Consider the following 111087-nt stretch of genomic DNA (forward strand, 5'->3'; position numbering starts at 1 on the left):
CGTTGAACCAGCGCCTGACGCCGGGGATGGCGGTGGGCAGCAGCGACCCCAGCACCGCCGTGCTCATGATGGCGGAGAAAATCGTGACGAAGATGACGCTGATGGGGTCTAGCATGGCACGCTGCAGGAATCCGCGCGGCGATGGGCGCCTGCGCGTAAGAGCCGCCCGATGATAAAGCATTTCCAGCCCGTTCCCCAGGCGCGCCCTGCACCGCCGGGCCTTAGAACAACCGCCCCTGGCGCGGCGGCGCACCCCGTTCCGGCCCCTGCTCCTGGCCTTGCAGCCATCGTCCGATGACGCGCACGACATAGGCCTGCTCATCCGCCGTCAAGGCCCGGCCGGTCCCGATGCGGTGCCATTTGGCCAGGCAGCCCCGGCAGCAGGTCGCGGTCGCATGCTGCGCCACGAACACCGGATGGCCGCGCATGGGCGTCTGCCTGCCGTCGTTGGCGGGCTCGGCCGGGGCCAGCCGCGTCGCGATGAACGCCGCCGCGTGCGCCAGCACCGACTCCAGGCCCCGGTCCTCCAGATAGTCCCGGTCCTGCCGGCCCAGCCGGAAGCGTCGGCGAAAAGCCGAGCGGGACAGGCGATCGAACAGCGGGTCCAGGGGATCGGGCATCGCGTCAGCCCAGCGCGGCCGCGCGGCGGTGGCGCGCCAGGTAGGCCCGGTCGTCCAGGCTGGAGAACAGCACCGCCAGCACGATGCCCGCCGCCGCGCCGACCATGGTGTCGAAGACGCGCTCGAGCGCCATGTTGCCGGCCACGGCGGGCGCGGCCAGGTGCGTCATCAGGAGGGCCATGGGTGTCACGGTGATCTGTCCCAGCGCATAGTTGTAGCCGATGATGATCTCGGTCACGAACTGGAAGAGCGCGATCAGGGCCACCACGATCCAGAACGAGGGCGACTGCGCCAGGATCGCGCCCGCCACGCAGGCGCCGGCGACGGTGCCGGCCATCCGTTGCAGCGCGCGGCTCATCGTGATGTGCAGGTGCCCGCCCTGCATGACGGCGGTCGCGCCTATGGCCGCCCACGAAGGGTGCTGCCAGCCGGCCGCGTGCGCCAGCAGCGCGGCCACGGCGGCGCCCGTGGCGATGCGGCCGGCGGCGATCAGCCGGTGCCGCATGGGGCGGGGAGGCTCGCTGGGAAAGGCGCCCGTCGCGGGCTCTTCGTGCCTGAGGCGGTCGGTCGGCACGCAGATGACCCACGCCAGCGCGCCGCCCGCCGCCGCGGCCGCGGCGCGCGCGAAAACCGCCTCCCAGGACCCGGCCGCGCCCAGCGCAGCGCCCGCCGCGAACACGATGATGACGGCGCCCGGGCCGCCCAGGCTCCAGCTCGACACCGCGACCGTGGACACCCCCGCCACCAGCGCCAGGACCAGTACCATCGTCGTGGGCGAGGCCCCGGCATGGGCCGCCACCGACGTCACGAAGGTGGCCGCGACCAGCAGGAAGGCACTCAGGAAGACCATGCGGCGGCGGCGGGCACGCGAAGCGTAGCGGCCGAACAGCGAGGCCAGCGCTCCCAGTGCGCCGAAGCCCACCAGTTGCGGCCACGGCGAATAGTGGAAGCACGCCAGGGCCGCGACCACGGCCAGGGTCGCCTGCATCCCGGCCACCACGGCGTTGCGCACGGACGGCGGCGCGGCCATGGCCAGGCTTTCTTCCAACTGGGCGGGAGTCAGCAGGTAGCGCGCCGCGGTGGCGCGCGTCGTTCGACGCGGCCGGGCAGGCGCGGTCGGACGGCGATCGTCTTCGTCAATCATGGGCATCCTGAAAAAACGCGCGTTACGCCGGACCTGCCGGAGCAACGCGGCGGAACAACGCGGGCGCGCCGGAACGGCGGATACCGGACCGGCGGAGGCGAGGGGGACCGCGAAAGGGACGGCTCCGCCTGCGTGGCGGAGCGTTCAGCGCGTCGGCGCCTGCGGCGAAGCACAGGCGCGATCAGGAATTATTCTACCTCAAACCTAGGGTTTACCCTAGGAATCAATCCATCTTGATGTTCGCCGCGTGCACCACCGTCTTCCAGCGATCGATCTCCTTGCGCTGGAACGCCTTGAAATCATCCGGCGCCATGCCGCTGGGATTGGCGCCCTGCGCGATCAGGCGCTTGCGCACGTCGGGCTGCTGGAGAATGGCGGCGACCTCGCGCTGCAGGCGGTTGGCGATGTCCAGCGGCGTACCGGCGGGCGCGAACAAGCCGTACCAGGCGTTGGCCTGGTAGTCGGGCACGCCCGATTCGGCCAGCGTGGGCACCGACGGCAGCACCGGACTGCGCTCGCGATCGCCCACCGCCAGGGCGCGCAGCGAACCGTTCTGGATGTAGGACAGCACCAGCGGCAGGTCGGCGAACATGACCGGAACGCGGCCGCTGATCAGGTCGGGGACCGACCCCGCGCTGCCCTTGTAGGGCACGTGGACCATGTCCACCTTGGCAAGATACTTGAACAGTTCGCCGGCCAGGTGCTGGGACGCGCCGACCCCGCCGGACGCATAGCTGACCTTGCCCGGCCGTTCCTTCAGGTAGGCGATGAGTTCCTTGACGTCGCGCGCGGGCACCGAGGGATGCACGACCAGCACCAGCGACACCGCGGCGACCAGGGTGATCGGCGTGAAGTCCTTCACGGTGTCGTACGGCATGGAGCCGTAGATCAGGCTGTTGGTCGCATGGGTGCCGATGGATCCGATGCCCAGCGAGTAGCCGTCCGGGGCGGCCTTGGCGACGAGATCGGCGCCGATGTTGCCGCCCGCGCCGGCCCGGTTCTCGACCACCACGGGCTGCCCCAGGCGCGTGGCCAGGCCGTCGGCCACGGTACGCCCCAGCATGTCGCTCGACGCCCCGGCGGCGAAAGGCACGATCATCTTCAGCGGCCGGTCCGGATAGGCTCCCGCCCAGGCCGCGAAAGCCGTGCAGCCCAGCGCCAGGGCCAGGGAAAACTTGGCAAGATAACGATGCATGGTTGGTCTCCTTCCTCGTTGTCGGCAAAACGCCCGGCGCCCCCTCGCTTGTCTCCGGAAGGTGGCGCCGGGCGGCGTGGCGTTCAATACACGCCGTCGATCACGCCCCCTTGCGCCCGCAGCCTGGCCTGCAATTCCTTCACCGGCAGGGCGCGCACGTCGGCATCGCCGCGTTCGGCGCACATCGCCGCCGCGGTGCCCACGGCCTGGCCCATGGCCATGCAGGGGCCCATGGTACGCGCCGTGCCCATGCCCTCGCGCGTGGCCGACAGGCAGCGGCCCGCGACCATGACGTTCTTCAGTCCCTTGGGCAGCAGGCAGCCGAACGGGATGTCATAGGAACCGCCGTTGGCGATGGGAATGCGTATCTGGGTCGTGCCGGACTGGTGGATGTCGACGTGCTGCGCCCCCTTGGCGACGGCGGAGTCCGGCTGCTTGCGGCCCGACACCACGTCGTCCCTGGTCAGCAGGTAGTCGCCCATGATGCGGCGCGTCTCGCGCACGCCCACGCGCGGGGCCAGCCCGGCGAACACCGAGTTCTCGAAACCCGGCAGGTGGCCCTTGACGAATTCGTACGTCTGCCAGACCTGCTCCATCAACGTGCCCACGGTGGCGCTGACCGCCGCCGTGTCGGTCCCGTCGATGTTGCCCCCTACCCGGGTGGCGTTGACGCAGACCTCCTTGCGGGCAGCGGAGGTCGGCTGGATCATGATCAGCGCGGTGGGAGCCAGGTCGCCACGGCGGATCGCATCGCCCAGGAACGGGCCTTCGCTCTTGAAGAACACCGAGGGCTGGCCCTGCTCGACCAGCAGGTCCAGCAACTGCTCGTCGGTCTTGTCGCCGCGGATGTAATCGCTTTCGCCCACCGCCATCGACGCGGGATTCTCGCGCGCGAAGCGCAGCAGCGTCGCGCTGTCCACGTTGCCCACGCGGAACATCAGCGACACCGGCTGTAGGTCGCCGCTGTCGTCGCTCATTTCGAACGGCGCGCCGGCGCGGGCAGCCAGGTCGCCGTCGCCCGAGCAGTCCAGGAAATGGTCCGCCGTCACCAGCGTGCGGCCGCTCTTGTTGACCACCACCAGGCCGGTGACCACGCCGTCCCGGACCACAACGTCCTCGGCGAACGAATTGACCCAGGCCGTTACGCCATGGCGGTCGAGCACGCGCATCACGGCGATCTTCATGATCTCGGGATCGACGCACACATAGCAGATCAGGCGATGGTCGTGCACCGGACCGATGAAACCGTTCATGCGCTTGCACTCGTCGAACAGTTCGTCGGAGATGCCGCCCACCACGTACTCGCCGCGCGCGTTCAGCACGCCGTCCAGCGACATGCCGCTAAGCAGCTCCCCGCCCAGAATGGGGTTGGCCTCGATGATGAGCGTCTTGCGGCCGTTCCTGGCCGCTGCCGCGGCGGCCGCGACGCCCGCGGCGCCTCCGCCCAGCACGACGACGTCGTAGTGCGCCTGATTGAGTTGCTGCGCCATCTTCCTGTCTCCCTGGATAGCAGGCTGGTGTGTTCGGGTGAAATAAACCCCATACTCCATAATATGGAATATATTCCCACTTACTTACTCGTTTAGAGTGAATCCAGTGTGTTTTATCCAGTAAATCACTGTCAATACGAGTCCATAATATGGAAAATCAGGCCAACTCATCGGGCACGCAAAGCATAGAGCGGACCATCCTGGTCCTGAAGAAGGTGGCCGCGCGCAATACGGCCGGCATCACGCTGGCCGAGGTGGCGCGCGAGACCGGGCTCAAGTCCCCCACCGCCCATCGCATCCTGGCTTGCCTGGTCGAACAGGGATTGCTGATGCAGCGGGGAACCAGGCGCGAATACTTCCTGGGGATGCTGGCCTATGAGCTGGGACTGGCGGCCAACTGCCACTTCAACCTGCGCGAACTGTGCGGTCCGGTGCTGAACCGGCTGGCGCGCGACACCGGCGATACCGTCTTCCTGACCACGCGCAGCGGCACCGACAGCGTGGTGATCGAACGCGCGGAAGGCAGCTATCCGGTCAAGGCCCTGACGCAGATGGTGGGCGAGCGGCGCCCGCTGGGCAGCACGGCCGGCGGCCTGGCCCTGCTGGCCGCCATGCCCGCGGCCGAGCGCGACGACGTGATGCGCAGGAACCGGCACCGGCTGAACCGCTACGGAAAACTGTCCGAGACCGTGCTCGACCACATGGTCGAGCGCGCCTGCCAGTTGGGCTACGCGCTGAACGACGGCGACATCCTGCCCGAGGTAACGGGCCTGGGCGTGGTCGTGCCGACGCTGCTGGGCAGCCACTACGCCGCGATCAGCATCGTGGCGCTGAACCATCGGCTGCGGGGGGACAGGCGCGAGGAAGTGGTGGGCATGATGAACGCGGAGGCGGTGAAGCTGAGCGAGACGCTGGCCGATGCCGGCGCGGCGTTCTCGTCCTAGGTCCGGGACACGATGGAGCACCGGCCGCCAGTGGAGGATAATGGCCCCGACCTCCACCAACCGATACCGCGCCCATGACCATCGAGCTCCACGCCTGGAACACGCCCAACGGCCGCAAGATCAGTGTGGCCCTGGAAGAAATGGAACTGCCCTACGAGGTGGTGCCCGTCGACATCCGCAACGGGCAGCAGTTCGAGGCGTCCTTCCTGCGCATCAGTCCCAACAACAAGATTCCCGCCATCGTCGACACCGACGGGCCCGGCGGCCAGCCGATCAGCGTGTTCGAATCCGGAGCCATCCTGTTCTACCTCGCGCGCAAGACCGGCAAGTTCCTGCCGGCCGACCTGCGCGCGCAGACCGCGGTCATGGAATGGCTGATGTGGCAGATGGGCGGCTTCGGCCCCATCCCGGGGCAAGTCCATCATTTCCGCGCGGTGGCCGACGAGACCGACCGCCGCTACGGCCTGCAGCGGTTCAGCGTCGAGACGCACCGCCTGTATGGCGTGCTGGACACCCGCCTGGCCGCGACCGACTACGTGGCGGGCGAATTGTCCATCGCCGACTTCGCCATACTGGGCTGGGCCTGGCGGCACGAGCGCCATCAGGTCGACCTGGCGGCCTATCCCAACGTGGCGCGCTGGTATGCGGCACTGATGGGACGGCCCGCCGTGCAGCGCGGCTTTGCCAGGAAGCTGGACTGATCGCGCACGGCTACACCGCCAGGCGCCCTCCCGCGTCCAGCTGCACCAGCTCGCCGGTCAGCGCGGCCGGCCCGTGCACCAGCCACCAGACCGCCTCGGCGATTTCGTCCGGCGTCTGCACCGATTTCAGCGGGTTCTTGGCGATCAGCGCGGCGCGCACGGTTTCGTAGCGTTCGCGCCCCATCCCGTTGATCAGCCAGTCGCCCTCGATGAAGCCCGGCAGCAATGCATTGACGCGGACCTCGGGCGCCAGCACGCGCGCGAACGAGAAAGTCATGGCGTTGAGCGCGCTCTTGGACGCGGCGTAGGCCATGCTGGACCCCGTGCCGCGCAGTCCACCCACCGATGACATGTTGACCACCGAGGCATTGCCGGTCCGCCGCAGCAGATCGGCCATTGCCCGCGTGACGACATAGACCCCCGAGACGTTGATGGCGAACACGCGCTGGAAGTCGTCGAACGACAGGCCGTCCAGGTTCTTGTGGTCGTTGAAGGTGGTGACGGCCGCGTTGTTGACCAGCGCGTCCAGGCGCCCCCAGCGCTGCTCGATGTCGCGCGCCATCGCGCGGCAGGCCTCGTCGCTGGTCACGTCGGCCCGCGCCACCAGCACGTCGGCCGCGCCCAGCGCCCGGCACTCGGCCGCGACCGCCTCCGCCGCTCCCTCGTCGCGCGAGTAATTGACGACGACACGCCAGCCCTGCCTGGCGAAGAACTTGATCGTGGCCGACCCCGCGCCGTTGCGGCCGGTCGCGCCGGTCACCAGGCAGACTTGCTCCATGCTTTCCCCTTTCATGTCCAGTAAGGCTGGCGCAGTTCGCGCTTGAGCAGCTTGCCCAGCGCGGAACGCGGCAACTCGCTTCGATATTCCACGGCCGCCAGCCGCTGTGTGCGTCCGACCTGCCCGTTCACCCATGACCGCAGCGCCTCCGGATCCAGCGCGCTGCCCGGCTTGAGCACGACCAGCGCCAACGGCGTCTCGCCCCATTGCTCGCTGGGGATGCCGATGACCGCCACGTCGGCCACCTCGGGATGGGCCGCGGTCACCGACTCCAGGTCGGTCGCGTAGATGTTGAATCCGCCGGAGATGATCAGGTCCTTCTTGCGGTCCAGCAGAATCAGGAAACCTTCCTCGTCGAAGCGGCCGATGTCGCCGCTGCGATGAAAGGCGATACCCGATTCGTCGCGCCAGTAGAAGGCCTCGGTGGCTTGCGGCTGCTTGTAGTAGCCGGCCATCATGTACGGCGACCAGCCGACGATCTCGCCGACCTCGCCCTGCGCGAGCACCCGCCCGTCGTCGTCGACGATGCGCATGTCGTGGTCCGGCGCCGGGCGGCCGACCGTGCCGAGCTTGTCCGGGAATTCGTGGGCGTCGAGCACGCAGCTGCATCCGCCCTCGGTCATGCCGTAGATCTCGCGCAGTCCGCCCGGCCACTGCGCCAGGATCTGCGACTTGAGCCGGGCGTCGAGCGGCGCTCCGGTGCATTGCTTGAGCACGAAGGACGACAGGTCGGTATGCGCGAAATCGTCGTGCGCGAGCAGGCGCTGGTACTGCACGGGCACCAGCATGGTGTGGCTGACCCGATGCGCGGCGCACAGCCGCAGGTATGCGGCGGCATCGAACTTGCGCATCAACACCGTCAGCCCGCCGTTGGCCACGGTAGCCAGCATGGGCTGCAGCGTGGTGTTCGAATACAGCGGGGTGGACAGCAGCATGACACTGTCCGGCCCCAGCCCGAAGCTGCGGCGGTTGGCCTGCCGCGACCGCATGCCGTGGTGATGCAGGATGCCCTTGGGCTTGCCGGTGGTGCCCGAGCTGTAGATCAGGTTGAAGGCCTGGTCGGCCCGGAAATCGACAGCAGGCGGCTGGCCGCCCCCGGCCAGCCAGTCTGCCCAGTCCAGCCAGCCGGGCGCCTGGAAATCCAGGGCGACGAGGCGCCGGGGAAAGGCGGCCATCAACTCGGTCTCGACGTCCTTCAAGGTCTCGCGGGCGTCGGCATCGGCCACCAGCACCGTGGCGTCCGAATCGCCCAGCATGCCCATCAGGGTCGCCGCGGTCGCCGAGGTGGCCAGCGGCACCACGCAGGCGCCGGCCCGCACCACGCCGAAGAAAGCCTGGATCGCGCGCAGGCCGGGCGACGCCAGCAGGGCGACCTTGCCATCGGGGCCGACGCCCATGGCGGCGCATGCGGCGGCGACGCGGTCCGCCTGCCGGGCCAGTCCGGCCCAGTCGAGCGTCTCGTGGCCGCACGCGAAGGCGGGCGCGCCGGGCCGCTCGCCCGCATGCCGGGCGATCAGGGAAGGAAAGTCGACGAAGGGCTGCTGCGCCTGCCGCGCCAGGATGTCACGCACGTTCTGGGTCATGGCGGCGTCACTCGTCATAGACCAGCATCAGGAACTCGGCGACCAGCGCCGGGCGTTCCTTGCCTTCGATCTCTATCGTGCAGTCCGACACCACCCGCGTGGCGCCCTCCTGGCCCCCGCCCTGGCCGCGCTCGACCGCCTTGATGCGCTGGCGCAGGCGTATGCGGTCGCCGACCTGGACCGGATTGACGAAGCGGATCTTGTTGGTGCCGTAGTTCAGCCCGCGGCCCCGGTGCGTGATCGCATAGACCGAGCGGACCAGATAGGGAATGAGGGACAAGGTCATGAAGCCGTGCGCGATGGTCTTGCCATCCGGCATCTCGCGCCGCGCGCGTTCCACGTCCACGTGCAGCCAATGATCGTCGCCCGAGATCCGGGCGAAATCGTCGATGCGCGACTGATCGATGGCCAGCCATTCGCTGACCCCTATTTCCTTGCCTATCCACGCCTTCAAATCGGCGGGACGGTCGAGAACCACCATGACGACTCCCTTGTGAAAAAGCCGTCAGGCCGGCGCGCGCGCCGGCACCCTGCCGAGCGACACCAGCGACATCACCGCATCGCCGTCCTGGTTGCGCACCGTGACGCGCGTGCGGATCATGCCCATGCCAGGACGCGACTTCGACCGCACGGTCTCGATCACCTCGCGCTCGACCACCAGCGTGTCGCCGGCCTTCACGGGCTTCGTCCAGCGCAACTCGTCCAGGCCCATGCCCACCATGGGCGTCTTGCCATAGCCACCGGCTTGCAGGAAGACGCGCATCGACAGCGCGGCGATCTGCCAGCCGCTGGCGATCAGCGTGCCGAAAGGGCCGGCCCGCGCCGCCTCCGGGTCCAGGTGCATGGGCTGGGGATCGTTGGCGCGGGCGAACGCGATGATCTCCTCCTCGGTGATCACCGTGGGCTCGCTGGTCCAGCGCTCGCCCACCTGGAAATCCTCGAAACAGCGGGCCTCCCCGCCGTTCGCGGCGGACGGGGAAGCAGGCGTTGCAACAGTCGTCATGTATCAGTTTCCGTAGCCGAGTATGGCCTTCACCTCGAGATATTCCTCGAATCCGAAGACCCCGAATTCGCGTCCGTTGCCGGACTGCTTGTAGCCGCCGAAGGGCAGGCTGCGATCGAACGGCGCGCCGTTCAGATAGACGCGGCCGGCGCGTATCGCATTGGCCACGCGCCGCGCCCGCTCCAGGTCCGGCGATTGCACGAACCCCGCCAGCCCGAACGGCGTGTCGTTGGCGATGGCGATGGCCTCGTCCTCGGTGTCGTAGCCCATGATGGACAGCACCGGGCCGAAGATCTCCTCGCGCGCGATCCGCATGTCGGGCGTGACGTCGCCGAATACCGTCGGCAGCACGTAGTAGCCGCGCTCGAGCCCCGGCGGGCGGCCGGTGCCGCCGGCGACCAGCGTGGCGCCCTCCTCGATGCCCGACCGGATCAATTGCTGGACCTTGTCGAACTGCGCCTGGCTGACCAGCGGGCCCATTGTGCAAGCCGGGTCCATCGGGTCGCCCAGGCGTATCGCCTCCACCGCCTCGCGCGCGGCCGCGAACGCCTCGCCCTGTCGGTCGCGCGGAATCAGCATGCGTGTGGGCGACTGGCAATTCTGGCCGGCGTTCGTGTTGCACGCGTGCACGCCCGCGATCACCGCGGCCCGGATGTCGGCGTCGGGCAGGATGATGTTGGCGGACTTGCCGCCCAGCTCCTGCGCCACGCGCTTGACGGTATCGGCCGCCAGCTTGGCCACCTTCACGCCCGCGCCCGTGGAGCCGGTGAACGACACCATATCGACCTCGGGATGGCTGGCGATCGCCTCGCCCACGGTCGGCCCGTCGCCGTTGACCAGGTTGAAGACGCCGGGCGGCAGGCCGGCCTCGTGCACGATCCGGGCGAACAGCAGCGAGCTGAGCGGCGCGATCTCGCTGGGCTTGAGGACGACGGTGCAGCCGGTCGCCAGCGCCGGCGCCACCTTGGACGCCACCTGGTTGAGCGGCCAGTTCCAGGGCGTGATCAGCCCGCAGACGCCGATGGGCTCGCGCCGCACGATGCCGCTGCCCATGCGTTCCTCGAACGGGTAGTCGGCCAGCACGCGCAACGCCTCCTCGAAGTGGAACAGCGCGACGGTGGCCTGGCGCTCGGTGGAGAACGTGATGGGCGCGCCCATCTCCAGCGTCATCGCGCGCGCCAGCTCCGGCAGCCGCGCGCGGAAACCGGCGACGATCTTCTCCAGCCAGCCCAGGCGCGCCTGCACGCTGGTCGCGGCATAGGCCGGGAACGCCCGCCGCGCGGCGCGCACGGCCCGGTCCACATCCCCGGGCGCGCCCAGGCTGACCAGCGCGAAGCTTTCCTCGGTGGCCGGATTGATGACCTCCAGGCTATTCGGCTCCAGCGGGTCCACCCAGGCGCCGTCGATATAGAACTTCAACGCATCCATGGTCATTCGATCGAGATCCGTGCCGACTTGACGACTTCCTGCCACTTCGTCGCCTCGTTCCTCATCAGTTCGCGCAATTGCTCGGGCGTGCCCGACAGCGGCACCATGCCCAGCGAGTTCAGCTTGGCCTTGCCTTCCGGCGACGCCGTGTACTTGTTGATCTCGGCATTCAGCGACGACACGACCGACTTCGGCAGGCCGGCGGGCCCCACCATGGCGCTCCATACCGTGGCTTCCAGCTTGACGCCCTGTTCGTTGGCCGTCGGCACGTCGGGCAGGCCCGGGAACCGGGTCTTGGACATCACCGCCAGCGCCCGGAGCTTGTTGGCCTGGATATTGGGGATCAGCGACGTCACCGGCGCCACGACCGCCGAGACCGAGCCGCTCATCGCATCCACCATCGCCGGCGAATCGCCCTTGTACGGAACCGGCTGAAGCTTCGCCCCGGTCTGGATGCTGAGGTACTCGGTGGCGAGGTGGCCGATGGTGCCGTTGCCGGGATTGGAGACCGTCACCGCGTTGGCGGACGACTTGCTCAAGGCCACGAACTCGGCCAGCGTGTTCGCTTTCACCGACGGGTTGACCGCGATCACGACCGGGATTTCGCCGACCAGCGCGATCGGCGTCAGGTCCTTCTCGGCGTCGAACGGCATGGGGTGGTAGAGCGACTTGTTGTTGGCCAGCGGGCCGGACGTGCCGATGCCCAGCGTGTAGCCGTCCGGCGCGGACTTCGCCACCGCGTCGACGCCGATGTTGCCACCGGCGCCCGAGCGGTTCTCGGCCACGAACTGCTGGCCGTAGTGCGCGCTCAGGCTTTGTGCCACCTGCCGCCCCACCAGGTCGGAACTGCCGCCGGCGGCGAAGGGCATGATCACGCGGACGGGTTTGCTGGGCCAGGGTCCGTCCGCCTGCGCGGCGGCCCCCTGCAGGGCAAGTATCAGCGCGGCCAGGGTGGCGCATGCGCGGGGGGATGGGTACGGCTTCATCGTTGTCTCCATGTGCTGTGTTCAGCGTGTCGAGAAGCCCGCGGAAAGCGGGCTCCGCTTTTTTCGATGAATGCAGGCGCTGCGTGTCCGACCTGTCGGACGCGCAGCGCTGGAGACGGGAAAGACTTTGCCGGTGTCGCCGGGCGCGGCAGGCATGCATGCCGTCTCCGCGAAAGAGGATGCACCCCGGCGTCCCGCGCCATCAAGGCGAGTTTTGGAAGTTTTCGATGAGTGAAAAGTTTGAGCGGGCTCAGTTTTCCAGCGGCCCGTGCAAGGCCGTGTACTCCGCGGTCGCTTCCTTGAAAGCGCGGGAAAACGATAGTCCTTCCCGGACCAGCCGGCCCGCGATCCGGTCCCGGCCGGCGATCCAGTCGGCCATGGCCGCGACCCGGTCGAGCCGGTGCGCCGGCACGCAGGCGATCCCGCTGGCGTCGCCGACGAGCACGTCCATGGGCGCCACGGCAACGCCGTCGATGGCGATGGGGCCGTTGACCCGTTCGATGCGGACCCGGGTGCGGCCGGTCACGGCCACGCCGTGGCGGACGTGGATGGGAATGCCGGCTTCCCCCAGTTCGTCCACGTCGCGCATGCCGCCGTCGACCACCCAGGCGGCCACGCCGCGCCGCGCGCTGGCCAGCGCGGCGATGCCGCCGGCCACCGAGACGCGCGCGCCGCCCGCGTCGATCGCGATCACCTGCCCCGCGCCGGCGTGATCGGCATACCGCGCGATGTCGAAATCGCCCGGGTCATAGATTCCGAGCGGCCCCGTCGAAGCCTGTACGGTGAAGGCCGGGCCCGCGAACGAAGCGCCGCGACGGATGGCGGGCAGCCCGGTAATGGTGCCGGCCACGCCCAGCATGTCCAGCACCGCGCACACGGTGCTGGCGCCGGCGGACCGGAGGCGCTGATGGATGTCCTGCATGGCGTTCTTCTCCTCGTCCATGGTCGTTCAGCCCTGAAGTTCCAGCGACGCGCGCACCTTGGCGGCCTGTGCGCGGGCGGCGCCCAGCAGATAGCCGAGGTCGCTGCCCACCACGAAGAAGCGGGCCTGCTCCTGAGTGACGTAGCGCCGGATGAACTCCGGCTCGTAGCACCCGCCCACGCCCAGCACCTTGCCATGGGCGGCGCAGGCGCGCGACACGCGCGCGATGGCCTGGGCGACGGCCGGCGCGCCCACTTCGCCCGGAATGCCCATCTCGGCGGACAGATCCTGGGTACCCACGTGCAGGATGTCTATGCCGGGCACGGCGGCGATTTCCTCGCATCGCTCGATGGCCTGGGGCGTCTCCAGCATGACGGCGATCAGCGTCTCGCGGTTCACGAAATCCATCAGCTCGCGGGGATCGTGGCTGGCGAATTCCACATGGGGCAGGCCATAGGCCATGGAGCGGTGGCCGGCCGGCGCATAGCGGCAGATGTCGACGATGTGCCGCGCCTCGTCGGCGTTCTCCACGTGGGGAAAGACCAGGCCCTGAGCACCGCTGTCCAGCGCATGGATGGCGTGGACGCGCTCCAGGTTGGGCGTGCGCACGATGGGCGCGATGCCCGAGCCCAGGGCGGCCTGGCAGATCTGGCTCACGACGTCCGCCGGCACGGGGGTGTGTTCCGTGTCGATGAACAGAAAATCGTAGCCCGCCGTCTTCATGATGCGCGCGATGTCCACGGTGCGGGCCTGGCGGACCGCGACACCCAGCACGGTCTGCGAGGCGGCGAGTTTCTTGACAAGAGGATTGGGAATCATGGTGACGCTCTTGGAATCTAGGGTTGGGAAGAATGCTGCCGCGCCGCGCCCAGCGCGCGGTCGCAGACGGCGGACAGCCGGCTCTGGGCGCTGAGGTGCTCGATGTCCGTGGGCAGTTCGATCAGGCTCGGCACGCCGGCTTCCAGCGCGCGCCGCAGCGCCGGCGCGAAGTCCTCGTGGCGCAGGACCCGCTCGGCGGCCAGGCCGAACGAACGGGCCAGCGCCACGAAGTCCGGATTGCCGATGTCGGTCGCGTAGACCCGCCCGGGAAAGCGGCGCTCCTGGTGGGCGCGGATCGTGCCGTACGAACCGTTCGCCACGACCACGATGACGATGGCGGCGTTGTGCCGGACGGCCGTCTCCAGTTCCTGGACGTTCATCAGGAAGCAGCCATCGCCGGCCAGGCACACCACCTGACGCCCCGGTTCGTGGATCTTGGCGGCGATGGCCGCGGGCAGGCCGTAGCCCATGGCGCCGTTCAGCGGCGCGAGCTGGCCGCGGAAGTGCTTGTACCGATAGTGCCGATGCAGCCACGTCGTGTAGTTGCCGGCACCGTTGGTCACGATGGCATCCGGCGCGAGTTCCTGATCCAGCGCCGCCACCACCTGGGCCATGTCCACCGTGCCGCCTTCGCGCGTGGGCGCGAGGAAACGCAGATAGTCGGAACGGCCCCCCCGGGTCCAGTCCTGCCAGGGCGGAGCATCCGGAAACGAGGCTTCGCGAGCCGCCAGCGCCGCGCGCAAGAAGGACTCCGGCGTCGCGGGCACGAGCACGTCGGCCTGGTAGACGCGGCCCAGCTCATCGACGTCGGCATGCACGTGGATCATCCGCTGCTTCGGCCGAGGCACGTCGACCAGCCGATAGCCGCCGGTCAGGGCTTCCGACAGCCGGCCCCCCAGCACCAGCAGCAGATCGCTGTCGCGCACGCGGGCCGCCAGCGACGGGTTGGTGGACAGCCCCAGGTCCCCGGCATAGCTGTCGTGGCGGTTGTCCAGATAGTCCTGGCAGCGGAACTCGGCCACCACGGGCAGTTGCAAGGCGCGCGCGAAATCGGCCAGCGCCCGCGAGGCCGGCGCGCTCCACCCGCCGCCGCCAACGACCAGCAGGGGCTTGCGGCTGCGCGCCAGTTCGCCGTACACGTCGGCGATGGCGGCCGCCGTCGGTTCGATGTCGAACCGCGACCACGTCCGCGTCGCGGCGACGGGACCGGAAACACGCGCTTCCAGCACGTCTTCCGGCAGCGCCACCACGACCGGCCCAGGCCGGCCGCCGGCCGCGACCTGGAAAGCGCGGGCGACGATCTCGGGCAGCCGGGCCGGGTCGTCCACCTGGGCCACCCATTTCGCCATGCTGCCGAACATGGCGCGGTAATCGACCTCCTGGAAGGCGCCGCGCCCCATGTGCCCGCGCGCGACCTGTCCGACGAACAGCACCAGCGGCGTCTCGTCCTCGTGCGCCGTATGCACGGCGATGCTGGCATGCGTTGCGCCGGGCCCGCGCGTGACGAAGCACACGCCCGGCTTGCCGGTCAGCTTGCCGTAGGCCTCGGCCATGTTGGCAGCCCCCGCCTCGTGGCGGCACACGATCAGGCGCAGCCGCTCGCGCTGCTCGAACAGCGCATCCAGGGCATCCAGATAACTTTCGCCCGGCACGCAGAAAGCCAGGTCCACCTGCTGCTCGATCAGGCAGCGCACCAGCAGCTCGCCGCCGCTCGGCGATGCCGTCGCGGATTCGTTCATCGCATTCTTCTCCATCAGATATGGGTCCCACCGTCGATGACGTGCTTGCGCCCCGTCACATAGCCTGCCTGCGCGCCGCACAGGAACGCGCAGAAGGCGCCGAGCTCCTGCGGACGTCCCGGCCGCCGCACGGGAATCGACGCCACCCGGTGCGCGCGCAATTCGTCGGCGCCGATGCCCAGGTTGGCGGCCTCGGCCGCCAGGTTCTCGCGCAGCCGCTGCGTCTCGATGCTGTGCGGCAGCAGATGGTTCACCGTCACGCCGTGAGGCGCGACCTCGCGCGCGAGCAGATCGCAGAAGGCGATCAGCGCCGCGCGCGGCGACACCGACAACGCGAACCCGGAGCGCGGGCTCAGCACCGCGGCGGACGAGATGTTGACGATGCGGCCAAAGCCCCGCGCGCGCATCTCGCCCACGCAGGCGCCGATCAGGGCCACCGGACCATGGAACAGGCCGTTCATGGCCGCTTCCCACACCTCGCCTTCGATGCCGGTCGCGTCGTGCCGCACGGGCGGTCCGCCGCCATTGGCGACGAGGATGTCCGGAACGCCGGTGCGGCGCGGCAGCTCGCCGCACGCCCGCGGATCCGACAGGTCGGCGACGACGGTCTTCACCACCGCCCGCGCGCCGGCCACGCCGGCGATGTGCCGCGCCGCGGCCTCCAGCCGGGCCTGGTCGCGCCCCACGATGGTGACCTCCACGCCCTCGCCGGCCAGCGCCTCGGCGCAGGCCAGTCCGAGGCCGCTGCTGGCCGCGCACACGACGGCGCGGCGTCCTTGAAGACCGAGATCCATGCCTATTCCACCTTCAGGTTGGCATCCCGGACGATCTGCAGGTACTTGGCCTGCTCCCGCTCCACGAACGCGCGGGTCTCGTCCGGCGACGCCGGGACCGGCACCGCGCCCACATCCAGCAGCCGCTTGCGCACCGGCTCGGAGGCCAGGATGCGGGCCGACTCGGCGGCCAGGCGCTTGACGACGGGACGCGGCGTGCCCTTGAGCACCGCGATCGTGTTCCACACGCCCACGTCGTAGTCGGCGTATCCGGATTCCGCGATGGTCGGCAGGTCCGGCAGCGCGGGCAGGCGCTGGGGCGTCGACACCGCCAGGGCGCGCAGCTTCCCGGACTGGATGTACGGCAGGGTGGTCGTCACGGGATCGATCATGAAATCGAGCTGCCCGGCGATCAGGTCGGTGATCGACTGCGAACTGCCCCGATAGGGCACGTGCACCGCCCGGAACCCGGCCCGCGCGGCGAATATCTCGACCGCCAGATGCGGCGCCGAACCGATGCCCGACGAGCCGTAGGACAGCTTGCCCGGATTCTTCTTCGCGTGGTCCACGAGTTCGGCCACCGTGCGTATCGGCGACTTCGCGTTCACGACCAGCAACTGCGGCACGGTGGTCAGCATGGTCACGTAGTCCACGTCGCCCGGGGCATAGCGCAGGTTCGGCAGCAGCGCGGGGTTGATGGCCTGGGTGCCTATCGTCGCCAGCATCAGGGTGTAGCCATCCGGCGCCGCCTGCTTGACCGCATCCATCGCCACCGCGCCGGCCGCGCCTGTCTTGTTCTCCACCACCACCGTCTGCCCCAGCCCCTTGGCCAGCTCGCTGGCATAGATCCGCGCCACCAGGTCGGTAACGCCGCCGGCCGAGAACGGAACGATCAGACGCAAGGCCCGGTCCGGGTAGTCCTGGGCCTGCGCGGGATGGTGGAACACGGCCCATGCGCCAAGCATGACGAGTACCCGGATGAAAGCCATGGCATGTCTCCTGTGCTTTGTGTTGTGGCTCCACTCTACTGGGCTGCACTCCAGTCATGCATACAAGTTCGTATACTTATTATTCATAATCGAATAAGGAGCGCCGGCCGTGAAATTCGGAGAACTCCAGAATGCCGACTTCACCTCGCTGCACTTCTTCGTGCTGGCCGCGCAGGCGGGATCGCTGTCGCGCGGCGCCCTGGGCGCCGGCGTCAGCCAGCCGACGTTCAGCCGCCACGTCCTGAAGCTGGAACGCGAGATGCACGCCCGCCTGTTCGAACGGGTGGGCCGGGGCGTGACGCTGACGGTGGCGGGGCGGCGCCTTTACGAGGCCGTGCTGCCGGGCTTCGAGCAGCTCCTGAACGGCCGCCGGCTTGCCATGGCGGAAGTCGACGACGCCGGCCTGCGCCAGGTCACCATGGGCCTGCCGCCGTCGATCGCCAACATCCTGGGCCCCCGGCTGCTGGATACCGTGCGGACCACGCTGCCGACGCTGCGCATGCATGTCGTCGAGGGCTTCCATCGCGCCCTGGTCGATTCCCTGCACCGGGGGCATCTCGATTTCGCGCTGCTCTACACGATGATCCCGATCGCGGGCCTGCATGCCGACCCGTTGATGGACGAGGAACTGTGCCTGGTCATGGCACCCGCGCGCGCCCGCAACAAGAAATCCGTCAGCTTCTCTCAACTGGGGGACTTTCCCCTGTCCCTGCCCAGCCGCCCCCACGGCCTGCGCGAACTGCTGGAAGACCAGGCGGCCGTGCACCGGGTACGCCTGGACGTGCGCCACGAGTTCGATACCTCGCTGACGTTGACCAAGCAGATGCCGTTGACGGACCTCGCCTGCACCGTGCTGCCGTTCTCCGGTGTGCACGACGAGGTCGAGGGCGGCCGGCTCGCGGCGCTGCCCATCCGCAAGCCCGACCTGTCCCGCCGGCTGGTCATCGCCTATGCGAACAACCGGTCGATGACGCCCGGGCTGTGGCAGTTCCTGCGGATGCTGCGGACGCAGTGCGAGACGCTGGTGGCCGATGGCACCTGGAAAGGGGCCCGCATGGTGGTGCCCGGGTCGTGACGGCCAATACAGGGAATACCCTTGGTTCCACATCGGATGGAATGAAACCCCGCCCAACGCGCTCTTCTACAACATGATCTCTTCCGCCGAGTCGCGCTACAACCAATGGGTGCGCGAACACTACCGCTTCCTGCTGCGCAGCGCCTGGGCCCTGACCGGCTCCCGGGCGATCGCCGAGGACGTGGTACAGGACTGCTTCACCAGCGCCTGGCGCTTTCGCGACCAGTTGCGCGATCCCGCCATGGCACGCGCCTGGCTGTTCCAGATCATGCGGCGCCATGCGTACCGCAATCTCGATCCGGCCCAGACGGCCGCCCAGGGGGACGGCCAGGTCGAGGAAGAGGCCGATCCCCGCGCCCATGCGCTGGACGAACAACTGGACGTGGTCAAGGCCCTGGCCCGCATCGCCCCCATCCACCGCGAAGTCCTGGTGCTCTATTACTTCGACGACATGCCCACCGCCCTGATGGCCGAAGCGCTGGACATCGCGCCCGGCACCGTGCTGTCGCGCCTGGCGCGCGCCCGCGATGCCCTGAAGGCCGCCCTCCAAGCTCCCCCGCGCCGTGCCGCGCCGGAAACGGCGGCCAGTGTCATCCCGCTGCGGAAACAGACCCCATGAATCGCGACGACAGTCCCCAAGATACGGAATTCGACCTGCGCGCCCGCGCCGAACTGGCCCTGGCGTTCGAACCGGGCGATCCGCCGGCGCACCTGCTGCGCCATACCCCCTGGCACGCGCGGCGCGGCCTGCGCGGCATGCTGGCCACCCTGCTGGTCGGCTGCTCGGCGGCGGGTGCCGTCTTCGCCATGCGCCCGCCCGAACTGGTGCGCTCGGCCATCGAGCACGAATACTACGAGCGCACGCTGCGCGGCAGCTTCATTTCCGCCACCGACATGGCGCGCCACCTGGACCTGCCGCCGCAGCAGGCGCTGCCCGGCTATATCCAGCTGATGCGTCCCTGCGACATCGACCGCGAACGCGCTTACCACCTGACCACCTTCTTCGAGAAGGGCGGCATCGTCACCGTGCTGTCCTTCGAGCAGTTCCAGCGCATCCCCGACGGCGAGGGCTGGTGGGCCAACACCTACTGGAAGGTCGTGCGCTCGCACGAAGGCCGTCCGCTGATACTCATCGCCCAGAAGAAGCAGGCCCTGTCCGTGGCCTCGCGCGCGCTGGGGCAGCCCGAAGCCGCCCCCGCTTCCTGATTTCCCGTTCTCGTCCACAACAACAAGGAGAGACCATGCACGACACCCCCCCCACCTCCCTGCCCCGCCGCCGCCTGCTCGCGGGCGGCGCCACCGTGGCCGCGACCGCCGGACTGGCGGGCCTGCACGGCCAGGCGCTGGCCCAGGCCGCCGCCGCGCCCGCCGCGGCCAAACCCCTGCCCGGCTACGCCGGCTGGAAGAACGCCGACGCCGTCGTCGTGCACAGCGGCACCACCATCGAGACCAAGCGCAGCGCCTTCGGCACCAGCGTGGTCACGCCCACCAACCAGCTCTACGTACGCAACAACCTGCCCACGCCCGCCGACACCATCGTGGCCGATCGCGACGCCTGGCAATTGCAGGTTTCGGGCGTCAAGCAACCCCGGACGGTCAGCTTGCGCGAACTCAAGACCATGGGACTGGAAACCGTGACCATGGTGCTGCAATGCTCGGGCAACGGCCGCGGCTTCTTCCCCAGCAAGCCCAGCGGCACCCCGTGGACCGTCGGCGCCGCCGGCTGCGTGACCTGGAGCGGCGTGCCCGTGCGCGACGTCGTCCAGGCCCTGGGCGGCCTGATGGACGGCGTGCCCTACATGACCGGCACCGGCGGCGAAGTGCTGCCCGCCGGCATCGACCCCAAGACCGTCATCGTCGAACGCTCGGTGCCCGTCGCCGCCATGCAGGATGCGATCCTGGCCTGGGAACTGAACGGCGAGCCCATCCCCCTGGCCCACGGCGGCCCGCTGCGCCTGATCGTGCCGGGCTACACCGGCGTCAACAACATCAAGTACGTCAAGCAGCTCGCCTTCACCCCCAAGGAAAGCGACGCGCGCATCATGTCGCACGGCTACCGCATGACGCCCCCCGGCGGCAAGGGCGACCCCAGCCAGCCGTCGGTGCAGGAAATGAGCGTCAAGTCCTGGATCAACAGCCCCGTCCCCGAGGACGGCACCCAGGCGGCCGGCACCGTGCAGATCCACGGCGTGGCCTTCGGCGGCCTGAATGGCATCAAGGGCGTGGAAGTCTCGCTGGACGGCGGCAAGACCTGGCGCGCGGCGCGCCTGGTGGGCCCCGACATGGGCAAATACGCCTGGCGCCAGTTCGTGCTGCAGGCCACCCTGCCCAAGGGCAAGCACGTGCTGGCCAGCCGCGCCACCGACGACCGGGGCAACGTCCAGCCCGAGACGCGCGGTGAAAACCAGAGCGGCTACAACAACACCAGCTGGGCCGACCACGCCGTCACCATCACCGTCGCCTAGGCAACGGTACGCCCCGGGGGGCTTCCCCCGGGCACGTCTCCCTTCAAGCCAACCACTCCCGAAATGAAGAACGTCCTCACCTTCTGTACGCTGGCCTTCTCGGCCCTGGCCGCCACCGCGGCGCATGCCGCCGACGACGCCGCCCAAATGGCGCGCGGCAAGAAGCTGTTCACCACCGCTACCCCGGCCTGCGCCGTGTGCCACACGCTCAAGGACGCCGGCGCCGAAGGCGCCATCGGCCCCGTGCTCGACGAACTGCAACCCGACGCCCCCCGCGTCGCCCGCGCGCTGCGCGACGGCATCGGCAGCATGCCGTCGTTCAAGGCCACGATGAGCGATGCGGACATCGAAGCCCTGGCGCTGTATGTGAGCAAGGCCAGCCGGGGCAAGTAAACTCCGGGGGATGCCTTGTTCCCCCATCCCCGCATCCCCAGGCCGCCGATGACCGCCGCGCACTGGGGACTGTACCTGTCCATCGTCCTGGCCAGCACCCTGAGCCCGGGCCCCGCCGTCCTGCTTGCCATGTCCAACGGCGCGGCCTGGGGCTGCCGCGCCTCGGTCTTCTCCACACTGGGCAACGTTGCCGGCCTGGTCACGCTGGCCGTGGCCGCCCTGATCGGCATAGGCGGGGTGCTGGCCGCTTCCGGCGTCGCCTACGCAATCCTGCAATTGGCCGGCGCGGCCTACCTCGTCTACCTGGGCGTGAAAAAGTGGCGTGCGGCCGACATGCGGCCCGAGGCAGCCAGGCTTGGCGACATGCCGCCGCCGGCCAGCCTGTTCACCCAGGGCCTGCTCGTCGCGCTGTCCAATCCCAAGGCCATCCTCTTTTTCCTGGCGCTGCTGCCGCAGTTCATCCAGGGCGACCGGGCCCTGCTGCCTCAGTTCGCCGCACTGACTTCGGTCCTGTCGATTTTCTCGTTCGCGGCGCTGATGGGTTATTCGATGCTGGCGCGGGCGGGGCGGAGGCTGGCGCCGGGGAGCGGGCTGCTGGCGGTGGCGAACCGGACGGTCGCGGGCATCTTCGTGGTGCAGGGGGTGTCGATGATGGGCAGGATCGTGCTTGCTGCCTCGGGCGTCTCTGCCTGACCGGGCCAGTCCGTGTACCGGTTGGCGCGACACCCTAGTCGTAGTCCTCCAGGAACTCGGTAACCCGGCGCACGAACGCCTGCGTGACCAGCGACCGGGGTTTTCCCGCCGGAAACAGCATCGCGAAATCATTGAAGAACGCCGGCTCGAACCGGCGCGCGACCAGGCCCCGGCCCGAGAAATCGTGGGCGGTGACGGAATCGACGATGCTGTAGCCCACGCCCTCGGCCACGAACGCGCACATCGACGCGAACAGCGGCGTCTCGACCTTGATCGACAAGGTGGCGCCGTTTTCGGCGAACAGCTCCTGCAGGCGCTGCGTGCGGATGTGGTCGCGCGGCGCGGTCACGATGGGCAGTCCGCTCAGGTCGGCCGGGCGAATGACCTCGTTGCCCGCCAGCGGATGCTGCGCGGGCAGGACACAGACACAGCGCAGGCGCAGCTTTTCCGCGTCGACCCAGCCCGGGTCATACGCCGTCTCCGAAAATCCGATGTCGAACTGCTGAGTGGTGACCAGGGTCACGACCGTGGGCGAGCTGCGTGCCTGCAGCGTGACGTTGACGCCGGGATAGTCCCGCAGGAAATGCGCGGCGACGCGCGGCAGGAACTCGAGCGCCAACATGGGAAGCGCCGCGATCCGCAGACTGCCCGCCTTCGCGTCGCGGATGTCGGCAGCCAGTTGCTCGATGCTGCCCAGCCCCTGAAGCGCGGCCACCACCCCCCCGTGGAAATACTTGGCCTCTTCGGTGGGCTGCAAACGGCTCTTTTCGCGTACGAACAGGCCAAAGCCGAGGTCGGACTCCAGTCCCGCGATCAGGGCGCTGATGGCGGGCTGCGACAAGCCGAGCCGGACGGCGGCGCCTGTCACGGTTCCTGCGACCATCACTGCGTGGAAAGCTTCGAGCTGACGCACTTTGAACATGGCGGGACAGGGTATAGGTGATTTTTATGGATTCAGAGAAAAACAGGATTGGATCGAGGATTTCGGCATCGTTATGCTGGGGACCGTAGCGCATCCACAGAAATGATAGTGCTCGAAACCGGGGGACGAGTCATGAAACATGCAACAGCGTGGGGCTTGAAGTTCTTTCTGGAGGCACCGATTGCCGCCCTGGCCGGCGTACTGGCCTTCGCCCCCGGCGCGCGCGCTGCGGACGACTATCCCAACCGGCCGATCCGTATGCTGGTCGGATTCTCCGCGGGCGGTGCCACCGACCTGTCGGCGCGCATGATCGCGCTGCAGTTGTCCGAGCGGCTCGGACAATCGGTCGTCGTGGAGAACCGTCCCGGCGCGGGCGGCAGCATCGCGGCCAGCGCCGTGGCGAAGGCCCCCGCCGACGGCTACACCCTGCTGTACACCTCGGCGGCTCACGCCATCAACGCCGCGCTCTACAAGTCGCTGCCTTTCGATCCCGTAACCGATTTCCAGCCCGTCACCACGGTGACCACCACCCTCAATGCGCTGATCGCCCACCCATCCCTGCCCGTGCGCGGCGCCGCCGGGTTCATCGCCTACGCGAAGGCGAACCCTGGCGGCGTCAGCATGGCCTCGACCGGCATCGGCTCGTCCAGCCACATGGCGCAAGTCCTGTTCACCAGCATGGCCGGCATCAAGGTCAATCACGTGCCCTACAAAGGCACGGGCGAAGCCATACGCGACATCGTTTCCGGAGAGATCAAGGCTAGCGTCGACGCCGTCACCGCCTACCTGCCCTACCTGAGGAACGGCAGCCTCAAGGTGGTCTGCCTGGGCGACGTCCGGCGCAGCACGCTGCTGCCCGATGCCCCCACCTGCGACGAAACGGGCCTGCCGGGCTACGCGGTCAGGAGCTGGCAGGGCGTGCTCACGACGGCCAACGTCCCCCGCAACATCGTGGACCGGCTCAATCGCGAGATCAACGCGATCCTGAAGTCGCCCGAGACGATCCGGCAAATGCAGGCGGCGGGCGCCCGCCCGCTGGGAGGCACGCCGGAAGAGTACGCGGCGATCATCAAGCAGGACATCGCGAAGCTCAAAGAGCTGGTCTCGCTGGCCGGCATCCAGCCGCAATAACGCGAGGGCAACCATGAACAAGCCGACTCCCACGGCGGTGCAAGCCGAAGAGACCGCCCGCCGCATCCACGCCGAGCACATCGTCATCGATTCGCTCGCGCCCAGCTTCGTCGACGAATGGGCGCTGACGCCCGCCATGATCGAGATCGGCAAGGCCTTGCAGGCCCAGGGCGGCTCGCGCCCCGCCATCAAGAAGGCCATGGCCGAACATCTCATCGCCCAGTGCGCGCACGATCCTGAAACGCGCGAAGCCTATCTTTCGTACTGGCGCCGCTCGGGTGTCACGGCGTGCAACCACACCCTGTACGCATCCGGTCCGCCCGACACCGCGCTGGACGCGACGATCGCCAGCGCGCGGCGCGCCGAAACACTCATGGCGTCGCTGGGCGGGCAGGTGACGCTGGCCACCGATGCCGCGCAAATCGAAGCCGCGCACCGCGATGGCCGGCACGCGGTCATGTACAACCTGCAGAACGCCGAGCCCGTCGGGGCCGACCTCGACCGGGTGGAGATCCTGCACGAACTTGGCGTGCGCAGCATGCAACTCACGTACAACCTGCGTACCCGCTTCGGCGACGGCTGCCTGGAGACGAACGACGGCGGCCTGAGCCGTTTCGGCGCCGCGCTGGTCGAGAGGATGAATGCGCGGCGCATGATGGTCGATCTCTCGCACGCCAGCGCGAACACCGCGCGCGACGCGGTTGCCGCGTCCAAGGCACCGGTCGTGGCCACCCATACCGCCGCCCGCGCGCTCAGCGGCCATCCGCGCGGCCTGCCCGACGATGTCCTGAAGGGCATTGCCAACGGCGGAGGCTACGCCGGCGTGGTGATCCTGCCGGCCTTCATCCTGCCCGCCGAGGGCGACGGCCGTGCCGAAAAATACGGCAAGCCGCGAAACTGGGCCACGCTCGACACCGTCGTCGACCATCTCCAGCACCTGGTGAACGTGATGGGCGAAGACCACGTCGGCCTCGGCACCGACTGGGGCAAGCCCTACTACAACGCGCTGGCGTGGACACCATCGATGATCCGGCCCGAAAGCGGCAGTTTCAACTGGGTGGGCTGGCGCCCGCAGGACCGCTTCGACCCGAACGCGCAGACCCTGGACATGGAAACCTGGGACAAGTGGCCCAACCTGACCGCGGCCATGCTGCGTCGGGGCATGGCCGAATCCACCGTCGCCAAGATCGTCGGCGCGAACTACTTGCGGGTATTCCGCGAGATATGCGGCTAGCGGCCGCCTCATCTCCCGGCCCGGAGCAGCGCATTGCGGTAATAGGCGCCGGCATCGTCGGCGCCTGTATTGCCCATGCACTGCGCCGCCGTGGCGCCGACGTCGTGCTGATCGACCGTGACGAACCGGGCCGCGGCTGCAGCTTCGGCAACCTGGGCGCGATCAGCATGAGCTCCGTCGCCCCGCTGGCCATGCCCGGCGTCCTGGCCTCGCTGCCGAGCATGCTGCGCGATCCCGAAAGCCCGCTCTTCCTGCCGCTAGCCTACCTGCCTCGCGCGCTACCCTGGCTGCTCAGGTTCCTGGCATCGGCCCGCGCGGCGAAGGTCGCGGAAGCGTCGCGCATGCTGGCACGCCTGCACGCCGGCGCCGTCACGGCGCACCAGGCCCTTGCCCACGAAGTCGGCGTCCCGGAACTCATCCTGCAGCGCGGCCAATTGCACCTTTACCCCGACAGCCGCGCCCAAGCCAAGGATGAAGCCGCGTGGCGGCTGCGTGCCTCGCACGGCCTGCCCTTCACCCTTCTCGACCGCCCAGGCATCCTCGAACTGGAACCCCATGTAGGCGGGCGCTACACCGTCGGCGTGTTCCTGCCCGAGGACGGAACCATCCTCAATCCGCTGCGCTATGTCCAGGCCATCGTACGGGCATTCGCCGCGCGCGGCGGCGAGGTCCGGCGCGACGAGGTGCGGGCGCTCAAGCGCGACGGCGAACGGTGGGAGTTGGTTTCCAGGCGCGGCAGCGAACGCTTTTCCGGGGTCGTCGTGGCCGCCGGCGCGTGGTCGACGCGCCTGCTGGGTCCGCTCGGCATACGACTGCCCCTGGAAAGCCAGCGCGGCTACCACGCACAGTTCTCGGGCTGCGCCGGGCTGGTCTCGCGCTCGGTGGTGCTGGCCGACCGGAAGATATTCCTTGCCCCCATGGAGGACGGACTGCGGGTAGGCGGCACGGTCGAGATCGCGGGCCTCGACCGCCCCCCGGACATGCGCCGCGCGCACCTGCTCGAACGCATCGTGCGCGAAACCTTCGCCGGCCTGACTGCCGCAACGGCTACGCATTGGATGGGCCATCGCCCCTGCATGCCCGACTCCCTGCCCGTCATCGGCCCAGCCGCCGAGCCCGGGCTCTGGCTGGCCGTGGGACACGGCCATCTCGGCATGACCGACTCGGTCAATACCGCACAGAGGCTCGCCGATGGCATGCTGGGACCTCTGGCCTCGACGTCCCCATTGCCACAACCTGATCAACGTATATAATGAGAATCGTTCTCATCAATTTCCTCCGCACCCGCGCGGGCCCACATGTCCTCCGGCGACACCACCCTCAAATTCCACGCCCTGTACAGCGACCACCACGGCTGGCTGCAGGGCTGGCTGCGCCGGCGCGTGGGCCACGCGGGGGATGCGGCCGATCTGGCGCATGACACCTTCCTGCGCATTCTGCTGACGGGGAGGACACCGGAAGCCGAGCAGTCGCGCGCCCACCTGACACAGGTCGCCAAAGGCCTGGTGATCGACCTTCACCGCCGCCGCCTGGTGGAGGCCGCCTACCTGGACGCCCTGTCGCACCTGCCCCAGGCGCAGACGCCGTCGGCTGAGCAGCGGGCGCTGATCATCGAGGACCTGTTGCTGGTGGACCGCGTGCTGGGTGCCCTGCCGGCCAAGGTGCGCCAAGCGTTCCTGCTGTCGCAACTCGATGGACTGACCTATTCCCAGATCGCCCAAACCCTGGGCATTTCATTCGCCACGGTGCGCAAATACATGCTGCGGACGGCCCAATCGCTGCACGCGGCCATGCTGGCCTCTGAAGGGGTGAACGGGCGGTGAGTGCCGCGCATGCTTCACCGGCCCCGGAGTCTTCCGGCGTCTCCGAATCCGCGGTGCAGCGGGCGCTGGAATGGCAGGTGACATTCTGGTCGGGCGAAATCACGCCGCGCGAACGCGCCGCCTTCGACCGTTGGCTGGCGCAGGACCCTGGACATGCGCGGGCCTGGAACCAGGTGCAACGCACCGGCCAGCGCGTCCGGTCGCTGACCGGACCGGTGGAAGGCGAGGCGCTGCGCGCGGCGGATGCGGCTCGCCGAACCGGCACCCGCCGCACCCTGCTGCGAGCCATGGGATTGTTCACGGCGGCCGGCGTGGCCGTTTACACGGCTCGAAACACACCGCCGGTCCAATCGATGCTGGCCGAACATCGCACGCGCCGCGGCGAGCGCCGGAACTTGCTGCTGCCCGACGGCACGCGCCTGGTGCTCGACACCGACACTGCGATCGACCTGCGATTCACCGCGCAAGCGCGCGACGTGCTCCTGCGCGCGGGCGAGGTCTTCATCGCGACCGCGCCGGACCCGCGCGGCGCCCAGGGACTGCCCTCTCGTCCGTTCTCCGTGCATACGCGGCATGGCGCCGTACAAGCGATCGGCACGCGGTTCGCGGTGCGGCTGTCCGACGGGAAATCGATGGTGTCGGTGGACGAAGGCGCGGTGCGGGTCCAGCCGCGTCTGGCCTCCGCTGGTCCGGTACGGCTTGAAGCGGGGCAGCGTACCTGGTTCTCCGAGGCGGCGGTGGAACCGCCGACGGCCTCCATTCCCGGAGATCCCGCCTGGACACGTGGTCTGCTGGTTGCCGAACGCATGCGGCTGCGGGACTTCCTGGCCGAGCTGGGCCGCTATCGCAACGGCGTGCTGCGCTGTGATCCGGCCGTGCAGGACCTGGTCGTCTCCGGCGTGTACCCGCTCGACGATACCGATCTGGCCCTGTCAACCCTGGCCCATGCGCTGCCGGTGCGTATCGACAGCGTGACGCGATACTGGGTAACCGTACGCGCGCGGGCGGGCTAGAGACCGTGCCGGCACACGCGCCTTCCGGGCCGGGCCGGATTTTTCTTTCAGTTGCCGTAGCACTTTTTCCTTTTCGTCCGGGATATCAGGAAAGGCCCTCGCGCAAATACGAGGCCGCCGCGCAACCCACGGAAAGGAAGACCATGCCTTCGCGCACCCGCAGCCGATCCAATACTTCGTCCCCATTCCCGCGTACGCCGCTGACACGCGCCGCGCTGATGCTCTGCCTGGCGGCGGGCAGCCTGGCGCACCCCCTCGCCACCCGGGCTCAGGCCGCGGCGCGAGGCGATACGGTACTGCGGCACGAGATTCCCGCGGGCACGCTGGACCAGACACTCAATCGCTTCGCCGCCACGGCCGGCATCACGCTGTCGATCGACGGCGCGCTTACGGCCGGCAAGACCAGCCGGGGCCTGTCGGGCAATTTCGGCGTGCGTGACGGCCTGGCGCACCTGCTGGCCGGCTCGGGGCTGGAGGCGGTGGCCACGGCCGGTGGTGGCTATGTCCTGCGCGCCGCCCCTCTCCAACCGTCGACCAGCGATACGACGCTGCCGACCATCACCGTGACGGCCCGCAGCGAGTCCGAGGCCGAGCTTCCCCCGCCCTACGCCGGTGGACAGGTCGCGCGCGGCAGCCGGCTGGGCCTGTTGGGCAACCAGGACGTGATGGACACGCCCTTCAACGTGGCCAGCTATACCAGCGAGCTGATGCAGAACCAGCAATCGGCCACGCTGGCCGATGTACTGGACAACGACCCTGCCGTGCGCATGAGTTCACGCGGACGCAATACCAGCGTCGGCGGCGGCGACAACTTCTTCCTGCGCGGCTTTGGGCTGGGCAACCGCGATATTTCGCTCAACGGCCTGTATGGCGTACTGCCCTATGGCACGCTGTCGCTGGAAACGATAGAGCGGGTGGAGGTGCTCAAGGGTCCGAGCGCACTGTTGACGGGCATGGCCCCCAGTGGCGGCGTGGGCGGGGCCATCAACGTGGTGCCCAAGCGGGCGACCGATGCCCCCATCACGCGGCTGACGGCCAGCTATGCCTCCGATTCGCTCTGGGGAACGCATGTGGACCTGGGCCGGCGCTTCGGCGAACAGAACCAGTTCGGCGTGCGAGCCAATGGGGTCTATCGCAGCGGAGACACCGCGACGTCGGGACAATCGGTCAAGCTGGGAGCGGCATCGGTGGGCCTGGACTACCGGGGCGAACGGCTTCGTGCCTCGCTGGATCTCGGGTACCAGTCCGACGACGCGCGCGCCGCGTCCGTGGGCTATCGCCTGGCTCCCACGCTCACGGCCGTGCCCGCCGCACCGAAGACCGGGGCGCGCTTCGCCCAGGACTGGGAACGCCGCAAGTATGTGGACGACTACCAGGTCGCGCAGGCGGAGTTCGACGTGTCGTCCGCGCTGATGGTCTACGGCGCCGTGGGCGCGCGCGACCACCGGCACAGCAACTACCGCACCGAGTCGCGCATCCTCAACCCGGCGGGTGATCTCGCCACGTCGCCCGTCAATTATCCGGAAACGTCAAAATCCAAATCGTTCCTGGCGGGCGCCCGGATGAAGTTCGAGGCGCTGAACGCGCTACATGAACTCAATGTGGCGGCATCCTCCCTGGACACCACGGCCGGCTATGGCTTTGCGCAGTGGGCGGGCGTCGCTTCCAACCTGTACGCGCCCGCCACGATCCCGGACCCGCTGCGTACGGGCGCGCCGTTCGCAGGCTTTCTCGACACCCGCAAGGCCTCCGAGACGCAATTGTCGTCGGTGGGCATCTCCGACAGCATTTCCTGGAACGACGACACGGTGCGTCTCGTTCTGGGCGTGCGCCGGCAGAAGATCACCGTGGACAACTATGCGGCCACCGCACCGGTCAATCCGCGCACGTCGGGTTACGAACGCACGGTCAATTCGCCCGCTGTCGGTCTGGTCGTCAAACCCTGGAACAACGTCTCGCTGTATGCCAACTACATAGAAGGACTGAGTCCCGGCACCACGGCACCGGCCGATGCCGAGAACAGCGGGGAGATCTTTCCCCCCGTGAAGACCCGGCAGAAGGAACTGGGCGCCAAGATGGATTTCGGACGCGTGATCGGTACGGTGTCCCTGTTCGAACTCAGGCAGCCCAACGCGATCACCGTGCCCGGCAGCACGCCGCTGGCCTATCGCTACGTGATGGATGGCGAGCAGCGCAACCGCGGCGTGGAATTCAGCGCCTTCGGCGAACTGGCGCGCGGCGTGCGGCTGCTGGGAGGCATGACATACCTGCAGGCCAAGCAGATGCGCACGCAGGGCGGCACCAACGACGGCAAGGACGCCATCGTGGCGCCGCGCTGGATCGCCAACGTCGGCCTGGAGTGGGACGCCCCCTTCCTGCCCGGCCTGACGCTGACCACGCGCGTGCTGGCCACTGGCAAGCAATACGTCAATGCCGCGAACACCTTGCGGCTGCCCGGCTGGACCCGCTGGGACGCCGGCGCGCGCTACCGGACAAGGGCGCTTGGGTACCCCGTCACCCTGCGCGCGAACGTGCTGAACCTGACCAACAGCAGCTATTGGGAAGGCAGCGCGGGCTCCGGCGGCATCGTACTGTCGGCGCCGCGCACGGTCTACCTCTCGGCCACGATCGACTTCTGAGCCCGACGTGCGTCTACGGCCGGTGATCGGGCGGCTGCACCGCTGGATCGGACTGGCGACCGCGGGCTTCCTGCTGGTCGCGGGCCTGACCGGTGCGCTGTTGGCCTGGTACGACGAACTGGATGCCTTGCTCGCACCGAGCTTGCTGACGGCGCACCCGTCTCCTGGCGCCGCGCAGCCGCTGGATGCCCTGGCCTTGCGTGCGCGGGTGGTGCAGGCCTACCCGCAGCGGCAGGTCAACCATGTACCGCTAAGCCAGCCTCCAGGCCGATCGGCGGTGTTCTTTGTCGCGCCCGCTCCCGGCGCCACCGGCAAGCCGGCCTCGCCGGTGGCGCAGGTGCTGGTCCAGCCCTATACCGGGCAGGTACTGGGCGATCGTGTGCTCGGGCAAGCCGCACTTGGGGCCCGGTACGTCATGCCCTTCATCTATCGCCTGCATCATTCGCTGGCGCTGGACCTGGCTGGCACGCTGATGCTGGGCGCCGCGGCGCTGCTCTGGACGGTGGACTGCTTCATCGGCCTGTGGCTGACCCTGCCCGCCGCCGTGGCCTCGCAGCGGCGGACCGGCGGCACGGCCGGCAAGTCCTGGCTGCGGCGATGGATGCCTTCCTGGTGGGTACGCTGGCATGGCGGCAGCTACAAGCTCACGTTCGACCTGCATCGGTCGGGCGGCCTCTGGATCTGGGCCATGCTCTTCGTTCTCGCGTGGAGCAGCGTGGCGTTCAACCTGGCACCGGCGTACGACACGGTCATGGCACGCGCCGGCCTGTCGTTCCAGGCCACCACGCGCTCATTGCCGATGCGGGCCGTGCCGCAGGATCAGCCCGGCCTGAGCTGGCACCAGGCACTGGAGACCGGCCGGCTGCTGATGGAACAGCAGGCCTCGTCAGGGGGATTCTCCGTGCTGCGCGAAGATCTGCTGTACTACGACCCGCGGCGCGCGCTGTTCAGCTACTACGTGCGCAGCAGCCTGGACGTGCGCGAGCGCGTGGGCCGCACCCTCGTCGCCTTCGATGGCAACACGGGCGAGCTGCGCCTGGCCTGGCTTCCCACCGGCGCCGCCGGCGGCGACACGATCACCAGTTGGCTGGCCGGCCTGCACATGGCCGCGAGGTGGGGCTGGCCGCTTCAGGCGCTCGTTTCGGTGGCGGGGCTGGTGGTCGCCATGCTGAGCGTGACGGGCGTCCTGGTCTGGCGGCGCAAGCGAATATCGCGCAGGCGGGCAAAGTCAGCTTCCGCGCCCGCCAGCATGCGGCCTTAGGCACTAGCGGTCAGGCTGGCAAGAATGCTTTCGAACGATTCTTCCGCCAGACCGTGCAGTTCCGCGGTCGTGCGGTTCTGCATGGGATGCGGCACATAAAGCGACGCCCCTTCGAAGCCGATTGCCGCGCATTGCTTGGCAAAGGCATCGCGGAACTCGGTCGTCAGCACGCTTACCCCCGGCAGCCCCCGCTGATCCAGGTCGTTCAGGTCATGCGTGCTGCACGAGGTGCAGGAGCCGCAATCGGACAGCGCGATGACCACGAGGTCGCAGTTCTGGGCGATATCCTGAATCATCGGCACCGGCGCGGTGCGGGTATTGGTCGGCTTCTTGTAGCGGCGGGTGGCCACGCCCACGCTGGCAAAAAGCTGCTCCAGCCGGTCGATGAATTCGTCGCCGCGCATCTTGCCGATATCCATCAAGGCGACGGTCTTGCCTTCCAGCGACGCGGGCGGGGCCTTGCGAGGCCGCAGCAGGGACGCCAATTCGGGGGTAGGGTCCCGCAGAACGCTTTCGTACATGGCATTTACTCCTTGATTTCACGGGTGACGGGTTGCGACTCGTCGCGGAAACGGCCGCCGGTCCACCCGCAGAGAATGGCGGAGAACAGGCCCGCCTGGCCCCCGGCCCGGACAATGAGCAGGCCGTCGTCCCAGAACTTCGGTACGCCGCCTTCGTCCTTGCGGCTCGGATGGATGCCTTCGCCGATGCCGTGGGCGCCCTGCACCAGGTCTTCGGCGGGACGCACGCAGGCGGCGTGCAGTTCGGCCGTGATGCGCTGGCGGTCCCAGCCGGCCTTCCTGTAGATCTCGTAGTGCTCGGCCGACAGCACCAGCATGGCGTTGGTGAACTGGGCCAGTTTCGGATGGCCGACGGCCACCAGCGCGGACGCGAACGAACGGGTCAGTTCCTCCGGCGTGCGCGAACGCTGGTCGATGAAGCCCTGGATGCCGTCGCCCTGGAACAGGGTCACGGCGCTCTTGCCCGGCGCGATGCCGCGCGCGACGGACAGCGGTTCCCAGCTGGGATCGGTCTCGTCTTCCGCGAAGCAGAACGTGTACTTGCCCGGGCCACCCAGCGTGGAGCGGTCCAGCTCGCCGGGAATCCCGCCGCCGACGTTGCGGATGATCAGTTGCAGGGCCCGGCCGATGGTGGCGTTGGCGCGATTGCCCTGGCCCAGGGCATTGATGCCCCAGTTCATGCCGATGCGCTTGGCGATCGGGCCGTTGACCACCACGATGGGGCCGGAGAAGCACGTGGTGCACAGCAGGCCGTGCATGGTGAAGACGGGCTCCAGCGCGGTCTCCAGCGCGGCCAGGAGCACGGGCATGTACTCGGGCTTGCAGCCGGCCAGGACCGCGTTGATGGCGACTTTTTCAACGCTGCAGGGCGCGAGGTTGGGCGGCACCAGCCCCACGATTTCATCCGGCCGGCGCGAGGTCCCGGACAACATGCGCAGGATGCGTGCGTCGGTCGGCGGCACCACGGGCAAGCCATCGCTCCAGCCCCGGTCGTAGCAGCGCTCGACCGGATCGTCCCAGTGGTCCACCTCGATGCGGCGCGCCTGCAGCCCGGGATCGCCGAAGGCTTCGACCAGATGCTCGTACACGCCCGGCTCGCGGCTCTTGGAGCCGCACCCCGGTTGCCACGCGGGAAGGCTTCCCCCCAGGTCCGGCTGGCCCGTCAGCGCCTGCCACGCATCGCGCTGCCAGCCGAATTCGCGTCCGACCTCCCTGCCGCCTTCGACCTTGATCAGGGTCGGCACGGTTTCCACGTCGTACCGGAACGAGGACTCCAGGCGGGTGTCGTCGATGGGCGCAAGCCCTTCGTAGAACGCCGGATCGTCCTGTACGAAGACCTTCAGGTTGAACCCTGCGGAGAGGAGCTGCTGATATACCGGGCGCAACATGGCGCAGGTCTCGCAGGCCTCCTTGACGAAAAGAACGTAGCCGTCCTCCACGGCCTCGTGTGCAAAATGCTTGGCTTCTGATATGTCAGACATGGCGACTCCTCGGATGGCACCTGCTCAGTACCTGTTGTTTCGCAAAATCACGTATTGACGGCTTCCAACTGATATACTAGATTCACATCCACCAGACGTCAACAAGCACCGCGCCATGACCATATCCGACACGACTTCCACCGCCACTCCGCCGGCCTCTCAACAGGGAAAATTGGCGGATTTGATACGCGCCCGCATCGTCAGCGGCGAACTCGGGCTGGGGCAGATGCTGTCCGACAAGGAACTGGCACTGGAATATCAGATAAGCCGTACGCCCGTGCGCGAGGCGCTTCTGGAGTTGCGGTCCGCGGGCCTGGTCGTGAGCTATCCGCAACGCGGCACCTATGTGTTCGATCCCTCGCCGAAAGACATCGCCGAGATCTGCCAGATGCGCGGGCTGCTCGAAGCCGGCGCCCTGCGTGTCGCGGCGGCTGCCGGCCTGACGTCCCTGGTGATGGAACTGAACAAGGCTGTCGCGCACATGGCGTTCGCCATCGAAGCGGGCGACTTCCGCATGATCGAGACCTTCGACACCCAGTTCCACGAAACGATGGTGGCGATGTGCGGCAACTCCCGGCTGGTCGCGGCCTATCGGCAAATCTCCGACCAGGTGCGCGTGCTGCGCCATCGCCTGCCCGCCCGCCGCCAGCGGGTCCATGACGCACTTGCCCAACATCGGCGCATCGTCGACCTGCTGACGGCCGAACGGATCGACGATGCCGTCGAAGAAGTGCACCGCCACGTCGAGCGAGTGCACGACCTGCTGGACCACCCTGAACTGGCTTCAGGAGCGGAATCCCCCAGCCAACCTTGAAGAGGTCGCCACCATGTCGCCGTTCCGCCGCAGCTTCATTCCGCTTCTTGCCGTTGCAGGCCTGTCCGCAGGCACCGCATCGGCGCAGGACACCTATCCGTCGCGCCCCGTACGAATCGTCGTGACGCTATCCGCCGGAAGCCAGGTCGACATTCTGGCCCGCCTGGTCGGCGAGAAGCTGGGCCAGAGCCTGGGGCAGCCGGTGATCGTGGACAATCGGCCGGGCGCCGGCGGCACGCTGGCGGCAGCGTTCGTGGCCGCCGCCGCGCCCGACGGCTATACGCTGCTGATGACCGCCAATGGGCACGCCATCAACCCGGCCCTGTATGACAAGCTGCGCTTCGACACCGCCAAGGATTTCCGGGGCGTCAGCCTGGTCGCGGTCGTGCCCAGCGTGCTGGTCACCTCCCCAGGCGTGCCGGCCACGAACGTGTCGGAACTGATTGCGCTGCTCAAGGCCAATCCGGGCAAATACAACTACGCCTCGCCCGGCGTAGGCAGTGCCGGCCACATGGCCACCGAACTCTTCAATCTCGATGCCAAGGTCGAAGCGACCCACGTCCCCTACAAGGGCACGCCCGAAGCCTTGACCGATCTCATGGGCGGCAACGTCCAGTACTTTTTCGCTCCGCTGGGCGCCACCCTGCCGCTGGTCAACACGGGCAAGGTCAAGGCCCTGGCGGTCAGCACCGCGGCGCGTTCGCCCGCGCTTCCCAACACGCCCACCGTCGCGGAATCGGGATTGCCCGGATTTCAGTACGACTTCTGGTATGGCCTCGTCGCGCCCGCGGCAACCCCGAAACCGGTCATCGAACGCCTCGCGTCCGATATCCAGAAAGCCCTGCAGTCGCAAGACGTGAAGGAGAAGCTTGCCGCCCAGGGCGCAGCGCCCTCCTCTCTGACGGATACGAAATTCGACCAGTTCCTTCAGTCCGAAATCAGGAAATCCGCGGAACTCGTCCGGATCTCGGGCGCCGCCAATGCCCTGAAGTGACCAGGAAGAACATCCTCACCAACCGAGACACGCCATGGAAAAAAGACACGCCCCCGTCATCATCCTGGGGGCCGGCCCCGCCGGCTACACGGCGGCCGTCTACGCGGCACGCGCGAACCTTCGGCCGATGGTCATTACCGGCATGTCCCCCGGCGGCCAGTTGATGACCACCACGGACGTGGACAATTGGCCGGCCGACCACGCCGGCGTGCAAGGGCCGGAACTGATGCAGCGCTTCCTGACGCACGCCGAACGCTTCGGAACCACCATGGCCTACGACCATATCCATGGCGTCGAACTGGGAAGCCGCCCCTTCACCCTGCACGGCGACAACGGCGCCTACACCTGCGACGCGCTGATCCTTGCAACCGGCGCATCGGCGAAATACCTCGGCCTGCCCTCCGAGCAAACGTTTGCCGGCCGCGGGGTTTCGGCTTGCGCAACCTGCGATGGGTTCTTCTACAAGGGCGAGGATGTGTGCGTGGTGGGCGGCGGCAATGCCGCCGTGGAAGAGGCTCTTTACCTGTCCGGCATCGCCCGCACGGTAACGCTCATCCATCGCCGGGACAAATTCAGGGCCGAGCCCATCCTGGTCGACAAGCTACTTGAGAAAGCGGCGAGCGGAAAGATCCGCCTTCAGCTCTTCCAGACCGTCGACGAAATCCTGGGAGACGAGAGCGGCGTGACGGGCGTGCGCATCAAAAGCACCGTCGATGGCCAGACACAGGAACTGGCCTTGAAAGGCTGCTTCATCGCCATCGGCCACCATCCCAACACCGACATCGTTCGCGGCCAGCTCGAAACCCGCAACGGCTATGTCGTGACCGGCACATCCCGGTATGGGTTCGCCACCATGACAAGCATCGCCGGCGTATTCGCGGCCGGCGACGTCCAGGATGACATATACCGCCAAGCCATCACCAGCGCGGGAAGCGGCTGCATGGCCGCGCTCGACGCGCAGCGCTTCCTGGAATTGGAAGGGCCCGGTGGCGTGAGTGAACCGGTCACCATGGCGGCGTGAATCAGTGTGACGCGCCCGGCGCAGGCCGCGCGCGCTGGCGCGCATCCTGTGCGGTCTCGACCGCCTGCACCGCCCGCTCGAAGACCGCGGCGTCGCCCAAGTCCGCGCCTAGCCGCAGCGCCAGGGCCGCAAGGGTTTCCAGCTTGTTCGACGCACGGTCCAGCAGCTCGCCCAAGCTGTTGTACACCCGCTCGGCCGCGCTGAGCGCAGGCTGCGGCAATGTCGACTCCTGGTTCGGTATCTTGGCCAGGACGAGGCGATTCACCGCCTCTCGCACGCTGCGAAGGTCCGGCCGTTTCCAACGCGCCGCGATGTTGTGGTCCGGCCGGACCAGATACAGGGTGCCGGGATCGGCCGCCATCCGGTCACGCAATGTTCCGTCAGGGTCATGAACCCCTTCGCCGCCCGCAGGCGGCGCGTGCTCCGTGACGACGATGACGTCCAGGCCGAGTCGTTGCAGCGCTGCCTCGGTCAGACCAGTGCCGGCCGCATCCCGAAACCATATCGCGCACGGACGGGTCGAGATCGCCGCCAGCAGATGGCCTTGCGGCAGCGTGGGCAACTGCAGATCGGGAAGCACTTCGCCCGGAGCGGGTCCGCCCTTCCATTCGTCGCAATCCGGCGTGGACAGGGGAGACTGCCGCAGCGGTACGCAGGCGGCCTGCCGCGGATTGAGCAGGTCCTGCAGGGGCGTATCGCCAAGCGCCAGTACAAGGGCCGCGTCCCGAGCCTGCCGCATGCCCGCCGAAGGCGGCGTCATGAAGGCAGCGTTGCGGTTCGCCGCCGCCGCATTCTCTTCGAAGACCGCAAGCCGCTCCTGCGAATACACGTCCAGCAGCGCCTCCGGGGCCGTGGCCTGCACCACCTGCGCCAGTTTGACACCGAGATTCCACGCGTCCTCGACGCCCGAATTCAGGCCGCGGATGCCGAAGATGGGCATGAGATGGGCCGCGTCGCCGGCAAACAGCACGCGGCCGTGACGGAAGCTGCGCAGCGAACGGCTGTGAACGCGATAGTGACTCACATCCTCGAGACGCCATGCGGCGTTCTCTCCGATGTAGTCCAGGTGTTCCTGGATGCGTCGTCGCACACGTGCGGGCTCGACGGCACCCTTCGGATCTTCTCCCGCGCCCAGTTGATAGTCCAGGCGCCAGACTCCACCCGGCTGGCCATGCATCAACACGCTCAGCCCCGGATTGGAAGGGGGGTCGAACCAGCAGCGCCGCTCGGTCGGGGCATCGGTATCCATCTCGATATCGGCGATGACGTAATCCGCTTCGTAGGAGGTCCCCTCCAGCTTGAGCCCCATGGCCGCTCGCACGGCGCTGCGTGCCCCATCGCAAGCGGCGACATGGCTCGCCTGCAACGCGTAGCTACCCTGCGGCGTCTCGACCTCGAGCCGAACCGTGTCGCCTTCCTGGTGCAGACCCGTGAAGCGGCTCTGCCAGCGCAGATCGATCAGTGGCGACATCGCTGCCCTGGACACCAGGAAGTGCTCGGAGTAGCACTGTTGCAGGTTGAGCATCGGACGATGCCGTATCGCGGGGTCGTCGGGCATCTCGAACTGCAGGATGGTCCGCCCGGCGAAGAAGCTGCGCCCGCCGTTCCACTGCTTGCCGGACGCCACCACCGGCTCAGCCGCCCCCAAGGCGTCCCAGATTTCCAGCGTCCGCCGTGACAGGCCCAGGGCGCGGCTGCCGCCGCAGACGCGATCGTCGTTCTCGAGCACCACGGATCGCACGCCCGCACGCGCCAGCGTCAGCGCCAGCGTGAGTCCGACGGGCCCGGCACCGACGATCACGACGGGGTGTGGATGCGGTGCCCCCCGGCCGCCGAGTTCCGGCGGAGGGGTGAAAGGATGGGTTGCCAACAGGTCGGCGCCGAGCGGCGGGATCCGATGCAGGTCGCTATCCCCTGTGGCGGGGGCGGCACGGGTAGGCTGCGTCATGGGTAGACTTACTGCCATTAAGTATCAAAAATAGATACTATCATTTGTAAATTTAAAACAAAAAGACTTTTAGTATCAAATTTCAATACTTAACCCTTAGTCCGACTGAGCCCATGAGCCTCAAGTAAACTGCGGCCATGTCCCAGTTCCAGAAAGTCTTCGACGTGCTCGACCTCTTCACCGAGGAGCGAACCACATTGAGTGCCGAGGAGGTCAGCGATCTGCTGGCGGTTTCTCGACCCACCGCCTTTCGTTACCTGAGATGGCTTACCGAAACGGGCCTGGTATCGCGGTTGTCGGGCCGTTACGCGATCGGTGCCCGGATCATGGAACTGGACTACCGCAGCCGGCGATCAGACCCGCTGCTGCTTGCCGCACGTGATGTCATGGCCCGGCTGACCGAAGAAACCCAATGCTCGGCCATGCTGTCGGGCGTCTTCGGCGACAAGGTGGTGAACATCCATCAGGACGAACATCGCGCGCACGTCTCCGCCAGCTTCGGCAGAGGCCGCGCGCTGCCGCCGTTTCGCGGCGCCGCGTCCAAGGTCGTTCTCGCGCACCTGGGGTCGGCCAGATTGAAGCGGCTCTTCGACGACCACGGGAACGAGCCGGACGTGCAGGCGCTGGGGCAGGACTGGCCCGAATTCAGCAAATACTTCCGAACCATCCGCCAGCGCGGCTTCTATGTCTCGAAAGGCGAGGTCGACAGCGACGTAGCCGGCGTGGCGGCCCCCCTCTTCAACGCCGAGGGCGGGGTGGCGGGCGCCTTGACTCTTCTCCTGCAACTCCCGCACGGCGAATTCCTGGACACGGACCGGCTCGGCAACCTGGTGATGGAGCGTGCGCGCGAGATCTCCGGCCGCCTCGCCCAGTCGCCGAGGACAGCGGACGAGGCCGCCGCGGTAGAGACACCGGCGTAACGGCGGTTCGCCCGGCCCCGGCCGAGCCGCGACATCTTTCCAGATCAGGTGCCCTGCACGCAGACCGTCCCGTCCTGCGGGACCCGGCTCGTCCTGCGCTCTCGTCCAGAGACCCCGTAGCCCATGCGTCTGCTCACCGCATCGGCCCCGACCAAATCAATGAAATATCAAATTTAGATATTTTTTCTTGAAAAATCAAAATTATTGATGCAATAATCTCAGAATTAGAAACTCAAAAGATGCCTAGTTGAACCGACTCGGCTCCAGGCATAGACCTCAACATGATCGACGTCCATCAGCACATCCTCCCTGCCCGGTACGTCCAGGAAGTTGGAGAGGCCTACATCACCGCGCAAGGTTCATCGACGCGCTTGCCGCCCTGGAGCGTGGAAGGCGCCCTCCAGGGCATGGACGCGGCGGGCATCCGCACGGCCATCAACTCCATCTCGGCGCCCGGCTTCGCTCCGCTGGCCGCAGCACCGGCCGCCGCGCTGGCACGCTGGTGCAACGAGCTGGCCGCGCAGATCGGCGCCGACCACCCGGGGCGGTTCGGCTTCTTCGCCGCGCTGCCGTTGCCGGATATCGACGCCAGCCTGCGCGAGGTGGAGCATGGCTTCGACCGCCTGGGCGCGGATGGCGTGTGCGTGCTGACCCATCACGGCGGGCACTACCTCGGATCCGCCCTCTACGATCCCCTGTACGAGGAACTGGATCGACGCGGCGCGGTGGTGTTCGTCCATCCCACGGCGCCGGCCAGCATGCAGCTGGTCGCCGGCCTGTCGCCGTCGACGCTCGAATTTCCGTTCGACACCACCCGCGCGGTGGCCGACATCGTGCTTGCCGGCGTCTTGACCCGCTATCCCCGCATCCGCTGGATCTTCTCGCACGCGGGGGGCGCCATTCCCTACCTGGCGGGGCGGGTCGAGCTGCTCACCACCAACAAGCCCGCCTTGCGGGAGCGAATCCCGCAAGGGTTCTCGGCGGAGCTGCGCAAACTGTATTTCGATTGCGCCTTGTCCTTGTCGCCGACCACGCTCGATGCGCTCGTCGCCGAAGTCGGGATGGACCGTCTGCTGTTCGGCAGCGACTACCCATTCGGCCCCAAGGACCAGATGACCACCGCGGCGCGCGGCATTGCCGCACTGCCTTGGTCCGAGGACCGCAAACAGCAACTACGCTCAGGAAACGCAGCGCAGCTGTTTCCGCGCTGGCGCGCTTGACGCGTCCGGCCTGTCCGGCCCGCCGATCACCTCTAAAAAACCCCCGGAGACATGGATGACACCGATCTTCAAGATGGCCATGGGCGCGTGTTCCGCGCTGGCCGCATTAGCGGCCGTGGCACAGCCCGCGCCGAACGATGCCTACGCGACCCAGCCCGTGAAGCTGGTGGTGACCGGCCCTCCGGGATCGGTGCCCGACCTCCTGGGGCGCACCATCGCGCAGAGCCTGGAAGAAGTCCGCGGGGGCACGGCGGTGATCGTCGAATCCCGACCCGGTGCCAATGGCGTGGTCGGGGCAAGCCAGGTCGTGCGTGCGCCGGCCGACGGGACCACGCTCCTGCTGGCGTCCGACTCCCTGCTGACCATGCTGCCCTACGTCAACGACAAGCTGCCGTTCCGGCCGATGGCCGACCTCAAGCCGATCGCCCAGGCGGTCGATGCAGCCGTCGTTCTTGTCGTGCCGCCTCAACTGGGCGTGCGCACCCTCAAGGATTTCGTCGCGAAGGCCAAGGCGGCTCCGGATGGGTTGACTTATGCGTCGCAAGGACCTGCATCGGTGCACAACCGGTCGATGCTCCGGCTGCAGCAGATGGCGGGCATCCGCCTCCTGCATGTACCTTACGGCAACAAGTCGCCGCTGGTGGACCTGGCGGGTAACCAGGTGAACGCGATGTGGTCCGGCATCTCCGGGGCCTATCCGCTCATCCGGCAAGGCAAGCTGATTCCATTGGCTGTCAGCACCCGCACGCGCGCCAGCATTCTGCCCGACGTCCCGACCGCGGCCGAACTCGGCTATCCGGGGTTCGACCTGAAAAACTGGTTCGGCATCGTCGCGCCGGCCGCCATTCCGCCCGCGGTGGCGCGCCGCGTCGAGTCCGATCTGCTGAAGGCGATGGACAAGCCTGCCGTTCGCGAACGTATCTCCGAGCAAGGCATGGAGGTGCGCGTCGGGACCGCGGATGCGATGGCGAAATTGATCCGTGCGGAATCCGAGAGCAACAAGGCGCTCGTGGCCAGTGGGGTCATTCCCAAGGAGTAATCATGAGCGCACTTGAGCAGAAGGACACGACCGCGTCCGGCAAGATCGACGTGCACCATCATTTCAACGCACCGGGCGGGCGCGGCCAGCCTGACTGGACACCCGAGAAGGCGATCGGCGAGATGGACGCGGCGGGCGTGGCAATGGCGATGGGGTGGCCCGGGCCGGTCGCCGCCGAGACGGTGCAGGCGGCGCGCGATCGCGCCCGCATGCTCAACGAATTCGGTGCGAAGATCGTCCAGGGACGGCACAAACGTTTCGGCCTGTTCGCATCGCCGCCCCCGCTGACGGACGTGGACGGCGCACTGCGCGAGATCGAATACTCACTCGACGTATTGAAAGCGAACGGCATCGGCCTGATCACCCATTACTCGCGCTCGTGGTTGGGAGACGCCGCCTTCGAACCTGTCTGGAACGAGCTGGATCGCCGCGAGGCCGTGGTGTTCGTGCATCCGCAAGGATGGGCGGGCGCCTGCGATTGCGGCATCCTCGACTACCAGGCGCCGCACCTGAGCGATGCCTGGCTGGAATATCCCTTCGACACGGCCCGGACGATCCTGCACCTGATGGTGACCGGAACACTACGCAAGCACCCGCGCATCAAGTTCGTGTTCTGCCACGGTGGAGGCGCCTTCACTCCGTTGATCGCGCGCCTGGAAGGCTTCTCGGGCTGGGTCAAGGTGGGACCGGAGCGCATGGCCGAACTGTTTCCCGAAGGCATCACCGCCGAGTTCCGCCGCTTGTATTTCGAGTGCGCGCAGGCCTATTCGCCGGAACAGATGGCGCTGCTCATGAGCCGGGTTCCCGTCAGCCAGATCCTGTTCGGCAGCGACTACGATCGGTTCCCGTTGCGGCATGCGGCAGAGCAGGTGGACAGGCTCGAGTTGCCGCCGGAGGACCGCACGGCGATCGAAAGCGGGAACGCCAGGCGGCTGCTGCGGCTTGGGGCGTGATGTCTTGCTCCAGGCTTCAGCTTGTAGACCGCCCTACCGACGCCGGCACCCTCGTCATCATTCGGGCCGGATCCCCCGCGTCCGGATCAGGCTTCCCCAGCGGGAACGCTCTCCCTCCAGGAACCGCGCGAAATCCCCCGCCGAACCAGGATGCAGTTCGGCGCCCATCTCGGCGAACTTGGCGATCACCTGCGGCGTACTGAAGATCCGGTTGGCCTCGGCATTCAGGCGTTCGACGATGGCCACCGGAGTGCCAGACGGCACATACAAGCCAAAGAAGTTGTAGACATTCATCTCGGGCATCCCAAGCTCCAGGAACGTCGGCACGTCCGGCAACTGGGGCAGCCGCTGACTGCCTGTGTACGCGAGCGCGCGGATCTTACCCGCCCGGACCTGGGGGAGCGCCGTCACGCTGTTGTCGAACATCAGCGGAACCTGGCCGCCGATCAAGTGCTGCATGGCCGGCGCCGTGCCGCGATAGGGAACGTGCAGCAAGTCCACGCGCTGACTGGACTCGAGTGCTTCGAGCGCCATGTGGCTGATGCTGCCCGAACCGAAGCTGGCCACCGCGAGACTCGCCGGACGCTCTCGCGCTGCGGTAAGCAGATCCGCCAGCTTGGCGTTTCGCATTTGTTCGTCGGCGTTCGTCGCGACCAGCAACAGCCCGTTGCGCTCGATCATGGAGACCGGCGTCAGGTCTTTGCGTGGATCAAAGCGCAGCTTCGGGTACAGGGCATCCGCCAGCGCGACGATGCCGCCACCGACGAGCAGCGTGTTGCCGTCCGGTTTGGCAAGCGCCACATACTCGGTGCCGACCAGGCCGAACGCGCCAGACTTGTTCTCGACGATCACTGGCACCTTCAGCGACTGCCCCAACTCGTTGGCCAGCGTACGCCCGATCACATCGGTCAACCCGCCGGGCGCGAAGGGCACGATGACGCGGATGGTGCCTTGGGGCCAGGCCTGCTCGGCTCGGCTGGCGCCTGGGATCAACGCGCCGACGACCGTAAGGAATGCAAGAAAAAACTGAGAAAGACGTGGCATCGGATTTCTCCAAAAAAAGATCGGGGCGCGCACGGCCTACTTCGCTTACCAGACCTACCGCAGGTCCGGAGCGGGACCCGACGCGAAGCGCCGGCTCCAGTGCAGCGGCACCATTCCAGGCACGGGACTGTCGAAGCGCAGGACGCGCTCGCCCAGCAGAGAGCCGAGGTAGACAGTCTTGCGATCGGGTCCTGCGAAACACAGGCTGGACACATTTCCGAGCGCGCTCGCGCCACAGGTCCAGATGCTGTCGCGCTGCAAGCGCCGCTCCTGCAAATCGCGCACGTAGCGCCGCACGTGAGCGTCGTCCGTGTCGGCAAGTACGAGTTGGCATTCACCATCGGGACGCACGACATAGACCTTGTTGCTGACGATGCATGTGACCCAAACGCCGCCGAACGCATCGAAGCACACGCCATCGGGCTGGTCGCCAGGGGCAAAGCTGCATACCGTCTCGCGATCGGCAAGCTCCGGACCGGGCAGCAGGCGAAACCGCGTCAGGCGCCGTGCGTGGGTTTCGTTGATGTATACGAACTGCCCGTCCGGCGAGAACGCCAACTCGTTCGCGTAGCCCAGGCGGTCAGCCACGATCCGGGTGCCTCTGGCATCATGCACCGCGATATAGCCGTCCGCGACGTCCGGGTACCAGGCCTGCATGCGCGGAATCAGGCGGGTGCTGACCGTGAACCACACGGTGCCGGAGGCATCCTCCAGCACGAAATTGGTCGGCGGCAGCGGCCGGCCTTCCAACTGCGTAACGATGGGCACGGCCGGCCCGCGGACGCCCAGCTCGTAGACACCTCCATCCGTGTCGCCCAGGTGGGCGACCAGCACCCTGCCGTTGCCGCGCAGCGCAATCCCGTTGGCATGCAGCGCGCCGCCGGTCGACGTAACACCGCGAACCAGTTGGGCGCGGCCGTCCGGCCCGATCACCGTGAAGCCCCCGCGCCGGTCCGACATCAGGAACGTACCCTCCTGGTTCGACAGGATGCACTCGGGACTCTTGAGACCGTCAAAGGCCGGCCTCAGCTCAGTCACCTGGATCCGGAAGTCGCGCGACAACGGATAGGGAGGCGCGGGTTTCGTGCGCATCACACCGGCCCTCACGGTTCGAGCTTGAGCTGGCGTTCGGCGACGATCTTGCGACGCACCGCGAGTTCACGTTCGATCAGTGTTGCGAACGCGGACGAGGTGCCACCGACGGGCTGGATACCGGCCTTCTCGAAGCGCTGCCGCACGGCGGGGTCCTCCAGCGCGCGCGCCGCAGCGGCATGAAGCTTGTCGCGGATCACATGCGGCAGACGCGGCGGTGCCACCAGCCCCATCCACGCCGTGTTGTCCATCTCCGGCATGCCAACCTCGGTGAACGTCGGCACCTGCGGCAGGCTGGGGCTGCGCTGAGGGCTCATGACGGCAATGCCGCGCAAGGCGCCCGACTGGATGTGCGGCAGCATAGACGGCAGGTTGTCGAACATCATGTCGACTTGGCCGGCAAGCAGGTCCGCGATTGCAGGTCCGGCGCCCTTGTAGGGGACATGGACCAGTTCGGTGCGGGTAAGCGCCTTGAACAGCTCACCGTCCAGATGGCCCACGCCACCCATGCCTGCGGAGGCAAAGGTACAAGGCACCGGACAGCGCTTGACTTGCGCGACCAGCTCGTCAAAGGTGTTCACCGGCAGCCGTGTCGCATTGACCGCGAGCACCACGGGCACCGTGGCCAGCGTGATGATCGGCGTGAACCCGGTGACCGGGTCATAGGGATTCTTGGGATTGATGGCCGGGTTGGTCGCCATCGTGGAGACGGTGGCCAAGCCCAGCACGTTACCGTCCGGTGGCGCCTTGGAGACGAAGTTGGCGCCGACCGCACCGCCCGCGCCTGGGCGGTTCTCGACGATGACCGGCTGGCCCAGTTCCCTGGCAAGCGCGTCGGAAACGGCGCGGGCCACGATGTCGGTGGCGCCTCCGGCGGCGAACGGAACGATGATGCGAACGGGTCGGTCGCCGAGTGATTGGGCATGTGCAGCAAGAGACGCGAGCAAGCCGAGGGCGGCTGCGGCCGCGCGCAGGAATCTGGCGGGGTGCATGGGAACTCCTGAAGAACGTTGAAAGACGTGGAAAAACGTGAACGAGAGGTGCAGGCCCGTTCAGCCCTTGGGAACATCAGCGGCGACGTCCTCCGCAAGATCCGATGCAATATGCACGTAGCCACCACCTGGCTCCTTGCGCATGAGCGATCCGTTGGAGGCCTGCTCCGGCAGGTTCTGCACGGAATAGACGATGGCATCCTGCGTATCGCTAAGATTCTGCAGGTCGTGCTCCACCCAGGCTGGCACATAGAAGCTGTCGCCGTCCGACCAGGTGATACGCTCGCCGCCGATCAGGGAAGCGCCCTGCCCCTTGAGCACGAAATACAGGTGCCAGAACGAGTGGCTGTGCATGCGCCCCCGTTCGCCCGGTCCCAGGGCCTGGACGATCAGCGAGATGCTTCCATTCAGAGCGAAGGCCTCGGACTCGTCGCTGCGCGTGAGCGCCATGGCCCGTGTGAGCCGCTGGCTGCTCAGTGGCTGGGCCGTTAGCGCGGCCTCCACATCGAGCTTGCGCCAGATCGCGGGCTGGCCCACGGGCTGGGCAGTACGCTCCAAGTAGTGAGAAAAGGCGATGAAATGACCCTTCATGGCAGTGGCTCCTCGGTCGTGGCGAGCAGAATGCTCAGACAAATACCCTCCATCGCGCGCTCCAGTTCCTGCAGCGTGGGAAAGCTTGGCGCCAGGCGCAGATGGCTGTCGTGCGGGTCGTTCCCAAGAGGAAAGGCCTTGCCGGCCGGCACCAGCGCGATGCCTAGGTCGCGGGCCAGCGCCACGACGCGGCGCGCGCAGCCCTCGCGCACCTGCAGGCTCACGAAGTACCCGCCGCGCGGCGTGGTCCAGTTCGCGAGGCCGCGGCCAGCCAGCTCGCGCTGCAGAACGGCCTCGACCAGCGCAAACTTGGGCGCGAGGATGGCACGGTGCCGGGCCATGTGCGCACGCAGCCCGTCGCGGTCGCGTAGCAGCCGCACGTGGCGCAGTTGATTAAGCTTGTCCGGCCCGATCGAGCGAATGCCTGCGTGACGAACGTACCAGGCCATGTTGGCCGGCGAGGCGGCCATGAGGCCCAGGCCGCCGCCCGCGAAGGTGATCTTGGAGGTCGAGCCGAAGACCAGGGGCCGGTCCGGATGGCCAGCCTGCGCGGCCAGCGCAAGGATGCCGGGTACCGATTCTTCCTGGTCGGTGATGTGGTGCGCGGCGTAGGCGTTGTCCCAGAAGATCCGGAAGTCGGGCGCTGCCGTCGCCATGCGCACCAGGTGCTCCACGACCTCGGGCGCATAGGTCTCGCCAGTGGGGTTGCTATAGACCGGTACGCACCACATGCCCTTGACTTGCGGGTCGCGCACCAGAGTCTCGACCACAGCCATGTCAGGCCCGCGCCCCGTCATTGGCACCGGCACCATCTCGATGCCGAAGGCCTCGCAGATGGCGAAGTGCCGGTCATAGCCTGGCACAGGACAGAGGAACTTCGTTCGCTTCGCCTGCCACGGGGCATCGCCGCCGGGCACCCCATGCAGCAGCGCATACACGATCATGTCGTGCATCAGCGAAAGGCTGGAGTTGTTGGCCACCGCGACCTGCTCGGGGGGCGCGTCCAGCATCGCCGCGAACAGGGTGCGTGCCTCGAGCAGGCCCTGAGGACTGCCATAGTAGTTGCGGGCATCGCCTCCCTCCTGGGTGCGATAGCCACCGAGTCCGGGCCATTCGAGCATGGCGTCCGACAGCGCGACCTGCTCGGTGCACGGTTTCCCGCGCGTCATGTCGATGACGACGCGGCGTGCCTTGAAGGCGTCGAAGCGTGCCTGCCAACCCCGGCGTTCACTGGGGGCCGGGGTCAGGGCCGGCGCTGGGGGTGAAAAGGCGCTAGCGGCTTGCTGCATGATGGAACTCCCTGAAACGAAGGCCAGCCGGCCCCACGGCGATCAGATCCAACTCGACGCTCGCGCCCTTGGGAAGCTGGTATACGCCCACGGCGGTGCGGGCCGGCTTTCCGAGCGCCCCGAACACCTGGATCAGCAGGTCGGTGGCCGCGTCCGCCACTTCGCTGTGCTGGTCGAACTCCGGCGTGCACTGCACGAAGACCTGGAGCTTGAGTATGCGCTCCACGAGGTCCAGCGAACCCAGGGCCTGCCGCAAGACGCCCAGCGCCCGGAGAGCGCAAAGCTGCGCGGCATGGCGAGCCTGCGCCAGGGGAATGTCGCTGCCGACCCGACCGGTCACGGCCACCTGGTCACCCACGCGGGGCAGTTGCCCACTCACGTACAGCAAGCCTCCGTGTGAAGTCAGCAAGTCGTAGTTGGCCGCCGGCGCCAGAGTCTCGGGAATGTCCAAACCAAGCTGGCGCACGCGCGATTCTGCCGTCGATGCACTCATGGCGGCCCTTCCCCCTTGGAGATTCCAGACTCCAGACACCGCGCGAAAAGCTGCGGATCGACGTTGCCGCCCGAACAGACCACCAGCGCATTGCGGCCCTCAAGTGGCGTCTTGCGCGCCAGAACGGCCGCAAGCGCCGCCGCGCCGCCTGGCTCGAGAACAAGCTTGAGCGTGCTGAAGGCGAAGTACATCGCCGCCAGCGCGTCTGCATCCGACACGGTCACCCCCGAGGCATCCTGCGCCAGGAGAACAGGCAAGGTGAGCCGGCCGGGCGCGGGAGCGAGCAGCGCATCAAGAACCGAGCCGGTTCGACGTTGATTGGACAATGGCTGGCGCGCCTGAAGCGAACGCCCGGTATCGTCGAAGCCCTCCGGCTCGACCACCACGATCCGCGCACGCGGGCAGGAAGCGCGCACCGCCAGGCTCCAGCCAGCGGCCAAGCCCCCTCCGCTGCAGCAGACCAGCACCGTGTCGATCGGCACGTCCGGTATCTGCCCGAGGGCTTCCAGCGCACCCGTTCCCGCGCCGGCCATGACGAGCGCATCGTCGAATGGCGGCACCAGCGTCAGCCCTTGGGTTTCGACGAGTTGGCGGCCTATGGCTTCGCGGTCGTCGTGCTCGCGGTCATAGAGCAACACGGTCGCACCGCGCTGGCGGCAGCCCTCGATCTTGATGGCTGGCGCATCCGCCGGCATGATGACCACGGCCGGCACGCCCAAGAGACGCCCGGCTTCCGAGACTGCCAAGGCATGGTTTCCCGATGAGTAGGCCACCACACCGCGAGCCCGTTCTGCGGCGGACATCGCCAGCATGCGGTTGCAAGCCCCGCGGAACTTGAAGGAACCACTTCGCTGAAGATTCTCGGCCTTGAGGAAGATTCGCCCACCGGAATGCGCATCCAATTCTCCGGAGCGCAGTAATGGTGTCGTGACGACATGGTCACGAATCCTTTCAGCAGCGCGGAACACGGCATCCACGTCAGCCGCCGACTTCAGCGGCGTATCGACGAACATTGCCGATGTCATTGCACACCTTCCACCGGGGTCGTCACGGCCGCGCGAGGTACCAGCGTGGGCGTGAGCAGTTGCGCGGCCTGCTGCAGCGCTCGCTCATAGCGCGCGCGCTCGGCCACGATCTGTTCGTCGGTCCACTCCCAGAAGCCATGGTTGCTCTTGGTGCCATAACGGCCCGCCGCAACTTTCTCGCGTAGCGTCCGGCTGGGCACGGCGGTGTTGCACAGGCTCGGGTAGATCGAGGAAGCCGCCGCGAGTTGCGTGTCCAGTCCCGCGAACTCCTTCTGCAGGATCGGCCCCGCCGCCACATAGCGAAACCCGAACCCGAAACGTACGGCCGCATCCACGTCTTCGGGCGAAGCCAGTCCGTCGTCGATCACTGCGAAAGCCTCTCGCATGAGCGCATGCTGGATGCGGTTCGCCAGAAAACCCGGTACGTCGCGATTGACACGCACGGGAATACGGCCCACGGCGGCAAAGATCCGGATCAGTTGATGCACCGTTTCATCGCTCGTGAACTCCCCCTTGGCGACCTCCACCAGGGGCACCAGATGGGCCGGCAGAAAGAAGTGGGCATTGGCCATTCGGGCCTTGCTGCCGCATGACGCGGCGATATCCGTGATGCGCATGCCGCTGCTGTTGGACCCAATAGGCACATGGCTGGGCACGCATGCATCAAGCTGACGAAACACCTCCTGCTTGACTTGCAGGTTTTCGGTAACGGTTTCAATCACGACATCGACGCTGGACCAGTCGACTTGCGCGAGCGAGGGACGCAGGTGCAACAACTCGCCGGAAAGCTGTCCGTCCAACTGTGCAACGGACTGCGCGACGTGCGCAGACACCGAGGGCCATTCGTGTGTGGCGGGCGACACTACCTGAGTAGCCCAACCGGCCCTCAGAAAAATGGCGGCGATGTCTCGCCCCATGATGCCGCCGCCAACCACAACCGCGGATCCGTCTTTCATATGCCTCTCTCTTTCTTGCTTGTGGGTTGACTTAACTGTATGCATGAGATACCATACAGTTCTACATTTACGATTAAAGTGTATGTCATCTGTACGCAAACAACAACCCTACAGCAAAAAAGGGACAACCCATTGGCGCGCATCCATCGACGATCTGGGCGGCCCAACCTACCTGCGCATCGTCGAACTGCTGCTGCAGGATGTGCGGGAAGGCCGCTTGAAGACCGGCGACCCGCTGCCCTCGCAGCGGGAGTTGGCAAGACAGCTGGGGATCAATTTCACGACGGTCACTCGCGCCTATGACGAGGCCAAGCGCTTGGGCCTGATTCAGTCCCGTCATGGCCAGGGCACGTTCGTGGCGGGCGAGAAGGAAATCGCGCAGACCGGCGTGGAACCTCGAGCGCCCGGCAAGGCTCAAGAGGCCATCGATCTCACTTCAACCTGGCCACCCAACCTTGAAATCGCGGCGACTTTGGCCACGGAAGTACGGCTCCTTGCCCAAGAGCGGACTTTTGACTTTTTGGCGCGCCGAGGAGGCACGGTGCCCGCCCTGGATCTTGCCGCGGGCGAAGCCTGGCTCCAGCCCCGTTTCGACGCGCCGCTTGCTAGACGCGTGGCAATGGCTGCCGGCACGCGCAACGCGCTGATAGCCTTGTTGTCCAGCCTGGTGGGCACCGGCGGCAGTCTGCTGGTGGAAGCGATGATTTGGCCCACCATCCGTACAGTGGCGGCGCTCCTGGGCATCAAGCTCGTACCGGTGCAACTGGATGAGCAAGGATTGGTGCCGCAGGCACTGGAAAAGGCGGCAGACGCATCCCAGGCGACCGCCTTGTACTGCGTTCCCACCGTACAGAATCCGACCGGCGCCGTGATGGGCCTGGAGAGGCGGCGCGAAATCCTCGCGGTCGCCAAGCGGCGCGGCCTGACCATCATCGAAGACGATGCTTATGGCGGCCTGCAAACAGCGCCACCACCGCTACTGGGGGCGCTGGCTCCCGATATCACTTACAGCCTGTTCGGCTTGGCCAAGCTGATCTCGCCCAGCTTGCGGATCTCCTACGTCGTGGCGCCCGACCCACAGAAGGCGGGACGCCTGACCGACGTGTTGCGCGCCACGATGCAAACGGCGCCCCCCTTGGAAGCCGCACTGGCCACGCGTTTGATTAACCAAGGGACGCTGGTTGAACTCATAGCCCAGGTCCGCACCGAAGCGCAGGTGCGCCAGACACTGGCGCAGCGGCTGCTGGCCGGACAAGCAGCGGCCATTCCAGAGGAAGGCCTCTTTCTCTGGCTGCCTCTTCCCGGCCAGTGGGACGCGTCCGAATTCGCGGATCGATTACGGCAGGAAGGCGTCCTGGTGGCGCCAGGAAAGATGTTCGCAGTAGATCCGGCACAGGCCCCCAATGCGATACGCATTGCCACCGGCGCAGTCAACACCGCCGAAGAACTGGCCCTCTCGCTTCAGCGCATCCAAAGCCTGTTGAAGCAGAACGCCTCGCTGCTTGGCTCAATCGACTGATTCACTTGGCGCTGCTCAGTGGACACAAAAAAACCCGCAGAGCTAGGCTTTGCGGGTTTCGGGGCAACGCTGGGCATTGCTTGGCATATTCTTGGTGGCCTGGGGCGGAATCGAACCACCGACACGCGGATTTTCAATCCGCTGCTCTACCAACTGAGCTACCAGGCCGTGTCGCAACGAACGCTGCAACGAAGCTTCACCGGCTGCGCGTCAATTACGCGCGTCCCGTAAAGAACGCAGGATATTACACACTTTTTGGACCGTTGGCAAAACGCCCCGCCCAATCCCCCAGTGCCCCCCCTGGCGACCCCACGTCGCACCCCTCCCTCCTCCCTACCCTTTATAATGGCGGGTGGCCCTCCTCATCCGTGGCCTTTTTCCCTCCTGCCCCATGTCCGTCGACGTTCTTACATTCGGCCTGAATCACGTCTCCGCCCCGGTCTCGGTGCGGGAACGGGTGTCGCTGCCGCTGGAGCTGGTCAGTCCGGCGCTGGCGGGGCTGCGGTCGGCGTTCGGCGGCGCGGTGCGCGAGGCGGCCATCCTGTCCACCTGTAATCGCACCGAGATCTACTGTGCGGCCGAACCGGGCGTGGCCGAGCACCTGCCGGCCTGGCTGGCGAGCTATCGGCAGTTCGACGACCGGTCGCTGCAACCCCATCTTTATCGCCACATCCAGCACGACGCCGTGCGGCACGCGTTCCGCGTGGCCAGCGGGCTGGATTCGATGGTGCTGGGCGAGCCACAAATTCTCGGGCAGATGAAGGACGCGGTGCGCGCCGCCGAGGAAGCCGGGGCGATGGGCACGCTGTTGCACCAGTTGTTCCAGCGCACGTTCTCGGTGGCCAAGGAAGTCCGTTCGCAAACCGCGATCGGCGCGCAGTCGGTGTCGATGGCCGCGGCCGCGGCGCGGCTGGCCGAGCGGGTGTTCGGCGATCTGGCCGAGGTCAATGTGCTGCTGATCGGCGCGGGCGAGATGATCGAGCTCTGTGCGACACACCTGGCCGCGCATCATCCGAAGAAGATGGTGGTGGCCAATCGCACGGTGGAACGTGCCGAGACGCTGGCCTCGAAGTTCTCGGCCGGCGCGATTCGGCTGTCGGAACTGCCCGAGAAGTTGGCGGATTTCGACGTGGTGGTGTCGAGCACGGCCAGTTCGCTGCCCATCCTGGGGCTGGGCATGGTGGAACGCGCCACCAAGACGCGCCGCCACCGGCCGATGGTGATGATAGACCTGGCGGTGCCGCGCGACATCGAACCCGAGGTCGGCCGGCTGGACGACGTGTATCTGTATTCGGTGGACGATCTGGGCCGGCTGGTGCAGAACGCGTCCGACGCGCGCAAGGCGGCGGTGGTGCAGGCCGAAGCCATCATCGAGACGCGGGTGCAGAATTTCATGCACTGGATGGATACACGCACGGTGGTGCCGGTCATCCGCGACCTGCACCAGGCGGCCGACGCGATGCGGCAGGCCGAGCTGGATCGCGCCCGCAAGGCGCTGGCCCGGGGCGATGCACCCGAGCAAGTCCTGGAACAATTGGCGCACGGCCTGACGCAGAAGTACCTGCACGGCCCGCTGTCCGCCCTCAACCATAGCGAAGGCGCCGACCGCCAGCAGCTGCTGGCCTGGTTGCCGCGCCTGTTCTCGTCGCGTTCCGAGCGCAACCATTAGCCTTTCATGAAAGCATCGATGCGGGCCCGGCTCGAGCAGTTGTCTCGACGCCTTGCCGAACTGGACGCGTTGCTCGCGGCGCCTGAAACCGCCAGCGACATGGACACCTTTCGCAAGCTGTCGCGCGAGCGCGCGGAGATCGAGCCGGTCGCCAATGGCTTCAAGCAGTACGAAGGCACCGAGGCGGACATCGAGACGGCCCAGGAGATGCTGGGCGATCCCGACATGAAGGCCATGGCCGAGGAAGAGCTGCGCGCGGGCAGGGAACGGCTGGAAGAGCTTGAGGGCGAGCTGCGCATCCTGCTGCTGCCGCGCGATCCCGACGACAGCCGCAGCCTGTTCCTGGAAGTGCGCGCCGGCACGGGCGGCGACGAGAGCGCGCTGTTCGCGGGCGATCTGCTGCGCATGTACACCCGCTATGCCGAGCGCAATCGCTGGCAGGTGGAAATCATGTCGATGAGCGAGTCGGAGCTGGGCGGCTACAAGGAAGTGATCGCACGCATCGCGGGCGACGGCGCCTACGGCAAGCTGAAGTTCGAATCGGGCGGGCACCGCGTGCAGCGGGTCCCGGCCACGGAAACGCAGGGCCGCATCCACACGTCGGCGTGCACGGTGGCGATCATGCCGGAAGCGGACGAAGTGGCCGAGGTGCAGATCAATCCCGCCGACCTGCGCATCGATACCTTCCGCGCCAGCGGCGCGGGCGGGCAGCACATCAACAAGACCGATTCGGCGGTGCGCATCACCCACCTGCCCACGGGCATCGTGGTCGAATGCCAGGACGACCGTTCGCAGCACCGCAACCGCGACAAGGCGATGAAGGTGCTGGCGGCCCGGATCAAGGACAAGGAACAGCGCGAGCGCCATGCCAAGGAAGCCGCGCACCGCAAGAGCCTGGTCGGCTCGGGCGACCGTTCCGAGCGCATCCGCACCTACAACTTCCCGCAGGGCCGGGTGACCGACCACCGCATCAACCTGACGCTGTACAAGCTGCAGAACGTGCTGGACGGCGACCTGGAAGAGCTGATCTCCGCGCTGGCCTCGGAACACCAGGCCGAGTTGCTGGCCGCGCTGGGCGACGACTGAGCGCCATGGCCACCGCGCGCGAGCTGATCGCCGGCTGCGGCCTGCCGCTGCTGGAGGCCCGCATGCTGCTGGAGCGGGCCCTGGGCGTCGGCCGCGCCTGGCTGATCGCCCACGACGACGAGGCCCTGCCCGAGGACCAGGTCACGCGTTTCCGGGACTGGGCGCGGCGGCGCGGCAATGGCGAGCCCATGGCTTATCTCGTGGGCGAGCGCGAGTTCATGGGCCACGATTTCCAGGTGTCGCCGGCGGTGCTGATTCCCCGCCCCGAAACCGAGCTGCTGGTGGAAACCGCGCTGGAGCACCTGCGCGGCCGGGCCACCCCGCGTGTGCTGGACCTGGGCACCGGCAGCGGCACCATCGCCGTCTCGATCGCGCTGGCCCGCCCCGACGCGGTGGTCGAGGCCACGGACCTGAGCGCCGACGCGCTGGCGGTGGCCGCCGCCAACGCCCGGCGGCTGGGCGCGGCCGTCGCGTTTCTGCCGGGCGACTGGTACGGGGCCTTGAACGGCGCCGCGCCCGCCCCCACCTATGACGCGATCGTTTCCAATCCGCCCTACATCGCCGCCGCCGATCCGCACCTGTCGCAAGGCGACCTGCGCCATGAACCGCCGCTGGCCCTGACGGACCGGGCCGATGGGCTGGAGGCGCTGCGCGCCATCGTCCGCGGCGCCCCGGCCTGGCTCAAACCGGGCGGCGCGCTGTGGATGGAGCATGGCTGGGACCAGGCCGGCCAGGTGCGGGACTTGCTGGACGCCGCCGGATTCGTCCGCGTCGAAAGCCGCCGCGACCTGGCCGGCATCGAGCGGATTTCCGGCGGATACCTATAATCGACATCATCACCTTTCACTCTGTACGAGGATCGCCATGAGCGACGTGCAAGATTTCATCCGGCAGACCGTTACCGACAACCCTGTCGTGCTGTTCATGAAGGGCACCGCCCAGTTCCCGCAATGCGGCTTCTCGGGGCGCGCCATCCAGCTGCTCAAGGCCAACGGCGTGCGCCAGCTGGCCACCGTGAACGTGCTGGAAGACGACGCGGTGCGCCAGGGCATCAAGGAATATTCCAACTGGCCCACCATCCCGCAGCTCTACATCAAGGGCGAGTTCATCGGCGGCTCGGACATCCTGGCCGAGCTGCACGAAAGCGGCGAGCTCAAGCAGTTGCTGGCGGACGCCGGCGTCGTGGCCTGAGCAGGAACCGGCCGGGCCATGCGGATCTATCTTGCCGGGCCGGACGTGTTCCGGCCCGACGCCCGCGCCCATGGCCAACGGCTGAAGGCCTCCTGCGCCCGGCACGGCTACGAGGGCCTGTTCCCCCTGGATGAGCCGGCGCCGCACGCCGCGCCCCAGGACATCGCGCGAAGCATCTACCAGGCCAACCTGGCGCTGCTGGAGCGGGCCGACGTGGTCATGGCCAACCTGGCGCCCTTCCGCGGGCAGGAGCCGGACTCGGGCACCGCGTTCGAGATCGGCTATGCCGCCGCGCGGGGCAAGCCCGTCTGGGGCTACGCCGACGATACGCGGCCGATGGCGCGGCGCATCGCCACCGGCACGGACGCCGCAGGCAACCCGGTGGACGGCCAAGGCCATCTGGTCGAGAATTTCGAGCTGGGCCTGAACCTGATGCTGGCCTGCAGCGTCACCCTGGTCCAGGGCGGCCCCGACGACTGCCTGCAAGCCATCGCCGCGGCGCACGCGGCCTCTCCCTCCCACCAGGAGTCATCATGAATCTCACGCGCAACGCGCTCGCGGCCGTGGCGCTGACCGCCGCGCTCCATGCTCCGGGCCATGCCGCCGACGCGGCCGCCATCGAGACCGAGACGCAGATGCTCAAGACGCTGCTGACCGCCATCGAGGGCGGCAACTACCAGCAGTTCGTCGCCTCGGGCAGCACCGATTTCGCCAAGCTGGACCGGGCCCAGTTCGACGCCGTGGCCACGCAGCTGGGACCGCGCCTGCACGCCGGCTACCAGGTGCAGCGCCTGGGCGACTACCGGCAGCAGTCCTACGAGTTCTCGCTGTGGAAGATCACGTTCAAGGACGGCGGCGACGACCTGGTCGGCACGCTCAACCTGCAGGGCGGCAAGGTCGGCGGCTTCGTGCTGCGCTGATCAGGCCCGCCTGGGCGCGGCCGCGGGCAGCCGCCGCACCCAGAACGCATACAGGGACAGGGCCGACAGCGTGCACACGGCCATGATGCCGGTAATGGCCCGCGCGCTGTGGCCGTCATAGAGCAGGGTCACGAGCGACCCCGACAGCGCGCCCACCGCCATCATCACGCAACTGACCACGGCCGAGGCCATGCCGGCCACCTCGGGCAGGGGCTCCACCGCCGCGTGCGAGGCATTCGGCGCGATCATGCCGAACGAGAAGGTGTTCAGCATCAGGAGCGGCACCAGCGACCACGCCGACAAGGCATCGGCGAACCCCAGCACCGCCAGCGCCACGCTGGTCGAACTCGACAGGATCAGCCCGGTCCACAAGAGCTTGTGTGGCGCGATGCCGCGCGCGTTCAGGCGGCCGTTGATGAGCGAGGCCGCCATGATGCCGAAGGCCGTCATCGCGAACACGACGCCGAAGGCCTGCGGCGACATGCCCAGCAACTGCATCATCAACAGCGGCGACCCGGTGATGTAGGCGAACTGGCAGCCGAAGGTCAGCGCGTTGACCAGGGTGTTGCCCAGCAGGATGGGATTGCCCAGCACCCGCGCATAGGTGCGCAGCAGCGCGCCCACCGAGATGCGCACGGGCTCGGCGCCGGCGGGCCGGGTCTCGGCCATGCCCAGGTACACCGCCAGGGTCGTCGCCACGCCCGCCAGGGCCATCACCCAGTAGATCGAACGCCAGCCGGCGAAGTACATGACCCAGCTGCCCAAGGTAGGCGCGATCATGGGCGCGACGATGCGCATGCTGGCGACGTACGACAGCCGGGCGCGCGCGACGTGGCCCTGGAACAGGTCGCGCACGATGGTCAGCGCCATGACCGAGCCGGCGCCCGCCCCCACCCCTTGCAGCACGCGGAACACCAGCAGCGAAGCCAGGCTGGGCGCCAGCGCACACGCCGCGCTGGCCAGCGAGAACAGCACGCCGCCGAACAGCACGATGGGACGCCGGCCGTAGCGGTCGGCCAACGGACCATAGGCCAGCGGCGCGATGGCGAAGCCGGCCAGGAACAGGCTCAGGGTCAGGGCGGCGCTGGAGGGAGGAACGTGCAGGTCCAGGCCGATGGCCGCCAGGGCGGGCAGTGCCATGTCGGTGGAGAGCGCCGGCAACGCGGACAATGAGGCCAGAAGCAGGACGAATGCCGCGGAGTCGGGACGTATGCGCATGGCCGGCAGTTTACCGCCTTTGCCCCGGCCGGCCCGGCCCCTGGCTGGAGCCGGACCGTGGCCCGCATCAGAACGTGATGTTGGCGGCCAGCCAGAACGTGCGGCCCGGCTGGATGGTGCCCCGGGTCGATTGCGAGGAATGGATGTACTCGTTCAGGTACACCGTGTCGCCCGCGCCGTTCACGTAGGACTTGAACTTCATGAAATCCTTGTCCAGCAGGTTGTAGACGGTGCCGGTCAGGGTCACCGTTTTCGAGACCTTGTAGGACCCGCCCAGGTGCAGCAGCGAATAGGCCTTCAGGTCGCCCACCGCCTGCTGGGCCCGCAGGTTGTCGCCGGTAAGCGAACCCGGATCGCCGTCGAAACGGCGGCTCTTGCCGCGGAACTCGGCGCGCAGCCACATGGCGAACTTGTCGGTGGCCTGCCAGCGCAGGTTGGCGTTGGCCATGTGCTTGGGCGTGTCGGCCAGCTTGCCGCCGTAGACACCGCCATTCTTCACCTCGCTGTCGGTGAAGGTGTAGTTCAGCGCCAGCGTCCAGCGCGGGGCCAGCGGCACGCGCGTGCCCAGTTCCAGGCCGCGCGTGGTGGCCTGCTCCAGGTTGACCTGCTGGCCGAACTCGGCCTGGGTCGGCAGCGCGCCGATCGAGATGCAGCCCGGCTGGTTGGGGTTGGCCGCGTAGTCGCAGTTGGGTATGCCCTTGGCCGCGGCGGAGATCTTGTCCTTGAAGCGGTTGTGGAACAGCGTCGCGTTGGCGGTCAGGCCGGCCAGGTTGTCGTAGTTGACGCCGACCTCGGTGCTGGTGCTGACCTCGGGCTTGAGGTTGGGGTTGCCGATGGTGAGCGTGCGGCCCTGGCCGCTGATGCCGTTGATGCCGTCATGCAGCTGGTTCAGGCGCGGCGTGCGATAGCCGCGGCTGACGCCGCCCTTGACCGTCCAGTTGGGCGTGGTGTTCCACACCAGGTAGCCGCGCGGGCTGAAATGGCCGCCGAAGGCGTCGTGGTGGTCGTAGCGCACGCCGGTGGTCAGCGCCAGGTCCTCGCGCAGGCGCCATTCGTCTTCGGCGAACAGCGACTTGGTGGCCTGCTTGTAGCGCTTGGTGGCCAGGCCGTCCGTCATCTCGGCGTCCCAGTACTGGCCGCCCACGGTCAGCATGTGCGAGTCGCCGATGGCCTTGATCAGCTTGGTGTCCAGCACGATGTTGGTGGTTTCCAGCTTGCGGGGCGCCCCCGGCACCAGCACCGCCGCCAGCGGCGAATTGGCCGCGATGTTGGGCACCGTGCGGCCCAGCGTCTCGGTGTTGTTGACCATGAGGCTCGATTGCACGGTGCCGAACTCGAACCGGCTGGTGTGGCCGACGGCCACCTGGTCGCGGTTGAAGCGCAGGTCGCGGCTATAGCCGTTGTAGGTGTTGGTGGACGGGTCGTCCAGCGTGCCGAGCTGGCTCTCGTCGTTGTTGTACCACTGGCGGGAACGGTCGACGTCCAGCCAGAAGTCGTGCTGCTTGTTCGGCGTCAGCGTGAGCTTGGCGCCGGCCGTGTAGATCCGCGACTCCACCGGCGCCGGACCGCGCTTGCTGATGCTGCCGGTGCCCTCGGGCAGGTCGATGTCGGTCGCGCCGCGGTTGAAGATGCCGCCGCGCACGGCCAGGCCCAGCACTTCAGGCACCAGCGGACCGCTTACGTAGAAGTTCGCGTTGGAGGTATCGCCGAAGTCGCTGTTCTGCGGGATGCCCTTGTCGAAGGTGACCGAACCGCCCCAGGCCGTGGCGACCTTCTTGGTGATGATGTTGACCACCCCGCCCATGGCGTCCGAGCCGTAAAGCGTGGACATGGGCCCGCGGATGACCTCGATGCGCTCGATGGCCGAGAGCGGCGGCATGAAGCTGGTGCTGGTCTCGCCGAAGCCGTTGGGTGTGACGTCGCCGGCGGCATTCTGGCGCCGGCCATCGATCAGGATCAGCGTGTAGTCGCTGGGCAGGCCGCGGATACTGATGTTCAGGCCGCCGGTCTTGCCGGTGTTGCCCCGCACGTCCACCCCTTCGACCTCGCTCAGGGCCTCCGCCAGGTTGTTGTAGCGCTTCTCCTGCAGGGCTTCCTGCCCGATCACGGTGATGCTGGCGGGAGCGTTCTTGATTTCCTGTTCATATCCCGTCGCGGTCACGACGATGGGCGCGAGTTCGGTCGTGGGTTCCTGCGCCAGGACCTTGCCGGAGGCGAGCGCGGCAAGGACGGCAAGATGGGACGTGGAAAGCAGGAAAGGAACGCCCCGGTTGGCTAAAGCCATTCTTGAAATTCTCCAGGTGAAGGGGGAGATCCGACCCAGGCGCCGCAGAACGCCTTGGACGAACCTGACAAAAAGCTGACTTACAACAAGCTGAAACACACGAATAGTAATCATTCTTATCATCATTTGTCGAATCGAGGCCCCGCCTCGTTTCTGGGCACTTCTGTGGTGCATCGCACAAGATTGGGGTGCGCACCGGGCGCCATTCGCGGATTTCCCTGGCGTACGAGTGGTGGCACGCCTATTGCTTGATCGATGTACCGGCCAATGAGGGCCGGCAGACAACTCAGCGGTAGGAACAACGGCGTTCCGCAGCGACCAGGCACGGCCTTGTTCGCGCGGAACGCTTTTTTGCCTGGAGCGCCGGATGAAACCCACCCCTACGCATGACCCTTCCCCCGTAGCCGCCACGCCCGATGGCGGGCGGCGCAGGCTGCTGGCCGCCGGTGCCGCCACGGGCCTCATGAGCCTGGTCGATCCGCTGGTACGCGCCGGCGCCTGGGCGGCGGGCTCGGACGCGCCGGAGAAGGCCGAGGTCAGGATCGGCTTCATCCCGCTGACCGACTGCGCCTCGGTGGTGATGGCGTCGACGCTGGGCCTGGACAAGAAGTACGGCGTGAAGATCACGCCGGTGAAGGAAGCGTCGTGGCCCGGCGTGCGGGACAAGCTGATCAACGGCGAACTGGACCTGGCCCACGTGCTGTACGGCCTGGTCTACGGCGTGCAGCTGGGCATAGGCGGCCCGCGCAAGGACATGGCCGTGCTGATGAGCCTGAACAACAACGGCCAGGCCATCACCATCTCGAACAAGCTTCGGGACAAGGGCGCCCGCGACGGCGCCTCGCTGGCGAAGCTGATGAAGAGCGAGAAGGCCGAATACACCTTCGCGCAGACTTTTCCGACCGGCACGCATGCGATGTGGATCTACTACTGGCTGGCCGCCTACGGCATCAACCCCATGCGCGACGCCAAGGTGATCACCGTGCCGCCGCCGCAAATGGTGGCGAACATGCGGGTGGGCAACATGGACGGCTTCTGCGTGGGCGAACCCTGGAATGCGCGGGCCATCATCGACAGGATCGGCTTCACCGCCACCACCACGCAGGGCATCTGGACCGACCATCCCGAGAAAGTCCTGGGCACGACCGCGGAGTTCGTGCAGCGCTATCCGAACACCGCGCGCGCCGTGACGGCGGCGGTGCTGGAGGCGGGCAAGTTCATCGACGCCTCGGCCTCCAACCGTCGCAAGACGGCCGAGACCATCGCCGCCAAATCCTATGTGAACACCGACGTGGACGTGATCCTGGACCGCATGCTGGGACGCTACTCGGACGGGCTGGGCAAGACCTGGGACGACCCCGACGCCATGAAATTCTTCAACGACGGCGCCGCCAACTTCCCCTATCTGTCGGACGGCATGTGGTTCCTGACCCAGCACAAGCGCTGGGGCCTGCTCAAGAGCCATCCCGACTATCTCGCGACGGCGCGGCAAGTCAATCGCATCGACGTCTACAAACAGGCAGCGAGCGCGGCCGGCGTCTCGCTGCCCAAGTCCGAAATGCGTTCGTCCAAGCTGGTCGACGGGGTCGTCTGGGACGGGAAGAATCCCGCCGCCTATGCCGACGGCTTCAAGATCAACGCGGCCTGAGCGCCGCCCCGGGAGCCCCGCCATGACCGCCACGGCACGTACCCTTTCCCCCGACCCCGCCGCCGCCCCGCCCGTCGCCGAGGTCATCGACCTGCATGCGGCGGTGCCGCCGGCCGCCGCGATGCCACCCCGCCCGCCCCTGCTCGCCCGCGTCGACTGGCGCAGCGTCTGGGAAACCCTGGTCAGGACGGTGGCCGGCCCCTGCCTGGGCTTCGCCCTGCTGATCCTGGTCTGGCAACTGGTGTCCAACGCCATCCCCGAGATCCCCACCCCCGCCGTGACGGGCAAGGCGGCGCTGGCGCTGTTCTCCGATCCGTTCTACGACAACGGCCCGAACGACCAGGGCATAGGCTGGAACCTGCTGTCGTCGCTGCGCCGCGTGGCCATCGGCTTCGGCCTGGCGGCGCTGGTCGGCATCCCCGCCGGCTTCATCATCGGCCGCTTCGCCGCGGTCAGCGCCGTGGTCTCGCCCCTGGTCAGCCTGCTGCGCCCGGTATCGCCGCTGGCGTGGCTGCCGCTGGGCCTGCTGCTGTTCAAGGCGGCCAACCTGGCCGCCATCTGGGCCATCTTCATCTGCTCCATCTGGCCGATGATCATCAACACCGCCGTCGGCGTGACGCGCGTGCCGCAGGACTACATGAACGTGGCGCGGGTGCTGAAGCTGTCGGAATGGAAGGTGATGACCCGCGTGCTGCTTCCCGCCGTGCTGCCCTACATGCTGACGGGCGTGCGGCTGTCCATCAGCACCGCCTGGCTGGTGATCGTCGCCGCGGAAATGCTGACCGGCGGCGTGGGCATCGGCTTCTGGCTGTGGGACGAATGGAACAACCTCAAGGTCGAGCACATCGTGATCGCCATCTTCGTGATCGGCATCGTCGGCCTGGTGCTGGAAGCCCTGCTGACGCAACTGGTCAAGCGCTTCACCTACGCCGACTGACATCCCAAGGAAATCGCCATGGACAAGTTCCTCAGCATCGAAAACGTGGGCCAGGTCTTCAAGACCCGCAAGGGCAGCTTCGTGGCCCTGCGCGACATCGACCTGACCGTCGCCAAGGGCGAGTTCATTTCCCTGATCGGCCATTCGGGCTGCGGCAAGTCGACGCTGCTCAATCTGGTGGCGGGCCTGACGCGGCCGACCTCCGGCGCGCTGATCTGCGCGGGGCGAGAGATCGACGGCCCCGGCCCCGAGCGCGCGGTGGTGTTCCAGAACCATTCGCTGCTGCCCTGGCTGAGCTGCTACAAGAACATCCACCTGGGCGTGGAACGGGTGTTCGGCGCCACCGAAAGCAAGGCCCGGCTGCGCGAACGCACGCTGGCCGCGCTGCAGCTGGTCGGCCTGGCGCACGCCGAGCACAAACTGCCGCACGAGATCTCGGGCGGCATGAAACAGCGCGTGGGCATCGCCCGCGCGCTGGCGATCGAACCCGACGTGCTGCTGATGGACGAGCCCTTCGGCGCGCTGGATGCGCTGACCCGCGCGCACCTGCAGGACGAGCTGCTGGAGATCGTGGCCAAGACGGGCAGCACGGTGATCATGGTCACCCACGACGTGGACGAGGCGGTGCTGCTGTCGGACCGCATCGTGATGCTGACCAACGGTCCGGCCGCCACCGTGGGCGAGATCCTGGACGTGCGCCTGCCCCGGCCGCGCAGCCGGGTCGAACTGACCGACGACGAGCATTACCATGCCTGCCGCACGGCCGTCATCGACTTCCTGTACCGCAAGCAGAGCCATCCCGCGCGCGAGGCGGCCTGACCGTCTTCCCATGCCCCGAGTCCTGCTGGTCAACGACACCGACAAGCCCATCGCCGAACTGCGCGAGGCCTTGCAGCGGGCCGGCTACGAGATCCTGGCCGACGTCGCGCATGCCCGCGCGCTGCTGCACGCGGTCGAGACCCAGCGGCCGGACGTGATCCTGATCGATACCGAGTCGCCCACCCGCGACACGCTGGAACAACTGGCGGTCATGAACGCCGCGGCGCCACGGCCGGTGGTCATGTTCTCGGACACCGCCGACCAGTCCGTCATCCGGGCCGCGGTGCGCGCCGGGGTCACGACCTACGTGGTCGACGGGATGGCGCCCGCGAAGCTGGCGCCCATCCTGGAAGTGGCCTGTGCCCGCTTCGACGAGGAAGACAAGCTGCGGCGGCGCCTGGCCGAGGTCGAGCAGCAACTGGCCGACCGCAAGGACATCGACCGCGCCAAGGGGTGGCTGATGGACAGGCACGGGCTGAGCGAAGCCGAGGCGTTCGAGCTGCTGCGCGGCCAGGCCATGAAACAAGGCGTCAGGCTGGGCGACGTCGCGCGGCAGCTGCTGTCGATGCCGGGCCAGGCGGGCCCATGAACGGAGCTACCACCATGTCCTCTCCTCCAACGCCGCAGGCGGGCCACGTGATCGCGGGGTCCGACGCGCCCGAGAAACCCCAGCTACGCGTGGGCTTCATCGCGCTGACCGATTGCGCGCCGCTGGTCATCGCGGTGGCGCGAGGCTACGACCGCAAGTACGGGCTGGAGATCGTCCTGCAACGGCAGCCTTCGTGGGCGGCAGTGCGCGACAGGCTGCTGTCGGGCGACCTGGACGCCTCGCACGCGCTGTACGGACTGGGATATGGCATCCAGCTGGGATTGGGCGGTCCGCAGCGCGACATGGCGATGCTGATGTCGCTGAACCAGGGCGGACAGGCCATCACGCTGTCGCGTGCGCTGGGTTCCCAGGCGCGCAGCGGCGCGGCGCTGGCCCGCGTCATCCATGGGTCGCCCGAGCGTCCGACCTTCGCCCATACCTTTCCGACCGGTTCCCACGCCATGCTGCTGTACTACTGGCTGGCCGCGCACGGCATCCATCCGCTGCATGACGTGCGCAGCACCGTCATCCCGCCGCCCCAGATGGCCGAGGCGCTGCGACGCGGCGACGTGGACGGCTATTGCGTGGGCGAGCCCTGGAACGCACTGGCGCAGAGCGAGGGCAAGGGCATCACCGTCGCGCTGACTTCCGAAGTGTGGCCCAACCATCCCGAGAAGGTGCTGGCCTGCACCCGGGACTTCGCCGATCGCCATCCGAACACGGCGCGGGCCCTGATCATGGCGCTGCTCGAAGCGTGCCGCTACCTGGACGTGCCCGCCCACCGGGAGGAAGCGGCCTCGTGGCTGGCGCTGCCCGATTTCGTCGACGCGCCGCGCGACGTGATCGCTTCGCGCCTGCTGCCGGAGAAGGCCATGGACAGCAGCGCGCCGGGCATACGCTTCTTCGCCGACGGCGAAGCGAATTTTCCGTATCTGTCGGACGGCATGTGGATGGCCACCCAGTACCGGCGGTGGGGCATGCTGCGCGAGGACCCGGACTACCTGCGCGTCGCGCAGTCCATCAACCGCCTGGACCTGTATCGCGAGGCGGCCGCGCAACTGGGCGTGGCGGTACCCGTCTCCACCATGCGTTCGAGCCGGCTCATCGACGGCCGGACCTGGGACGGGGGCCATGCCGCGGGCTACGCGCGCGGCTTCGATATCCGGGCCTGACGCCGCCGACCCCGCGCGCGGGATCGGGCATGGGCCGCCCCGCCAGGGTGCGGCCCATGCCCGGCATGCACAAGGCCGGTGCACCGCGCCAGGCCCGCTTCCCCCATCCATCCTGCATCCCGCCCGCATACACCGGGCATCCCTGCTCTTGCGCCGGGCCGGCACGCCCCTTGCTTAATACCGGATACGGCCGCTTGCGCGGCCCGAACCCGGACAACGGCGTCCCCTCGCAGCCCCGCTGCGGCGGGACGCCGTTGTCGCTTCCGGAACAGTCTGACCGAGTCGAACATGATGAACAGAGCGAAACTGGTTGTGGTGGGCAATGGCATGGCGGGCATACGCACGCTGGAAGAGCTGCTGGCGCTGGCGCCCGACCGCTACGACATCACGGTCTTCGGCGCCGAGCCGCACCCGAACTACAACCGCATCCTGCTGTCGCCAGTCCTGGCCGGCGAGCAGGATTTCCAGGACATCGTGCTCAACCCCTTGTCCTGGTACGAGCAGCACGGCATCGCCCTGCGCACCGGCACGCCGGTCGCGCGCATCGACAGGCGGCGCCGCGTGGTGGTGGCGGCCGACGGCACCGAGGCGCCCTATGACCGCCTGCTGCTGGCCACCGGATCCACCCCCTTCATCCTGCCGATCCCGGGCAAGGACCTGGACGGGGTCATCACCTATCGCGACATCCACGACACGCAGAAGATGATCTCGGCGGCCCGCACCCAGCGACGCGCGGTCGTCATCGGCGGCGGCCTGCTGGGCCTGGAGGCGGCCAACGGCCTGAAGCTGCGCGGCATGGACGTAAGCGTGGTGCACCTGGGCGAGTGGCTGCTGGAGCGCCAGCTCGACCGCACGGCGGGCAAGATGCTGGAGGCCTCGCTGGCCGATCGCGGACTGGATTTCCTGCTGGGCCGCTCGACCAGCGAGATCCTGGGCGACGAGGCCGGCCGCGTGCGCGGCGTGCGTTTCAAGGACGGCTCGGAAATCGACACCGACCTGGTGGTGATGGCCGTGGGCATCCGGCCCAACACGGCGCTGGCCGAGGCCGCCGGCCTGCACTGCCGCCACGGCGTCGTCGTCAACGACGTGCTGCAGACCTTCGATCCGCGCATCTACGCCGTGGGCGAATGCGTCAATCATCGCGGCACCGCCTATGGCCTGGTGGCGCCGCTGTTCGAGATGGCCAAGGTGGCCGCCAACCACCTGGCCGAGCTGGGCTACGGCGCGTACAAGGGCTCGGTGCTGTCGACCAAGCTCAAGGTCACGGGCATAGACCTGTTCTCGGCCGGCGACTTCACCGGCGGCACCGACACCGAGGACATCGTGCTGTCCGACCCGGCCGGCGGCGTCTACAAGCGGCTGGTCATCAAGGACGACAAGCTGGTGGGCGCCTGCCTGTACGGCGATACGGTGGACGGCGCATGGTACTTCAAGCTCTTGCGGGACGGCCGGGCCATCGGCGAACTGCGCGATCGCCTGATGTTCGGCGAATCGAGCGTGGGCGACGCCGGCGTGCAGGGGCAGAGCCGCGCGGCCGCCATGCAGGACGCCGACGAGGTGTGCGGCTGCAACGGCGTCTGCAAGGGCACCATCGTGCGCGCCATCCAGGACCAGGGCCTGTTCACCGTGGACGACGTCAAGAAACACACCAAGGCCGCCAGTTCCTGCGGCTCGTGCACCGGCCTGGTGGAACAGATCCTGATGAACACGCTGGGCTCCAATTTCCAGGAAGCGCCCAAGACCAAGGCCGTGTGCGGCTGTACCGACCACAGCCACGCGGCGCTGCGCCAGGCCATACGCGAACACCGGCTGCTGAGCCACGCCCAGGTCCACGACTTCATGGACTGGCGCACGCCCAACGGCTGCAGCACCTGCCGGCCCGCGATCAACTACTACCTGGTTTCGACCTGGCCGCACGAGGCGGTGGACGACCCGCAAAGCCGCTTCATCAACGAACGCGCGCACGCCAACATCCAGAAGGACGGCACGTTCTCGGTGGTGCCACAGATGAAGGGCGGCGTGACCAACGCCGCCGAGCTGCGCCGCATCGCCGACGTGGCGGACAAGTACGCCATTCCCATGGTCAAGGTCACGGGCGGACAGCGCATCGACCTGCTGGGCGTGAAGAAGGAAGACCTGGTGTCCGTCTGGCGCGACCTGGGCATGAACTCCGGCCATGCCTACGGCAAATCCATCCGCACCGTGAAGACCTGCGTGGGCATGGAGTTCTGCCGCTTCGGCACGCAGAACAGCACGCAGATGGGCATCGAACTGGAGACCATGCTGGCCAACATGTGGAGTCCGCACAAGGTCAAGCTGGCGGTGTCGGGCTGCCCGCGCAATTGCGCCGAATCGGGCATCAAGGACGTGGGGGTGATCGCGGTCGACAGCGGCTGGGAGATCTACGTGGGCGGCAACGGCGGCATCAAGACCGAGGTGGCGCAGTTCCTGGCCAAGGTGCGGACGCCGGACGAGGTCAAGGAATATGCCGGCGCCTTCCTGCAGCTCTATCGGGAAGAGGCCTGGTACCTGGACCGGACCGTGCACTACATCGAACGCGTGGGCCTGGACTACGTCAAGCGCCGGATCGTCGAGGACGCCGACGGCCGCCGCGCGCTGCACGAGCGCCTGCTGCATGCCTTGCAGGGCCTGCGCGACCCCTGGGCCGAACGGGTGGACGGCAAGGCCGCCCGCGAATACATCCCGCTGAAACTGGTCTCCGAGGAAATCGCATGATGAACGCCAACGCCGCCCCCCCCTGGATACGCCTGTGCCGGGTGGACGACATCCCGCGCCTGGGCAGCCGCGTCGTCGAACGCGAGGAAGGCAACCTGGCGGTGTTCCGCACCGCCCAGGACAAGGTCTTCGCGCTGCTGGACCGCTGCCCCCACAAGGCCGGCCCGCTGTCGCAAGGCATCGTTCACGGCGAATCGGTGACCTGCCCGCTGCACGGCTGGCAGCTCGGGCTGGAGGACGGCCGCGCCCGGGCCCCCGACGAGGGATGCGCGCGGCGCTTCCCCGTGCGCGTGGACGAGGGCGTGGTGTACCTGGGCCTGGATTGAGGACGGGAGGACGTCATGGACGAGCCACGAACCACCGCGTCGACCTGCTGCTACTGCGGCGTGGGCTGCGGCGTCCTGATCGACAGCGAGGGCGGCCGCATCACGGGCGTGCGCGGCGACCCCGATCACCCCGCCAATGCCGGCAGGCTGTGCTCGAAGGGCTTGTCGCTGGCGCAGACCGCGCACAGCGATGCCGGCCGCGCGCTGCGTCCGGCCTGGCGGCCGCGGCGCGATGCGCCGCTCGCGCCGGTCGATTGGGATACCGCGCTGGACCACGTGGCCACCCGGCTGGCCGACGTCGTGCGGCGGTACGGCCCCGATGCCGTGGCCTTCTATGTATCCGGGCAGTTGCTGACCGAGGACTACTACGTCTTCAACAAGCTGGCCAAGGGATTGGTCGGCACCAACAACATCGACACCAACTCGCGCCTGTGCATGTCCAGCGCCGTGACCGGCTACAAGCTGTCGCTGGGGGCCGACGGGCCGCCCACCTGCTACGAGGATCTGGATCACGCGCACACGGTGCTGATCGCGGGCAGCAACATGGCCTATGCGCATCCCGTGCTGTATCGCCGGCTGGAAGCCGCGCGCGAGGCGCGGCCGGGCACGCGCTGGATCGTCGTGGACCCGCGGCGCACCGACACCGCGGCGATGGCCGACCTGCACCTGCCCATACAGCCGGGCACCGACGTCGCGCTGTTCAACGGCATGCTGCACCACCTGATCTGGGAAGGCTGGCTGGACGCCGCGCACATCGCGGACAGCACCGAAGGCTTCGACGCCGTCAAGCGCCTGGTGCGCGACACGCCCCCGTCGGTGGCCGCGGCCTTGTGCGGCATCCGCGAACGCGACCTGTGCCAGGCGGCGGAGTGGTTCGCCCGCAGTCCGGCCACGCTGTCGCTGTACTGCATGGGCCTGAACCAGTCCAGCCATGGCACGGACAAGAACCTGGCCCTGATCAACCTGCACCTGGCCACCGGCCAGATCGGCCGCGCGGGCGCGGGTCCCTTTTCGCTGACCGGCCAGCCCAACGCCATGGGCGGCCGCGAGGTCGGCGGCATGGCCACCATGCTGGCCGCCCATCGGGACATCGCCAGCAAGACGGACCGGGCCGAAGTGGCCGCCTTCTGGGGCGTGGACGCCGTTTCCGACCGGCCGGGACTGACCGCCGTCGACATGTTCCAGGCCCTGGAGACCGGCAAGGTCAAGGCGATATGGATAGCCTGCACCAACCCGGCCCACTCCCTGCCGAATCTCCCGGCCGTGCGCCGCGCGCTGCGCCAGGCCGAGCTGGTGGTGGTGCAGGAAGCCTATGCCGACACCGACACCGTCGCCTACGCCGACGTGCTGCTGCCGGCTTCGAGCTGGGGCGAGAAGGACGGCACCGTGACCAACTCGGAACGTCGCATCTCGCGCGTGCGGCCCGCCGTGGCGCCTCCGGGCGAGGCCCTGGCCGACTGGCGCATCGCGGCCGAGGTCGGGCGGCGCATGCAGGCGCTGCTCTGCCCAGGCGCGCCGGACCTGTTCCCCTACGGGACGCCGCGCGAGATCTTCGACGAACACCGGGCACTGACGCGCGGGCGCGACCTGGACATCGGCGGCCTGGACTACGATCTGCTCGAGGCGCGCGGTCCCCAGCAATGGCCCTTCCCCGCCGGCCGGCAAGCGGGCCTCGCGCGCCGCTACACCGATGGCCGCTATGCGACCGGATCCGGCCGCGCGCGCTTCCAGCCGGTTTCCTACCGGCCCGTGGCGGTGGCGACCAGCGCGCGCCATCCTTTCCACCTGACGACGGGCCGGCTGCGCGACCAATGGCACGGCATGAGCCGCACCGGCCGCCTGGCCCAGGCGTTCTCGCACGCGCCCGACCCCACGCTGGACATGCATCCGGCCGACGCCGTCCGGCGCGGGCTGTCCGACGGCGACCTGGTGCGCGTGGCCAGCCGCGACGGCGCGATGGTGCTGCCGCTGCGGCTGACGGACGACCTGCCGCCGGGCAGCCTGTTCGCGGCCATGCATTGGAACGCACAGTTCCTGAACAGCGGCGGCATCAACGAAGTCTGCAATGCCGCCGTGGACGACAAATCCTTCCAGCCCGAGCTCAAGCACAGCGCGGTCCGGGTCGAGAAGGCGGACCTGGGATGGCGGATACGCGCCGCGATCGAGGCCACGGACCAGGAAGACGCGCTGCGGCTGCGCGCCGCCCTGCAGCCCCTGCTGGCGCCGTGCGGCTATGCGGCGCTGGGTTTGCGCGGCGACGCCGCGCGCTCCGTACTCGCGCTGACCGCCGCGATGGCGGCTCCGGACGAAGCCTGGCTGAACGCGCTGGCCGGCGCGCTAGGTATGGGCGCGAGTCCCGACGTCCTGGAGTACCGCGACCGTGGCCAGGGCGTGCGCAAATGCGCGCGCTGGGAAACCGGCCGGCTGCGCGCCTTCCTGTTGGCCGGCGACGCCAGTCACGCGGAACCGCTGATCGAGCGCCTGCTGTCCGACGCGCCGTGGAGCGGCTCGCGCCTGCGGGTGTTCACCCCGGACGGCAGCGCCCCCGCGCGTGACCGCACGATCTGCCAATGCAAGGGCGTGCCGGAATCGGCCATTGCCGCCGCCATCGCGCGCGGCGCCGACGTCGCGGCACTGAAAGCCACGCTGGACTGCGGGACCGTATGCGGATCCTGCGTGCCGGAACTGTCCCGCCTGTGCGGGAACTCGCGGATGTCGGCATGACTCCGCCTCGACGAGGACGATGACATGAAGCCAGGACGAGTGATCCTGATGGGCGCCGGCCCCGGCGACCCGGACCTGTTGACCCGCAAGGCGGTCCGCGCCCTGCTGTCGGCCGACGTGCTGCTGCTGGACGAACTGGTGCCCCCCGACATCGCCGAACTCGCGCCGCGGGCACGCGTGCTGCGCGTAGGCAAGCGCGGCGGCTGCCGCTCCACGCCCCAGCCCTTCATCCAGCGGCTGATGCGCCGCCATGCGCTGCAAGGCCGGACGGTGGTCCGCGTCAAGGGTGGCGAAGCCCTGATGTTCGGGCGCGCGGGCGAGGAAATCGCCTTCCTGGAAGCCGCCGGCATCGAGGTCGAACTGGTGAACGGCATCAGCTCGGGCATGGCCGCCGCCGCGGCGCTGGGCATCTCGCTCACGCACCGGGACCACTGCCACGGCGTGAGCTTCGTCACCGCCCACACCCAGGACGGCTCGCCGCCGGACTGGCAGGCATTGGCGCGCGGTCGGACCACCCTGGTCATCTACATGGGCATGCGGCGCATCGAAGAAGTTACGGCCAGCCTGCTGGCGCACCTGCCGGCAAGCACGCCGGCCGCGGTGGTGCAGTGGGCCTCGACACCGCGCGAGACCAGGCTGGTCACCCGGCTGGACCGGCTCGCGGATGATGCGCGCGAAGCGGGGTTGGGCAGTCCCGCGATCATTCTCGTCGGGGATGCGATCGGGCTGGCTCGCGCCGACAATCGTCAGCGCGAGGCTGGCGTCCGGTCAATCGACGGTCCGGATCCGTCCCGCTTCGACTCGCAGGATGCGGTCGCAGAAATCCAGCGTGCTGGGGCGATGTGAGACCACGATCACCGTGGTCTCGGAAGGCAGCCCCCGGATGACGCCGAGCAGCTCTGCCTCGACGGCGGCATCCAGGGCACTGGTCGGCTCGTCCAGGATCAGCACCTCCTTGCGCTGATAAAGCGCCCGCGCGATGCCCAGCCGCTGGCGCTGGCCGCCCGACAGCCGGACGCCGCCTTCGCCGCAGGGCGTCTCATAATGTTGCGGCAGCTGGTCGATCATGTCGTCCAGGCACGCCAGGCGCGCCGACCATCGCACCAGGTCTTCATCGATGGCGGCCGGATCGACGCCGAAGGCGATGTTCTGGCGGATGCTGGCGCTGGACAGGAAAATGCTTTGCGGCACGTACGCGATCTTGCGCTGCCACAGCGGCAGATCCGTCGGCGGCAACGTCCGCCCATCGACCCACAGCGCGCCCGACTGCGGCACCCGCAGGCCCGACAGCAGATCCAGCAGCGTGCTCTTGCCGGCGCCACTGCTTCCTACCACGCCCACTCGTTCGCCCCGATGAATCATCAACGTCTGCCGGTCGATCACCGGTTCGACGCGCCCCGGATGGCAATAGCTGGCCTCGACCAGCCCGAAGCTGTCGTGCAGGCTCAGTTGCCGGTGATCCGGCAAACGATCGCCTGGCACGGCGGGCAGCGCTTCCAGCACGTCCCACAGCACGGGCGCCGCGCCGTTAAGGGTGGCCCAACCCGAATAGATCTGGTGCAGCACCGGCAACAGCCGCTGGGTGGCCAGCACGAACACGCCCAGCACCGGGATGATCATGCCCGAGGGCATCGCCGTGCGCGTCAGCCCATAAGTCAACGCGATCACCAGCAGCAGCCCGATGGTCTCGACCACGTAGCGACGGGACTGCACCAGCGTATTGTTCTCGGCCTGCGCCTTCCTGAACTCGGCCTCGTGCTGGCCATAGGCCTGCACGTAGCTGCGCTGCTGGCCGGACAGCAGCACGTCGCGGATCGCCCCCAGGCTTTCCTGCGCCGCCTGCAGGGCACGGCCATGGTTGACGGCGATGCGCCGGCCCGAGTCCAGCAGGCGGCGTCTGGACAGGACCGCGATGCCGCCGTAGATCAGCCCGAAGGCAAGCGCCAGCCCGCCCGCGATGGGCGCGCTGACCATCAGCAGGAAAGCGACGATGGCCAGCGCGATGATCGAGGACGTGCAGATCAGGATGCAGGGCACCACGACCTGCGATGCCACGACGGTCACCTTGTACGACAGGATGCTGAGGGTATCGCTGGAATGGCGCTCGGTATGCGCCGGGAATGGCAGGTGCAGCGTGCGGTCCAGGCAAGCCAGCGCCAGATCTTGCCCGATACGCTGGGCCGCATGCTGCAGGCGCGCCACCAGGCATACCCGCAGCACCCCCGTGGCCAGGGCGGCCAGCGCCAGCGTGGCCATGCCGGCGCCCAGCACCTGTGCCGGGTCCATGGAAGCCAGCGCGGGCACCCACGTGGTCAGCCGGTCCCACATGGACAGGCCGGCGGGGTCGACCAGCATGATCAGTACCGGGACGACCGAACCGATGGTCAGTACCTCGGTGGCCGACACCAGCAAGGCCAGCAGCAGCAGGCGCGCCAGCCTGCGGCGATGCGGGCCGGGCAGCCAGCGCCACAGGCGCTGCGCCAGTTGCAGCGTGCTCTGCGCCGACGCGGACGAACGCGGGTTCATGGCCGGTTTCTGACACTCGCGCGCGCGCTGCGGCTCTCGCGCAGCACGCGCCGGGTCTTGCGCCAGATCAGGCGACAGAAATTCATCATGCCAGCGGAGGGAAAGTCGATCGATGCCCCGACGCTGGTCCAGAACGGCGCGCCGTTGTGGCGAGCCACCTGCGCCGGCTCGATCAACCGCGTCCTTACCTGCGTCTTCAGGTGATACCGCAGGGGCCTGTGCGCCTCGCGTCCCGGCACGTCCCATGGACCCGGCGCGCGGTAGTACAGCCAGAACGAGCCGGGCCGGCCTCGCCGGACACCGGCGGCCAGCGCCGATACGGACTCGCGGTCGAATTCGATGGATGCGGGAGTCTGTTCCGCAAGTACCCGCAGCGCGATCCGCACCGCATCGGGCACCGCGAATTCATTGACGAAAGACAGAAAGCGGCCGGCATCGAGCGCGGGCCGCTGGACCAGGATGGCCAGCGCGTCGACGGCCCAGCGTCCATCGTATTGCACGGACGGCGCCAGCACGCCATGAGCAAGAACGTGCGCCAGGTTGTGCTCGACGCAAGGAATCGTGAAGCGCCCCTTGGCGTGTTCGACGACCCTCGCGTGGGCGCACAGGCGATCGACGCTGGACTGCCTTAGCGCGCAGTTGTGTAGATACCAGTGGACGTCGAACTCGAAGCGCTCCGGGCTGAGCCAGGTAATGGAGCGCAGCGTGTTGCCCTTCCTGGTCATGCCCTGTTCGGCAAAGAACGCCAGGACTTCCTGGGGCCGACGCTGGATGCCATTGAGCAGCAGGTCGATATCGGCCATGGGCCGGCCGCCCAGTCCATGCGGGCTGGTCAGCGAGGCGGCCACCCCTTTCAGGAACACGCATTCGCCCAGCCCCGCCCGCGACAATGCCTGGCGCAGGCGCTGGGCCCGGTCCAACAGCAAGTGATTGCGGTACAGGGTGTGCTTGAAGGCGCCGCGCACCCGCGACTCGGCGAAGACACTCAGCCCTCCCGCTGGCAACCGTTGCGAGATCCCGGGCAGCATGCGATTTTGCCCATCGGTCAGCGCATCCGCCTGGATGGCCTGTTCCAGCACGGCCAGGTCGCGTTCGGCTGGCCGGGCCGCGAATGACAATTCCAGAAGCGCTCGCTGGACGGTCGGATCGGCAACCCCGAACAGGGAGATCATGCCAGCCCCCGCTGCCGCTGCAGATGGGCGCGCACCACCGCCAGATAGGCGGCGCCGTGCCCGGCCCTGGAAAGCGTGTGGTTCCCGCCATGTATGCGCCGGCGCAGGAACAGCGCGTCGGAGCGCGCCCAGCCGGCCTGCGTCGCCATCAGGCGCGAAGCCAGGTCGATGAATTCGCCGCTGACCAGGCCGGTGTCGAAATCCCCCACCCGTTCGAGCAGTTCGCGGCGTATCGCGGTGGAGCCGCCCAGGACCGCGGCCTGGGGCGGCGGCAGCACGTAGCGCTGGCGCGCCTCCGGCGGCATGTCGGGACTCAGGAAGTGTTCGACCCAACCGGACACGACCCCGACCGACGGCGCCGCCATCAAGTCCAGCACCACGGCCTGCCGGCCCGGCACCCACAGGTCGTCATCGTCCAGGAACTGGATCAGGTCGCCCCCGGCCATCGCCAGCCCTGCGTTGCGGGCGGCGGCCGCGCCACCGTTGCGCGGCAGGCGGCGATAGCGGATGCGCGGGTCGTCCACCTGTTCCACGATGGCCCGGATGTCGTCGGGAGAGGCATCGTCGACCACGATCACTTCGTCGCCGGGCGCCAGTTCATCCAGCGCCGAGCGCAGCGCCTGGGCGATGTAGGCGGAAGCCCTGTAGGCGGGCATGATCACGCTGGTCTTCATCGGTGGCGCTCCAATTTGGCCTTGATCACGTGCAGCAGTTCGTGGCTAGCGCGCGCGGCCAGGGCGGAAGCGTTATGGGCATGCAGGCGCCGGTCCAGCACGATGTCGGGCAGCATGACCTCGGTGCCGCCGGCCTGCCGCGCGCGGGCGAACCAGTCCACGTCGTCGCTGTAGAGGTAGGCCTCGTCCAGCATCCCGATCTGCCGGAAGCGCTCCGTTCTGATCAGCAAGGCGCTGAGCAGATAGCCCGGCTGCGGGCCCTCCTTCCAATGGTCACGGCACCAGGACGGATAGTCGCTCACGCCATCCAGGAAGAACTTCTGCATGCCCAGCACATGGCTCGTGTCCGGACGTTCGGCGAACACCGCTCCCTGCAAGGCCAGCTTGTCGGCCATCCAGCGGTCGTCCTGGTCCAGGAATGCCAGGTACTCATGGCGGGCGCGGCGTATGCCTTCGTTGCGCGCCCCGGCCACGCCCAGGTTGCGTGGCAGCGCGACATATTCGACGGCGCGGTGGCGTTGCGCCAATTGGCGGCACACGGCATCGCTGCCGTCGGTGGACGCATCGTTGATCAGGCAGACCTGCAACGCGCGCGGCGGCGCCGACTGCGCCAGCACGCTGTCGACCGCTTCCTCCACGAAACAGGCACCGTTGAACACCGGGATCACGACCGAAAGACCGGAAACGACCATCACCTCTCCAAGATTTCCAAAATGCGACGGCCGGCCCCCGACAGGCCCGCCGCCCCGCGGGCGATGGGCACGTCGACATAGGGCGCCACCTCGTAGACCCGCTTGGCCATGGCCAGCGAGCGGTCCGCCCAGTAGGGCGCCTGCTGCACGCTGCTCAGCGCGAAATGCATGAACCCGGGCGCCGCGCGGGCCGGTGCCGCGCCCGCTTCCGGCGCCAATCGCAGCCCGGCGATGGCGGCCAGGCGAAAGTTCGGAACCAGCCTGCCGCCCTCGCCCGCGCGGTTGGCCAGCAGCACCTGCTTGCCGGTCATGGCGTCCACTTCCCAGGGTTCGCCTCCCAGGCCGGAACCGCTTGCCAGCGGCGCGCTCGGATGCAGCTTGAGCGTGCGATACACCGTATGGACCTGGCAGGCGTCCCCGCCAGGCGCGAGCACGGCATAGTCGTCGCCCGCCGAACGCATGCCCTGCCTCAGCAGGTCCAGCGTCGTGGTGGACTTGCCCGAGCCGCCCGGCCCCGCCAGCAGCACGCCCCGCCCCCGGGCATCCGCCACGCTGCCGCCATGCGCCAGCCACGCACCCGCCTGCAAGGCCAGAAGATGGACGAAACACTTGAGCGGCGAATAGCGTTCCCAGGGCGGCAGCCGCGCGCAATCCGGGGCATGGAACACGCCCAGGCCGCGCGAGGCGTCGAAAGCCGTGATCAATCCCCGCTCGGGATCCGGCAACAGCAACTGCTGCGTCGCCCCCTGCCTGGCCGCTTCGAAACAGGCACGGGTCTCGGCGCCCGACAGGCGCAACCTGGGCAGGGTGCGCTCATGGCGTCCGTCCAGGCACCAGACCTGGAAGACACCGGGCTCGGGGCGATCCAGCTTCGTTGCCGCGTAGAACGCGCGGACGATGTCGGCAAAGCCCGACCGGGCATCCGCGATCACGTCGAAACGAACCGGACCGGCACGGACGGCATGGACTACCCAGTCCCCCTGCGCCCGGCCGAACGGCGTCAGCCGGTCAGCCAGTTCATCGAACCATTGCCGGTACGCCATGACCTCAGGCGGGTTTTTGCGGCCAGCCCGCCACCACGTCGGTCTCGTGGATCGGGTCCAGCCCCAGGATTTCCTGCATGTCGGCGTAGACCGCCATGGTCAGTTCGGCGGGATCGGCGATCTGGATGGCGGGCACGGCGACATCGGCCGGACTCGGCGCCGCGACCAGTATCTGTTCGTCCAGCGCCTGCCGCACCAGCTTGCCCAACGCGTCGCGCGCGGCGTCGCTCCAGCCGTTGGCGCTGGCCAGCTGCTCCGGCGTGACGCCGTTCATCAGGGCCTGCCAGACCTCGACCGCCGTACCCTGGAGGTTGTAGTAATTGCCGACGTCCAGGTTGATCACGATGGTTTCATTGCCGACCACCTCGGCGATGCACGGCGGCGACTGTAGCGTGTACGAGCTGGAGAAATCCATGATGCTGCGCTTTCCAAATACGTGAAGGATCAAACTGCCCGGGATCCCGCCGCGCGCCGCCTCTGGATCGAGGCATGCAGTACCTGGAACAGGCCCAGGTTGCGCGTCGGAACGCCACGGGTCATATTCGTTTCGTGGACCCGGTACAGCAGGCCAATTTCCGGCACCCGGCGGATATCGCAGCCGGCGTCCATCAGGCGCAGGAAGAAGTCCTGGTCCTCGCTGAAACGCAGGGCCGGATCGAACCGGCCGTGCCGCGCGAAGACCTCCCGCCGAAAGGTACTGGCGCCCAGGTGATGCAAATGGCCGGCTTGCTGGCCGTCGGGAAACCGGAAGCGCGACGCTTGCGCCGCATCCTCGATCAGGTATTGCGTCCTGCCCATGATCACGGCGGCATCATGCCGTTCCAGTTCCTGGCAATGCGCATCGAGACGGCCCGCGGGCCATTGGTCGTCATGATCGAGGAACGCGACGAAGCGTCCCGCCGCCACCTCCAGCCCCAGATTGCGGGCAGCGGCCGGCCCGACGCCGTCCGACCTCAGGCACAGGCAGGCGTGGTCCTGCAGGAAGGCATCCAGGATCCCGGCCGTGCCATCCGTCGAGCCGTCGTCGATGACGATCAGTTCGTCGACGGCCGACGCATTGCCGACGATGCTGGCCAGGGCCTGCGCCAGAAAGCGTTGCCCGTTCCTGACCGGCACGATGATCGATGCGCGCACGCTTGCCGGAACGGTCATCGCCGGCTCCTGGCTCGCGGCGCAGTCTGCTTGAAAACCACCCGGTTCCCCCCGGTAGCGTGCCGCGCTGCTCCCCCCTGGCGCTAGGCGGCACAGGGCTCGAATCCTAGCATACCGTCATCCCGCCATAAGCCGATAAAAGGCATCGACTTTCATAACCGCCTCAGCGGCGGCGCCCCTGCATCCAGCCCAGCGTGTCCTCGGTCCGCCCCGAAGGCACGTACTCGGCGCCGACGAAGCCGTCATACGGCAGTTCGTCCAGCGCGGCGAACACGTTGGCGAAATGGATCTCGCCCGTGCCCGGTTCATGGCGCCCCGGCGTGTCGGCGAACTGGATGTGGCCGATGCGCGCGCAGTGGGTGCGCAGGCTGCGGATCAGGTCGCCCTCCATGATCTGCATGTGATAGAGGTCGTACTGGATGCGCAGATTCGGATGCCCCGCGCGGTCGATGACCTCGAGCGCGGCCCGCGTGGTGTCGATCAGGTAGCGGGGGCGGTCCACGGTGTTGACCGCTTCGGTCACCACGCCTATGCCCAAGTCGCCCAGGACCTGCGCGGCATGGGCCAGGTTGCCGGCCAGCGTGTCCAGGCAGCGCTCGCGTTCGTGCTCGGGCCCGGGGCAGCCGGCCAGCACGTTGATGTGGCGGGGCCGCAGCACCTGCGCCACCTGCGCGGCCTGCGCCACCGCCTCGCGGAAGGCGGCCTGCCTTCCCGGCACCCCCGCCAGGCCCTGTCCGCCCGACATCAGGTCGCCCGCGGGCACGTTGCACAGCGCCAGGTCGACCCCCGCGGCCTGGAGCGCGTCGCGCCACTGTCCGGCCTCGTGGCCATAGGGAAACTGGACCTCGACGGCATCGAAGCCGGCCCGGCGGGCGGCGGCCGGCCGTTCGAGTTCGGGCACCTCGAGGAACAGCATGGACAGGTTGGCCGAGAATCGGATCATGGCGGGATCAGGTCGGGTTCGGTGCAAGGGCGGGCACGGTTTCAGGATTCTTCGGGAAAGCCGCGCAGGAAGAACCGGCGGGCGCGCCCCAACAGGAAGTTCAGCACCAGGCCCAGCAGCGAGATCGCGATCAGCGCGACGAACATGTCGACGGTCAGGAAGCTGCGCGAGGCGATCACGAGCTGGTGGCCGAGACCGTCGGTGGACGTGATCATCTCCGCCAGGAACACCACCACGCAGGAAATGACGAGGCCGATGCGGCAGCCGGTCAGGATGGACGACATGGCCGCGGGCAGGACGATGGCGGTCACGATGCGCGAACGCGGCGTGCCGGCGGCCAGCGCCGACCAGATCAGCTTGGGTTCCACCGACCGTGCTCCGTGCAGCGTCGCCAGCAGGATGGGAAAGGCGGCGTCGGCCACGACCAGCGCGATCTTGGACGAATGATCGAAGCCCAGCAGCAGGATGAAGGCCGGATAAAGCGCCACCTTGGGAATCGGGCCCAGCACCCGGACGACGGGCACCACGACCGCGGCGCCGACGCGCGACCGGGCCGCCGCCATGCCCAGGCCCACGCCCAGCACCAGGGCGATGAAGAAGCCCACGAACAGCCGGAACAAGGTGATGCCGACGTCGGACAGGTAGGCCGGCGAGGCCAGTTGCTCGAGCAGCCGCATGACGACGACGTACAGGCTGGGCAGCTGGTTTTCCGTGACCCGGCCCGACATGGCCAGCCCTTGCCACGCGGCCAGGATCAGGATGAGGGGCAGGATGCCGATGAGCGGGGAAATGCGGCGGGCCGGCTTCATAGCGCCTCCACGGTGGCATCGGATTGCCGGTCGGCCCAGCGGGTCAGCCGCGCGCGCACGGCCTCGAAGCACATGTCGAGCACGATGCCCAGGACGCCGATGACGATGATCATGGCGTACACGGTCTCGTACTGGGCCATGTCCATGGCGTTGAACAGGATGTTGCCCGCGCCGGTCTGGCGCGCGATCATTTCGCTGGTGATCATGGTGATCAGGCCCATCACGATGCCGGTGCGGCAGCCGGTCAGGATTTCCGGCAGCGCGGCCGGCAACACGATCCGGAACATGCGCTGCGCGCCGTTCATCCCCATGGCGGCGGCGGACCACAGCATCTTTTCCTCGACCGCGCGCGCGCCCTGGTAGCTGTGGTACAGCAGGGGCAGGCTGACCCCCAGGAACACGACCAGAATCTTGGAAGCATCGCCCACGCCCAGCCACAGCATGATGAGCGGCATCAGCGCCGCCTTGGGAATGGGATAAACCACCATCAAGAGCGGATTCATCAGCGTCTCGACCAGCGGCGAGCGGCCCATCAGGAGGCCGATGGGGCCCGCCACCATCAAGGCAAGCACGAAGCCGATCAGCATGCGCCGCAGCGAATCCAGGATGTCGAAGGCCGCCTGCGGATCGGCGAAGATGCGCGGCAGTTCGGCCAGCGCCTGCGCGGCCGTCGGCAGGCCGGGGTTGTCGTACAGGCGCGCGGCAAGCTCCCACGCCACCAGCAGCCCCAGGCATACCAGCAGCGCGGAAACGCCCGGCGCTCGCAGCACCTTCTTCACGCCGCTTCCTCCTGCTCGGGCTGGTTGTCGATCATCGCCTCGATGTCGATGACGTATTGCTGATAGCGCGGATTGAGCAGCAGTTCGGCGCGCACGCGCGGCCGGGGCAGGTCGATGTCGACGATTTCCTTGATGCGGCCCGGCGACTTGGTCAGCACCACGACGCGGTCCGACAGATAGACCGCCTCTTCCACGCTGTGGGTGACGAACAGGACGCTTTTGCGGTCGCGCTCCCAGATCTTGAGCAGGTCGTTCTGCAGGCGGTTGCGGGTATGCGCATCCAGCGCGCCGAACGGCTCGTCCATCAGGAGGACGGCGGGGTTGTAGGCCAGCGTGCGGGCGATGGCCACCCGCTGCTTCATGCCGCCCGACAACTGCTTGGCGTAGAAATTCTCGTAGCCCGACAGGCCCACCATGGCCAGCAGCTCGCGCGCCCGGGCCTCGGCCGGCGCCCGCGCCACACCCTGCTGGCGCAGGCCGTAGGCCACGTTGCCCAGCACCGTCTTCCATGGATAGAGCGCGAACTCCTGGAACACCGGCCCGCGGTCCGGGCCGGGACCGGTGACCGGCCGGCCGTCGATCTCGACCGAGCCCGAGGTCTGCTTGACGAATCCGCCCACGATGTACAGCAGCGTGGACTTGCCGCAGCCCGAGGGACCGAGGATGGAAATGAACTCGCCGTCGCGAAGGTCCAGGGAAATGTCGGACAGCGCGACATGCCGCTCGCCCTTGCCGACGGCGAAGACCTGGGAAACGTGCTTGATGGCAATCATGGAAAGGTTCCAGAGCGCGGCCCCGCCTGCGCGGGGCCTGTCCTTGCATCGGCGCCGGGGCGCTACTTGATCGGGGCGTGGATGTCGCCGTTCTTGAACGAGGCCACGTCCACTTTCTGCGACATCAGGCCCGCCTGCGTGAAGCTGTCGAGCAGGCTCTGGATGGCCGGGAAGTTGGGGGCCATGCCGGGATCGCGGGCGAAGTCGTTGCCCTTGAGGAGGTAGGTGTCCAGCACGGATACGGGCGCCCGGGTCACTTCGGACACGACCTTCAGCGTCTCGGGACGGTTGGCCAGCACCTTGCCCATGGCGGAGGTCAGGTCACGGATGTAGGCCTTCACCAGCTCGGGGTTCTGGTCCACGAAGTCCTTGCGGCACGCTTCCAGGATGTGCACGAAATTCGGTTGCTGGTCGGCCACCGAGAACAGCTTGCGCAGGCCGCCCTTGGCCTCGGCGCGCGCCGCGAAGGGCTGGTTCAGCACGCCGGCGTCCACGCGGCCCGAACGAATGGCGTCCTCGGACGGCGCGAAGCCGGTCTCGATCAGCTTCACGTCGGTCTTGGGGTCGAGGCCGTTCTTCTCCAGCATCTGCACCAGCGGCGCATAGACGCCCGCCCCCAGCACCGACACGCCGATGCGCTTGCCTTTCAAGTCCTTGACGGACTTGATGGGCGAATCGTCCTTGACGGCCCAGTACACCGAGAAGCTGGTGGGCGTCTCGAACACGTGCTGGGCGATGATCGAGGTCTGCACCTTGGCCTCGATCAGGCCCTGCCCCACGGACAGCGGCGTCTGCGTGCCGCAGTCCACCGCCTTGGCGGCGAAGGCCTGCATGACGGGCGAGGTGCCCTGGAACTGCACCCACTCGATCTTGTACTTCGAACCCAGCTGCGGGAACTCGGCAGGCCGCTTCATCATCCAGTACTTGGCTTCCTCGGCCGGAATCAGCCAACCCACGCGGATCACCTGCTGCGCGGAAGCGGGAACGGACCATGCGGCGATGAGGCCGGTCAGGGCAAGCGCTGCGATTTTCTTCATGAATGACTCCTGGCAGATTGACGATCGGATTTCAGTTCCACGATGCTCGGGGGGTCATCGACTTTCACTGAGCTTGTAGATTTCGAGCGCTTCGGACTCGGGGCCGCGCGTGGCGTTGACCAGCCGGAACATCTGCGAGGCGACCGCGGTCATCGGCACCGGCGTGCCGGTCTGGCGGGCCAGTTCGACCACGCTGTCCAGGTCCTTGAGCATCGTATAGGTGTGGCCGATGGGGGGATTATGAATGCCCTGCGCCATGCGCGGCAGGAACAGCTGCAATGGCTTGGAGTCGGCGAAGCCGCCGGCCAGGGCCTGCGGCAGCAGCATCGGGTCGATGCCGGAGTTCGCCGCCAGCCGGGTGGCCTCGGCCAGGATGGCCATCGTGCCGCCGACGATGATCTGGTTGCACAGCTTGGTGGTCTGCCCCGCCCCCAGCGGCCCCATCAGCGTGAAGCGCTGGGCCATGTGCGCCACGTAGGGCCGCACGCGGTCGTAGTCTTCCTGGCTGCCGCCCGCCATGATGGCCAGCGAACCTTCCTCGGCGCCCTTGGTTCCGCCCGACACCGGCGCGTCCATCCAGCGCATGCCGTTGGCGGCGGCCAGCCGGGCCCCGATGTCGCGCGTGGCGGCCGGCGTGATGGACGAGAAATCGACCACCACCTTGCCCTGGCCGGGCACGGATGCCAGCCCGTTCGCGCCGAACACCACGTCCTCGACCGCGGCGGCGTCGGTCAGGCACATGAAGACGATATCGGCCTCGCGCGCCACGTCGGCGGGGCTGGCCGCCACGCGCGCGCCAGCCGCCCGGGCAGGCTCGGCCTTGGCCGCCGACCGGTTCCAGACAGCCAGCTCGCAACCCGCCGCCCGCAACCGCAGCGACATGGGCAGGCCCATCAGGCCCATGCCCAGATATCCCAATCGTGCCGTACTACTCATGATGCTTCCTTTTCTTCGAATGCCGTGTCGGTTCAAGCGGAGGGGCCGCCGGTTCGGGCCACTGCGCGCCGCCGTCATGGGTGACGGCGCCGGTGTCGGCCTGTCCCACGGTCTTGGCGTACTTGGACAGCAGTCCCGCCTTGTGGTTGGGCGCCGGCGGCTGCCAGGCGGCGCGGCGGCGCGCCAGCTCGGCGTCGTCCACCAGCAGTTCCAGGGTGCGCGCGTCGCCATCGACGCGGATGCGGTCGCCGTCGCGCACCAGCGCCAGGGTGCCGCCCGCGGCCGCCTCGGGCGCGATGTGCCCGACGCAGATGCCGCGCGTGGCGCCCGAGAACCGGCCGTCGGTCAGCAGCGCCACCTTCTCGCCCATCTGCTGGCCGTAGATCAGCGCCGTCACGCCCAGCATCTCGCGCATGCCGGGGCCGCCGGCCGGGCCCTCGTAGCGGATGATGAGCACGTCGCCCTCGGCGTAGCGCCGCTGGCTGACGGCCTCGGCGCAGGCGTCCTCGCCGTCGAAGACGCGCGCGGGGCCCTCGTGCACGCGCTTGGCCAGGCCCGCGACCTTCAGCAGCGCGCCGCTGGGCGCGAGGTTGCCTTTGAGCACCGCCAGGCCGCCGTCGACCAGGATGGGCTGGTCGGCCCGGCGCACGACCTTCTCGTCGGGCGCCGGCGCCGCGCCATGCTCCTCGGCCAGCGTGCGGCCGGTCACGGTGATGCAGCTGCCGTCGATGTGCCCGCTGCGTATCAGCTCGCGTATCAGCACTGACACGCCGCCGATGTCGTAGACGTCCTTGGCCACGTACTTGCCGCCTGGCCGCAGGTCGCCGATGAGCGGCGTGCGCGCGAATACCGCCGCCACGTCGTCCACGTCGAAGGCGATGCCGGCCTCGTTGGCGATCGCGGGGATGTGCAGGGCCGCGTTGGTCGAGCCGCCGGTGGCCGCCACCAGCGCACAGGCGTTTTCCAGCGCCTTGCGCGTGACGATGTCGCGCGGCAGCGGTCCGCCGTTCTCGATCAGCTTCATCACGATCTGGCCGGCGCGGCGGGCGATGTCCAGGCGCTCGGAATACACGCCCGGCACCATGGCCGAATTCGGCACGGTCAGGCCCAGCGCCTCGGCCACCATGGCCATGGTATTGGCCGTGAACTGGCCGGCGCAGGCGCCGATGGTGGGTTTGCAGGCGCGCTCGAGCATCATGACCTTTTCTTCGGTCATCTTGCCGGTCTGCGCCGCGCCCACCGCTTCGTACGCATCCAGCACCGTGATGTCGCGCCCCTCGAAACGCCCCGGCAGCGCGCTGCCGCCGTAGACGAACACCCCCGGCACGTTGCAGCGGACCAGGCCCATCATCGCGCCGGGCAGGGTCTTGTCGCAGCCGCCGAACGCCACCAGACCGTCGTGCGCATGACCGTGCACCACGGCCTCGATGGAATCGGCGATCAGTTCGCGGCTGACCAGCGAGAACTTCATTCCCTCGTGGTTCATGCCTATGCCGTCGGACACCGAGATGGTCGAGAACTCCCGCGGTGTGCCGCCGGCCGAGGCGACGCCCATGCGCGCGGCCTCGACCTGCGGCGCGTGGGTCATGTTGCAGGGGCTCAGATCGCCGCGCATGCTGACGATGCCGACCATGGGCTTGGCGATGTCCTCGTCGTCCAGGCCAGTGGCGCGCATGAAGGCGCGGTGCGGCGTCCGGTCCAGGCCCTCGCGGGTGATGTCGGATCTCAGGCGCTTGGTTTTCATTCTCTTCTACTCCGGATTCTGGGTCTTCGTTGCCGGCCTGATCGGCTCATGGCATCGGGCACGGCGCTGAGCCGGTCGAACACCCAGCTCACGTCGGTCTCGATGAATTTTCGTGCCTGCGCGTAGTCCCCCGCGCGCAGGGCCATCACGGCCGATTCGTGCAGGCGGTCGGCGGCGATGGTGTCGGTGTGCAGGAACTCGCGCGTGGCGCGCAGGTAGGCGCCCGATTGCAGCCAGAGACTGTCTATCATGGCCAGCATGACGGGCGACTGCGCGGCCTGGTAGATGGTGTAGTGGAAGATGCGGTTCTTCTCCAGGCTGTCGATCAGCCCTTCGCGCGAACGGCGCGCCACGGTGATCTCGGCGGCCAGCTGCTCCAGGTCGTCCAGCTGGCGGACGGTCAGCCGCGGCCCCGCCCACTCGGTAACGGTGCCCTCGACCAGCACGCGCGAGCGGCGGATGTCGTCCAGCCGCTCGCGCGTGATCAGCGGCACGCGCACGGTGCCGCTGCGCATGGGTTCCAGCCCCTGCTGCGCCACCAACTGCCGCAGCGCTTCCCGCACCGGCATGGTGCTGGTCTCCAGCGCATTGGCCAGGTCCTGGATGCCCAGCAGCTGGCCGGCGGGATATTCCCCGTGCATCAGCTTGTTGCGCAGGGTCTGATAGACCGCGTCGGACACCGAGGACCGCACGACGGGCTTGATGTCGCCCAGGGCAGGGAGCATGGCAGCCATCCTAGACGCAATAGAAATCGAGCATGGTGGGAATGACGTCGTTCATCAATACGATCTTCTTGGCGGCGATGCGCCAGCCGTCGCCCTCGGGCCGGAGCAGGTGCTCGTAGCGGCCGAAGAACGTGTGCTGGTCGCGATGCTTGACGTTGTAGACATGGCAGGTCCAGGCCGACTCGACCCGCACCCGGCCTTCGCCGGCCGCCGTCGCCACGCATCCCGTCACGGCATGGCACGTCCGGGGCAAGGGCGTGGACGCCACCGACAGCCCCGACCTCACCCGCCAGACGCGATCCTCCAGGCCGGCGCGCGCGGCGCAATACATCAGCGACAGTTCGCTGTCCGGCGACACCGACAGGCGATGCTCGTCGGTCCAGGCGGGCAGCCAGAAACTCGCGTCCTCGGCATACAGCGCCAGCCAGTCGTCCCAGCGCTGCGCGTCCAGGTGGGCGGCCTCCTGGAACACGACGGCCTGCGCATCGGCCCGCACTTCCAGCGCCAGCCTGCTCATTTCAACTTTCTCGACCAGTTGCGATAGAGCGCGTGGAACACGGTCTCGTCGCTCATCTCGAACGGCCCCGAGATCGACGTATCGGGCGCGATGTCCAGTTCCGCCGCATGGGCGTCAGCCCCCCGCACCACCCGCCCCATGCCGCGCGCATAGCCTTGCTGCCATTCGATCTCGCCGCTTTCGAAACCGCGCTGGCAGTCCTCGAAGGTGACCGTGTCGTCCGGCGTGGCCAGGCCGCTGGGATTGAAGAAATCCTCGTACTGGCGCAGGCGCTGGCGCCGTTGCTCGGCCCCCTCGCCCACCGGCGCCAGGCAATAGGAGGTGATCTCGGTCAGGTCCACCGCCAGCGGGCGGATGACGCGCATCTGCAGGGCCGCATTGGAAGCCAGTTGCAGATTGGGGAAGACATTGCACTGGCGCGTGCGCAGCATCCACTCCGCGCGCGTATCGCCCATGCGCGCGCGCAACTCGGGCAGGCGCGCATACAGGGGATGGTTCTCCACTGGCGAGGTGGTCCACACCAGCGCGTGTCCGTTGGGAAAACCGAAGGACCCCATCATTTCCTCGCGCTTCTTGCCGCCGGCCTGCCAGATCGCCGCCTCGACGTCGGTGCGCCCGGCCATGCCCGAACGCCGGTCCAGCAGCCGCAGGTAGGACGGATGCGTGGACGTGAAGTGGTAGGCGTCGGTGGAATTCTCCAACTGCAGCTTCCAGTTGGCGCGATAGGTGTACGTGACCGCGCCGGGCACGATCTCCAGGCCCGCTTCGCTCTGGTCGACCGCCATGTCGATGAAGCGCCGGATGTCTCCCAGGTGTTCTTCGAGCGGTGGCACCTCCGCCGTCAGGCTGGCGAACAGGAAGCCGCGGTATTCCGCGAAACGGGCCACGGGCTGGAGGTCGTGGCTGTCGTCGTCGAAGGCGGCGGGATAGTCGCCCTGGGCCTTGCCCTTGACGCCCAGGTTGCGCCCGTCGCTGCCGTAGGCCCAGCCATGGTAGTGGCAGACATGGGTGCGGCGATTGCCACGCCGCTGGTGGCAGACCAGGGCGCCCTTGTGGCGACAGGAATTGTGGAAGCAGCGCAGCGCGCCGTCCTGCCCCCGCATGACGACCAGCGGCTGGCGGCCGATGCTGGTCGTGAGGTAGTCCTGCGGATCGGGCACCTGGGAGACATGGGCGACGAACACCCAGCCGCCGTGGAAGAAGCGGTCCATTTCCCGGGCGTAGACGTCGTCGCGGCGAAATACGTCGCGGTGGACGCGGAATACGCCGTCCCCGGGCCTGTCGTCGATGAGGTGGGCGATGTCTGCCGGCATGGGTCCCCCGAGGTGCGCGCCAGAATTCGATCTTGGATATTCGATCTTTGATCAAATCCTAGCAAGCGAGTGACCATGAGGGCCACAGGGGTTTACCCGGGCCGGGGTATCCTAAGGCATGCCCGCCACCGCCTCCGACCGTTCCCGCTGCTTCATCGCCCTTGGCCCCGACGACGACACGCGAGCCCGCCTGGCCGCGCTGGGCGCCAGCCTGCCGCCGGCACGCCTGCTGCCCGCCGACCTGCATCTGACCATCGCTTTCCTGGGCAGCCTGACGGCCGATCACGAGACCCGGCTGCGCGCGGCGCTGGCACCTCTGGCGCGCGCCCTGCCCGTGCTGGACGGAGAATCGCTGGAACTGTGGCCACAGCCGGCCCGGCCGCGCGTGGCGGTGGCCAGCTTCTCGCTGCCCGCGCCGCTGCGCCGGCTGGTCGAGGACACGCAAGGCATCGTGCGCGGCATGGGGCTGCCGGTGGAGGGCCGCCCCTTCCGGCCGCATGTGACACTGGCACGCTTCAAGGCGGGCCAGTCCATGCCGGAGCTGCCCCGGCCGATGCCGGCGATTCCGCCGGCGCGCTTCAGCACGCTGGGACTGTATGCCTCGGCGCCGGCCGGATCGGAACGGCGCTATGCCGCGCTGTTCCGGTTCGACCTGGCCTGACCGCCGGCCTCAGGCCTGCGCGCTGGGCAGGGGCGAACTTTCCGACAGGCGGATCATCTCCACCGCCAGGGCGGCCACCAGGCGATCCCGCTGGCCGCGGGCCGACGGCTCGTTCCACAGGTCCTCGACCTCGTGCGGATCGGTTTCCAGGTCGTAGAACTCGCACACCGCCGGATCGTCCGACAGCGTCAGCCGGTAGCGGCCGTCGAACAGCGTGCGCACCTTGAAGCGGCGCGGCCGTCCGAACGCGTATTGCAGGGGCTCGCTTTCGACCACGATGCCGGCGCGTTCCGGCGCCGGCGCGGCGTCGCCACGGATGGCCGGCAGCAGGTTCGCGCCCTGGATACCGTTGAAGGGCGCCAGGCCCGCGCGCGCCAGGATGGTCTGCGCGAGATCGATCGTGCCCGCCACGTCGTCCACCACCGCGCCGCGCCGCTGCCCGGGCAGTTGCGGGTCGTGCCAGATGAACGGGACCTGGGTCACGCTGCGATAGTGCATGACGCCCTTGAGCGCGATGCCGTGGTCGCCCATCATCTCGCCATGGTCGGAGGTGAAGATGACCACGGTGTCCTCGCGCAGCCCCAGTTCATCCAGCTTGGCCAGCACCCGGCCGACCGAATCGTCGACCAGGCTGATCGAGCCGTAGGTCAGCGCCGTCACCTCGCGGCACTCGCGCTCGTTCAGCGCGAACGGCACGTAGGCCTCGCGCGAGGCGCCCGCGCGGGTGCGCTCGTGCACGGCCCGCAGCAGCGCCGGCATGTTCTCCTGGTGGAAAGAGGGCGGCAGCGGAATATCCGCGGGGTCGTACATGTCCCAGTACTTGCCGGGAGGCGTGAACGGATGGTGCGGGTCGGGGAACGAGCACTGGATGAAGAACGGCGCATCATCGTCCCGCTGCGCATGCCGGGCCAGCCATTCGCAGGTCTGTTCGGCCACGTAGGTCGAGGGATACAGTTCCACCGGCATGCGCGTGCGCCAGGCCTGCGGCGAATCGTAGCGGTCGTCGGGAATGGCGTTCTCGCGGCCGCGCAGGCTGTCGGGGTCGGGATGGCGCTCGGCCAGCCAGCGCGCGTAGTCGCCCTGCACGCGGTCGCCATGCATGGTGCACAGGCGCACGTCGTCGAAGCCATAGAACGGCGTCTGCACGTGGAAGGACGGATCGGCCTTCCAGTAGGGCGTCCACTCGTTGTCGTAGTCGCGGCCGCGCCGGTGATGCCGGTGCGCATCCTTCATCGCGTCGGCGGGCGGCGTGCCGCCGTTCAGGTTTTCCCAGCCACGGATGGGCGGGTTGTTGTAGCCGAAGTTCTGCAGGTGCGACTTGCCGATCAGCGCCGTCGCGTAGCCCGCGTCGCGCAGCAGCTCGACGAAGGTGACGTCCTCGCGCGACAGCGGGATGCCGTTGTGCAGCACCCCGTGCAGCGAGGGCATGCGGCCGGTCATCAGCGTGGCCCGGTTGGACATGCAGGTGGGGCTGGCCACGTAGAACTGCGAGGCCCGCACTCCGTCGCGCGCCAGCGCGTCGAGATGGGGCGTGCGCACGATGGGATTGCCGTAGCACCCCAGGTGGTCGGCCCGCTGCTGGTCGGTCATGACCAGCAGGATGTTGGGCCGCTTGGAAACGCGCGGGTCCATGCGATCAATCGGCCGAGATGTTGAATTCCTTGACGATCCTGCCGTAGCTCTCGTATTCGGCCCTGGCCATGCGGGCAAGGTCCTCGGACGAGCCGCCCAGCGGCACTTCCCACTGCTGCTTGAGCTTGGCGGCGGTGTCCGGTTGGCGCAGCACGGTGTTGAACTCCTGGTTCAGCTTCTCGACCACGGCGGGCGGCGTGCCCTTGGGCGCGAACACGCCGTACCAGGCGCCGGTCGCGGTGTTGGGGTAGCCCTGTTCGGCCAGCGTGGGCAGCTCGGGCATCAAGGGCGAGCGCTCCTTCTCGGCCATGCCCAACGCCACCAGGCGGCCGGCGGCGATGTGCTGCGCCACCACGCCGATGCTGGCGTACGTGATCTTCACGTGGCCGCCCAGCACGTCGGCGATCGCGGGCGCCACGCCCTTGTAGGGCACGTGCAGCATGTCCACGCCCGCCGATTTCTTGAACAGTTCGCCGGCGATGTGCATGGGCGAGCCGCTGCCCGGGGTGGCGTAGGCCAGTCCGGGCTGCTTCTTCAGCAGCGCGACCAGTTCCTTGGCGTTCTTCACGCCCAGCGACGGGTGGGCCACCATCATCATCGCGCCCTTGGACGGCGCCACAACCGGCACGAAGTCGTTCAACACATCCAGATTGACGTTCGTGCCCTTGGACAGTACGTGGGGAGCGATCAGGAAAGTGTTGGGCGCGAACAGCAGCGTATAGCCGTCGGCCGGCGCCCGCGCGACGGCGGAGGCGCCCATCATGCCGCTGACGCCCGGGCGGTTCTCGACGATGACGGACTGGTGCAGGCGCGCGGCCAGCTTCTCGCCCAGCATGCGCGCGCCGATGTCCGGCCCGCCGCCGGCGGGGTAGCCGACGATGATGGTGATGGGCTTGGCGGGGAAGTCGTTCCCTTGCGCATGCGCGGTCAGCGCGGCAAGCGGCAGACAGCCCAGGGCCAGGGCGAATTTGCGAAGCAATGCGTACATGGAGGCACCTATGAGAATGCGGGGCGGACGACGCCGCGCGGGGGGCGGCCGGCGCCTCCGAACGCGGAGAAGGGCAGATTCTTCCCTGAAAATCGGCCCGCCTCCACCCCAATAACGCCTCATTAGGGCGCAATTCGTCCCGCCTGCCGATAAAATCGACGCTGCGCGATCGACGGAGGAAGAAGTGGATGTATTGAGCGAGGTCCTGTCCGGCTGCCGGGCCGACAGCGCCACGACCGGCCGCTTCACGCTGCATGCCCCGTGGTCGCTGGAATCCACGGGCCTGCAGGGCGCGATGTTCCGCATCGCCCGGGGCGCGCCCTACTGGATACAGCCCGAAGGCATGGCGCCCGTGCGGGTGCCCGCCGGCGACCTCGTCGTGCTGCCGCGTGGCGGCCGGCACACCATCTCGTCCGAACCGGGGCTCGCGCCCGTGCCCTTCGCCGAGGTGCTGGCCGCGCACGGCATGCGCGAACGCGGGGAAAAGCCGCTGGTGTTCACGCACGGCGAAGGCGGCACGCCCACCGAACTCTTCACCACCATCGTCGACTACGGCCCCGTCGGCCAGAACACCGTGCTGCGCTTCCTGCCCGGCCTGATCCACCTGCGCGAGGACGACGTGAATCTGGCCTCGTGCCTGGCGCCGACGATGCGGCTGTTCATCGAGGAAAGCCTGAACCGCGAGCCGGGCTGGAAACTGTCGGCCGCGCGCATGGGCGACCTGCTGATGGTGCACGTGCTGCGCGCCTACCTGCTGCGGCACCGCGACACCGAGCCGAACTGGCTGCGCGGCCTGGCCGACCCCAAGATCGCCCAGGCCATCATGCTGATGCACCGCTGGCCCGAGAAACCCTGGACCCTGCCCGCGCTGGCCGACGAAGTCTGCATGTCGCGCTCGCGTTTCAGCGCGCGCTTCCGAGAGCTGGTGGGGGTGTCGCCGATCTCCTACCTGACGGCGCGCCGCATGGAGCGGGCCGCCGAACGGCTGCGGCTGGGATCGGTGCGCCTGGCCGACGTGGCCGAACTGGTCGGCTACGGCTCGGAGAAGATATTCGCCCGCGCCTTCCGCCGCTGGGCGGGCGTGCCGCCCGGCGAATACGGGCGGCGCGCCGGCTAGGTCAGGGCTGCCGCTGGCGCACGATCAGCACGTCGCAGGGCGTGTGCTGGATCAGTTGTTCCGCCACGCTGCCTATGGCCGTGCGCAATATCCCCGTGCGGCCGTGGGTGCCCACCACCAGCAGCTCGGTGGGATGGCGCGCCACGTAGTCGGGCACCACGTCCTCGGGCAGGCCGTGCTCGATCTTCCATTCGATGTCGGGCCGGTTCAACAGCGCCGCGTTGCGCTTCATGAATTCGGCCACCTCGTTGTCGGCCCGCGCCCTTGCCTGTTCCACCACGGCCGCCTCGGCATGGGCCTGGTGAGTGGAGAAGGCATGGAACAACAGCGGGCGCGCAGCCGGGAACAAAGTCAGCGCCGCTTGCAGGGCCTGGCGCGATCCTTCCGAGAAGTCGACGGCGGCGACGAAGTCGCGATAGTCGTGATGCGGGCGTTCGCGCACGACCAGGATGGGCTGGGCGGCCTCGCGCGCCAGCTTCTCGACCGTGGTGCCCAGCAACAGGCGGCCCAGGGTCTCGTCACGGGCCACGCCGGTGACGATGAGGTCGCAGTGGCGCGCCTCGGCCGTCTTGCGGATGATCTCGACCGCGTGCCCCGTTTCCAGCACCAGCTCGGCCTGGACGTCGACGCTGCCCAGCCCGGCCCGGAAGCGCCGTTCTGCGGCATTGCGGTCGACCACCTGGCCGCGCCGGGCGGTCAGCACGTCGCCCAGCGACGTCTCGTTCACGCACACCGCGACCAGCTTGGCGCCATGCTCGCGCGCCAGTTGTACGGCCCGGTCCTGGGCACGGTCGCAGCGTGCGCTCAGGTCGGTGGCAAGCAGGATGCAGCGCAGGTTTTCGGTGGAGGGTCCTTCCATGCTGATCTCCCTGGTGTGGCGGACGCGGCGGCGCGCGTGGGGCGGCCCGCTGGGCGGGCGAGGATCCGGAGGCGGAACGGGAAAACCGCGGATCGCACGGCGCTCCCGTCGGACCTACGATACCAACGGAAGGCGACCCTGCCAATCACGACGACGCGCGGGGGGCCTCGCGCTCGACCATGGCGCAGGCGGCGATGTAGTCCTCCAGCCGCCGCGCCGCCGCCGACAGCGGCCGCCGGTCGTCATGGGCCAGCCACAATCCCATGGTCATGGGCGGCCCGCCGGGCGACAGCTCGGCCAGGAGGCCCGACTCGATATCCTGCCGGACCGTCCTGGCCAGCACGCACCAGATGCCCACGCCCGCCGCCGTCAGTTCCCGCACCATGCCCGACTCGGTGGCCCGCGAGGCCACCGGCGTGCCGGCGATGCCGGCGGCGCGCAGCATGTCGGCCATGTGGATCGCGAAGCCCGAACGATGCGCGGCCCGCACGAACTTGTGCCGGGCCAGTTCGCGCGGCGGCACCGCGCCCCGCCCCGCCAGCGGATGGGAAGGCGCCGCCACCAGCGCGAAACGCTCGACGCCTATGGCCCGGCCCGCCACGCCCTCCGGCGGCCACCGGCTCAGGAAGCAGCCCAGGTCGGCGCTGCCGTCGCGCAGTTGCGCGAGGACTTCGTCCAGCGTCCCGGCCACCATGGCCAGCTCATACTCGGGATGCTCGCGGGCGAAACCAGCCAGCGCGGGCGGCAGCACCGAGTTGGCCACCGGCCGCTGGCAGGCCAAGACGATGCGCCGTTCCCCGGCCCGGCGGTCGCCGCCAAGGTCCTCGGACAATCGCGCCGCATCGTCCAGTACCGCGCGGGCATGCGCCAGCACGCGCTCGCCCGCCTCGGTCAGCGTGGCGCGCCGGCCGCGCTGGCGCAGGAACAGGGCCGTGCCCGCCCGGCGCTCCAGGGCCTGGATATGCTGGCTGACCGACGGCTGGGCAATGTCCAGCTGCTGGGCGGCGCCGGCGAAGCTGCCGGTCTCGGCCACCGCCACCAGCACCTCGAGTCCGCGCGGGGACAGGCTGATCATGCATCCTCCGATAGGTCATTACCTATATCTCATATAGGCTACCGGCCCGTTGCCCCGGGCCACCCCGGACGATGATACTGCCTGGCTTCCAGGGCGCCACCCGCGGCGTCCCACGATGACAGGAGACTTCCATGAAACGCTTGCTGGCTCCCGCGCTGGCCCTGGCGGCACTGCTGGCCTGGGGAGCGCCCCACGCCCAGCCCCGCCCCGACTTTCCGTCCAAGGGCGTGCACGTCATCAACCCTTTCCCGCCCGGATCGCCCGTCGAATACGTCGGCCGGCTCGTCGCGCAGAACCTGGAGCAGGCCTGGGGCAAGTACGTCGTCGTCGAAAGCCGCTCCGGCGCCGGCGGCACCGTGGGCGCCAACTACGTGGCCAAGGCGGCGCCCGACGGCCACACGCTGCTGGTCACCACGGCCTCGCCCATTTCCTTCGCCGCCGCGCTGTACGAGAAGCTGCCCTACGACCCGGTCAAGGACCTCGCGCCCGTCTGGGGCATCGTCACCCCCGGCCAGGTCGTGGTGGTCAACAGCCAGCTTCCCATCCGCACGCTGGCCGAACTCGTGGCCTACGCCAAGGCCAACCCCGGCAAGCTGTCGTACGCCTCGTCGGGCATCGGCACCGTGCAGCACTTCGGCGGTGAACTGTTCCAGGCCCGCACCGGCACCAAGCTGGTCCACGTCCCCTACCGGGGCGGGGCTCCGGCCGCCACCGACCTGGCCGGCGGCCACGTTCAGGTCATGTTCGACTCGCTCACCAACCAGTTGCGCAACATCGAGTCGGGCAAGGTCCGGCCGCTGGCCATCCTGCGCTCGCGGCGCGACGGCAAGCTGCCCGACGTGCCCACCGCCGCCGAGGCCGGCGTGCAGGGCGTGGAGGTCGTCAACTGGATCAGCCTGTTCGCGCCGGCCGGCACGCCCGCCGACGTGCTGCGCGCGCTGCGCCAGACGACGAAATCCGTCATGGCCACGCCCGACAACGTCGCCAAGCTGACCGAGACCTTCGGCGAAGCCCAGGTCCTGGACGGCGAGCAGCTCGCGCGGATGATTCCGACCGAAGCCCGCACCTACATCGAGCTGGTCGAGCGCGCCGGCATCCCCAGGCAATGATCGCGGCCCCGGCCGCTCCACGCAGGAACCCCGCATGAAAATCGTCCGCGTCGAAACCATCCTGCTGACCATCGCGCTCAATCGCGACTATGGCGGCAGCGTCTACAGCGTGCCGCGCAAGAACGCCATCATCACCCGCATCCACACCGACGAGGGGCTGGTTGGCCACTGCGTGAACGGCGAAGGCAACTTCGAGGTCCATCGCCAGGCGCGCGACATCGTCGACCAGGAACTGGCGCCGCTGCTGATCGGCCAGGACCCCACCGCCATCGAGACCCTGTGGTCGCGCATGTGGGCGGCCACCCATCGCGGCGGCCGCGACAAATGGGCAGCCGTGCGCGCCGTGGCCTGTGCCGACAGCGCGCTGTGGGACCTGCTGGGCAAGCGCGCCGGACTGCCCCTCTACCAGCTTTGGGGCGGGGCGCGCCACACGCTGCCCATCGTCGCCATCGGCGGCCAGTACCGGGACGGCTACGCGCCGCAGGACTACGGCGCCGAGATGGAGGAATACCGCGCGCTGGGCCTGGCCGGCTGCAAGTTCAAGGTAGGCGGGCGCGAGGTCGAGGAAGACCTGGCGCGCACCCGCGCCGCGCGGCGCGCGGGCGGCGACGATTTCGTGCTGTTCGCCGATGCCAACCGCGCCTGGAGCCGCACCCAGGCCCTGGCCTTCTGCCGGCAGGCGGCGGACCTGGACCTGCGCTGGTTCGAGGAACCCTGCCATTGGGACGACGACCGGCGCGACCTCGCGCTGCTGCGCGCGCAGACGGGCATGCCCATCGCCGCCGGCCAGTCGGAGATCACCACCCAGGACTGCCGCGACCTGATGCTGGACGCCGCCATCGACGTCTGCAACCTGGATGCGAGCTGGGGCGGCGGCCCCACCGCCTGGCTGCGGGTGGCCCGCATGGCGGCCTGCTTCGGCGTGCAGATGGGCCACCACGGCGAACCCATGGTGGGCTCGCACCTGCTGGCCGCGGTGGAAAACGGCACCTACGTCGAAACCCACCACCCCGACCGCGACCCGATCTTCCACCAGATGCTGATCGGCCGCGGTGCGATCGAGAACGGCCATTACGCCCTGCCGCAGGGGCCGGGCTGGGGCGTGGACTTCGATCCGGAGTTCATCGAGCGATACCGGACGGACTGACCCGGCCCAAGGTGAAATCCGGGAACCGCTTCGGTTCCTGAATTTCACGCCGGCGGCGGCGCCGCTTCCTATGATGCCCTGATCAGAACAGCACATAGGAGACACGTCATGAGCCACACCTCGACCGGCCGGCGCCGCATGCTGGGCCTGCTGGGCGCCACCGCCGCGTCCGGCGCGCTGCCCGGCATCCCCGCCCTGGCATCCGACGCCGGCACCCAGGACTTCCCCACTCGCGCCCTGCGCCTGGTCGTTCCCTTCACCCCGGGCGGCGGCACGGACGTCGTCGGACGCTCCCTGGCCGCCGCCATGTCCGAGGCGCTGGGGCAGTCCATCGTGGTCGACAACCGGCCGGGGGGCGGCACCGTCATCGGCTCGAACATCGTGGCCAAGGCCAAGCCCGACGGCTACACGCTGCTGCTGACGACCACCGCCCTGGCCATCAACGACACGCTGGTCAAGGACCTGCCCTACGACACCGACCGCGACTTCAGCGACATCGGCCTGATCTGCGTCGGGCCGAACGTGCTGGTCACCCATCCGAAAAGCCGCTTCAAGACACTGGACGCGGTCATCCGCTACGCCAAGGCCAATCCGGGCAAGTTGACCTACGGCTCCTCGGGCAACGGCTCGGCCGTCCACCTGGCCGCCGAACTGTTCAAGATGAAGGCCGGCGTCGACCTGACCCACATCCCCTATAAGGGCGCGGCGCAGGCCTACACCGATCTGGTCGGCGGCCGCCTGGACTTCGTTTTCGCCACCGCGGGCGGCGTGGCGAAATACGTCGAGGAAGGCACGCTGCAAGCCGTCGCGCTGACCTCGCGCGAACGCACGCCAGCCTATCCCGGCATTCCCACCATCGCCGAACGGGTGCCCGGCTATTCGGCCGAGGTCTGGTACGCGATCCTGGCCCCGGCGGGCACGCCGCCCGACATCGTCGCCGTGCTGAACGGCGCCTTGAACAAGGCCGCCAACGATCCCGGCTACAAGTCGCGGGTCTCGGCCGACGGCATGAAGGTGGCGGCCGGCACGCCGCAGGAGATGCGCGCCTTCCGCCAGTCCGAGCAGGCGCGCTGGCGCCAGGTCATCCACGACGGCAAGATCACCACCACTTGAAGGACTGAACATGACGACGAACGGCCAACGGCTGGCTGGCAAGACGGCCATCATCGTGGGCGCGGGCCAGCGCCCCGGCACGACGATGGGCAATGGGCGCGCGACCGCGGAGCGCTTCGCGCGGGAAGGCGCCAGGCTTCTGCTGGTGGACATCAACGGCGAATGGGCGCAGGACACGCTGGCGGCGGTGCGCGCGCTGGGCGCCCCGGCGGAGGTGGCGATCGCCGACATCACCCGCGAGGACGACTGCCGTCAGGTGGTGGCGTCCTGCGTCGAACGATGGGGGCGCGTGGACATCCTGCACAACAACGTCGGCTTCTCCAAGGGCGATGCCCGCACCGCCGAACTGCCGCTGGACTCCTGGCAGCGCATCATCGACGCCAACCTGACCGGCATGTTCCTGATGTGCAAGCACGCCCTGCCGCAGATGGTCGCCCAGCGGTCCGGCTGCATCATCAACGTGTCGTCCACGTCCTCGCTGTCGGGCCGGCCCACGGTCACCTACAAGACCAGCAAGGGCGCGGTCAACACGCTCACCCAGCACATCGCGTTCGAGAACGCGAAGCACGGCGTGCGCGCCAATGCGATCCTGCCGGGCCTGATCGACACGCCCATGGCCATCGAGCGGCGCGCGGAGGAAACCGGGGTCCCCCGCGAAGTGATCCGCCGCGAACGCGATGCGCTGGTGCCGATGGGCTATATGGGCGAAGCCGCCGACGTCGCGAACGCGGCGCTTTTCCTGGCCTCGGACGAGGCGCGCTACGTGACCGGCGTATTGTTTCCGGTCGATGGCGGCCTGCTGCTCAAACGGGGCTGAGCGCGGACCTCAGGCCTGGGGGCGGGCGAACAGTTCGCGCGCGCCTTCGGGCAGGGCCGCGGGATCGACGCATGCCATCCAGATCTGTCGGCCCGCCCATTCGTCCGCCAGCGTGACAACCTCCACTCCCGTCCGCTCGGCATAGGTCCGCGCCAGGCCCTCGGCCATCAGGGCCAGGCCCAGCCCCTCGCGCACCAGCATGCAGCGTGCCTCGGGATTGGAGACCTGCGCGCTGACGTTGATGGGCCGGGGCAGGTTTTCGCCGATCAATCGCTGGAAGTTGGCCAGGTCGTGGCGCGGGAAATAGCCGACGTAGTCATGATCCAGCGTGTCGAAGAAACGCACCGGACCACTCCGTGCCAGCGCGTGCCCCATCGGGACGACCAGGGCGACCCGTTCGCGGCGGTACTCCACGAAGTGCAGGCCCGGAGGCGGAAACGGCGCGTGATAGATTCCGATCTCCGCCTCCCCCTGGGTGACCAGCGCCGGGATCTCGACGCTGGACGCCTCGACGATGTCGACGCGATGGCCTGGACACACGCGGCGCAGCAGGCTGATGGCGCGCGGCAGGTACTGCAGCACGACCGACCGGCAGGCGGCGATCCGGATGTGGGACTCGCCGTCGTCGCGGAAGCTCGCCAGGGTCCGCTCCAACTGGCGGGCCGCCGACAGCAGCGAGGTCGCATGGCGGTACAGCGCCTCGCCCGCGGCCGTGGGCTCGACGCCCCGGCCGGTCCGCCGCAGCAGCGATACGCCGTGCTCGCGCTCGAGCTCCGCCAGCCGCTTGCTTACCGCCGAGGCCACGACGTTCAGCCGGTCGGCGCAACGGCTCAGGCTTTTTTCCTCGACGCATGCGACGAAGGTCTTCAGGCTTTGCAGGTCCATGTCCTTTCCTTTTCCGCTTGCGCCGCAAGCTTCGTCAGGGCTCGGCAGCCGCCGACTTGAGCCCCAGCCTCGCGGCCAGCCGCGCCAGGTTGGCCCGGTCCACGCCCAGTTCGCGCGCGGCGGCCGACCAGTTGTCTCCATGGCGGCGCAGCGCCGCGACGATCAGGCGGCGCTGGTAGCCCTCGACCGCCTGCTTCAGCGGCTGCGCGGGAACGCGCGCGCGGGCCGCCGCCGGGTTCTCGCGCGCGGAAGCGGGCGACCCGGCCTCCCCTTCCTCCAGCCCCAGGTCCGCCACCGTCAGCGTCAGGATGGCCGGACGCGGGGTTTGCCGGGACAGCGCCTTCAGCGCGCTGCGGCTGATCAGGTGTTCGAGCTCGCGCACGTTGCCCGGCCAATCGTAGGCCAGCAGGGCCGCCTGCGCCTCGGCGGCCAGGCGCAGGTTGCGCAGCCCCAGGCGCGAGCGGTTTTCGTCCAGGAAGGCGCCGCTAAGCAGCAGCACGTCGCGGCCTCGTTCGCGCAGGGGCGGCACCCGCAGCGGGTACACGCTCAGGCGGTGGTAGAGGTCGGCGCGGAAACGCCCCTTGCGGACCTCCTCGGCCAGGTCACGGTTGGTGGCCGCGATCAGCCGTACGTCCACGTGATGCTCGCGATCGGAGCCCAGGCGCTGCAATTGCCCGCTTTGCAGCACACGCAGCAGCTTGGCCTGTACCGCCAGCGGCAGCTCGCCCACCTCGTCCAGCAGCAGGGTGCCGCCATCGGCGAGCTCGAACTTCCCGCGCCGATCGCCCACCGCTCCCGAGAACGCGCCCTTGACGTGGCCGAACAGCTCGCTTTCTACCAGGGCCTCGGGCAAGGCCGCGCAGTTGATGCTGACCAGCGGCCGCGTCGCGCGCGGCGAGGCCGCGTGCAACGCCTGGGCCACCAGTTCCTTGCCGACTCCGGTCTCGCCCGTTACCAGCACGGTCAGGTCGCTGGCGCCCACGGTGCGTACCTCGTCCAGCAGCCGCCGGATGACGGCGCTGTGCCCCAGCAGCGGACGCGGTGCGGTTTCGCCCGCCGCCGCGCGATAGATTTCCGCGCGCTGGTGCTCGTCGCTCGCGCGCGAGGCCAGTAGCTGCAACCGATCGGCCACGCTGACCGTCGCCGCGGCCAGGCTGGCGAAGGTCTGCAAGGCATCCAGGTCCTGCGCGGAAAAACGCTCGGCCTCCATCGCATCCAGCGTCAGCAGGCCCCAGGGGCGCTCGCCCACCCGCAGGACGCAGCCCAGGCAATCATGGACCTCCAGTTGCTCGCCTTCCATTCCTTCGACCAGGCCGTCGTAAGGATCGGGCAGGCGGCTCCCGGCCGGGAAGCGCGTGGGGCCGTCGGACTGGAGCAGCAGCTGGAAGCGGGGATGCTCGTCCACCTTGAAACGGCGGCCCAGCGTATCGCTGCTCAGGCCGTCCACGGCCAGCGGCACGAGCCATTCTCCATCCAGCCGCAGCAGGGCTGTTGCATCGCAAGGAACCAGGGTACGGACAGCCTCCAGCAGGCGGCGGTAGCGTTCCCCTTCGGCGAGGTCCCGCGCCAGATCGTCCACCAGTGGAACAAGAGCGTGCAGCAGGGCATTTGCAGTCATTTTGACTAATTTGAGGTCATAAAGACATATGAAGATTATAGGTCATTATGACTCCCAGGCATGGAAAATGGCGCAGCGCCGCGAGAATCGGCCTGGCACGCATCTTGAATAAGGGAAAACGAAGGCTGTCCCCTTTCCCGGCCGGCCGCTCTTGCAGGAGATACCATGCTGTCCGCTCAACAACGAGCCATCGTCAAGGCCACCGTCCCGCTGCTGGAAACCGGCGGCGAAGCCCTGACCACCCATTTCTATCGCCTGATGCTGGCCGAGTACCCGGAGGTCCGGCCCCTGTTCAACCAGGCCCACCAGGCCAGCGGCGACCAGCCGCGCGCGCTGGCCAACGGCGTGCTGGCCTATGCGCGCCACATCGACGACCTCACGCCCCTGGGCGGGATGGTCGGCCGCATCGTCAACAAGCACGTCGGGCTGCAGATCCTGCCCGAACACTATCCCATCGTCGGCACGTGCCTGCTGCGCGCCATCCGCGAAGTGCTCGGCCCCGACGTCGCCACCGACGAAGTCATCGAAGCCTGGGGCGCGGCCTACCAGCAACTGGCCACGCTGCTGATCGGCGCCGAGGAACAGTGCTACGCGACCCAGGAGAAGGCGGCCGGCGGCTGGCGCGGTTCGCGCGCCTTCCGCGTCGCCCGCAAGGAACAGGAAAGCGAGGAGATCACCTCGTTCTACCTGGTGCCCGCCGACGGCGGTTCGCTGCTGGACTTCCAGCCCGGCCAGTACATCGGCCTGAAGCTGGTCGTCGACGGCGAGGAAGTGCGCCGCAACTATTCGCTGTCCGCGCCCCCCAACGGCCGCGAGTACCGCATCAGCGTCAAGCGCCAGGGCGACGGCGTCGTCTCCAACCACCTGCACGACCGGATCGGCGAAGGCGACACGCTGGAACTCTTCCCGCCCTCGGGCAACTTCACGCTGCAGGCCAGCGACAAGCCGCTGGTGCTGATCAGCGGCGGCGTCGGCATCACGCCCACCCTGGCCATGCTGCAGGCGGCCCTGGGCGGTTCGCGCGCGATCCACTTCATCCACTGCGCCCGCAACCAGGCGGTCCACGCCTTCCGCGACTACGTGGATGCCGCGGCGGGCAAGTTCCCGCAGCTCAAGCGTTTCTACTGCTACGACGAACCCGGCGAGACGGCGCAGCGCCCCGATGCGGTCGGCCTGCTGACCAAGGAGCAACTGGCGCAGTGGCTGCCGCAGGACCGCGACGTCGACGTCTACTTCCTGGGTCCCAAGCCGTTCATGCGCAACGTCCAGCGCTACCTGAAGGAACTGGGCGTGCCGGAGACGCAGACGCGGTATGAGTTCTTCGGGCCGGAGGCGATGGCGTAAGAGCCCGCGCTACTCGAAGAACCGTTTCATCTCCAGCCCGCGGATGATCTGCGCCGTCGCCTCCGCCAACGGAGGCAGCGGGCCGCTGGACGGCGTGGCCAGGGTCAGGTTGTTCATGATGACCGGCTCGACGATGGACGAGAAGGCCAGGAAATCCTGGCCCGCCATGTCGCTCAGCGCCGAGCGCGGGATGATGGTGAACATGCCTTCCTTGGCCATGGTCTCGAGGATGGTATGCACCACGTCCACCTCGGCCACGACGTCCAGCGTCACGTTCAATTCCCGGCAGGTGCGGTCCACCAGCGCGCGGATGGTATTGGGCGCGCTGGGCAGCACCAGCGGATAGCGGCCCAGGTCCCTCGCGCGCACGCGCGGTGGCGGCACGGGCCGGCAGGCCTTGCCGTAGGCCAGCACCAGGTCCTCGCGGTAGATGGATTCGAACCGCAGCAGGGACGAGGACGGCGGGTCGTACAGCAGCGCCAGGTCCACCCTGCCCTTGACCAGCCATTCATTCATCTCGGAACTCAGGCCTTCGGCCAGCGTCAGCGCGGCATCGGGATGCAGGCGCCGGAACGACTGCACGATGTCCGGCGCCATCCGGCGCGCCACGCGGTGCGGCATGCCCAGCCGGACCTTGTCCTGCGCGGCGGCGCGGAAGGCGCGCATGTCCTGGCGCGCATGCTGGGCCATGGCATCGAGCGTCTTGGCATGCTCCAGGAACCGCAGCCCGGCCTCGGTGGGTTCGACGCCCCGGCCGGTGCGCACCAGCAGATGGTGGCGCAGCTCGGCTTCCAGCAACTGGATCTGCCGGCTGAGCGAGGGCTGCGAGACGCCCAGCACCTCGCCCGCGCGGGAAAGGCTGCGCATTTCGCAGACGACGATGAAGTAGCGGAGTTGCCGGAGGTCCATGGATGCGATGGTATACGTTTTTCCTATATCAGAAGTCAGGCTGGGCGCATTGCTCGGCCCCGGGGGCTTGCGCATGATGCGAGGTTGACGTCTACCGCACCCCCACCATGCCCGACTGCGCACCTCCCCTGGCCGAGATCACGCCTCCTGCCGAGCCCCTGCCCAAGCACGCCTGCGACACCCATTTCCACGTCTTCGGCCCCGCCAGCGTCTTCCCCTACGCCGACGACCGTCCCTACACGCCGCCCGACGCGCCCTTCGAACGGCTGCGCGACCTGCACCGGCGGCTAGGATTCGAGCGCGGCGTCATCGTGCATCCGGGCTGCCACGGCTACGACCTGTCGGTCACGCTCGATGCACTGGATCGCGGCGCGGGCCAGTACCGGGCGATCGCCCTGCTGGATCCGGCCACCGACGAGGCCCGAATCGCCGAACTCGACCGGCGCGGCGTGCGCGGCGTGCGCTTCAATTTCGTGGCTCACCTGGCCAACGCCGGCTGGGACGAACTGGCGCGGATCGTGCCCCGCATCGCGCCCTTCGGCTGGCACGTCTGCATCCATTCGGACCAGGCCTCGCTCGAAGGTCTGCTGCCCAGGCTCAGGACGCTGCCCGTGCCGTTCGTGATCGATCACATGGGACGCGTGGCCGCCGCCGAAGGCACGCAAGGCGCGGCCTTCCGCGCCCTGCTCGCGCTGCGTGACCATCCCGGCGCCTGGGTGAAGATCTCCGGGCTGGACCGCACGTCCAGCAGCGGCAAGCGGCCGTTCCAGGATGCCGAACCGCTGGTGTCGGCGCTGCTGGACGCCATGCCCGAGCGCCTGCTGTGGGGCACCGACTGGCCGCATCCGAACGTGCGCGGCGACATGCCCGACGACGGCGAACTGCTGAACACCTTCCTGCGGCTGTGCCCCGATGCGGCCACGCGCCAGCGCATCCTGGCGGACAACCCGCACGCGCTGTTCCGGTTCGCGCCATGACGCGGCGCATGTTCCACTTCGCCCAGAACCCCAGGAGACCCGACCATGCCTAGACTGAATCCCCCCGACGTCGAACAGATGTCCGAACACCAGCGCCGCGTCTACGACGCCATCGCCTCGGGCCCGCGCGGCAAGGTGCGCGGACCGCTGGCGATCTGGCTGCACCGCCCCGGCCTGGCCGAACATGCGCAGGCCTTGGGCCAGTATTGCCGCTACGACTCCAGCCTGCCGCCGCGCCTGTCCGAACTGGCCATCCTGACCATGGCCGCGCTGTGGCGCGCCCCCTTCGAATGGTGGGCGCACCATCCCATCGCCCTGAAGGCAGGGCTGGACGCGGACGTGGCCGAGCAGATCCGCGCCGGCGCCACGCCCGTGTTCGCCCAGCGCGACGAGTCGGTCGTCTACCGCTTCGTGCGCGAACTGGTGGAAACGCGGCAAGTCCCGGACGCGCTCTACCAGGAGGCCCTGGAGGTCCTGGGCAAGGACGGCGTCGTCGACCTGGTCGGCATGGCCGGCTACTACACCCTGATCTCGATGACGCTGAGCGTCTTCGACATCCCCACGCCCGACGGCAGCACCGTCGAATTCGGGCGCTGATGCCTTTCCGATCATCATCATCACGAACGAGATACCCATCATGACTGGCCGCCTGCAAGGCAAGATAGCGATCGTCACCGGCGCGGGCAGCGTCGGCCCCGGCTGGGGCAACGGCCGCGCCATCGCATACCGTTTCGCGCAGGAAGGCGCACGCGTCTTCGCCGTCGACCGCGATCCCGCGGCCATGGAAGAAACCGTGGCCCGCGTGCGCGAGATCGGCGGCGAGATCGCCATCTGGCGCTGCGACGTCACCTCGTCGGACGAGGTCCGCGACATGGTGCGCGCCTGCGTCGACACCTGGGGCGGCGTGGACATCCTGGTCAACAACGTGGGCGGCTCGCGCAAGGGCGGCCCGGTGGACCTGGACGAAGCGGCGTGGGACGCGCAGATCGACTTCAACCTGAAAAGCGTCTATCTGGGCTGCCGCCATGTGCTGCCGCTGATGGAGGAGCAGGGCGGCGGCGCCATCGTCAACATCGCCTCGACCTCGGGCACGCGCTGGACCGGCTCGGCCCAGGTCGGCTATTCCAGCGCGAAGGCCGGCGTCATCCAGCTGTCGCGCGTCGTGGCGCTGGAATATGCCAAGAAGAACATCCGCTGCAACACCGTCATTCCAGGCCAGATGCACACCCCCATGGTCGAAGTCCGGCTGGCCGGGCAGCGCGCGGGCGGCGACGTGGAGCAGTTGCTGGCGCAGCGGCAGTCGCGCATCCCGCTGCCCTTCATGGGCGACGGCCTGGACACCGCCAACGCCGCGCTGTTCCTGGCGTCCAGCGAAGCCCGCTTCATCACCGCCACCGAGATCGTGGTCGACGGAGGCATGAGTGCGCGCTGCGACTGACGCCCCCGCGCGCTATCCCGATCCGGCCGTCATCGCGCTGGATCCGCGCTTCGAGAAACTCACGCTGCCGCTGGCGGCGGTCGAGCGCCTGGCCACGGGATGCCGCTGGGCCGAAGGGCCGGTCTGGTTCGGCGATGCCCGCTACCTGCTGTGGAGCGACGTGCCCAACGACCGCATCATGCGCTGGGACGAGATCACCGGGCAGACACATGTCTGGCGGCCCGTATCCGGCCATGCGAACGGCAACACGCGCGACCGCCAGGGGCGCCTGGTCACCTGCGAGCACCAGGGGCGCCGCGTCACCCGAACCGAACACGACGGCCGCATCACCGTGCTGGCCGACCGCTACCAGGGCAAGCGCCTGAACTCGCCCAACGACGTCGTCGTGAAATCCGACGGCTCGATCTGGTTCACCGACCCGCCCTTCGGCATCATCGGCTACTACCAGGGCGAGAAGGCCGAACAGGAAATCCCCGCCGCCATCTATCGCATCGACCCGTACAGCGGCGCGGTCGACCTGGTCTGCGATACGGTCAACGGCCCCAACGGGCTGGCCTTCTCGCCCGACGAGAAGCAGTTGTACGTGATCGAATCGCGCGCCCGCCCCCGCAACGTCCTGGTGTTCGATGCGTCGGACGACGGCCGCCGGCTGGGCCCGCAGCGCGTGCTGTTCGACGCCGCCGACGGCACGCCCGACGGCTTTCGCGTCGACGTCGAAGGCAATCTCTGGTGCGGCTGGGGCATGGGCACGCCCGAGCTCGACGGGGTCCGCGTCTATTCGCCCCGGGGGGAACTCCTGGGCCGCATCGCCCTGCCCGAGCGCTGCGCGAATCTGTGTTTTGGCGGCAAGCATCGCAACCGCCTGTTCATGGCGTCCAGCACGTCGATCTACTCGTTGTTCGTCAATACCCAGGGCTCCCCCGGCGGCTGAACGCCCGCGCCCTGATCTCCAAAACGATAAAGGAGAACACCATGTTCCATCCGACCCGTTTCCACGCCCTCGCGCCGCTCGCCGCGGCCCTGCTGGGACTGGCCGCCTTCGGCGCGCAGGCCCAGTCCGTCACCAGCATCGTCGTCGCCTTCCCGCCCGGGGGCCCCGCCGACTCGCTCGCGCGCGTCGTCGCCACCCAGCTCGAGAAAGAGCTCAAGCAGACCGTCGTCATCGAGAACAAGCCGGGCGGCAACGGCGCCATCGCCGCCAGCCAGGTGGCCCGCGCACGGCCCGACGGCCAGACGCTGTTCCTGAGCTCGGTGGGCGCGATCTCGATCAACCCCGCCCTGTACCCCAAGCTGATCTACGATCCCGCCAAGGACTTCGCGCCGGTCTCCCTGCTGGTTTCCACGCCCGAGGTACTGGTTGTCGGCCCGGACAGCGCCAGCAAGACCGCCAAGGACTTCGTCGCCCACGCCAAGTCGGCCAAGGGAGCCACCATGGCCTCGTCCGGCGTGGGCAGCATGCCCCACATGGCCATCGTGCAGCTCAAGCTCTCGACCAAGGCCAACATCCTGCACGTGCCCTACAAGGGCGCGGCGCCCGCCATCACCGACACCATAGGCGGACAGGTCGACGGTTTCATCGGCGACATCTCGGGCCTGATGTCCAACATCAAGGCGAACAAGGTCAAGGCGCTCGCCATCGCCGCACCCAAGCGCTCGCCGCTCCTGCCCGACGTCCCGACCTTCGACGAACTGGGCGTGCCCAACGTCTACGCCAACAACTGGTACGGCCTGTACGCGCCCAAGAAAACCCCGGCCGACAAGGTCGCCGCGTTGAACGCCGCGGTCCGCAAGGTGCTGGCCTCGCCCGAGCTGAAGGCCTATGCCGAATCGAGCGGGGTCGAGCTCTCGCCCACCACGCCCAAGGAGTTCGACGACCTGGGCCGCAAGGATGCCAAGAAGTGGGGCGACCTGATCCGGGCGGAAGGGATCAAGGCCGACGAGTAGGCCGCATTGAACTTGCCGCTGCGGCAGTCCTGACGCAGCCGGCCAGCCTTGCACGCAGCGCCTCGGCCAGTTCGTGCAGGGCTGGCAGCAATACGCTCCGTATGTGCCGGTTCGAGAACTCCTCGATGCTGTAGCTGACGTTGAGCACGAAGGTGCCCTCGTCCATGATCAGCGGCATCGCGGTCGATTCCGTGCCGTGGCCCCAGACCACGGAGCAATGGCCTTCGGCCTCGAAGCGCCTCAGGCTCGCCTCGATCTCGGCCGCCACGGCAGGCCAGTTGCGCTCATGGCGCGCCTTCAGGCGCAGCAGTTGCCCGGCGCGCTGGCGACGAGACAGGCTGGCCAGATACGCCCGGCCGACGGCATTCGTTTCCATCGGCCGGCGGTGCCCGGGTTCGATGCGCCGGGAAAGGCGCGAACGATCGCCGTGCGCCACGTGAAGATAGACCATGTCCAGTTCGTCCGGCACGGACAGGCCGACGTTGATGTGCTGCCTGGCACTCAGCGCCTGCATGAGGGGCACCGCTTCGTGCACGACCTGCGAGTCGAGCATGACCGCATGCGCAAGGCTAAGCACCGAGAACGACAGCCTGTAGGTCTGCAGGACCGGATCCTTCTTCAGAAAGCCGCCGTGCGCGAGCGTCTGCATCAGGCGGCTTACCGTGGCCTTGGGCAGGCCCGTTCGCTCGGCGACCTCGGCATTCCCCAAGGCGCCCAGACCAGGCCGGAAACAACGCAGAATGCACAGTCCCCGCTCGAGCGAGCGGTTCATCGACGCGCTCGTTTTCTCCTGCGCGGCCGCTTCGGTGTGGCTACGCGTGGCCCGCATCGCGGCCCGCCGACTCTCCATGGATAGCTCCCCTTCGTTGCACCGTGCCATTGAGCCCCAAGCGCGGCTTCCCAGCACGAGGCCAGCCCGCGCACCGTTCCGGCAAGTGGAATCGGGTCATTGAGAGGCCTTTCCAGCGCTGCCTATACTCCGCCCAAAACATCGACCGAGCAAACAAGGTCGAACCTCGCAACCGGACGGAGACCACGATGAAACGCCCGTACCTGACGGCCCTGGTGTTGCTTGCCCTGGGCCCCACCCTGCCGGCCCACGCCCAGCAGCCCTACCCGAACCGCCCCATCAAGGTCATCGTCGGCTACCCCGCCGGCGGCACGCTCGACGGTCCCGCGCGCATCGTCACCCAGACCATGTCGCGCCTGGCGGGCCAGTCGTTCGTCGTCGAGAACCGCCCCGGCGCGAGCGCCAACATCTCCGCGGAAATCGTCGCCAAGGCGCCGGCCGATGGCTATACCCTGCTGCTCAGCTCATCCTCGCTCTCGTCCTCCGGCGCCTTGTTCAAGAACCTCCCGTTCGAACCGACGAAGGATTTTCGCCACGTGGGCCGCTTCTGCACCCTTCCCACCGTTATCGTCGCGCGCAAGGACCTGCCGGCGAACACCCTGCAGGAAGTCGTCGATCTGGCGAAACAGAATCCGGGCAAGCTGACGTACGGCTCGCCGGGCACGGGGACCGGCGCCCACATGTCGGGGGAAGTGCTGAACCGCTATGCCGGCATCCGCATCACCCACATCCCGTTCAAGGGCTCCGCCCAGGCCCTGACCAATATCTCGGGCGGCCACATCGATCTCATGATAGGCGGCCTCTCGACCATCGAGGGTGCCATCAAGGGCAAGCTGGTCAAGGTCCTGGCGGTGACGAATCCTGAACCATCCCCCGACCTGGTGGACGCCCCGACCATCCAGCAGGCCTTGAAAGACTATCAAGCACCGCGCCAATACCAGTTTTCGACCTGGCTGGGGCTGTCCGCGCCGGCCGGCACGCCAGATGCCGTCATCGACCGGCTCCAGGCCTTGCTGCAGGCCGCGCTGCAAGACCCGAAGACCCGCCAGGAACTGACCGCCATCGGCGTCTCGCCCGGCTTTCTACCCGGCATCGCGCTGCGGGAACAGATCGACGAGGAAGTGCCTGCCTATGCAAAGGTCGTCAAGGAAATCGGCATTGCCTTCGACTGACATGGAAACTTCCTCCTGCGTGCAGGCCGATCTGTCCGGACCCGTCGCCACGCTGACCCTGAACCGGCCCGACCGGCTCAACGCGATGACCGTCGAGATGGACCGGCAATTGCGGGCCGCCTTCGACACCGCGAGCGGCTCGCCCCAATGCCGGGTCATCATCATACGAGGCGCGGGCCGGGGATTCTGCTCGGGCGCCGATCGCGACACTGCTGGAGGCACGCAATCACCGCTTTCCTGGCAGCCGTGTCCGGCTCGTCTCGCGGAGTTCCGCTTCGGCTACCTGCTCGAGTCGCCCAAACCCGTGATCGCCGCCATCCATGGCGCGGCGATAGGCGTGGGGCTCGTCCTTGCCGCGTGCTGCGACATCAGGCTGGCGACTTGCGACGCCAAGCTGGGCTTCCCGTATTCGCGGCTGGGGCTGGTCGCGGAATACGGCATCGCCCACCTGCTTCCCGCCTTGCTGGGCAGCGGCATCGCGCGCGAACTCCTGCTGTCGGGTCGCCTGTTCAGCGGCACCCAGGCACTCGACATGGGACTGGCCAGCCACGTCGCCGATGCCGACGCCTTCGACGCACTGGTGCGCGAGTACGCCGAAGACCTGGCGCGCAACTGCTCGCCTCGCTCGATGGCCGTCATCAAGAACCAGCTGCGCGACGCCGCCCAGCAGACATTCATCGAGTCGCTGCATCGCGCGAACCGCGAACTCGATGCCGCCAGGCAATCGTCCGACTACGCCGAGGCCCGCGCGGCCCGGCGCGACCGCCGTCCTCCCGCCTTCACCGGAGATTGATCCAGATGGACTTCATCGATATCGCGACGCGCGACGGCGTGGCGGTCCTGACGCTGAACGCGCCAGCCACCCGAAACGCGCTGAGCGGGCCGGAACACTATGCCGCGGTCGAAGCCGCATGCGCACGCGTCGGCGCCGACCGCGAAATCCGCGCCGTGATCCTGACCGGCGCCGGCAGCGCCTTCTGCGCCGGCGGCAACGTCAAGAACATGTGGCAGCGCATCTGCGCGCCCGGCGCCGTTGCCGCCGACGAACGCTACCGGTACAAGGAGGGCATCCACCGCATCGTCCAGGCCCTGTACGGACTCGAGGTCCCCACCATCGCGGCGATCAACGGCCCGGCCATTGGTGCCGGGCTGGACCTGGCGTGCATGTGCGACATCCGCCTGGCCAGCGATCGCGCCCGGTTCGCCGAGAGCTTCGTTAAGCTGGGCATCATTCCGGGCGATGGCGGAGCATGGCTGCTGCAGCGGATCGTCGGCCCCTCGCGCGCGGCCGAGATGATCTTCACCGGCGACACCATCGATCCCACCCAGGCCCTGGCCTGCGGACTGGTTTCCCAGGTACTCCCGGCTGACGGCCTGATGGAGGCAGCCTGGGACCTGGCCCGCCGCATCGCCGCCAACCCTCCGCACGCGCTGCGCATGGCCAAGCGCCTGCTGCGCGAATCACAGCATGCCCGGCTCGAATCGATACTGGAAATGTCCGCGGCATTCCAGGCGCTGGCGCATTTCACCCCCGATCACCACGAGCTCGTGCAACGGGCCGCCACCCGGAGCACGGCAACGTGACGACGGCCAATCTTCCGCT

109 protein-coding genes and 1 tRNA gene (2 of these 110 running past the window's edge) are annotated in these 111087 nt (G+C 68.2%); 54 read left to right on the forward strand and 56 right to left on the reverse strand.

All coding sequences use genetic code 11. The features are described 5' to 3' along the window. The 5 genes from WKR98_RS00550 to WKR98_RS00570 all read right to left on the reverse strand — a co-directional run. Positions 1–115 carry the beginning of a GGDEF domain-containing protein gene (locus WKR98_RS00550; protein ID WP_341431722.1) on the reverse strand. It extends 1082 nt beyond the left edge of the window, so 115 of the gene's 1197 nt are visible here — the first part of the coding sequence; it begins with the start codon at positions 113–115; its stop codon lies beyond the left edge, outside the window. 106 nt (positions 116–221) lie between these two features. After that, positions 222–620, reverse strand: a complete 399-nt coding sequence (locus WKR98_RS00555; RefSeq protein WP_341431723.1) for a DUF4186 domain-containing protein — start codon at positions 618–620, stop codon at positions 222–224. Positions 621–624: 4 nt separating this feature from the next. Further along, positions 625–1764, reverse strand: a complete 1140-nt coding sequence (locus WKR98_RS00560; RefSeq protein WP_341431724.1) for an FUSC family protein — start codon at positions 1762–1764, stop codon at positions 625–627. Positions 1765–1987: 223 nt separating this feature from the next. Then, entirely contained in the window at positions 1988–2959 is a 972-nt protein-coding gene (locus WKR98_RS00565) for a Bug family tripartite tricarboxylate transporter substrate binding protein (protein ID WP_341431725.1), read from the reverse strand. Positions 2960–3042: 83 nt separating this feature from the next. Next, positions 3043–4449: an FAD-dependent oxidoreductase gene (locus WKR98_RS00570; protein WP_124691354.1), complete on the reverse strand. Its 1407-nt coding sequence runs from the start codon at positions 4447–4449 to the stop codon at positions 3043–3045. A 149-nt stretch (positions 4450–4598) separates the two neighbouring features. On the opposite strand from WKR98_RS00570, the gene WKR98_RS00575 reads away from it, so the two are divergent. Then, positions 4599–5393, forward strand: coding sequence for an IclR family transcriptional regulator (locus tag WKR98_RS00575; RefSeq protein ID WP_124691355.1), 795 nt, complete (start codon positions 4599–4601; stop codon positions 5391–5393). Positions 5394–5467: 74 nt separating this feature from the next. After that, positions 5468–6094: a glutathione S-transferase family protein gene (locus WKR98_RS00580; RefSeq protein ID WP_124691356.1), complete on the forward strand. Its 627-nt coding sequence runs from the start codon at positions 5468–5470 to the stop codon at positions 6092–6094. 10 nt (positions 6095–6104) lie between these two features. Here the strand turns inward: WKR98_RS00580 and WKR98_RS00585 are convergent, their stop codons facing one another. From WKR98_RS00585 to WKR98_RS00635, 11 genes are all read right to left on the reverse strand, one after another. Then, positions 6105–6872 carry an SDR family NAD(P)-dependent oxidoreductase gene (locus WKR98_RS00585; RefSeq protein ID WP_161567945.1) on the reverse strand — a complete coding sequence of 256 codons (768 nt, stop codon included), beginning with the start codon at positions 6870–6872 and terminating at the stop codon, positions 6105–6107. A gap of 11 nt (positions 6873–6883) precedes the next feature. Next, positions 6884–8455: a class I adenylate-forming enzyme family protein gene (locus WKR98_RS00590; RefSeq protein ID WP_341431726.1), complete on the reverse strand. Its 1572-nt coding sequence runs from the start codon at positions 8453–8455 to the stop codon at positions 6884–6886. 7 nt (positions 8456–8462) lie between these two features. Then, a complete protein-coding gene (locus WKR98_RS00595; RefSeq protein ID WP_124691359.1) occupies positions 8463–8936 on the reverse strand; it encodes a MaoC family dehydratase in 474 nt (157 codons plus the stop codon). Between the two features lie 24 nt (positions 8937–8960). Then, positions 8961–9458: a MaoC family dehydratase gene (locus WKR98_RS00600; protein WP_124691360.1), complete on the reverse strand. Its 498-nt coding sequence runs from the start codon at positions 9456–9458 to the stop codon at positions 8961–8963. A 3-nt stretch (positions 9459–9461) separates the two neighbouring features. Continuing rightward, entirely contained in the window at positions 9462–10892 is a 1431-nt protein-coding gene (locus WKR98_RS00605) for an aldehyde dehydrogenase family protein (RefSeq protein WP_341431727.1), read from the reverse strand. Then, positions 10889–11872 (reverse strand): Bug family tripartite tricarboxylate transporter substrate binding protein, encoded by a 984-nt coding sequence (locus tag WKR98_RS00610; protein ID WP_341431728.1) that lies wholly within the window; start codon positions 11870–11872, stop codon positions 10889–10891. The genes WKR98_RS00605 and WKR98_RS00610 overlap by 4 nt, the downstream gene beginning before the upstream one ends. Before the next feature lie 250 nt (positions 11873–12122). Beyond that, positions 12123–12794, reverse strand: coding sequence for an RraA family protein (locus tag WKR98_RS00615; protein ID WP_341431729.1), 672 nt, complete (start codon positions 12792–12794; stop codon positions 12123–12125). 27 nt (positions 12795–12821) lie between these two features. After that, complete coding sequence (locus WKR98_RS00620; protein WP_124691364.1) at positions 12822–13613, reverse strand: HpcH/HpaI aldolase family protein; 792 nt, start codon at positions 13611–13613, stop codon at positions 12822–12824. 17 nt (positions 13614–13630) lie between these two features. Next, entirely contained in the window at positions 13631–15352 is a 1722-nt protein-coding gene (locus tag WKR98_RS00625) for a thiamine pyrophosphate-binding protein (protein ID WP_341431730.1), read from the reverse strand. Positions 15353–15366: 14 nt separating this feature from the next. Beyond that, on the reverse strand, positions 15367–16146 hold the full coding sequence (locus WKR98_RS00630) for an SDR family oxidoreductase (protein WP_341431731.1): 780 nt from the start codon (positions 16144–16146) through the stop codon (positions 15367–15369). Positions 16147–16148: 2 nt separating this feature from the next. Then, positions 16149–17114: a Bug family tripartite tricarboxylate transporter substrate binding protein gene (locus tag WKR98_RS00635; protein ID WP_341431732.1), complete on the reverse strand. Its 966-nt coding sequence runs from the start codon at positions 17112–17114 to the stop codon at positions 16149–16151. A gap of 109 nt (positions 17115–17223) precedes the next feature. On the opposite strand from WKR98_RS00635, the gene WKR98_RS00640 reads away from it, so the two are divergent. The 6 genes from WKR98_RS00640 (at position 17224) to WKR98_RS00665 (ending at position 21740) form a co-directional block, all read left to right on the forward strand. Next, the gene (locus WKR98_RS00640; protein WP_341431733.1) at positions 17224–18189 is read left to right on the forward strand and encodes a LysR family transcriptional regulator; all 966 of its coding nucleotides are present in this window, start codon (positions 17224–17226) and stop codon (positions 18187–18189) included. 73 nt (positions 18190–18262) lie between these two features. Next, entirely contained in the window at positions 18263–18808 is a 546-nt protein-coding gene (locus tag WKR98_RS00645) for an RNA polymerase sigma factor (RefSeq protein ID WP_341431734.1), read from the forward strand. After that, complete coding sequence (locus tag WKR98_RS00650) at positions 18805–19395, forward strand: hypothetical protein (protein WP_124691370.1); 591 nt, start codon at positions 18805–18807, stop codon at positions 19393–19395. Before WKR98_RS00645 ends, WKR98_RS00650 begins: the two co-directional genes overlap by 4 nt. Positions 19396–19430: 35 nt before the next feature. Next, positions 19431–20654 carry a SorT family sulfite dehydrogenase catalytic subunit gene (sorT, locus tag WKR98_RS00655; protein WP_124691371.1) on the forward strand — a complete coding sequence of 408 codons (1224 nt, stop codon included), beginning with the start codon at positions 19431–19433 and terminating at the stop codon, positions 20652–20654. Between the two features lie 63 nt (positions 20655–20717). Further along, complete coding sequence (gene sorU / locus WKR98_RS00660) at positions 20718–21047, forward strand: SorU family sulfite dehydrogenase c-type cytochrome subunit (protein ID WP_124691372.1); 330 nt, start codon at positions 20718–20720, stop codon at positions 21045–21047. A gap of 15 nt (positions 21048–21062) precedes the next feature. Continuing rightward, on the forward strand, positions 21063–21740 hold the full coding sequence (locus tag WKR98_RS00665) for a LysE family translocator (protein WP_341431735.1): 678 nt from the start codon (positions 21063–21065) through the stop codon (positions 21738–21740). Between the two features lie 34 nt (positions 21741–21774). On the opposite strand, the gene WKR98_RS00670 is transcribed toward WKR98_RS00665, so the two are convergent. Further along, the gene (locus WKR98_RS00670; RefSeq protein WP_341431736.1) at positions 21775–22662 is read right to left on the reverse strand and encodes a LysR substrate-binding domain-containing protein; all 888 of its coding nucleotides are present in this window, start codon (positions 22660–22662) and stop codon (positions 21775–21777) included. A gap of 132 nt (positions 22663–22794) precedes the next feature. Between WKR98_RS00670 and WKR98_RS00675 the strand changes: the two genes are divergently transcribed. The 7 genes from WKR98_RS00675 (at position 22795) to WKR98_RS00705 (ending at position 31763) form a co-directional block, all read left to right on the forward strand. After that, positions 22795–23793, forward strand: a complete 999-nt coding sequence (locus tag WKR98_RS00675; RefSeq protein ID WP_341431737.1) for a Bug family tripartite tricarboxylate transporter substrate binding protein — start codon at positions 22795–22797, stop codon at positions 23791–23793. A 13-nt stretch (positions 23794–23806) separates the two neighbouring features. After that, positions 23807–25027 carry a dipeptidase gene (locus tag WKR98_RS00680; protein WP_341431738.1) on the forward strand — a complete coding sequence of 407 codons (1221 nt, stop codon included), beginning with the start codon at positions 23807–23809 and terminating at the stop codon, positions 25025–25027. Further along, positions 25018–26280, forward strand: coding sequence for an NAD(P)/FAD-dependent oxidoreductase (locus WKR98_RS00685; RefSeq protein WP_341431739.1), 1263 nt, complete (start codon positions 25018–25020; stop codon positions 26278–26280). The genes WKR98_RS00680 and WKR98_RS00685 overlap by 10 nt, the downstream gene beginning before the upstream one ends. Positions 26281–26325: 45 nt before the next feature. Next, the gene (locus tag WKR98_RS00690; RefSeq protein ID WP_341431740.1) at positions 26326–26850 is read left to right on the forward strand and encodes a sigma-70 family RNA polymerase sigma factor; all 525 of its coding nucleotides are present in this window, start codon (positions 26326–26328) and stop codon (positions 26848–26850) included. A gap of 53 nt (positions 26851–26903) precedes the next feature. Then, positions 26904–27863 (forward strand): FecR domain-containing protein, encoded by a 960-nt coding sequence (locus WKR98_RS00695; RefSeq protein ID WP_341433748.1) that lies wholly within the window; start codon positions 26904–26906, stop codon positions 27861–27863. Between the two features lie 143 nt (positions 27864–28006). Further along, entirely contained in the window at positions 28007–30502 is a 2496-nt protein-coding gene (locus tag WKR98_RS00700; protein WP_341431741.1) for a TonB-dependent receptor, read from the forward strand. Positions 30503–30509: 7 nt separating this feature from the next. Further along, a complete protein-coding gene (locus WKR98_RS00705; RefSeq protein WP_341431742.1) occupies positions 30510–31763 on the forward strand; it encodes a PepSY-associated TM helix domain-containing protein in 1254 nt (417 codons plus the stop codon). Here the strand turns inward: WKR98_RS00705 and WKR98_RS00710 are convergent. After that, entirely contained in the window at positions 31760–32284 is a 525-nt protein-coding gene (locus WKR98_RS00710; protein ID WP_341431743.1) for a UGSC family (seleno)protein, read from the reverse strand. The genes WKR98_RS00705 and WKR98_RS00710 overlap by 4 nt on opposite strands. A gap of 5 nt (positions 32285–32289) precedes the next feature. Further along, positions 32290–33765 (reverse strand): thioredoxin family protein, encoded by a 1476-nt coding sequence (locus WKR98_RS00715; RefSeq protein ID WP_124691383.1) that lies wholly within the window; start codon positions 33763–33765, stop codon positions 32290–32292. Between the two features lie 115 nt (positions 33766–33880). On the opposite strand from WKR98_RS00715, the gene WKR98_RS00720 reads away from it, so the two are divergent. The 3 genes from WKR98_RS00720 to trxB are packed head-to-tail and all read left to right on the forward strand — an operon-like array spanning position 33881 to position 36594. Then, positions 33881–34579, forward strand: a complete 699-nt coding sequence (locus WKR98_RS00720) for a GntR family transcriptional regulator (protein ID WP_124691384.1) — start codon at positions 33881–33883, stop codon at positions 34577–34579. Positions 34580–34592: 13 nt separating this feature from the next. Beyond that, positions 34593–35573, forward strand: a complete 981-nt coding sequence (locus WKR98_RS00725) for a Bug family tripartite tricarboxylate transporter substrate binding protein (protein WP_341431745.1) — start codon at positions 34593–34595, stop codon at positions 35571–35573. Positions 35574–35607: 34 nt separating this feature from the next. Beyond that, positions 35608–36594, forward strand: coding sequence for a thioredoxin-disulfide reductase (gene trxB / locus WKR98_RS00730; RefSeq protein ID WP_341431746.1), 987 nt, complete (start codon positions 35608–35610; stop codon positions 36592–36594). 1 nt (position 36595) lies between these two features. On the opposite strand, the gene WKR98_RS00735 is transcribed toward trxB, so the two are convergent. Beyond that, positions 36596–38542, reverse strand: coding sequence for an FAD-dependent monooxygenase (locus WKR98_RS00735; RefSeq protein ID WP_341431747.1), 1947 nt, complete (start codon positions 38540–38542; stop codon positions 36596–36598). A gap of 137 nt (positions 38543–38679) precedes the next feature. On the opposite strand from WKR98_RS00735, the gene WKR98_RS00740 reads away from it, so the two are divergent. From WKR98_RS00740 to WKR98_RS00755, 4 genes are all read left to right on the forward strand, one after another. Further along, positions 38680–39462, forward strand: coding sequence for an IclR family transcriptional regulator (locus WKR98_RS00740; protein ID WP_124691388.1), 783 nt, complete (start codon positions 38680–38682; stop codon positions 39460–39462). A 281-nt stretch (positions 39463–39743) separates the two neighbouring features. Next, the gene (locus tag WKR98_RS00745) at positions 39744–40682 is read left to right on the forward strand and encodes an amidohydrolase family protein (protein WP_124691389.1); all 939 of its coding nucleotides are present in this window, start codon (positions 39744–39746) and stop codon (positions 40680–40682) included. Positions 40683–40737: 55 nt separating this feature from the next. Then, entirely contained in the window at positions 40738–41721 is a 984-nt protein-coding gene (locus WKR98_RS00750; RefSeq protein ID WP_341431748.1) for a Bug family tripartite tricarboxylate transporter substrate binding protein, read from the forward strand. A 2-nt stretch (positions 41722–41723) separates the two neighbouring features. Then, positions 41724–42674: an amidohydrolase family protein gene (locus tag WKR98_RS00755; RefSeq protein WP_341431749.1), complete on the forward strand. Its 951-nt coding sequence runs from the start codon at positions 41724–41726 to the stop codon at positions 42672–42674. 57 nt (positions 42675–42731) lie between these two features. Here the strand turns inward: WKR98_RS00755 and WKR98_RS00760 are convergent, their stop codons facing one another. Genes WKR98_RS00760 through WKR98_RS00795 form a run of 8 tightly spaced genes read right to left on the reverse strand, consistent with a single transcriptional unit; the run spans position 42732 to position 50156 of the window. Further along, positions 42732–43718, reverse strand: a complete 987-nt coding sequence (locus WKR98_RS00760; RefSeq protein ID WP_341431750.1) for a Bug family tripartite tricarboxylate transporter substrate binding protein — start codon at positions 43716–43718, stop codon at positions 42732–42734. Between the two features lie 54 nt (positions 43719–43772). Beyond that, positions 43773–44810 carry an SMP-30/gluconolactonase/LRE family protein gene (locus WKR98_RS00765; protein WP_341431751.1) on the reverse strand — a complete coding sequence of 346 codons (1038 nt, stop codon included), beginning with the start codon at positions 44808–44810 and terminating at the stop codon, positions 43773–43775. 11 nt (positions 44811–44821) lie between these two features. Further along, positions 44822–45802 (reverse strand): Bug family tripartite tricarboxylate transporter substrate binding protein, encoded by a 981-nt coding sequence (locus tag WKR98_RS00770; RefSeq protein ID WP_341431752.1) that lies wholly within the window; start codon positions 45800–45802, stop codon positions 44822–44824. Between the two features lie 60 nt (positions 45803–45862). Then, positions 45863–46393 (reverse strand): cupin domain-containing protein, encoded by a 531-nt coding sequence (locus tag WKR98_RS00775; RefSeq protein WP_124691395.1) that lies wholly within the window; start codon positions 46391–46393, stop codon positions 45863–45865. Then, complete coding sequence (locus tag WKR98_RS00780) at positions 46390–47682, reverse strand: aminotransferase class I/II-fold pyridoxal phosphate-dependent enzyme (RefSeq protein WP_341431753.1); 1293 nt, start codon at positions 47680–47682, stop codon at positions 46390–46392. The genes WKR98_RS00775 and WKR98_RS00780 overlap by 4 nt, the downstream gene beginning before the upstream one ends. After that, positions 47666–48148, reverse strand: coding sequence for a RidA family protein (locus tag WKR98_RS00785; protein WP_341431754.1), 483 nt, complete (start codon positions 48146–48148; stop codon positions 47666–47668). Before WKR98_RS00785 ends, WKR98_RS00780 begins: the two co-directional genes overlap by 17 nt. A gap of 23 nt (positions 48149–48171) precedes the next feature. Continuing rightward, complete coding sequence (locus WKR98_RS00790) at positions 48172–49188, reverse strand: threonine ammonia-lyase (protein ID WP_124691398.1); 1017 nt, start codon at positions 49186–49188, stop codon at positions 48172–48174. Positions 49189–49196: 8 nt separating this feature from the next. Then, on the reverse strand, positions 49197–50156 hold the full coding sequence (locus WKR98_RS00795; protein ID WP_124691399.1) for a 3-hydroxyacyl-CoA dehydrogenase family protein: 960 nt from the start codon (positions 50154–50156) through the stop codon (positions 49197–49199). A gap of 82 nt (positions 50157–50238) precedes the next feature. Here WKR98_RS00795 and WKR98_RS00800 point away from each other — a divergent pair, with 82 nt between their 5' ends. Next, positions 50239–51675, forward strand: coding sequence for an aminotransferase-like domain-containing protein (locus tag WKR98_RS00800; protein ID WP_341431755.1), 1437 nt, complete (start codon positions 50239–50241; stop codon positions 51673–51675). A 92-nt stretch (positions 51676–51767) separates the two neighbouring features. Here WKR98_RS00800 and WKR98_RS00805 read toward each other — a convergent pair. Then, positions 51768–51843 (reverse strand) — tRNA-Phe (locus WKR98_RS00805). Positions 51844–52066: 223 nt separating this feature from the next. Here WKR98_RS00805 and hemA point away from each other — a divergent pair. The 6 genes from hemA to WKR98_RS00835 are packed head-to-tail and all read left to right on the forward strand — an operon-like array spanning position 52067 to position 56541. After that, complete coding sequence (gene hemA / locus WKR98_RS00810; RefSeq protein ID WP_341431756.1) at positions 52067–53344, forward strand: glutamyl-tRNA reductase; 1278 nt, start codon at positions 52067–52069, stop codon at positions 53342–53344. A gap of 6 nt (positions 53345–53350) precedes the next feature. After that, the gene (gene prfA, locus WKR98_RS00815) at positions 53351–54430 is read left to right on the forward strand and encodes a peptide chain release factor 1 (RefSeq protein ID WP_341431757.1); all 1080 of its coding nucleotides are present in this window, start codon (positions 53351–53353) and stop codon (positions 54428–54430) included. A 5-nt stretch (positions 54431–54435) separates the two neighbouring features. After that, complete coding sequence (gene prmC, locus WKR98_RS00820; protein WP_341431758.1) at positions 54436–55257, forward strand: peptide chain release factor N(5)-glutamine methyltransferase; 822 nt, start codon at positions 54436–54438, stop codon at positions 55255–55257. Between the two features lie 37 nt (positions 55258–55294). Beyond that, the gene (gene grxD / locus WKR98_RS00825) at positions 55295–55621 is read left to right on the forward strand and encodes a Grx4 family monothiol glutaredoxin (protein ID WP_124691404.1); all 327 of its coding nucleotides are present in this window, start codon (positions 55295–55297) and stop codon (positions 55619–55621) included. 18 nt (positions 55622–55639) lie between these two features. Continuing rightward, entirely contained in the window at positions 55640–56158 is a 519-nt protein-coding gene (locus WKR98_RS00830; protein ID WP_124691405.1) for a nucleoside 2-deoxyribosyltransferase, read from the forward strand. After that, complete coding sequence (locus WKR98_RS00835; protein ID WP_124691406.1) at positions 56155–56541, forward strand: hypothetical protein; 387 nt, start codon at positions 56155–56157, stop codon at positions 56539–56541. The genes WKR98_RS00830 and WKR98_RS00835 overlap by 4 nt, the downstream gene beginning before the upstream one ends. Here the strand turns inward: WKR98_RS00835 and WKR98_RS00840 are convergent, their stop codons facing one another. Together WKR98_RS00840 and WKR98_RS00845 are read right to left on the reverse strand one after the other, a co-directional pair. Beyond that, positions 56542–57759 carry a multidrug effflux MFS transporter gene (locus WKR98_RS00840; RefSeq protein ID WP_341431759.1) on the reverse strand — a complete coding sequence of 406 codons (1218 nt, stop codon included), beginning with the start codon at positions 57757–57759 and terminating at the stop codon, positions 56542–56544. Between the two features lie 67 nt (positions 57760–57826). Then, positions 57827–60043, reverse strand: coding sequence for a TonB-dependent receptor domain-containing protein (locus WKR98_RS00845; RefSeq protein ID WP_341431760.1), 2217 nt, complete (start codon positions 60041–60043; stop codon positions 57827–57829). Positions 60044–60410: 367 nt separating this feature from the next. Between WKR98_RS00845 and WKR98_RS00850 the strand changes: the two genes are divergently transcribed. The 9 genes from WKR98_RS00850 (at position 60411) to cobA (ending at position 71840) form a co-directional block, all read left to right on the forward strand. Next, positions 60411–61691 carry a CmpA/NrtA family ABC transporter substrate-binding protein gene (locus WKR98_RS00850; RefSeq protein WP_341431761.1) on the forward strand — a complete coding sequence of 427 codons (1281 nt, stop codon included), beginning with the start codon at positions 60411–60413 and terminating at the stop codon, positions 61689–61691. 121 nt (positions 61692–61812) lie between these two features. Next, positions 61813–62628: a nitrate ABC transporter permease gene (gene ntrB, locus WKR98_RS00855; RefSeq protein WP_370283067.1), complete on the forward strand. Its 816-nt coding sequence runs from the start codon at positions 61813–61815 to the stop codon at positions 62626–62628. 18 nt (positions 62629–62646) lie between these two features. Continuing rightward, a complete protein-coding gene (locus WKR98_RS00860) occupies positions 62647–63447 on the forward strand; it encodes an ABC transporter ATP-binding protein (protein ID WP_341431762.1) in 801 nt (266 codons plus the stop codon). 10 nt (positions 63448–63457) lie between these two features. Next, complete coding sequence (locus WKR98_RS00865; RefSeq protein ID WP_124691412.1) at positions 63458–64036, forward strand: ANTAR domain-containing response regulator; 579 nt, start codon at positions 63458–63460, stop codon at positions 64034–64036. A gap of 14 nt (positions 64037–64050) precedes the next feature. Then, entirely contained in the window at positions 64051–65208 is a 1158-nt protein-coding gene (locus tag WKR98_RS00870) for a CmpA/NrtA family ABC transporter substrate-binding protein (RefSeq protein ID WP_124691413.1), read from the forward strand. 291 nt (positions 65209–65499) lie between these two features. Continuing rightward, positions 65500–67944, forward strand: a complete 2445-nt coding sequence (nirB, locus tag WKR98_RS00875) for a nitrite reductase large subunit NirB (protein WP_341433750.1) — start codon at positions 65500–65502, stop codon at positions 67942–67944. Continuing rightward, entirely contained in the window at positions 67944–68270 is a 327-nt protein-coding gene (gene nirD, locus WKR98_RS00880) for a nitrite reductase small subunit NirD (protein ID WP_341433752.1), read from the forward strand. Before nirB ends, nirD begins: the two co-directional genes overlap by 1 nt. Before the next feature lie 15 nt (positions 68271–68285). Next, positions 68286–70994, forward strand: a complete 2709-nt coding sequence (locus WKR98_RS00885) for a nitrate reductase (protein ID WP_341431763.1) — start codon at positions 68286–68288, stop codon at positions 70992–70994. Between the two features lie 24 nt (positions 70995–71018). After that, on the forward strand, positions 71019–71840 hold the full coding sequence (cobA, locus tag WKR98_RS00890) for a uroporphyrinogen-III C-methyltransferase (RefSeq protein ID WP_341431764.1): 822 nt from the start codon (positions 71019–71021) through the stop codon (positions 71838–71840). Here the strand turns inward: cobA and WKR98_RS00895 are convergent. From WKR98_RS00895 to WKR98_RS00975, 17 genes are all read right to left on the reverse strand, one after another. Next, positions 71763–73520, reverse strand: coding sequence for an ABC transporter ATP-binding protein (locus tag WKR98_RS00895; RefSeq protein WP_341431765.1), 1758 nt, complete (start codon positions 73518–73520; stop codon positions 71763–71765). The two genes, cobA and WKR98_RS00895, sit on opposite strands and share 78 nt — an antisense overlap. Further along, entirely contained in the window at positions 73517–74692 is a 1176-nt protein-coding gene (locus tag WKR98_RS00900) for a nucleotidyltransferase family protein (protein WP_341431766.1), read from the reverse strand. The genes WKR98_RS00895 and WKR98_RS00900 overlap by 4 nt, the downstream gene beginning before the upstream one ends. After that, positions 74689–75366: a glycosyltransferase family 2 protein gene (locus WKR98_RS00905; protein WP_341431767.1), complete on the reverse strand. Its 678-nt coding sequence runs from the start codon at positions 75364–75366 to the stop codon at positions 74689–74691. The genes WKR98_RS00900 and WKR98_RS00905 overlap by 4 nt, the downstream gene beginning before the upstream one ends. Beyond that, positions 75363–76058 (reverse strand): glycosyltransferase family 2 protein, encoded by a 696-nt coding sequence (locus WKR98_RS00910; RefSeq protein WP_341431768.1) that lies wholly within the window; start codon positions 76056–76058, stop codon positions 75363–75365. The genes WKR98_RS00905 and WKR98_RS00910 overlap by 4 nt, the downstream gene beginning before the upstream one ends. Then, positions 76058–77101 (reverse strand): hypothetical protein, encoded by a 1044-nt coding sequence (locus WKR98_RS00915; RefSeq protein ID WP_124691421.1) that lies wholly within the window; start codon positions 77099–77101, stop codon positions 76058–76060. The genes WKR98_RS00910 and WKR98_RS00915 overlap by 1 nt, the downstream gene beginning before the upstream one ends. Before the next feature lie 4 nt (positions 77102–77105). Continuing rightward, on the reverse strand, positions 77106–77516 hold the full coding sequence (locus tag WKR98_RS00920; RefSeq protein ID WP_124691422.1) for a PqqD family protein: 411 nt from the start codon (positions 77514–77516) through the stop codon (positions 77106–77108). A gap of 29 nt (positions 77517–77545) precedes the next feature. Next, a complete protein-coding gene (locus tag WKR98_RS00925) occupies positions 77546–78253 on the reverse strand; it encodes a glycosyltransferase family 2 protein (protein ID WP_124691423.1) in 708 nt (235 codons plus the stop codon). Positions 78254–78416: 163 nt separating this feature from the next. Further along, a complete protein-coding gene (locus WKR98_RS00930) occupies positions 78417–79196 on the reverse strand; it encodes a hydroxypyruvate isomerase family protein (protein ID WP_124691424.1) in 780 nt (259 codons plus the stop codon). Positions 79197–79237: 41 nt separating this feature from the next. After that, complete coding sequence (locus WKR98_RS00935) at positions 79238–80005, reverse strand: ABC transporter permease (RefSeq protein ID WP_341431769.1); 768 nt, start codon at positions 80003–80005, stop codon at positions 79238–79240. Next, on the reverse strand, positions 80002–80784 hold the full coding sequence (locus tag WKR98_RS00940; RefSeq protein WP_124691426.1) for an ABC transporter permease: 783 nt from the start codon (positions 80782–80784) through the stop codon (positions 80002–80004). The genes WKR98_RS00935 and WKR98_RS00940 overlap by 4 nt, the downstream gene beginning before the upstream one ends. Beyond that, a complete protein-coding gene (locus WKR98_RS00945) occupies positions 80781–81557 on the reverse strand; it encodes an ABC transporter ATP-binding protein (RefSeq protein ID WP_124691427.1) in 777 nt (258 codons plus the stop codon). The genes WKR98_RS00940 and WKR98_RS00945 overlap by 4 nt, the downstream gene beginning before the upstream one ends. Positions 81558–81619: 62 nt before the next feature. Next, the gene (locus WKR98_RS00950) at positions 81620–82594 is read right to left on the reverse strand and encodes an ABC transporter substrate-binding protein (RefSeq protein WP_124691428.1); all 975 of its coding nucleotides are present in this window, start codon (positions 82592–82594) and stop codon (positions 81620–81622) included. A gap of 54 nt (positions 82595–82648) precedes the next feature. Further along, positions 82649–83530 carry an NAD(P)-dependent oxidoreductase gene (locus WKR98_RS00955; RefSeq protein ID WP_341431770.1) on the reverse strand — a complete coding sequence of 294 codons (882 nt, stop codon included), beginning with the start codon at positions 83528–83530 and terminating at the stop codon, positions 82649–82651. After that, positions 83523–85274 carry a dihydroxy-acid dehydratase gene (gene ilvD / locus WKR98_RS00960; protein WP_341431771.1) on the reverse strand — a complete coding sequence of 584 codons (1752 nt, stop codon included), beginning with the start codon at positions 85272–85274 and terminating at the stop codon, positions 83523–83525. Before ilvD ends, WKR98_RS00955 begins: the two co-directional genes overlap by 8 nt. Beyond that, complete coding sequence (locus tag WKR98_RS00965) at positions 85271–85999, reverse strand: GntR family transcriptional regulator (protein ID WP_341431772.1); 729 nt, start codon at positions 85997–85999, stop codon at positions 85271–85273. The genes ilvD and WKR98_RS00965 overlap by 4 nt, the downstream gene beginning before the upstream one ends. Positions 86000–86009: 10 nt before the next feature. Beyond that, complete coding sequence (locus WKR98_RS00970; RefSeq protein ID WP_341431773.1) at positions 86010–86516, reverse strand: aromatic-ring-hydroxylating dioxygenase subunit beta; 507 nt, start codon at positions 86514–86516, stop codon at positions 86010–86012. Continuing rightward, complete coding sequence (locus tag WKR98_RS00975; protein ID WP_124691433.1) at positions 86513–87829, reverse strand: aromatic ring-hydroxylating oxygenase subunit alpha; 1317 nt, start codon at positions 87827–87829, stop codon at positions 86513–86515. The genes WKR98_RS00970 and WKR98_RS00975 overlap by 4 nt, the downstream gene beginning before the upstream one ends. A gap of 118 nt (positions 87830–87947) precedes the next feature. On the opposite strand from WKR98_RS00975, the gene thpR reads away from it, so the two are divergent. Further along, positions 87948–88490, forward strand: a complete 543-nt coding sequence (gene thpR / locus WKR98_RS00980) for an RNA 2',3'-cyclic phosphodiesterase (protein WP_341431774.1) — start codon at positions 87948–87950, stop codon at positions 88488–88490. Between the two features lie 9 nt (positions 88491–88499). Here the strand turns inward: thpR and WKR98_RS00985 are convergent, their stop codons facing one another. Continuing rightward, positions 88500–90122, reverse strand: a complete 1623-nt coding sequence (locus tag WKR98_RS00985) for a sulfatase family protein (protein WP_341431775.1) — start codon at positions 90120–90122, stop codon at positions 88500–88502. Positions 90123–90126: 4 nt separating this feature from the next. Then, positions 90127–91110: a Bug family tripartite tricarboxylate transporter substrate binding protein gene (locus tag WKR98_RS00990; protein ID WP_341431776.1), complete on the reverse strand. Its 984-nt coding sequence runs from the start codon at positions 91108–91110 to the stop codon at positions 90127–90129. Between the two features lie 184 nt (positions 91111–91294). Here WKR98_RS00990 and WKR98_RS00995 point away from each other — a divergent pair, with 184 nt between their 5' ends. Next, positions 91295–92227: an AraC family transcriptional regulator gene (locus WKR98_RS00995; RefSeq protein ID WP_124691438.1), complete on the forward strand. Its 933-nt coding sequence runs from the start codon at positions 91295–91297 to the stop codon at positions 92225–92227. A gap of 1 nt (position 92228) precedes the next feature. Here WKR98_RS00995 and WKR98_RS01000 read toward each other — a convergent pair whose 3' ends face one another. Both WKR98_RS01000 and WKR98_RS01005 read right to left on the reverse strand, forming a co-directional pair. Beyond that, entirely contained in the window at positions 92229–93086 is an 858-nt protein-coding gene (locus WKR98_RS01000; RefSeq protein WP_341431777.1) for a universal stress protein, read from the reverse strand. A 145-nt stretch (positions 93087–93231) separates the two neighbouring features. Then, complete coding sequence (locus WKR98_RS01005) at positions 93232–94161, reverse strand: LysR family transcriptional regulator (RefSeq protein ID WP_341431778.1); 930 nt, start codon at positions 94159–94161, stop codon at positions 93232–93234. Positions 94162–94292: 131 nt separating this feature from the next. Between WKR98_RS01005 and WKR98_RS01010 the strand changes: the two genes are divergently transcribed. The 4 genes from WKR98_RS01010 to WKR98_RS01025 all read left to right on the forward strand — a co-directional run bounded on the left by WKR98_RS01010 (position 94293) and on the right by WKR98_RS01025 (position 98347). Beyond that, on the forward strand, positions 94293–95270 hold the full coding sequence (locus WKR98_RS01010; protein WP_124691441.1) for a Bug family tripartite tricarboxylate transporter substrate binding protein: 978 nt from the start codon (positions 94293–94295) through the stop codon (positions 95268–95270). A gap of 34 nt (positions 95271–95304) precedes the next feature. Then, the gene (locus WKR98_RS01015) at positions 95305–96417 is read left to right on the forward strand and encodes a mandelate racemase/muconate lactonizing enzyme family protein (protein WP_341431779.1); all 1113 of its coding nucleotides are present in this window, start codon (positions 95305–95307) and stop codon (positions 96415–96417) included. Positions 96418–96525: 108 nt separating this feature from the next. Next, the gene (locus WKR98_RS01020; RefSeq protein WP_341431780.1) at positions 96526–97530 is read left to right on the forward strand and encodes a tripartite tricarboxylate transporter substrate binding protein; all 1005 of its coding nucleotides are present in this window, start codon (positions 96526–96528) and stop codon (positions 97528–97530) included. Positions 97531–97540: 10 nt separating this feature from the next. Beyond that, positions 97541–98347 carry an SDR family NAD(P)-dependent oxidoreductase gene (locus WKR98_RS01025; RefSeq protein WP_341431781.1) on the forward strand — a complete coding sequence of 269 codons (807 nt, stop codon included), beginning with the start codon at positions 97541–97543 and terminating at the stop codon, positions 98345–98347. 9 nt (positions 98348–98356) lie between these two features. On the opposite strand, the gene WKR98_RS01030 is transcribed toward WKR98_RS01025, so the two are convergent. Both WKR98_RS01030 and norR read right to left on the reverse strand, forming a co-directional pair. Next, positions 98357–99232, reverse strand: coding sequence for a LysR family transcriptional regulator (locus WKR98_RS01030; RefSeq protein ID WP_341431782.1), 876 nt, complete (start codon positions 99230–99232; stop codon positions 98357–98359). A 34-nt stretch (positions 99233–99266) separates the two neighbouring features. Further along, positions 99267–100850, reverse strand: coding sequence for a nitric oxide reductase transcriptional regulator NorR (gene norR / locus WKR98_RS01035; protein WP_341431783.1), 1584 nt, complete (start codon positions 100848–100850; stop codon positions 99267–99269). Positions 100851–101015: 165 nt separating this feature from the next. Here norR and hmpA point away from each other — a divergent pair, with 165 nt between their 5' ends. After that, on the forward strand, positions 101016–102194 hold the full coding sequence (gene hmpA, locus WKR98_RS01040; protein WP_124691447.1) for an NO-inducible flavohemoprotein: 1179 nt from the start codon (positions 101016–101018) through the stop codon (positions 102192–102194). Positions 102195–102203: 9 nt separating this feature from the next. Here the strand turns inward: hmpA and WKR98_RS01045 are convergent, their stop codons facing one another. Further along, positions 102204–103103 (reverse strand): LysR family transcriptional regulator, encoded by a 900-nt coding sequence (locus WKR98_RS01045; protein WP_341431784.1) that lies wholly within the window; start codon positions 103101–103103, stop codon positions 102204–102206. A 107-nt stretch (positions 103104–103210) separates the two neighbouring features. On the opposite strand from WKR98_RS01045, the gene WKR98_RS01050 reads away from it, so the two are divergent. The 5 genes from WKR98_RS01050 to WKR98_RS01070 are packed head-to-tail and all read left to right on the forward strand — an operon-like array spanning position 103211 to position 107462. After that, complete coding sequence (locus tag WKR98_RS01050; protein ID WP_341431785.1) at positions 103211–104080, forward strand: amidohydrolase family protein; 870 nt, start codon at positions 103211–103213, stop codon at positions 104078–104080. A gap of 45 nt (positions 104081–104125) precedes the next feature. Beyond that, positions 104126–104677 (forward strand): carboxymuconolactone decarboxylase family protein, encoded by a 552-nt coding sequence (locus tag WKR98_RS01055; protein WP_124691450.1) that lies wholly within the window; start codon positions 104126–104128, stop codon positions 104675–104677. 40 nt (positions 104678–104717) lie between these two features. After that, positions 104718–105518, forward strand: a complete 801-nt coding sequence (locus WKR98_RS01060) for an SDR family NAD(P)-dependent oxidoreductase (protein ID WP_124691451.1) — start codon at positions 104718–104720, stop codon at positions 105516–105518. Continuing rightward, on the forward strand, positions 105502–106449 hold the full coding sequence (locus tag WKR98_RS01065) for an SMP-30/gluconolactonase/LRE family protein (protein ID WP_341431786.1): 948 nt from the start codon (positions 105502–105504) through the stop codon (positions 106447–106449). Before WKR98_RS01060 ends, WKR98_RS01065 begins: the two co-directional genes overlap by 17 nt. 41 nt (positions 106450–106490) lie before the next feature. Beyond that, entirely contained in the window at positions 106491–107462 is a 972-nt protein-coding gene (locus tag WKR98_RS01070) for a Bug family tripartite tricarboxylate transporter substrate binding protein (protein ID WP_341431787.1), read from the forward strand. On the opposite strand, the gene WKR98_RS01075 is transcribed toward WKR98_RS01070, so the two are convergent. After that, positions 107446–108312, reverse strand: coding sequence for an IclR family transcriptional regulator (locus WKR98_RS01075; protein WP_161567955.1), 867 nt, complete (start codon positions 108310–108312; stop codon positions 107446–107448). The genes WKR98_RS01070 and WKR98_RS01075 overlap by 17 nt on opposite strands. Before the next feature lie 188 nt (positions 108313–108500). On the opposite strand from WKR98_RS01075, the gene WKR98_RS01080 reads away from it, so the two are divergent. The 4 genes in view from WKR98_RS01080 to WKR98_RS01095 are tightly spaced (at most 5 nt apart) and all read left to right on the forward strand, a layout consistent with a single transcriptional unit that may run on beyond the window. Further along, positions 108501–109484, forward strand: coding sequence for a Bug family tripartite tricarboxylate transporter substrate binding protein (locus WKR98_RS01080; RefSeq protein ID WP_124691455.1), 984 nt, complete (start codon positions 108501–108503; stop codon positions 109482–109484). 1 nt (position 109485) lies between these two features. After that, positions 109486–110277, forward strand: a complete 792-nt coding sequence (locus WKR98_RS01085; protein ID WP_341431788.1) for an enoyl-CoA hydratase-related protein — start codon at positions 109486–109488, stop codon at positions 110275–110277. A gap of 5 nt (positions 110278–110282) precedes the next feature. Beyond that, positions 110283–111068, forward strand: coding sequence for a crotonase/enoyl-CoA hydratase family protein (locus WKR98_RS01090; protein WP_341431789.1), 786 nt, complete (start codon positions 110283–110285; stop codon positions 111066–111068). Beyond that, a protein-coding gene (locus tag WKR98_RS01095; RefSeq protein WP_341431790.1) for a CaiB/BaiF CoA transferase family protein crosses the window boundary here: on the forward strand, positions 111065–111087 show its 5' end (the start). 1186 nt of this gene lie beyond the right edge of the window; 23 of the gene's 1209 nt are visible here — the first part of the coding sequence; it begins with the start codon at positions 111065–111067; its stop codon lies beyond the right edge, outside the window. The genes WKR98_RS01090 and WKR98_RS01095 overlap by 4 nt, the downstream gene beginning before the upstream one ends.

It is taken from the genome of Pigmentiphaga sp. YJ18 (genome assembly GCF_038066655.1).
Lineage (GTDB): Bacteria > Pseudomonadota > Gammaproteobacteria > Burkholderiales > Burkholderiaceae_B > Pigmentiphaga.

Bases quoted from the DNA above. Each gene is read 5' to 3' on its own strand.
- WKR98_RS00555 (WP_341431723.1), bottom strand. From the start codon at position 620: ATGCCCGATCCCCTGGACCCGCTGTTCGATCGCCTGTCCCGCTCGGCT.
- WKR98_RS00560 (WP_341431724.1), bottom strand. From the start codon at position 1,764: ATGATTGACGAAGACGATCGCCGTCCGACCGCGCCTGCCCGGCCGCGT.
- WKR98_RS00565 (WP_341431725.1), bottom strand. From the start codon at position 2,959: ATGCATCGTTATCTTGCCAAGTTTTCCCTGGCCCTGGCGCTGGGCTGC.
- WKR98_RS00570 (WP_124691354.1), bottom strand. From the start codon at position 4,449: ATGGCGCAGCAACTCAATCAGGCGCACTACGACGTCGTCGTGCTGGGC.
- WKR98_RS00575 (WP_124691355.1), top strand. From the start codon at position 4,599: ATGGAAAATCAGGCCAACTCATCGGGCACGCAAAGCATAGAGCGGACC.
- WKR98_RS00580 (WP_124691356.1), top strand. From the start codon at position 5,468: ATGACCATCGAGCTCCACGCCTGGAACACGCCCAACGGCCGCAAGATC.
- WKR98_RS00585 (WP_161567945.1), bottom strand. From the start codon at position 6,872: ATGGAGCAAGTCTGCCTGGTGACCGGCGCGACCGGCCGCAACGGCGCG.
- WKR98_RS00590 (WP_341431726.1), bottom strand. From the start codon at position 8,455: ATGACCCAGAACGTGCGTGACATCCTGGCGCGGCAGGCGCAGCAGCCC.
- WKR98_RS00595 (WP_124691359.1), bottom strand. From the start codon at position 8,936: ATGGTGGTTCTCGACCGTCCCGCCGATTTGAAGGCGTGGATAGGCAAG.
- WKR98_RS00600 (WP_124691360.1), bottom strand. From the start codon at position 9,458: ATGACGACTGTTGCAACGCCTGCTTCCCCGTCCGCCGCGAACGGCGGG.
- WKR98_RS00605 (WP_341431727.1), bottom strand. From the start codon at position 10,892: ATGACCATGGATGCGTTGAAGTTCTATATCGACGGCGCCTGGGTGGAC.
- WKR98_RS00610 (WP_341431728.1), bottom strand. From the start codon at position 11,872: ATGAAGCCGTACCCATCCCCCCGCGCATGCGCCACCCTGGCCGCGCTG.
- WKR98_RS00615 (WP_341431729.1), bottom strand. From the start codon at position 12,794: ATGCAGGACATCCATCAGCGCCTCCGGTCCGCCGGCGCCAGCACCGTG.
- WKR98_RS00620 (WP_124691364.1), bottom strand. From the start codon at position 13,613: ATGATTCCCAATCCTCTTGTCAAGAAACTCGCCGCCTCGCAGACCGTG.
- WKR98_RS00625 (WP_341431730.1), bottom strand. From the start codon at position 15,352: ATGAACGAATCCGCGACGGCATCGCCGAGCGGCGGCGAGCTGCTGGTG.
- WKR98_RS00630 (WP_341431731.1), bottom strand. From the start codon at position 16,146: ATGGATCTCGGTCTTCAAGGACGCCGCGCCGTCGTGTGCGCGGCCAGC.
- WKR98_RS00635 (WP_341431732.1), bottom strand. From the start codon at position 17,114: ATGGCTTTCATCCGGGTACTCGTCATGCTTGGCGCATGGGCCGTGTTC.
- WKR98_RS00645 (WP_341431734.1), top strand. From the start codon at position 18,263: ATGATCTCTTCCGCCGAGTCGCGCTACAACCAATGGGTGCGCGAACAC.
- WKR98_RS00650 (WP_124691370.1), top strand. From the start codon at position 18,805: ATGAATCGCGACGACAGTCCCCAAGATACGGAATTCGACCTGCGCGCC.
- sorT (WP_124691371.1), top strand. From the start codon at position 19,431: ATGCACGACACCCCCCCCACCTCCCTGCCCCGCCGCCGCCTGCTCGCG.
- sorU (WP_124691372.1), top strand. From the start codon at position 20,718: ATGAAGAACGTCCTCACCTTCTGTACGCTGGCCTTCTCGGCCCTGGCC.
- WKR98_RS00670 (WP_341431736.1), bottom strand. From the start codon at position 22,662: ATGTTCAAAGTGCGTCAGCTCGAAGCTTTCCACGCAGTGATGGTCGCA.
- WKR98_RS00675 (WP_341431737.1), top strand. From the start codon at position 22,795: ATGAAACATGCAACAGCGTGGGGCTTGAAGTTCTTTCTGGAGGCACCG.
- WKR98_RS00680 (WP_341431738.1), top strand. From the start codon at position 23,807: ATGAACAAGCCGACTCCCACGGCGGTGCAAGCCGAAGAGACCGCCCGC.
- WKR98_RS00685 (WP_341431739.1), top strand. From the start codon at position 25,018: ATGCGGCTAGCGGCCGCCTCATCTCCCGGCCCGGAGCAGCGCATTGCG.
- WKR98_RS00690 (WP_341431740.1), top strand. From the start codon at position 26,326: ATGTCCTCCGGCGACACCACCCTCAAATTCCACGCCCTGTACAGCGAC.
- WKR98_RS00700 (WP_341431741.1), top strand. From the start codon at position 28,007: ATGCCTTCGCGCACCCGCAGCCGATCCAATACTTCGTCCCCATTCCCG.
- WKR98_RS00710 (WP_341431743.1), bottom strand. From the start codon at position 32,284: ATGTACGAAAGCGTTCTGCGGGACCCTACCCCCGAATTGGCGTCCCTG.
- WKR98_RS00715 (WP_124691383.1), bottom strand. From the start codon at position 33,765: ATGTCTGACATATCAGAAGCCAAGCATTTTGCACACGAGGCCGTGGAG.
- WKR98_RS00720 (WP_124691384.1), top strand. From the start codon at position 33,881: ATGACCATATCCGACACGACTTCCACCGCCACTCCGCCGGCCTCTCAA.
- WKR98_RS00725 (WP_341431745.1), top strand. From the start codon at position 34,593: ATGTCGCCGTTCCGCCGCAGCTTCATTCCGCTTCTTGCCGTTGCAGGC.
- trxB (WP_341431746.1), top strand. From the start codon at position 35,608: ATGGAAAAAAGACACGCCCCCGTCATCATCCTGGGGGCCGGCCCCGCC.
- WKR98_RS00735 (WP_341431747.1), bottom strand. From the start codon at position 38,542: ATGACGCAGCCTACCCGTGCCGCCCCCGCCACAGGGGATAGCGACCTG.
- WKR98_RS00740 (WP_124691388.1), top strand. From the start codon at position 38,680: ATGTCCCAGTTCCAGAAAGTCTTCGACGTGCTCGACCTCTTCACCGAG.
- WKR98_RS00745 (WP_124691389.1), top strand. From the start codon at position 39,744: ATGATCGACGTCCATCAGCACATCCTCCCTGCCCGGTACGTCCAGGAA.
- WKR98_RS00750 (WP_341431748.1), top strand. From the start codon at position 40,738: ATGACACCGATCTTCAAGATGGCCATGGGCGCGTGTTCCGCGCTGGCC.
- WKR98_RS00755 (WP_341431749.1), top strand. From the start codon at position 41,724: ATGAGCGCACTTGAGCAGAAGGACACGACCGCGTCCGGCAAGATCGAC.
- WKR98_RS00760 (WP_341431750.1), bottom strand. From the start codon at position 43,718: ATGCCACGTCTTTCTCAGTTTTTTCTTGCATTCCTTACGGTCGTCGGC.
- WKR98_RS00765 (WP_341431751.1), bottom strand. From the start codon at position 44,810: ATGCGCACGAAACCCGCGCCTCCCTATCCGTTGTCGCGCGACTTCCGG.
- WKR98_RS00770 (WP_341431752.1), bottom strand. From the start codon at position 45,802: ATGCACCCCGCCAGATTCCTGCGCGCGGCCGCAGCCGCCCTCGGCTTG.
- WKR98_RS00775 (WP_124691395.1), bottom strand. From the start codon at position 46,393: ATGAAGGGTCATTTCATCGCCTTTTCTCACTACTTGGAGCGTACTGCC.
- WKR98_RS00780 (WP_341431753.1), bottom strand. From the start codon at position 47,682: ATGCAGCAAGCCGCTAGCGCCTTTTCACCCCCAGCGCCGGCCCTGACC.
- WKR98_RS00790 (WP_124691398.1), bottom strand. From the start codon at position 49,188: ATGTTCGTCGATACGCCGCTGAAGTCGGCGGCTGACGTGGATGCCGTG.
- WKR98_RS00795 (WP_124691399.1), bottom strand. From the start codon at position 50,156: ATGAAAGACGGATCCGCGGTTGTGGTTGGCGGCGGCATCATGGGGCGA.
- WKR98_RS00800 (WP_341431755.1), top strand. From the start codon at position 50,239: ATGTCATCTGTACGCAAACAACAACCCTACAGCAAAAAAGGGACAACC.
- hemA (WP_341431756.1), top strand. From the start codon at position 52,067: ATGTCCGTCGACGTTCTTACATTCGGCCTGAATCACGTCTCCGCCCCG.
- prfA (WP_341431757.1), top strand. From the start codon at position 53,351: ATGAAAGCATCGATGCGGGCCCGGCTCGAGCAGTTGTCTCGACGCCTT.
- prmC (WP_341431758.1), top strand. From the start codon at position 54,436: ATGGCCACCGCGCGCGAGCTGATCGCCGGCTGCGGCCTGCCGCTGCTG.
- grxD (WP_124691404.1), top strand. From the start codon at position 55,295: ATGAGCGACGTGCAAGATTTCATCCGGCAGACCGTTACCGACAACCCT.
- WKR98_RS00830 (WP_124691405.1), top strand. From the start codon at position 55,640: ATGCGGATCTATCTTGCCGGGCCGGACGTGTTCCGGCCCGACGCCCGC.
- WKR98_RS00835 (WP_124691406.1), top strand. From the start codon at position 56,155: ATGAATCTCACGCGCAACGCGCTCGCGGCCGTGGCGCTGACCGCCGCG.
- WKR98_RS00840 (WP_341431759.1), bottom strand. From the start codon at position 57,759: ATGCGCATACGTCCCGACTCCGCGGCATTCGTCCTGCTTCTGGCCTCA.
- WKR98_RS00845 (WP_341431760.1), bottom strand. From the start codon at position 60,043: ATGGCTTTAGCCAACCGGGGCGTTCCTTTCCTGCTTTCCACGTCCCAT.
- WKR98_RS00850 (WP_341431761.1), top strand. From the start codon at position 60,411: ATGAAACCCACCCCTACGCATGACCCTTCCCCCGTAGCCGCCACGCCC.
- ntrB (WP_370283067.1), top strand. From the start codon at position 61,813: ATGCCACCCCGCCCGCCCCTGCTCGCCCGCGTCGACTGGCGCAGCGTC.
- WKR98_RS00860 (WP_341431762.1), top strand. From the start codon at position 62,647: ATGGACAAGTTCCTCAGCATCGAAAACGTGGGCCAGGTCTTCAAGACC.
- WKR98_RS00865 (WP_124691412.1), top strand. From the start codon at position 63,458: ATGCCCCGAGTCCTGCTGGTCAACGACACCGACAAGCCCATCGCCGAA.
- WKR98_RS00870 (WP_124691413.1), top strand. From the start codon at position 64,051: ATGTCCTCTCCTCCAACGCCGCAGGCGGGCCACGTGATCGCGGGGTCC.
- nirB (WP_341433750.1), top strand. From the start codon at position 65,500: ATGAACAGAGCGAAACTGGTTGTGGTGGGCAATGGCATGGCGGGCATA.
- nirD (WP_341433752.1), top strand. From the start codon at position 67,944: ATGAACGCCAACGCCGCCCCCCCCTGGATACGCCTGTGCCGGGTGGAC.
- WKR98_RS00885 (WP_341431763.1), top strand. From the start codon at position 68,286: ATGGACGAGCCACGAACCACCGCGTCGACCTGCTGCTACTGCGGCGTG.
- cobA (WP_341431764.1), top strand. From the start codon at position 71,019: ATGAAGCCAGGACGAGTGATCCTGATGGGCGCCGGCCCCGGCGACCCG.
- WKR98_RS00895 (WP_341431765.1), bottom strand. From the start codon at position 73,520: ATGAACCCGCGTTCGTCCGCGTCGGCGCAGAGCACGCTGCAACTGGCG.
- WKR98_RS00900 (WP_341431766.1), bottom strand. From the start codon at position 74,692: ATGATCTCCCTGTTCGGGGTTGCCGATCCGACCGTCCAGCGAGCGCTT.
- WKR98_RS00905 (WP_341431767.1), bottom strand. From the start codon at position 75,366: ATGAAGACCAGCGTGATCATGCCCGCCTACAGGGCTTCCGCCTACATC.
- WKR98_RS00910 (WP_341431768.1), bottom strand. From the start codon at position 76,058: ATGGTCGTTTCCGGTCTTTCGGTCGTGATCCCGGTGTTCAACGGTGCC.
- WKR98_RS00915 (WP_124691421.1), bottom strand. From the start codon at position 77,101: ATGGCGTACCGGCAATGGTTCGATGAACTGGCTGACCGGCTGACGCCG.
- WKR98_RS00920 (WP_124691422.1), bottom strand. From the start codon at position 77,516: ATGGATTTCTCCAGCTCGTACACGCTACAGTCGCCGCCGTGCATCGCC.
- WKR98_RS00925 (WP_124691423.1), bottom strand. From the start codon at position 78,253: ATGACCGTTCCGGCAAGCGTGCGCGCATCGATCATCGTGCCGGTCAGG.
- WKR98_RS00930 (WP_124691424.1), bottom strand. From the start codon at position 79,196: ATGATCCGATTCTCGGCCAACCTGTCCATGCTGTTCCTCGAGGTGCCC.
- WKR98_RS00935 (WP_341431769.1), bottom strand. From the start codon at position 80,005: ATGAAGCCGGCCCGCCGCATTTCCCCGCTCATCGGCATCCTGCCCCTC.
- WKR98_RS00945 (WP_124691427.1), bottom strand. From the start codon at position 81,557: ATGATTGCCATCAAGCACGTTTCCCAGGTCTTCGCCGTCGGCAAGGGC.
- WKR98_RS00950 (WP_124691428.1), bottom strand. From the start codon at position 82,594: ATGAAGAAAATCGCAGCGCTTGCCCTGACCGGCCTCATCGCCGCATGG.
- WKR98_RS00955 (WP_341431770.1), bottom strand. From the start codon at position 83,530: ATGAGTAGTACGGCACGATTGGGATATCTGGGCATGGGCCTGATGGGC.
- ilvD (WP_341431771.1), bottom strand. From the start codon at position 85,274: ATGAAAACCAAGCGCCTGAGATCCGACATCACCCGCGAGGGCCTGGAC.
- WKR98_RS00965 (WP_341431772.1), bottom strand. From the start codon at position 85,999: ATGCTCCCTGCCCTGGGCGACATCAAGCCCGTCGTGCGGTCCTCGGTG.
- WKR98_RS00970 (WP_341431773.1), bottom strand. From the start codon at position 86,516: ATGAGCAGGCTGGCGCTGGAAGTGCGGGCCGATGCGCAGGCCGTCGTG.
- WKR98_RS00975 (WP_124691433.1), bottom strand. From the start codon at position 87,829: ATGCCGGCAGACATCGCCCACCTCATCGACGACAGGCCCGGGGACGGC.
- thpR (WP_341431774.1), top strand. From the start codon at position 87,948: ATGCCCGCCACCGCCTCCGACCGTTCCCGCTGCTTCATCGCCCTTGGC.
- WKR98_RS00985 (WP_341431775.1), bottom strand. From the start codon at position 90,122: ATGGACCCGCGCGTTTCCAAGCGGCCCAACATCCTGCTGGTCATGACC.
- WKR98_RS00990 (WP_341431776.1), bottom strand. From the start codon at position 91,110: ATGTACGCATTGCTTCGCAAATTCGCCCTGGCCCTGGGCTGTCTGCCG.
- WKR98_RS01000 (WP_341431777.1), bottom strand. From the start codon at position 93,086: ATGGAAGGACCCTCCACCGAAAACCTGCGCTGCATCCTGCTTGCCACC.
- WKR98_RS01005 (WP_341431778.1), bottom strand. From the start codon at position 94,161: ATGATCAGCCTGTCCCCGCGCGGACTCGAGGTGCTGGTGGCGGTGGCC.
- WKR98_RS01010 (WP_124691441.1), top strand. From the start codon at position 94,293: ATGAAACGCTTGCTGGCTCCCGCGCTGGCCCTGGCGGCACTGCTGGCC.
- WKR98_RS01015 (WP_341431779.1), top strand. From the start codon at position 95,305: ATGAAAATCGTCCGCGTCGAAACCATCCTGCTGACCATCGCGCTCAAT.
- WKR98_RS01020 (WP_341431780.1), top strand. From the start codon at position 96,526: ATGAGCCACACCTCGACCGGCCGGCGCCGCATGCTGGGCCTGCTGGGC.
- WKR98_RS01025 (WP_341431781.1), top strand. From the start codon at position 97,541: ATGACGACGAACGGCCAACGGCTGGCTGGCAAGACGGCCATCATCGTG.
- WKR98_RS01030 (WP_341431782.1), bottom strand. From the start codon at position 99,232: ATGGACCTGCAAAGCCTGAAGACCTTCGTCGCATGCGTCGAGGAAAAA.
- norR (WP_341431783.1), bottom strand. From the start codon at position 100,850: ATGACTGCAAATGCCCTGCTGCACGCTCTTGTTCCACTGGTGGACGAT.
- hmpA (WP_124691447.1), top strand. From the start codon at position 101,016: ATGCTGTCCGCTCAACAACGAGCCATCGTCAAGGCCACCGTCCCGCTG.
- WKR98_RS01045 (WP_341431784.1), bottom strand. From the start codon at position 103,103: ATGGACCTCCGGCAACTCCGCTACTTCATCGTCGTCTGCGAAATGCGC.
- WKR98_RS01050 (WP_341431785.1), top strand. From the start codon at position 103,211: ATGCCCGACTGCGCACCTCCCCTGGCCGAGATCACGCCTCCTGCCGAG.
- WKR98_RS01055 (WP_124691450.1), top strand. From the start codon at position 104,126: ATGCCTAGACTGAATCCCCCCGACGTCGAACAGATGTCCGAACACCAG.
- WKR98_RS01060 (WP_124691451.1), top strand. From the start codon at position 104,718: ATGACTGGCCGCCTGCAAGGCAAGATAGCGATCGTCACCGGCGCGGGC.
- WKR98_RS01070 (WP_341431787.1), top strand. From the start codon at position 106,491: ATGTTCCATCCGACCCGTTTCCACGCCCTCGCGCCGCTCGCCGCGGCC.
- WKR98_RS01075 (WP_161567955.1), bottom strand. From the start codon at position 108,312: ATGGAGAGTCGGCGGGCCGCGATGCGGGCCACGCGTAGCCACACCGAA.
- WKR98_RS01080 (WP_124691455.1), top strand. From the start codon at position 108,501: ATGAAACGCCCGTACCTGACGGCCCTGGTGTTGCTTGCCCTGGGCCCC.
- WKR98_RS01085 (WP_341431788.1), top strand. From the start codon at position 109,486: ATGGAAACTTCCTCCTGCGTGCAGGCCGATCTGTCCGGACCCGTCGCC.
- WKR98_RS01090 (WP_341431789.1), top strand. From the start codon at position 110,283: ATGGACTTCATCGATATCGCGACGCGCGACGGCGTGGCGGTCCTGACG.